This is a genomic window from Rhizobium sp. L9, assembly GCF_002531885.1.
Lineage (GTDB): Bacteria > Pseudomonadota > Alphaproteobacteria > Rhizobiales > Rhizobiaceae > Rhizobium.
Map to the genome: position 1 here is coordinate 1 of NZ_NWSZ01000021.1, position 114,217 is coordinate 114,217.

Genomic DNA, 114,217 nt, shown 5'->3' on the forward strand with positions numbered 1-114,217 from the left:
ATGTCGGGCAAGATCATCAACATCCACCACTCCTTCCTGCCGAGCTTCAAGGGCGCCAACCCTTACAAGCAGGCCTATCAGCGCGGCGTCAAGCTGATCGGCGCGACCGCCCATTACGTCACCGCCGACCTCGACGAAGGCCCGATCATCGAGCAGGACACCGCCCGCATCACCCATGCGCAGTCGCCCGACGACTATGTCTCGATCGGCCGCGACGTCGAAAGCCAGGTGCTGGCGCGCGCCATTCACGCCCATATCCATCACCGCACCTTCATCAACGGCAATCGCACAGTCGTCTTCCCGGCCAGCCCCGGAAGCTACGCCTCCGAACGCATGGGGTGAGTCAGCCGAGGCCGCGCATCTCTTTTGCTGGCGGACAACAATCTCCCGTTGCCTGCCAGCGGCAAGTATTTGATTATCGCGCTTAAGGGGTAATCGAATCATGCTGCGGGAGGGGTGTCATGACCGACGAGGCGCTTGTTGATCGCATGACGCTGCCGCGTCCCGACGTTACCATTGCTGACGCGGAAGAAATCCTTCTTGCCCATTATAGCCTATCCGGCATTCTCTCCGAACTCGGCAGCCAGCAGGATCGGAACTACCGCCTCGACAGTGATCGCGGTCGATACGTCCTGAAGATCTGCCACGCCGCCTACGAGGCCCGCGAGCTCGAGGCGCAGAATGCCGCGCTCCATCATCTCAAGAGCCGGCAGGACGCGCCACGTGTTCCGAAGGTGATCGCCACGAATGACGGGCGGGAAATTGTCGTCCTTACGGTGCGCGGGCGGGACTATCAGGTCCGGCTGCTGGAATATCTGGAAGGCCAGGGACTGACGGAGATGAGATATGTGGCGCCGGCGTCCGTCGCGGCGCTTGGCGCGCTCTGCGCGAGACTGGCGCAGGCGCTTGCCGATTTCGACCATCCCGGCCTCGACCGTAGCCTGCAGTGGGATTTGCGACGCGCCGGCCCTGTCGCCGTACAGCTGCTATCCGCCATCACCGACAGCGCTGCCCGCGACCGGATCGCGAAAACCATGGTGATGGCCGTTCGCCGCATCCAGCCCTTGGCGCCGTCGCTTCGGCTTCAGGCCGTCCATCACGACGTCACCGGCGACAATGTCGTCGGCCATCGCGACGCCCGTGGCCACACGATCCCTGATGGCGTGATCGATTTCGGCGACATCATCCGCGGCTGGCTGGTCGGCGATCTTGCCGTCACCTGCGCTTCGCTGCTGCATCAGGCGAATGGCGATCCCTTTCATATCCTGCCCGCCGTCACCGCCTATCAGGCGATCTATCCGCTGACGGACGAAGAACTGAAAGCACTGTGGCCGTTGATCGTCGCACGCGCGGTCATCCTCGTCGCCAGCAGCGAACAGCAGATGTCGATCGATCCCGATAACGATTATGTCCGCAGCAATCTCGACCGCGAGCGGGCGATCTTCGATACGGCAATGTCGGTTCCTTTCGAACTCATGGAAGCTGCGATCCTCAAGGCCGCAGGCGCTGATGTCGCCGCCCCGTCGTCATCAGAATGGCTTCCCTTGCTGCCCGATATCGACCCCACCACGATCGCCTATGTCGACCTTGGCGTAGGAAGTGCGCATTTTTCCGCAGGCAACTGGCTGGACGCCGACATGGACTGGCGGCTGCTTGCCCGGGCTGCAACCGAAAACGGGACGGCGGCGACGCGCTATGGTGAATATCGGCTTTCCCGCGCTGCCCTCGGAAACACGAGGGCACAGGCGACCTTCGCCCTGCATGTCGACATCTGCCTTGCTGCAGGAAGCGCGGTCGCGGCGCCCTTTGCCGGCCGCATCGGCTGGAAGGACCAGCATCTGACACTGACGGACGACAGCATGACCTTACACCTCGATGGGCTCGACCCTTTGATCGAGGGTGGGGTCGAGGATGGCGCCGTGCTTGCCGCCGGCGATCCGCTCGGTTCGGTTTTCGGAGAGACTTCGTCGCTCGGTGGCCTGCGCCTCCAGCTCTGCAGCGTCGTGGGCCTCGAACCGCCGCTCTTTGCCACGCCGCGCGAGGCAGCCGCCTGGTCGGTGCTCTGCCCTTCGCCTTCATCCCTTCTCAGCCCGGGAGTGGATGCGCCGCAACCGGAGACCGCCGAACTGCTCGTCAGGCGGCAGGCTCATCTCGCCGGCGCCCAGAAGAACTATTATGCCGCGCCGCCGCAGATCGAGCGCGGCTGGAGGGAACATCTGTTCGATGTCGAGGGCCGCGCCTATCTCGACATGGTCAACAATGTCACGATTGTCGGCCACGGCCATCCCAGACTGGCGGCGGCAATCAACGCCCAATGGCTGCGGCTCAATACGAATTCACGCTTCCACTATGCGGCGATTGCGGAGTTTTCCGAGCGTCTCGCGGCGCTCGCGCCTGATGGCCTCGACGCGGTCTTCCTCGTCAACAGCGGCTCCGAGGCGAATGATCTGGCGATTCAACTGGCACAGGCCCATAGCGGCGCCCGCAACATGCTCTGCCTGCTCGAAGCCTATCATGGCTGGTCGGCGGCGAGCGACGCCGTCTCCACTTCGATCGCCGACAATCCGCTGGCGCTGACCACCCGGCCGGATTGGGTGCATGCGGCCGTTTCGCCGAATACCTATCGCGGCGCGTTTCGCGGACCCGACACCGCGGCGAGCTACCTGGCCGCCGTCAAGCCAATACTCGAGACGATCGACGCCGGCGGCGAAGGCCTTGCGGGCTTCATCTGCGAATCGGTCTACGGCAATGCCGGCGGCATTCCGTTGCCGGAAGGGTACCTGAAGGAGATCTACGCCGAGGTGCGCGCCCGCGGCGGGCTCTGCATCGCCGACGAGGTGCAGGTCGGTTACGGCAGGCTCGGCCATTATTTCTGGGGCTTCGAACAGCAAGGGGTCGTGCCCGATATCATCACTATCGCCAAGGGCATGGGCAATGGCCATCCGCTCGGCGCCGTCATCACCAGACGGGAGATTGCGCAGTCGCTGGAGAAGCAAGGGCCTTTCTTTTCCTCCACCGGCGGCAGCCCGGTCAGCTGCGTCGCCGGCATGACGGTGCTCGATATCATAGCTGAGGAGAAGCTGCAGGAAAATGTCCGCACGGTCGGCGATCATCTGAAGGCGCGGCTTGCCGCGCTGATCGATCGGCACGCGATCGCCGGCGCCGTCCACGGCATGGGTCTCTATCTCGGCCTGGAATTCGTCCGCGACAGAACGACGCTTGAGCCGGCGACGGAAGAGACGGCGGCGATCTGCGACCGGCTTCTCGAGCTCGGTGTCGTCATGCAGCCGACCGGCGATCACCAAAATGTGCTGAAGATCAAGCCGCCGCTCTGCCTCAGTATCGAAAGCGCGGATTTCTTCGCAGGCATGCTGGAAAAGGTGCTCCAGGAAGGCTGGTGATCCATGCTTTCGGACGTTAACCAAATCGGTCATTTCGAGGCATCTCGATTTTTAACGATGAGGCCCATTGCCGGAATCAGACAGACTTCCTATTTCTGCTGCGGCGATCGAAAGAGTTTCGATTCTGTCATGCGAATTTTACGAAGAGCTGATATGTTTCCTTCTGTAAGTTCGGGCCAGGATGGAATGAATTTTTTCGGATCGTCGATATTTTGACACGTTTCGGAATATGTTTCCGACAGGCTGTCGAGTAATCTCTACTAAGTTAGTAGATATTGAAGACAGCAATCACCGGCCCCGGGGCTCTTCCGGGACCATCGAGCGCAACGCCAACGAAAGGAACGAGACATGATAGACATCGAAATTCTCGCCACTCTCCTTGGGCGATCTGTGCTTGGCAATGACCGTCCGGGCGCCCTCTCCCGCCCGAACTGTCGAATGTGACGTTCGTCCTCCTTTCAACGGTACCAGACAAGTCAATTCGCCATGGCTGCGCATGCCCGCGCGGCAGGAGTTCTATCTATGAAGAAGCAAGTTATCGAATATGCAGGCGTTCCCGTCGGCATCGTTATCCCCGACGAAGATCGGCTGAAGTTCATCGCCGTAAAATTCCATGTCCACGACCTCGATGAGCAGCGGTTCGGTTCGCCCGACGAGGTGCGGCTGGCCATCCACGACCTGATGACCCGCCGTCATCCGAAGCCGCTTCATGCCTGACGGCATGCGGCCGCTACCGACTTTCGCGGCTTTTCCGATGTGACCGGTCCTGCAAGAAGGGCCGGTCTTGTTTTTTGAGGGCAATTGCAGTCCTATCGGCCGTATCAGCGCCACCAGGACCAGCCCTTGCCCGATCTTATCAATCTGCTCACCGACATCGAAGGCGTTTCCGTCGGCCATGCGACCGACCTCGTGCTGGGATCCGGCGTCACGGTCATCGTCTTCGACGAGCCGGCGGTTGCCTCCGGCGCAGTGCTCGGCGGCGCGCCGGGCGGACGTGACACCGGCCTGCTCGACCCGTCGATGACCGTCAGTGCCGTCGATGCCTTCGTGCTCTCGGGCGGCTCGGCCTTCGGGCTCGATGCGGCCGGCGGCGTGCAGGCCGGCTTGCGCGAAGCCGGCCGCGGCTTTGCAGTCGGGCCAGTGAGGATTCCGATCGTACCGCAAGCGATCCTGATGGACCTGCTGAACGGGGGCGACAAGGATTGGGGCCTTCACTCACCCTATCGTGAGATGGGTTATGCGGCATTGAAAGCCGCGACCAAGGGTGAATTTGCGCTCGGCACCGCCGGCGCCGGCACAGGGGCGACGACGGCCACTTTCAAGGGCGGGCTTGGCTCGGCCAGTGCCGTCAGCAGCGCCGGTCACCGCATCGGTGCGATCGTCGCCGTCAATGCGCTCGGTTCGGCAACTATCGCCGACGGGCCGCATTTTTGGGCGGCACCCTTCGAGAAAGACGGCGAGTTCGGCGGGCTCGGCATGCCTGCGACGACCGATCACCGGATGCGGCTCAAGGGAATGAGCACGCCGGCAACGACGATCGGCGCTGTCGTTACCGACGCGCAGCTGACGAAGGCGGAAGCGCATCGGCTTTCACTTGCCGGTCATGACGGCCTTGCCCGGGCGCTGCTGCCGGCACATCTGCCGCTCGACGGCGATACCGTCTTTGCCGCTTCGACCGCCAGACATTCCAGAAACGATATGGCAAGCCTGGTGGAACTTTGCCACCTCGCCATGATCGTGATGGCGCGGGCAATCGCGCGCGGCGTCTATATGGCAAGCGCCCTTCCGGCCGAAGGCGGGCAAATAGCATGGCGAGACCGCTATGCTGAACGCCATTGATTGAATAGGGTCGCAACCTGATAGAATGGCGGAGACACGTGAATGCAGATCCTGGCGCTGATGTATTTTCGACGAGCTGGTGAGAACCGAATCATGTGCCGGGGGATATGATGAACAAGATTTCGTTTGCGTCTTCGGCGCGCTTCATCAAGCGGCTTTCCCTCGGTGCTGCGTTGTCGGCCGGTCTCGTAGTGACGGCAATGACACCGGCTGAAGCGGCCAAGACCGCCCTCAATCTCGGCATGAGCGTCGAACCAACCGGCCTCGACCCGACGATCGCCGCACCGGTCGCGATCGGCCAGGTCACCTGGCAGAATGTGTTCGAGGGGCTGGTGACGATTGATCAGACCGGCAAGGTCCAGCCGCAGCTGGCGAAAAGCTGGGAAATCTCGGCCGATGGCCTGATCTATACCTTCAAGCTGCGGACCGGCGTCAAATTTCATGACGGCGAAGCATTCGATGCCGCTGCCGCCAAGTTTTCGCTGGACCGCGCCCGCGGGGCGGATTCGGTAAACCCGCAGAAGCGCTTCTTCGCCTCGATCGCCTCGATAGAGACGCCAGACGCCGAAACGCTGGTGCTGCATCTCTCGGCGCCGACCGGCAGCCTGATCTATTGGCTCGGCTGGCCGGCATCCGTCATGGTCGCCCCGAAGACGGCCGACAACGACAAGGTGACGCCGATCGGCACCGGTCCCTTCAAATTCGCCAGCTGGACGAAGGGCGACAGGGTCGAACTCGTCAGGAATGGCGACTACTGGAACGAGGATGCGTTTGCCAAGCTCGAGAAGGTGACCTTCCGCTTCATCGCCGATCCGCAGGCGCAGGCGGCCGCGCTGAAATCCGGCGATCTCGACGCCTTTCCGGAATTTGCCGCGCCCGAGCTGATGAGTTCCTTCGACGGCGACACCAGACTCATCACCAAGGTCGGCAATACCGAACTCAAGGTCGTCGCCGGCATGAACAATGCAAAGAAGCCCTTCGACGACAAGCGCGTCCGCCAGGCGCTGATGATGGCGATCGACCGCCAGACGGTGATCGAGGGGGCGTGGTCCGGCCTCGGCACGCCGATCGGCAGCCACTACACGCCGAACGATCCGGGCTACAAGGACATGACCGGCGTGCTGCCCTATGATGTCGAAAAGGCAAAGGCGCTGCTTACTGAGGCCGGCTACCCCAATGGCTTCACCTTCACGATCAAATCGCCGCAGATGGCCTATGCGCCGCGCAGCGCCCAGGTGATGCAGGCGATGTTTGCCGAGATCGGCGTGACAATGAACATCGAGCCGACGGAATTCCCGGCGAAATGGGTTCAGGACGTGATGAAGGATCGCAATTTCGACATGACGATCGTCGCCCATGCCGAACCGCTCGACATCGACATCTATGCGCGCGATCCTTATTATTTCAATTACAGGAACCCGGCCTTCGACGCGCTGATGAAGAAGGTCCAGGAGACCGCCGATCCTGCCGCGCAGAATGCAATCTATGGCGAGGCGCAGAAGATTCTGGCCGAAGACGTGCCGGCGCTCTACCTTTTCGTCATGCCGAAACTCGGTGTCTGGGACAGGAAGTTGAAGGGGCTATGGGAGAACGAGCCGATTCCCTCCAATGTGCTTTCCGGTGTTTCCTGGGACGAGTGAGCGGTAGGCTCGGTAGGGGTGCGATGAGGTGATGGCCTTGGAGATATCCGATATACATTTGGCCGATATGGCACGCAGCCCTCTCCCTCCCTCACCAGGCCAGTTCAGTCCGGGCCGGCATTATTCGGTTTTGTTGACGTATGGTATTCCTGGCATGGGCATCTGCGCGCTGATTGCCTCCTCCCGCCAGCCCCACGCTCCGTCATGCTCGGGCTTGACCCGAGCATCCACACCACATCCATCAACAGCAGTGGCATGGATCCAAGGCTCAAGGCCTGGGATGACGGAGAGTGAGGTTGACGTTCTCGCCAAACTCGCCGCCGGCGCGGCGGGTGCTCCGCGTGAGGGCAAAAGGGGCGTGCCGCGTCCCGCCGCAGCCGTTCTCAACCCCATATGATCACCCTCCTCGCCCGCCGCTTCGCCGGCCTGTTCATCACACTTCTCATCGTCTCGCTGCTGATCTTCGCGGTCATGGATCTTCTGCCCGGCGACCCCGCCTCGATCATGCTCGGCACCTCGGCAAGTCCGGAAACGCTGGCGGCGTTGCGTCACGAGCTCAGCCTCGACCAGCCGCTCATCCTGCGTTACGGCCAATGGCTCGCCGGCGTGCTGTCGGGCAATCTCGGCCAATCCTACACCTACGGCGTCCCGGTCGCCGGATTGATCGTCGAGCGGCTGGCGGTGACGCTGCCGCTGGCGCTGATGGCAATCGTGCTGTCGGTGGCGATTGCCCTGCCGCTCGGCGCACTCGCCGCTTCGCGCCGCGGCGGCGTCTTCGCCATCATCGCAACGCTCTTTTCGCAGATCAGCATCGCCGTGCCCGCCTTCTGGGTGGCGCTGCTCATGATCATCCTGTTTTCGACGCTGCTCGGACTGATGCCGGCGGGCGGCTTTCCTGGCTGGCACGAGGGGTTTCTGCCGGCATTGCAGGCGCTCGTCATGCCGACCGTCGCGCTGGCGATGCCGCAAGCGGGGGTGTTGACGCGCGTCGCACGTTCGGCGGTGCTCGAGGCTATGCATGAGGATTTTGCCCGCACAGCGGTGGCCAAGGGGCTGTCGAGCAGTGCGGTGCTGTGGCGGCATATCGTGCCGAATGCGCTGATCCCGATTCTGACGATGATCGGGTTGCAATTCACCTTTCTGGTCGCCGGCGCGGTGCTGGTGGAAAACGTCTTCAACCTGCCGGGGCTCGGGCGGCTTGCGCTTCAGGCACTCTCCCAGCGCGACGTCATCGTCATGCAGGATGTCGTGCTGTTCTTCGCAGGCTTGGTCATCGTGGTGAATTTCGTCGTCGATCTCTCCTATCTGGCGATCGACCCCAGGATGAGAAAGGCGGCCTGAAACATGACCCAGATCGTATCCCCCGCCATTGCGTGCCGCCGAAGAACTGCCAGACTTAGCCGGCGAATGAACCTCATCGCGGGCACTGTCATCATTGGCTTGCTGGTCGCCGTTGCGCTGCTGTCGCTCGTCTGGACGCCGCTGCCGCCGGCGAAGATGCAGATCATCCATAAACTGCAGCCGCCGTTTGCCTTCGGCTTGCTCGGCACGGATCAGTTCGGCCGCGACGTGGCATCGATGCTGATGGCCGGATGCTGGAACTCCCTGTCGATCGCCATCACTGCGGTTGCGATCGGCGGGACGCTCGGCTCGATATCAGGCATTTCCGCAGCGGCTATCCGCGGTCCAGCCGAAGCACTGCTGATGCGCATCTGCGACGTCATCTTCGCCTTGCCGCCGATCCTGTCGGCCATGGTGCTCGGCGCTTTTCTCGGGCCGGGGCGGTTCACCGCAATCACCGCGATCGCCGTCTTCATGATTCCGGTCTTTGCACGGGTGACGCTGGCAACCTCGCTGCAGGCCTGGAGCCGCGATTATGTGACTGCGGCACGCGCGATCGGCAATACGCGCCTGACCATTTCGCTGCGCCATGTGTTGCCGAACATCATCAGCCAGATCATCGTGCATGGGACAATCCAGCTCGGACTGGCGATCCTGACCGAGGCCGGCCTCAGCTTTCTCGGGCTCGGCATGGCGCCGCCGGCGCCGACATGGGGCCGAATGCTTGCGGATGCGCAAACCTATCTGGCATTGGCCCCCTGGCTGGCAGTCCTGCCCGGTCTTGCCATCGCGCTTACCGTGCTCGGCTTCAACATGCTCGGCGACGGCTTGCGCGATCTTCTCGATCCACGCGAGGCGAGCCGCTGATGGCCGAAACCGACCTTTCCATCCGTGAACTCAGGCGACGCTTCGCCGATAAGAGCCTCTCGCCGCTCGAATACTGGCTCTCCCTCGAAGACCATATCGCCGCCTGGGAGCCGTCGATCTCAGCACTCTACCTCTACGACCCGGAGGCGGCGCGCGTGCAGGCGAAAGCTTCGACGGAGCGCTGGGCGAAGGGACGAACGCTCGGCAGGCTCGACGGCATCCCGGCAACGCTGAAGGAACTGATCGCGACGAAGGGCCAGCCGGTGCCGCTCGGCACCAGGGCGGTGGAACTGAAGCCGGCGGAGGCTGACGCGCCGGCTGCCGCGCGGCTGCGCGAGGACGGCGCGGTGATTTTTGCCAAGACCACCTGCCCGGATTACGGCATGCTTTCCTCCGGCCTGTCGAGCTTTCATCCCCTCAGCCGCAATCCCTGGAACATCGCGCAGAATCCCGGCGGATCGAGCGCCGGCGCCGCGGCCGCGGCGGCGGCCGGTTACGGGCCGCTGCACATCGGCACGGATATCGGCGGCTCGGTGCGGCTTCCTGCCGGCTGGACCGGCATCTTCGGCTTCAAGCCGAGCCACGGGCGCATTCCGGCCGATCCCTATTATGTCGGCCGCTGTGTCGGCCCGATGACGCGCACTGTCGAGGACGCCGCTTTTTCCATGGCGACATTGTCACGGCCCGACTGGCGCGACGGCACCAGCCTGCCGCCCAACGATTTCGACTGGATGGATTTCGTTGTCGACATGTCAGGCATGAAAATCGGCCTGATGCTCGATGCCGGCTGCGGGTTTGCTGTCGATGATGAGATTAGGGTCGCGGTCGAATCGGCAGCGAAACGTTTCGAGAAAGCCGGCGCGACCATCGTCTCCGTTCAACCGGTGCTAACGCGCGCGATGCTTGACGGGCTCGACACTTTCTGGCGCGCCCGCCTGTGGAGCGATATCGCAGGGCTCAACGAAGAGCGGCGCGATAGCATCCTACCCTATATCAGAGATTGGGCGAAGGCCGGCGCCGATATTAGCGGCGTCGATGCAGTCAGAGGCTTCAATCAGACGATCGAAATGCGCAGGAGTTGCGGGCGGCTGTTCACCACGGTCGACGCCCTGCTTTCGCCGACCAACCCCATCATCTCCTATCCGGCCGAGTGGGCATCGCCGACCAATGATCCGACGAGACCGTTCGAACATATCGCCTTCACCGTACCGTGGAACATGTCGGAGCAGCCGGCCGCGTCGATCAATTGCGGCTTCTCCCGGTCGGGCATGCCGATCGGGCTGCAGATCGTCGGACCGCGTTTCGACGACATGCGGGTGCTGAGACTGTCGAAAGCTTTCGAGGATTGGACCGGCGGCTTGAGCATCTGGCCGCAGCGGCCGATCACTTAGCCAAACGGGCGGCGATAGCCCGTCGGCCGTTGGTACAGCGAGCCGATGCGCTCGACGGCCGCCTCGAAATTCTCACGCGCCACCGTCATGCTATGGCCGTTGGCGTGGAGAATGGTTTGGGGATCTTCGAAGATGGCGACATGGCCCTTCCAGAATACCAGGTCGCCGCGGCGGATTTCGGAGCGGTCGATCGGTTCGCCGAGTCCGGCCGCCTGCATGTCGGTATCACGCGGCGCCGGTCTGCCCACCATCAGCATCGCCAGCTGGATGAGGCCGGAGCAATCGATGCCAAGGCCGGATCGGCCGCCCCAGAGATAGGGCGTCTCGAGGAAACGGGCGGCGATCGCGACATAATCGGCACCGTCGAGAGCGCCGATCGGCTGCACGTGCCTGGCGAAGATTGCCGTGCCGTCCGGCAGCACGACGTAGCGGTTGCCGCGCACTTCTGCCTCGCCGGTGATGTGAACGCGGCTTCCCATTGACAGAATGGCCTGGTGCGGCTTGCGCAGTTCCGGCTCCGGATAGAGGAAGGTGCGCTGGACGATGACGATGTGGGTCGGCGCCGGCCCGGTTTGCGAGAGCGCCTCTGCCTTGAGATAACCGACATAGCCGTCGGAGGCAGCTTTTACCCAGCACCAGCCGTCGGCACGATCGAAAACGGTCACCTCCTCGCCGAGGAGCAGTTCCGTATCGATGCCGCGGGCAAGTTCCGGCTCAGGGCGCAGGGCAGCGACGGGAACGGCAACACGCGCTGCGGCGCCTTCCTCGAAGCGCGATGCCTCCACCTTGCCCTTGAGCCCCGCTTCCGCGAGATCCGGCCGATAGGCATGCAGGCGGCGGTCGAGCATCATCATTTATGTCCCTTTTAGATCGGTAGGCGCCGGCCCTGATCTCGCACGAGATCGCCGAGCTTTTCCAGGTAAAGCGCACCGCCGACGGTACGTTTGATGATCACATTACGACGGTCGGCATCGTCGCGCACGCGATCAACCAGGCCCATCTCGCCCATCGTATCCAAGGCGCGGGTAATGACCGGCTTGGTGACGTTGAGCGTGGCGGCAAGCCCGCGCACCGTGTGGGGCGGCGGCACGAGGTAAATATGCAGGAGGATCGCCATCTGGCGCAATGTCAAATCGCGGTCGTCATGACGAACCTGGTCGAGCGCCACGCCATGCCAGAGCCCCAGCGCCTGCGAGGCGGTCAGTTCGATCGGCACGGCCCCTCCGGAAATCGTTACGCTAGCGTTTCATTTTCCGGCAGTTGCCGTGGACATGCAAGTGGTGGCGGGAACTGCCGTCCGGCAGGGTGAATAAAATTTTAACGATCGGCCGCCAGGCGCAGTGCGCAACAGAGTCGTCCAAATGCGCCTTAGCATTATCCAGGAGGCGTCAGCGCAGGCTGGTGCGAATATGGTGAAAGAGCGCGCGGATCGCCTGTGCCTCGCCGCCGCCTGGCGAATGTGGCCGTTCGGACGGAGCCCAACCGTAAATATCGAAATGCGCCCAGCTCTTGGTCTTGCTGACGAAGCGCTTGAGGAAAAGCGCGGCGGTGATCGACCCCGCCATGCCGCCGGCCGGGGCATTCGTCAGGTCGGCGAATTTGGCGCGGATGTCCTTTTCATAGCCGGCATAGAGCGGCAGGCGCCAGATCGGATCGTCCGTCTCTAGGCTTGCTTCGGTCAGGTCATGGGCCAGATTGGCATCATCGGTGAAGAAGGGCGGAAGATCCGGACCGAGGGCAACGCGGGCAGCCCCCGTCAGCGTCGCCATGTCGATCAAAAGTTCGGGCTCTTCCTCGTCGGCATAGGCAAGCGCATCGGCCAGGATCAAACGGCCTTCGGCGTCGGTATTGTCGATCTGGACGGTCAGGCCCTTTCGGCTGCGGTAGATGTCGCCGGGGCGGAAGGCATTGGAGGAGATGGCGTTTTCGACGACCGGTACGATGACGCGCAGATCGACCTTCAGCTTGGCGTCCATGATCATCAGGGCCAGTCCCATGACATTTGCCGCGCCGCCCATATCCTTCTTCATCAGCAGCATCGAGGCGGCAGGCTTGATGTCGAGACCGCCGGTATCGAAGCAGACGCCCTTGCCGACGAGCGTTACCTTGCGATGACCCTTCTTGCCCCAGCGCAGCTCAAGAAGACGCGGCGCATCGGCGCTGGCGCGGCCGACGGTGTGAACCAGCGGGAAATTCTGCTTGAGCAGTTCATCGCCCGTGATGACCGATAGTTCCGCCTTGTAATGTCCGGCCAGGGCGCGGAAAGCGGCCTCGAGCTGGTCCGGTCCCATGTCGTTTGTCGGCGTATTGATGAGGTCGCGGGCAAGAAAGACGCCGGCGAGCTGGCGCTTGATGTCGGCGCCGTCGGCGTCGCGGGGGATCATCAAGGTCGCTGCCGACGACTTTTCCGATTTGTAGCGATCGAAACGGTAGCTGCCGAGCCCGAAGCCGAGGGCGAGGCGATTTGCCGTCAGCGGCGCGGTCTCGATGTGCCAGTCGCCGGCGGGCAGCGCACGGGCCAGCCTGCCGGTGATGTAGGGCTGTTCGGACGGGTTGGTCCCCAGGCCGAAAAGCGCACCGCCGAGCTGGCCGTCGGAAGTCGGGATCAGCAAAAGCGAACCACTTTCGGCCTTGTATCCCGCCTTGCGCGCCCAATCGAGCGCAATCGGATCGATCGTGCCGGTCTCGATATGGGCAGGGGTGACGGCAAAGATCGGCAGCGTCGAGCCGCCCTTCGTGTTGAAAGGAGTCGGTCTTTCGATGAACTGATAGGGGGCCATGATTGTCCTTTGGCGGTCGTCAGGAATCGTTCCTTAACGGTCTGTTAGGGTTAACAGACTATTGCTGGAGCGAAGATTGCGTCAAACCTTTCCCTGTTCCGCTTCGAGGTCAGGCGCCGATTTCGGAATCAGGAACGCAACATGCCTGCCTCGCGCATCACCATATCCACCAACCGTATCCTGCGGGGCGCAGCAGCTTCGCTGATCATCCTCGTGCTTGCCGGCTGCTCGACGACGGCCAAGGACCGGATGACGACGGGCTCGGTGCCGAAGCTTACCAAGCCGGTCGAAGAGATGGATGCGACCGAGCTGCGCTCGGCGACGGACCGGATCGGCCAGTCCTATGAAAAGAACCCGCGCGATCCCGTCAATGGCGTCAACTATGCCAACCTGCTGCGCATGAGCGGCCGCGACGCGCAGGCGCTCGCCGTCATGCAGCAGGTGGCGATCGCCAATCCGGGGGACCGCAATGTGCTGGCCGCCTATGGCAAGGCGCAGGCGGCGGCCGGACAGTTCCAGCAGGCGCTCGACACGATCGGCCGCGCCCAGACACCCGATCGTCCCGACTGGAGGCTGATCTCGGCCGAAGGCGCAATCCTGGACCAGATGGGCCGGGCGAGCGAGGCCCGGCAGCGCTACCGCGACGCGCTCGACATTCAGCCGAACGAACCTTCCATCCTTTCCAACCTCGGCATGTCCTATGTGCTGACCGGCGATCTGCGCACGGCCGAAACCTATCTGCGCTCCGCCGCCGGGCAGCCGACCGCCGACAGCCGCGTCCGGCAGAATCTTGCCCTCGTCGTCGGCCTGCAAGGGCGTTTTGCAGAAGCCGAACAGATCGCGCGGCGGGAGCTTTCGCCGCAGCAGGCCGATGCCAACGTGGCCTATCTTAAGGGTATGCTCTCGCAGCAGAATTCCTGGCAGAAGCTCGCTGCCAAGGACAAGGCGCCGGGCGCCGCCGGTGACAGCAACACCAACTGACCTCGTCATTTTGCCGGAGGACCAGCCCTTCTCCGCCTGAGTTACCTGACGCTGAGGCCCGAAAGAATGAGCCGCAGACCAAGACCGCCCATCACCGCACTGGCGGCCCGGTCGATCCAGCCCTTGGCATGGAGATAGAGCCGCCGCGGGTGGCGGGCCGAAAAGGCGAGCGCCACGATCGAATACCAACCCGCCTCCACCGCGAAGACGCCGACCGGCAATGCGACGAGAAGATCGAGCGGCACCGTCCGCGGCAGAAGCGCCGCAAAAAGGCTGGCGTAGACGATGATGGTCTTCGGGTTGCTGAGCTGCGTCAGCAACGCGGTCATGAAGCTGCGCACGGGCGCACGATGGCCATTGACGGCATCGGAAAGCTCGATCGGCTTTGCGGCGCCTCGCCAGATATTGACGGCGATGTAGAGGAGATAAGCACCGCCCGCCACCTTGAGCAGCACATAGAGCCATTCGAATTGCGACAGCAATGCCGTCAGACCGGCGAGCGCCAGACCGGCGAAAACGACGCCGCCGGCACCCATGCCGAATGCGGCCGCAAGTCCATCCAGCCGCGAACGGGAGATGGCGATCCTGGAGACGACGACGAAGCTCGGGCCGGGGCTCATCGCGCCGACGACCAAGGCTGCCATGATGCTGATGAAAATGCCTGCGGAAGACATCGGAACCTCCCCTTCGGAATCGGATAGCGCTGGGGAAAACGGCGGTCACTTCCGTGCTGCCGACCGCCCCATCCCGTTTACCAGCTATGCCAGCGCCGGTCACGCGGGTCGAAGTGGCCCCTGCGGTTCAGAACCTATCCGCCACCTGGATGCCGGCCGGGCCGAGAATGACCGCGATCAGCACCGGCAGGAAGAACAGGATCATCGGCACCGTCAGTTTCGGCGGCAGGGCGGCTGCCTTCTTTTCCGCTTCGTTCATCCGCTCGTCGCGTCCTTCCTGGGCGAGAACGCGCAGCGCCTGCGCAACCGGCGTGCCGTAGCGGTCCGCCTGGATCAGCGCCTGGGCCACCGAACGCACCAGTTCGAGCTGCGTGCGCGCGGCGAGATTATCGAGCGCCACGCGACGATCCGGCAGGAAGGAGAGTTCGGCGGTGGTCAACACCATCTCCTCGGCAAGCGGCGGCGACTGCTCGCCGAGCTCCTCCGACACGCGACGCATCGCCGCCTCCATCGAGATGCCGGATTCGACGCAGATCAGCATCAGGTCCAGCGCATCCGGCCAGGCGCGCTTGATCGAGTGCTGTCGCTTGCTCATGCGATTGGAGATATAGATATTCGGCGCATAAAAGCCGAGATAGGCGATGCCGATGACGGCGAGCATACGTATGGGCATGCCGCGCTCAGCAAGGCCGCCGAGACCGAAGACCCAGAAGGCGGCGAGCGCGAGGAAGAGAAATGGCAGCAGGAAGCGCGCGACGAGAAAGGTATTCAGCGCATTTTCCGAGCGAAAACCCGCGGCACGCAGCTTGTTGACCGTGTTTTCGTCGACAAGCGCCTTGCGCAGATTGAAGCGTTCGACAATCTGGCGGACCGAGCGGTTGTTCTGATTTCTGAGCGAAGCCTTGCCGGCGCCCGGTTCGGTGTTCATGCGGGCGCGTTCGCGGGCGCGGATCTGCTCGCGCTCGGTCGAGACAGCTTTCATGCGCTTGCTGAGATCGCCGCGCTCGAAGAAGGGGATGGCGATCGTGTAGAAAGTCGCGAAGACCGCGATCGCGACGAAAACAGCGATCAGCATGCTCGGATTGGTCAGCGTTGCGGCAAGATCCTGCGACATGGTGCTTCTCTCCCGCTAGATGTCGAAATTGACCATGTTGCGCATGACGAGGATGCCGATCGACATCCAGATCGCCGAGGCGCCCATGATGAAATGGCCGCGCGGATCGGTGAAAAGGACGATCATGTAGTTCGGCGAGGTGAGGTAAACGAGGGTCGCGACGATAAAGGGCAGAGCACCGATGATGACGGCGGACGCCTTGGCTTCCATCGACAGTGCCGAGACCTTGGCCTTCATCTTCCTGCGCTCGCGCAGCACCTTTGACAGGTTGCCGATCGCCTCGGAGAGATTGCCGCCGGCCTGCGACTGGATAGCGATGACGATCGCGAAGAAGTTGACTTCCTGGAGCGGCATCTGGAGCGTCATGCGGGCGCAGGCGTCAGGAATGCTGAGGCCAACTTGCTGGGCTTCGATCACCCGGCGGAATTCGCTCTTCACCGGCTCAGTGCCTTCGGTCGCGATAAGGCGGATCGCATCGTTGAGCGGCAATCCCGATTTGATCGAGCGGGTGATGACATCGAGCGCATTGGGGAACTCGTTGAGGAACTTGTTCTGGCGGCGCTTGATCAGGAAACCGACGACCCAACGCGGCAGGCCGAGTCCGGCCACGAAAGCGATGCCGATCATGACCATCCACGACGCGCCGATGATGAAAGCCATGAACAGCAGCACCGAAGCGAAAATGGCGCTGAAGAGATAGAACTGGGTCAGCGTGATCGTCAGGCCGGCCTGCACCAGCCGCGATTTCATCGACAGCGTCTTCTTGGTCTTTTCGTTCTGGCGCTTTTCTAGATCCTTCAGGTTGTCCTGCACCGATTTGCGCCGCTTCGACATCTCCTGCACCCGGTCGCGGGCAGCCTTGACCTTGGCGCGGTCGACCTCAGCCGATTTGACACGGTTGATGCGGCTTGCCGATTTCTTGTCGGCCTCGATCCGGGAAAACAACAGGGCATAGGCGACCGCCGCAGCGGATACAGCGGCGAGGACGACGATTGCCAGGACTAGCGGATCGAATCCGAACATCACCCTATTCCTTCGATTTCGCTTCCATCGCGTCGAGGGCAGCGGCCAGGCGCTTTTCCTCGTTGAAGTAACGAGCCCGATCCCAGAAATGCGGTTTGCCGACGCCGGTCGACATGTGCCGGCCGATCAGTCGGCCGCCCGCATCCTCGCCCTCGATCTCGTAGCGCATCAGATCCTGGGTGATGATGACGTCGCCTTCCATGCCGATCACCTCGGTAATCTGTGTGATGCGGCGCGAACCGTCGCGCAGGCGCGCCGCCTGGATGATGACGTCGACGGAGGTGGAGATGATCTCGCGGACCGTCTTTGCCGGCAGCGTGAAGCCGCCCATCGCGATCATCGATTCGATACGGCTCAGGCATTCGCGCGGCGTGTTGGCGTGGATCGTGCCCATCGAGCCGTCGTGACCCGTGTTCATCGCCTGCAAGAGGTCGAAGACTTCAGGTCCGCGCACTTCGCCGACGATGATGCGTTCGGGACGCATGCGCAGGCAGTTCTTGACGAGATCGCGCATGGTGATCTCGCCCTCGCCTTCGATATTCGGCGGACGCGTTTCCAAACGCACGACATGAGGCTGCTGCAGCTGCAGTTCGGCCGTGTCCTCGCAGGTGATGACGCGCTCATCCCGGTCGATATAATTGGTAAGGCAGTTCAGGAGGGTCGTTTTACCGGAGCCCGTGCCGCCCGAGATGATGACGTTGCAGCGCACGCGCCCGATGATCTGCAGCACGGTCGCGCCTTCCGGCGTGATCGCGCCGAAACGGACGAGCTGATCGAGCGTCAGCTTGTCCTTCTTGAACTTGCGGATGGTGAGCGCCGGCCCGTCGATCGACAGCGGCGGCGCGATGACGTTGACGCGCGAGCCATCGGGCAGGCGCGCGTCGCAGATCGGGCTCGATTCATCGACGCGACGGCCGACCTGGCTGACAATTCGCTGGCAGATGGACAGAAGCTGCGCATTATCGCGGAAGCGGATTTCCGATTCGATCGTCTTGCCGCCAACTTCGATGAAGGTCTGGCCGGCGCCGTTGACCATGATGTCGGCGATGTCGTCGCGCGCCAGCAGGGGCTCCAGCGGACCGTAGCCCAGAACGTCATTGCAGATATCCTCGAGCAGTTCTTCCTGCTCGGAGATCGACATCGCAAAATTCTTGATGGTGATGATGTCGTTGACGATGTCGCGGATTTCCTCGCGCGCGCTTTCGCCATCGAGCTTGGAAAGCTGCGAGAGATCGATCGTGTCGATCAGCGCGGAAAATACCTGCTGTTTGGTATCATAATATTCGTCGGTGCGAACGGGCCGCTTGCGCTGCGGCGCCTGCATCGGCGGCGGCGTCACCTGCTGGCGCACGGGTTCGCGCTGGGGTTCGACGAGGACGGCAGGAGAAGAAGCCACGGGGGCGGCGGCCGGGGCCGGCGGCGGCGGAGCTATTGCGCCTCCGGCCTTTCCGAAACCTTCGTTTCCGCGTTTTCCAAACATGCCGCTTAATCCGATCTCTTCATTCTACATCTACTTCCGCTTCAGGAGGCCGAGCAGGCCGCCCTTCTTCGCCTTCTTGATGGCGACCCGGCCGGTGACGATGTGCGATATCTGCGAAAAGGTTTCGGCCGTCGGCGACTTCGGATCGACTTCCGAGATCATCCGGCCGCTGTTGGCGGCATTGCCGAAGAGATTGATGTCAAAGGGAATGATCGCGATCGGATCGATCTCCAGCGGCTCACAGAAATCCGACGGCGATATCTCCGGACGTTTCGGCATGCCGACCTGATTGAGGATCAGATGCGGCGGCTTGTCATTCGGCCGCATCTTGCGCAGCGCGTCCAGCATGTTTTTGGTGTTGCGCAGGTTGGCAAGGTCGGGAACCGCGGTGATGACCACCTCGTCGACACTCGCCAAAACCGTGCGAGTCCACTCCGACCACGCGTGCGGAACGTCGAGCACGGTGACGGGCGCGCTGCGCTGCAGGACATCGAGCACCGGCTGGAAAGCCTGGCCATCGAAATCATAGGCGCGGTCGAGCAGCGAGGGTGCGGCAAGCAGGGAAAGGTGTTCTGAGCATTTCGTCAGCAGGCGGTCGAGGAAGACCTCGTCGAGCCGATCGGGCGCAAAGACCGCTTCGGCGATGCCCTGTGCCGGATCCTGATCGAAGTCGATATTGGCCGTGCCATAGGGCAGGTCGAGATCGGCGATGATCGTCTCGGTGGAGAAAAGATTGGAAATACCAAAGGCGCAATTATGCGCAATGGTCGAGGCGCCGGTGCCGCCTTTCGAGCCGATGAAGGCTATGCTGCGGCCGAGCGGCTCGGCTTCCGGATCGACGAAGATCGAGGCCATTGCCGCCAGAATGTCGGGCATGGCAACCGGCTGAACCATATATTCGGAAATGCCGTTGCGGATGAGTTCGCGATAGAGCCCAATATCATTGTAGTAGCCGACGATCACGACCTTGGTCGTCGGATCGCAGACGGCGGCGAGCGGCGCAAGTTCGCCCAGCAGGCTTCCGGAATTGGCTTTGGTCTCGAGGATGATCAGGTTCGGCGTCGGAGCGCCGGCAAACATATTGGCGGCAGCGGCTATGCCGCCGCTGGTGATGCGCATGCTCACCTTCGCCATGCGCCGATCATTGGCGCAGCGTTCCATGACATGCTGCAGGGCCTCGCTTTCGCAAAAAGCGTGAACCGAGATGCGCGGCAACGGCCGCATATTTTCCAGATCCGCCATCCGCACCGCCTCCTCGGCGTGGCGAAGTTCGCTGGGGTTCCTGATTTCGTATTCGATTGCGCTCATCGTCCCGTTCCGCCTCAGAATCCGCTATCGCTGGCATCTTCGATCGTCGTCGACGTCGTCCGGTATTCCTGGATGGCGTTGTTGCGCCGCTGTGCATCGATCGGCGTCATGCCGCGGGGCGCCACCAGGTCCTCCGGATTGGCGATCTGGGCGGCAAGGTTGTTCTGAGAGGCGCAGCCGAAGTTATAGTAGTTCTGGTTGGCGAAATCGTTGGAGATATCCTTCGGCCATTGGCCGCATTGCGTCGTGACCGCGGTCGTGCCGGTAAAGCTCAACCGGATCGGCGCCGCATCGCCGGCACCGGCAGCGGCATAGGACGTATTGATGATTTTCGAGCTTGCGATCCCTCTCGCCGCCAGCTCGGCGCGGACCTGGTTGCGCAGTTGATAGGCTGCTGCGGAATTGGGCGAACCTTCCGGCGACAGGACGTAAACCGGGCCCGAGGCGCGTGATATGTAGTTTGCAGCAAAGCCGCGGATGAGGTCGCGCTGCGCGATGGTCAGGCGGCGGTCGGTCGAGGCGACGGGTATATCCACCGTCTGCTCGGCCTCCGTGACGATGATCGGATGGCGGGCGCGGTAGTCGTCAGGAATCCCGCCTGTCGTCAGTTGGTCATGCGGACCGGCGCATCCGGACAGGATCGCCACCGACATGACGGCCGCGGTAAAAAGCGCCCTGGAGTAACCGAGGCGGTGTGTCGTCGCATTGATATGGGCCATCGCCTGATCTCTGTTCTGTGCCATTGCTGCCGATCGTGCCCCGCTCATTTGTAGATGAACCCGATCGAGCCGTGGAACTGCGCGTCGGCGACGGGCGCCTCGCGGCGGCCATAGACCTTGTTCACACGGTTGAGGAAGAAAGTTGCACCGTCATTCTCAGGGCTGAAATTGTCATCCGGCCGGTTGAGCTGATTACGCGCCACCGGACGCACCAGGTAGGGTGTCGCGATGATCACAAGTTCGGTCTCCTGACGTTCGAAACCTTTCTGGCGGAACAGCGTGCCGAGAAGCGGGATCTTGGAGACGCCGGGCGTGCCGCCCATCGTCTGGGAAACATTGTCGCGGATGAGGCCGGCCAGTGCGATCGAGCCGCCCGAGGGCAGTTCCACCGAAGTCTCCGCCGAACGGCGCTGATAGGTGGCGTTGCCGCTGCCGGCCACCGGCTCGGAGACGTTGGTCTTGATCTCCAGGCTGATGCGCCCGGACGACAGCACGACCGGTTTGAAGGCAAGATTGATACCGTAGTTGAAGGGAACGACAGTGACGTTGCCGTCGTTGTCGGTCGTCGAATACAGCTGCTGGCCGCCGGAATTGAAGGTCGCCGCCTGGCCGGATATCGCCGTCAACGTAGGCTCTGCAAGCGTCCTGACGACCTTGGCCTGCTCCAGGGCGTTAAGATAAGTCGAAATGTCGTATTTGCCGATCGAGCTTTTGAAGAGCGCCGCCAGGCCGCCGCCGACGGTGGCTGTGGCGCTGTCGGCGCTCGGAGCGCCAAGCTGAGCGACCGTCATGCCGGAGGAATTGGAGACGAGGTTGTCGAAGCCGAGCTGCTTCAGCACCTCGCGGCGAACCTCGGCGATCGTCACCTTGAGGGTGACCTGGTCCTCACCCTGGATCTGCAGCAGGTTGACGACCTGCGACGTCTGGCGGCCTTCGGCGAAGAGCGCCACCGAGCTGTCGCCGCCGGTGCCGGATGCCGTCTCGGTTCTCGTCGTCGCTTCGCCGCCCTTCAGGAAGACCTGCGCCAGATCGGCCGCTTGCGTGGCGTCCTGCGGCGTGCGAACGGTGCCGGTCAGCACAATATTGTCGGAGACGATTTCGACCTTGATGTTGGAGTCGGGAATGAAACGGCGGAGATTGGTTTCAAGGCCCGAGACATCGCGCTCGATCTCGATATCGAGATTGACGATCTCCTGCCCGCCGGCGCCGAAGACAAAGATATTCGTCTGGCCGACCTTCTTGCCGAACAGGTAGATGCGCCGCGAAGTGCGGGTCACGGCATCGGCCATGGTCGGGTCGGAGACGAGGATATCATGGGCATCCTCCGGCAGATCGACGACGACGGCCTTGTTGAGCCCGAGCTTCAGCCGGCGATGGGCGTCGGGGCCGGTCTGCGAGATACGCACAAGGCTTTCCGCGGCACGCGCCTCACTGACAGCGAGAAGGGGCCCGAAAGAGGCCGGTGCCATGCCGGTCGCGCCGATTGCCAGCGAAAGGCAGCCTGTCAGGAGAAGCTTGGCGCGCCGCGTTGAATTACCCATTTGCACGTCCTTTACTCCGCCTTCGGCGCCGCGCCGGCATCCGTCACGATGGAGCCCGACTTGATGACCTGAATGATCGCGCTGCCGTTGTCGCCGCTCAGCAGATAGTCCGCCGCACTGGTATCCTGCTCCTGCGCATCGGCGACGGAGCGCAGAGCGAGCGAAAGCCGGTCAGCCATCTGCTGGGCAACGGCGAGAACTTTCGTCTGGTCTGGGGTCAGTTCCAGCGTTGCGGTCGTGCCGACCACGGTCTTCGATCCGTCATCCTTTTCCTGGATCTGCTGGTCGATGGCGAGGACGCGCACATTGCTCAGCACGGTCTCGGTGATGAGCTTGTTGGCCTCGGTGCCCTTGCGGACCATGATGACATCGACGCGATCGTTCGGCAGGATGAAACCACCGGCGCCCGTTGCCACAGATATCTCAGTCGCGACGGCGCGTTTGCCGGCCGGCAACAGCGAGGACAGGATGCGGCTGCTGGAATCGGCGACTTTTTCGGGCCGAATCGGCTCGCCTTCGAAGATCGGCAGACGCACGACGGCGCCCTGCAGGTCCTTGATGGCATCCGGCTTGTCGGCTTCGGTGATGAAGCCTTGAACGACGCCTTCTTTCGGCCAGGCCATCCAATGCACCGTGTCGTCGCCCAGTCTCGCTCCGACCGGCAGATTTTTGCTCGATACGAGGATGTTGACGGTGGGTTCTTTTTCGATGACCGACTGCACCTGCGTGACGACGCCACCGCTGCCGGCCATGCGCATTGCCAGGAGCCCGGCTAGGCCGGCTGCCACCAAGGCGACAGCTAGAATTATAAGGCGGGCCGGTTTCATCGATCATTCCTCAAGGCACGATATGTTCGCCCTGCAGAATGCTCAGGAATTGGTATAATTATGGTTAATGGAATGCTTACATTTTAAGTTAATGGGCATTTAAAATGCCGTTATTTCAAGCTTTCCAGCGCAGCGATGAAGAGCGGCGAGGACGGGAAGGCCATGAAGCCGCCGATCGCGATGGCGATGCCGTAGGGGATCTTCTTGGCGAGCAGCAAAGAGTTGGGCACCGGCAGGCCGATCGCAAGGATGGTATTCGACTGCGCCCTCACCAGCAGGATGAGCAGGGTGATGAGCCCGCCGATAATGGCAACATCGGTCATCAGGAAAAGCAGGGACTCGTTCACGCCGAACCAGAGGGCGGTGGCGCTCAACAGCTTTGCATCTCCACCGCCCATCACGTTGAAGGCAAACAGAGCGAAGCATGCCGTAAAGACGATAGCGCCGGCGGCAAGATGCATGCCGATTGCCTGCAGGCCGAGACCGGAAAGGGGTGCGAGAATGAAGAAAGAGGCGATGAGGATCAGGGAAACACGGTTCGGGATCGTCATGGTGAACAGATCCGAGAAGGCCGCGAAGGCTAGGCAGAGTGGCAATATCACAAAGACTGCGGCTGTGATCATGCTTAAACCCGATCTGACATGATGCGAAAAGGCTCACGGCCGTTCAGCCTGTGAGCCCGCTCGATGTATCAACCAACCAAAAGGCCGTTATTATGCGGGTGCCGTTGGGCGGCACTCGGTCTCAGCCGCCGCTCGCAGTTTCGGCATTGCCCATCTTGGTGCTCAAGCCGTTGAACGTGTTGCCGATCTTCTGGCCGAGGGTCGTCGCGCCGGCGATGAGTGCTACGGAAATGAGGGCTGCGATCAGGCCGTATTCGATTGCGGTCGCGCCGGATTCGTCCTTCAGAAAACGGCTAAAAAGCTTGGTCATGGGTACTCCTAACTCCAGTTGATGTTCAGCACGTCCGCCAACTGTTGCCGTTGATCGGATGACAGCAATCTAATGAATGGGCGTTTCCATCGGCTTAAGAAAAAGAGTTAACAGTATGTGAAAGCCGCCGGAGGCTCTTGTATGGTAAGCTTTACGCTATTCATTTCGCTCAACATTTAATGATTTTCAGAGGTTAACGAGGGGATTCATCCAGCAATAGCACAGGCGCCGTATCGAGCCGCAATGACGCCGGCCGGATCTCGTGCCAAATCAGATCATCCCGTCTCACCGCGAAACAGCGTGGTGGGTTTAAAGCTTCATTCACCATTTTTTCCCATTCTATGCGCCTGTTGCGCTGTGATCGTGAAAGAGGACCAAATGTCATCGAGCGGCAAAACCATTTTCTTTGCCGGCATGATCGCCGTTTCCGGTATTTCGGGAGTTTCCTCGGCCGCAGATGATGACATGCTGCGCGTCTATATGGATCATGCGCGCGTCTTGAAGCTCGACCGCCCCGTCAGCAAGGTCATCGTCGGCAATGCCCAGGTCGCAGACGCGACCGTGGCCGATGCCAAGACCATCGTGCTGACAGGGCGCAGCTTCGGCACCACCAATCTGGTTCTTCTGGATGCCGACGGTAACGCGATCCTGGACGAGCGCATCCTTGTGTCGATAGACGAGGGCAACACGGTGCGCGTCTACCGGCAGACCGAGCGCTCCGTGCTGTCCTGCACACCCAATTGCGAGCAGCATGCGCAGCAAGCGGCCGCCGGCGCCACATCACCCTGATCGGCCCGGCTTGGATCTTCTGCCATTCGTTAAAATCGTCGTATCGGCCTGAAACGGAAAATCAACGAACGGACCCTAGTGTGGCAGGCAGAGATGTCGCTCGGGTCCAGGCAATGACGGTAGTTGATCAGAAGACGGATAGGGAGCGCGCCTTCGCGCCGTACCGTTTCTCCATGTTTCGCTCTGTCGCCCGCTCGCGCGATGGCGCAGCGGCGATCGAATTTGCCTTGCTTGCCATCCCATACTTCCTGGTGATCTTCGCGATCCTTGAAACCTTCATCGCCTTCGCCGCCGAAGAACTCGTCTCCAACGCCGTCGATACGATGAGCCGCCGGATGCGGACCGGGCAGATCACTTACAATCTCGGCCGTACGACCGATATGAGCCAGACGCAATTCCGCCAGGCGTTCTGCAACGAGATCTCGATCCTGATCAACTGCTCGACCAGCGAAGCCGCCACGCCGAGCAAGCTTTACGTGGATGTGCAGACGTTCAGCTCCTTCTCGGCCATTCCGACGACGATCCCCAAAGTTTCCAGTGATCGATATGCCGACATCAACACCGCGGCCTTCAAATATACGCCTGGCGGTGCCGGCACAATCAACATGCTGCGCGCCTACTATCGATGGGAAATCATCACGGATCTGGTCCGGCCCTATATCACGACGATCCGTCCGTCCGACGGTTCGATGCCGACGCAATATCTGATTATCGCCACCTCGGTCTTCCAGAACGAGCAGTATCCATAATGGCGTTGCGCAACCCGTTCTCCAGACTGGTACAGCAGGCGCGTCGGCTGGCGCGAGAGCGCAAGGGCGCCGGAGCGATCGAATTCGCGATCCTCTTTCCCGTGCTCATCATGCTCTACATCGGCGCTTTCGAGATCACGATCGGCCTCAGCGTCAGCAAGCGCGCGACACGAGCCGCTGGTGCGATCGCCGACCTCGTCACCCAGCAGCAATCCGTCACGAAGAGCGCGCTTGCGCAAATGCCATCGGTGGCAACCGGGATGTTCGTACCTTACAACACGACATCGCTGACACTGAAAATCACCGGAATTTCAATCGACGCCAGTGCCAATGCGAAAGTGCTCTGGTCCTGGGCCCAGGATGGCACGACGCCTTACGCCAAGAATGTGACGGTGAGCGACGTGCCGGCCGACATGAAGACGGCAAATAGCTTCCTCGTTCGGACCGAACTCAGCATCCCCTATAGGATGTTCCTGTTCGCGCCGAACTTCATGCCGGATGGGATGCGCACGATCACCATCAGCCGCAGTTTCTTCTACCGCCAGCGGCAAGGCGACTCGATACCCTGCGGCGACTGCTGACCCCTTCCCCATCTCGAATTTGCCAAGCCAGACGCGGCGCTATATGCGTGGGCTTCAGCCTCCGACGGTCCGGAGGCCGGCGATCGGTCCTTTCGGGGGTAAAATGGCGCGCGCCTTTCTTTTCGTTCTCGATTCCTTCGGCGTCGGTGGGGCGCCTGATGCGGCAGCCTATGGCGACGAGGGCGCCGACACACTCGGCCATATTGCCGAATTCTGCGCGGCCGGTGCCGGAGACCGCGCCGGGCTGCGCAGCGGGCCGCTTTCCCTGCCGAACATGTCGGAACTCGGGCTTCTGCACATCGCCCGGGCGGCCTCCGGCCAATTTCCGGCCGGCATGCCCCTGCCGGAAAAGGTCTACGGCATTTATGGCGCGGCCAGCGAAATCTCCCGCGGCAAGGACACGCCATCGGGCCATTGGGAGATCGCGGGGACACCTGTCAGTTTCGATTGGGGATATTTTCCGACGGAAGGCGATGCCTTTCCCCCGGAGCTGATCGATGCATTATGCCGGGAGGGCGACATTCCCGGCATTCTCGGTAATTGCCACGCCTCGGGAACGGAAATCATCTCCAGGCTCGGCGAAGAACATATCCGCACCGGCAAGCCGATCTGCTATACGTCCTCGGATTCGGTCTTTCAGGTCGCGGCGCACGAAGCGCATTTCGGCCTGGACCGGCTGCTTGCCTTCTGCCGCACGGCTCGCGCCCTTCTCGATTCCTACAATATCGGCCGCGTCATCGCCCGGCCCTTCATCGGCCAATCCGCCTCCACCTTCCAGCGCACCGGAAACCGGCGCGACTTTTCCGTTCTGCCGCCGGAGCCGACGCTGCTCGACCGGCTGGTCGAGGACAACAGGCACGTACATGCCGTGGGAAAGATCGGCGACATCTTCGCCCATCAAGGCATTTCCAGGGTCATTAAGGCCACCGGCAACGAGGCGCTAATGGATGCGTCGCTCTCGGCAATCGACGCAGCCGAGGACGGCGATCTCGTCTTCACCAATTTTGTCGATTTCGACATGATCTACGGCCATCGTCGCGACGTGCCCGGTTATGCGGCAGCGCTCGAAGCCTTCGATGCCCGTCTGCCTGAGGTCCACAAAAAGTTGAAACCCGGCGACCTCGTCGTGCTGACCGCCGACCATGGCTGCGACCCCACCTGGCGCGGCACGGATCATACGCGCGAGCGCGTGCCGATCATTGCCTACGGCCCCGGCATCCGGTCGCGTTCCATCGGCGTTCGCCGCACCTATGCCGATATCGGCGAAAGCATTGCGCGCCATCTCGGCATCCCGAGCGGAGCGCATGGAAGGAGTTTTCTGTGACATTGCATTTGAAGAAGGTCGAGCTGCACTGCCATCTAGAAGGCGCGGCTCCGCCTGAATTGACCGAAGCGCAGGCGCGCAAATACGGCGTCGACATCAGCAACGAGCTCCGCGACGGCGCCTATGTCTGGCACGATTTCGCCAGTTTTCTGGAATGTTACGACAAGGTGTCGGAGGTCTACAGGACGGAGGATGATTATGCGCTTCTGACCGAAACCTATCTCGACGAACTTGCCGGCATCAATACGATCTACAGCGAGCTCATCGTGTCGCCGGACCATGGCAAGCGCATCGGGCTCGGCGCAGACGCCTATATATCAGGCGTCTGTGAAGGCATCCGGCGAGCCAAGGCCAAAAGCGGCATCGAGGCTCGGCTGATCGTCACCGGGGAACGGCACTTCGGTCCTGAAAGCGTGATCGGTGCGGCGGAATATGCGGCAAAAGCTGGCAACCCTTTGATATCAGGCTTCAATCTCGCCGGCGAGGAGCGCATGGGCCGTGTGGCCGATTATATCAGAGCTTTCGACATCGCCCGCGATGCCGGCCTGGGATTGACCATCCATGCCGGCGAAGTCTGCGGCGCCTTCAGCGTTGCCGACGCGCTCGATGCCGTGCGGCCCACGCGCATCGGCCATGGCGTGCGCGCCATAGAGGATACCGATCTGGTGAAGCGGCTTGCCGATCTCGGTACCGTGCTCGAAGTCTGCCCGGGCTCCAACATCGCACTCAGGGTCTTTCCCGACTTCACCTCGCATCCGCTGCGGCGCTTGAAGGAAGCGGGTGTGCGGGTGACGATCAGCTCGGACGACCCGCCTTTCTTCCATACCTCGCTCAAGCGGGAATACGAGCTTGCCGCTGAAGCCTTCGGCTTCGACGATACGGAGATCAACGCCATGACGCGCACTGCAATCGAGGCTGCCTTCGTCGACGATGAGACGCGCAAGGCGCTGCTTGCCCGCCTTTAAGGCGAGAGGCTGGGGAAGACCGACGCAAATTCGGCTCCACTCTTGCGGTCGAGCCGATTTCCGTGAAAGAAACATTCGATAGAAAGAATGAAAGGCTTCCCCATGGACGGCGTCACGGTCATCGATCACCCGCTTGTGCAGCACAAGCTCACCATCATGCGGCGCAAGGAGACATCGACGGGAAGTTTCCGACGCCTGCTGCGCGAAATCTCCACGCTGCTCTGTTACGAGGTCACCCGCGATCTGGAATTGACGATGGCGACGATCGAGACGCCGCTGCAAACGATGGACTCGCCGATCCTCGAGGGCAAGAAGCTGGTCTTCGCCTCGATCCTGCGCGCCGGCAACGGGCTGCTCGAAGGCATGCTCGATCTCGTGCCTTCCGCCCGCGTCTCGCATATCGGCGTCTATCGCGATCACGAGACGCTGCAGCCGGTCGAATATTACTTCAAGGCGCCCGAGGACGTGGCTGAGCGCCTGATCATCGTCGTCGATCCTATGCTGGCGACCGGCAATTCCTCGATTGCGGCGATCGACAAGCTCAAGGAACGCGGCGCCCACAATATCCGCTTCCTCTGCCTTCTCGCCGCCCCGGAAGGCATCCGCAACTTCCGCGCTGCGCATCCGGATGTTCCGGTCTTCACCGCGGCGATCGACAGCCACCTCAACGAGAAGGGTTACATCATGCCCGGCCTTGGCGATGCCGGCGACCGCATGTACGGCACCAAATAATTTCAGCCTTCCTTTACCAAATCGAAAGGCTTTATGGCCCGGACGGTTCGCTCCGGGCCTTTTTGTTATCGATATTAGCAACTTATCAGGATTTGAGGCTTAGCAAGCTGGAAGCATGAGGCCCTGCATGAAGCGGGGTTTATACAGGAAGGATTTCTGTTTCATGCTCGTGCGTACCGTCATATTCGCCAGCATCGCCGCGGTGCTGGCCACACAGGTACCTTCTCTCGTTGGAAGCGACAGCCAGCAACCTGCCGACGTTCTCTCCGCCAATTACGTATCTGCCGACGCCCGCCAGTCCGCGGCACCGGTGCCCGCTTCCGGCAATAGTACGATCCGCCTGCAGGCGGATGCGCAGGGCCACTATACCGGCAGCTTCAAGATCAACGGCAAGCCTGTGCTAGGGCTGATCGATACCGGCGCCACCTACGTCGCCCTCAACGAGACACTCGCCCGCCGGCTCGGCTATACCGCAAACCAGCTCGACTTCCGCTATGGTGTCAACACGGCAAACGGGCAGACGAAGGCCGCGCATTTGACCCTCGATCGGGTCGAAATCGGCGGCATCCGCGTCCGGAATGTCGAGGCGTTCGTGCTCAGGGACGACGCGCTCACGACCACCCTGGTCGGCATGAGCTTTCTGCAGAAACTCGCCTCCTATTCCGTCGCCGACGGCTCGCTCAGCCTCAAACAGTAAACCGCATCAGACCCGGCCTGCAATGACGGGGGCCAGTTCCGGCCTGTCGTCAGCAATCCGATAATGCACGGCAAGGGCCGCAGCAGCTTTTCCCGCCGCGGCTTCGTCGGCAGCGTGGACGATAGCGATCGGATCGCCCGCATTGACTTGGGTGCCAAGCGGCAAGAGGCCGGAGAAGCCGACACGGTGATCGATCCGATCTGCCGGATGCCGGCGGCCGCCGCCGAGATCGATAACGCTGATGCCGATACCGCGCGCGTCGCAGGCGGCGAGCCAGCCCGATCGGGCGGCCGGGACTTCTTTTTCGACCGGCGCCCTGGCCAGGTATCTTTCCGAATTCTCGACGAGATCGGCCGGTCCGCCGAGCATGGATACCATACGCCCGAAGCTTTCGGCCGCCTCGCCCGATGACAACGCTCGGCGCGCCATCCCATTGGCTTCTTCAGGGGAGGCGGAAATGCCCGATTTCACCAGCATCTCGGCGGCGAAGGCAAAAACCACGGTCTCAAGCCGCGTGCCGCTCTTCCTGCCCGCCAGGAACTCCAAACAGTTGCGCATCTCCACCGCATTGCCGGCGCAATCGGCGAGCGGCTCGTTCATGTCAGTGATCAGGGCGGAGGTCTTCACGCCGGCTCCGTTGGCCACCTCGACCAAGGAACGCGCCAGCATCTCCGCCTGACGGCGGTCAGCCATGAAGGCGCCGTTGCCGAGCTTGACATCGAGCACCAGCGTCTCAAGCCCGGCCGCGAGCTTCTTCGACAGGATGGAGGCAGTGATGAGCGGAATGGAATCGACGGTGGCGGTCACATCGCGCACGGCATAGAGCCTGCCGTCGGCAGGCGCCAAGGTTCCGGTCTGGCCTATGATGGCGCATCCCGCCTCCTTCACCACCTTGCCGAAGAGCTCCGCATCAGGGGTGATCGCATAGCCGGGAATGGATTCGAGCTTATCCAGCGTGCCGCCGGTATGGCCGAGGCCGCGCCCTGAAATCATCGGGACGGCGAGGCCGCAGGCAGCGGCGATCGGCGCCAGCATCAGCGAGACATTATCGCCGACGCCACCGGTCGAATGTTTGTCGGCGATCGGACGGTCGATGCCAGCCCATTGCAGCCTGTCGCCGGAATTGGCCATCGCCAGCGTCAGCGCCACGATTTCCTTGCGTGACATGCCTTTGAACCAGACGGCCATGGCGAAGGCGCCGATCTGGCCGTCGGACAGCTGCCCGGCGGCGAGTGCCGCGATGAAGGAGCTGATATCGGCGGCGTCGAGTTCCTCGCCATCGCGTTTACGCCGGATGATCTCCTGCGGAATCATCTCAATAGCTCGACGCCGCAGCCGCTGCCGGCTGCGCTCCACTCAGAACCGCCAGGATGTCGTCGAGCAGGCCGGAAGCGCCGAAGCGGAAGGTCGAGGGCATAGCCCAGTCCGGCGCCATAATGGTTTCAGCAAGGCTGAGATAGAGCGCCGCATCCGCCACCGAACCGATGCCGCCAGCCGGCTTGAAGCCGACCTTGCGTCCGCTCTCACGAATGGCCCGGATCATGATGTCGGCGGCTTCGAGCGTCGCGTTGACGGCGACCTTGCCGGTGGAGGTCTTGATGAAATCAGCGCCGGCTTCAATAGCCAGTTCGGAGGCACGGCGGATCAAGGCCGCATCCTTCAACTCGCCGGTCTCGATGATCACCTTCAGCAGGACGGGGCCGGCGCATTCGGCGCGCACCGCCTTGACCATGTCAGTCACCGCCTTCTCATTGCCTGATATGAGCTTGCGGTAGGGGATGACCAAATCGATCTCATCTGCGCCGTCGGCAATCGCCTCACGGGTTTCGGCGGCGACATCGGCCACTTCCATATCGCCTGCTGGGAAATTGACGACCGTTGCGATCCGCACGGCATGGCCGGCGCCGAGAATGTTGCGGGCATGGGCGACGAAACGCGGCCAGATGCAGATCGCGGCACTGTTACCGTAGGGCGTCTGCGCGCGGGCGCAGAGCGTATCGATCTGCGCCTCGGTGCAATCGTCCTTCAGATTGGTGAGGTCGAGAAGGGAAAGGGCGACCGCCGCCGTTTCCCGGATTGAATGGCTATTCATTTTCGCTTTCTCCCGCAATCATCTCTTTCAATATGGCGGCGAGACGGGCGCCGCCGACGGGCGCCATGTCCTTGGTTTCTTCATGGCTGAGCTCATTGCCGGTCATGCCTGCTCCATAGTTGGTGATAACGGAAGCGGCCGCAACCCTCAGACCCAGCATTCTTGCGATGATCACCTCCGGCACCGTCGACATGCCGACGGCATCGGCGCCGAGGATGCGCGCCATGCGGATTTCGGCCGGCGTTTCGAAGCTCGGACCGGAAAACCACATATAGACGCCCTGCCCCAGCTCGATCTTGAGTTTTGCCGCCGCCTTCCGCATCGCCGCGGCGAGGCCGGCGTCATAGGCATTGGTCATGCCGACGAAGCGATGGTCGCTTTCCTCGCCGATCAGCGGGTTCATGCCGGAATAGTTGATGTGATCGGTAATCTGCATCACCGAACCAGGCGGCATGTCGTCGCGCAGCGATCCGGCCGAATTGGTCAGGATCAGCGCCTCGACGCCGAGCGCCTTCAAGACCTCGATCGGCAGGCGCATGGCGTTGGCATCGCCCTTCTCATAATAATGCACGCGGCCGGAAAGCATGATGACCGGCTTTCCACCGAGGCGGCCGGCGACGACTTCGCCGGCGTGGCCGGAGACGGCGCTGACGGGAAAGCCCGGCAGATCGCGATAGGGAATACGGACGGCGCCTTCCAACTGGCCAACGAGGGGGCTGAGACCAGAGCCGAGCACGATGCCATGGCGCGGCTTGATCGCGCCGAGCAATGCGGCGAGCAGGTCGACCGTCGTCCTCATCCGAGTTCCGTCTCGAAGCTGAAGGGAAGAAGCTCTTCCATTGTCATGGTCTTCTTCACGCCCGCCTCATCGCAGAGATAGATCTTTGTGTCCTTGGCGGCGAATTCGGAGATCTTCTGGCGGCAGCCGCCGCAGGGCGGGCAGAGTGGCAGCTTCTGGGCGATCACGGCCATTTCGACGATCTTCCTGGCGCCACCCATGATCATGGCGCTGATCGCGGTCGGCTCGGCGCACCATCCTTGCGGGAAGGAGAGGTTTTCGATGTTGGCGCCGGTATAGACCTTGCCGTCCTCGGCGCGGATCGCCGCACCGACCGGGAATTTCGAATAGGGCGCATGAGCAAAGGCCATGGCGCCGCGAGCGGCCTCGAACAGGTCGTGGGACATGATCAACGCTCCTTCGTATAGGGCACGCCGCCGGCCTTCGGCGGGATTGCGACGCCGATGAAGCCGGCAAGCAGGATGCAGGTCAGGATATAGGGCAGCGCCTGGAAAACCTGGACCGGCACCTCACCGACCAATGGTACCTGCTTGCCCTGCATGAAGTTCGCCAAAGCATCGAGGAAGCCGAAGAGCAGACAGGCAAACATCACCGGTACCGGCTTCCACTTGGCGAAGACCAGCGCCGCCAGCGCGATATAACCCTTGCCGGCCGACATGTCCTTGATGAAGGCGGCGGACTGGGCGATCGCCAGATATGTGCCGGAAAAGCCGCAGAGGATGCCGGCGCACATGACGGCCCGGTAGCGCAGCCAGGCAACCGAAATGCCTGCCGTATCGACTGCGCCCGGATTTTCGCCGACGGCGCGCAGCCGGAGGCCGAAACGCGTGCGGTAAAGCACCCACCAGGAGAAGGGCACGGCGAGGAAGGCAAGATAGGTGAGGATATTGTTGCCCGATATCACGCTTGCATAGAGCGGACCGATGATCGGTATGTCGTGGACGGCATTGGCGCCCGGCAGGATGATCGGCGCGAAGCGGGCCTCAGGCGCCAGCTGCGGCGTGCGGCCGCCCTGGCCGAACCAGGCTTGGCCGAGCACGATGGTAATGCCGGCGATGAAGAAGTTGATCGCCACACCCGAGACGATTTGGTTGCCGCGGTTGGTGATCGAGGCGAAGCCATGCACCAGGCTGAGCGCCACCGAGCAGACGACGCCCGCGCCGAGCCCTAGCCAGGCCGAACCAGTGAGATTGGCCACGCAGGCGGCGGCGAAGGCCGAGCCCAGCATCTTGCCTTCCAGGCCGATATCGAAGATGCCGGCGCGCTCCGAAAACAGTCCTGCGAGCGCAGTAAAGATCAGCGGAATAGACAGCCTGACCGTCGAGCTCAGGACGTTGATGAAGATGTCGTAGTAATCCATCGTCCGCTCCTCAGGCTCGTTTGAATTGCTGGTAAATGTGCACCATTGCCGGCCGGAACATGTATTCCAGCGCGCCGGCAAAGAGGATCACCAGTCCCTGAATGACCAGGATCATTTCGCGGGTGATATTCGGCATCTCGAAAGAGATCCAGTCGCCGCCCTGGTAAAGGGTGCCGAAAAGGATTGCGGAAAAGATGATGCCGAGCGGATGGTTGCGGCCCATCAGCGACACTGCAATACCGACGAAGCCGGCGCCACCGACGAATTCAACCTGCAGACGGGCGGAAGAGCCCATGACGGGATTGAGCGCCATCATGCCGGCGAGCGCGCCTGAAATCAGCATGGCGATGATGACGATGCGTGCATAGGGTATGCCGGCATAGGCAGCGGCCGTCGAGCTCACGCCGAGTGTACGCATCTCAAAGCCGAGCTTAGTGCGCCAGATGAGGATCCAGACAAACCAGGCGGCAAGGAGGGCGATGATGAAGGAGACGTTGAAGGGCGCTGCACCCAATTTGGCTCCGAAGATGCTCATGATCCAGCCAAGCTTCGGAAGCTGCCCACCCTCGAGGAAGGTACGGGTTTCCGGCGCCATCTTGCCCGGCACGATCAGCACGTGCACCAGCAGATAGACCATGAGAGCGGCTGCGATGTAATTGAACATGATCGTCGTGATAACGATATGGCTGCCGCGTTTGGCCTGCAGGAAAGCGGGAATGAAGGCCCAGGCCGCACCGAATATCCCGGCGCCGACAATGGCGATCGGCATCGTCACATACCAGGGCACGTAATTGTCGAGCGCAAGCGCTACCAGCGCACAGCCGAGACCGCCAATATAGGCCTGACCTTCGGAGCCGATGTTAAAGAGACCGGCGTGGATGGCGACTGCTACGGAAAGGCCAGTGAAGATGAAACTCGTTGCATAGTAGAGTGTGAAGCCTATGCCTTCGCCGCTGCCGAAGGCACCCTCGATCAGCAGCGAAAGAGCGGCAAGCGGGCTTTCGCCGATCAGCCAGACGACGAAACCCGAGATCAAGAAGGCAACGACGAGGTTTAAAAGCGGGATCAGACCGTAATTGATCCATCTCGGAAGCGGAACGGAAGCAGTGCTCATAAAGGCCTCACGCGGCAATGCCGGCCATCATCAGGCCGAGGGTCTGTTCACCGGCATCGGGCGTCTTCTCACCGACGACATGGCCGGCGAACATGACAAGGATACGGTCGGAAAGGGCGCGGATCTCATCGAGCTCGACGGAGACGAGCAGGATCGCCTTGCCCGCGTCGCGCATCTCGATGATCCGGCGGTGAATGAATTCGATGGCGCCGATATCGACGCCGCGCGTCGGCTGGCCGATGATCAGCATCTTCGGATCGCGTTCGATCTCGCGGGCGACGACGATCTTCTGCTGGTTGCCGCCGGAGAAATTGGCCGTCTTCAGCCGTGGGTTCGGCGGGCGGATGTCGTATTTTTCGATCTTCTCCATCGCATCCTTGCGGATCGCTTCGAGATCGAGCAGCGGCCCTTTGCTGTAGCCCGGACGGCGGTGATAGCCGAGGACGGAGTTTTCATATTCCTCGAATTTCAGCACCAGTCCCATATGGTGCCGGTCCTCGGGAATATGGGCAAGCCCGAGATCGCGCAGGCGGGCGGGATCGGCCTTGTCGATCGTCTGACCGTCGAGAAGGATTTCGCCGGAGACAGGTTTCCGGATGCCGGCGATCGCCTCCAGCAATTCGGACTGGCCGTTGCCGGCAACACCGGCGATGCCGACGATCTCGCCGGCGCGCACCTCGAAGGAGACGTTATCGACCATGGTGACGCCGCGATTGTCCTTGACCGTCAGGTTGCGGACGGAGAGTACGGCGGCGCCCGGATTGGCTTCGCCCTTCTGCACGCGCAGCAGCACACGACGGCCGACCATCAACTCGGCAAGCTCCTCCACCGTCGTTTCCGCCGTCTTGCGAGTGGCGACCATCTCGCCGCGGCGCATGACTGAGACCGTATCGGTGATCGCCATGATCTCGCGCAGCTTATGGGTGATGAGGATGATCGTCTTGCCCTGGTCGCGCAGCACCTTGAGGATGCGGAAGAGGTGGTCGGCTTCAGCCGGCGTCAGCACGCCCGTGGGCTCGTCGAGGATCAAGATCTCGGCGCCGCGATACATGGCTTTCAGGATTTCGACGCGTTGCTGCAGGCCGACCGGGAGCTCTTCAATCAGTGCGTCCGGATCGACCTCGAGACCGTATTCGGTTTCCAGCCGCTTGAGCTCGGCGCGGGCCGATGCGACGCCTCTCGCCAGCAGCGATCCGCCTTCGGCGCCGAGCATGACGTTCTCGAGCACGGTGAAATTATCGACCAGCATGAAATGCTGGTGCACCATGCCGATGCCGGCGGCGATGGCCGCCTGGCTGTCACGGATGGTGACCGGATTGCCATTGACGCGGATCTCGCCGCTGTCGGCGTGGTAGAAACCATAGATGATCGACATCAGCGTCGATTTGCCGGCGCCGTTTTCACCGATGATGCCGTGGATCGTCCCCTTGGCAACGGTGAGATTGATGTCCTTGTTGGCATGGACGGCACCGAATTTCTTATCGATGCCGACAAGCTCGATAGCGGGCTTATCTGTCACTGCAGGCTCCAAATAAGAAAAGGGCGTATGGCGAAAATCCCCTCCGCCATACGCCCGATCTCGATATTACATCAGGGCGCTGATCACTTCGGGCAAGCGTTGTCCGATGTGTAATCGTGAACCTTGACAGTTCCGGCGATGATATCGGCCTTGGCCTTGTCGACGGCGGCCTGCATTTCCGGCGTGATCAGCGACTTGTTGTTGTCGTCGATCGCGGCGCCAACACCATCTTCCTTGACGCCGAGGGCCTGAACGCCAGCGGTGAACTTGTCGTTCTTGGTATCGGTGTAGGCGTTGTAGACGGCGAGGTCGACGCGCTTGACCATCGAGGTCAGGACCGAGCCCGGATGAAGATGGTTCTGGTTGGAGTCGACGCCGATCGACAGCTTCTTGTTGTCGGCGGCGGTCTGCAGAACACCAAGGCCGGTGGCGCCGGCTGCCGCGTAAATAACATCCGCGCCCTGGTCGATCTGGTTCTTGGTGAGCTCACCGCCACGAACCGGGTCATTCCAGGCAGCACCGGTGGTGCCGGTCATGTTCTGGAACACCTCGATATCGGCCTTGGCGGCGCGCGCGCCTTGCTCATAGCCGCATTCGAATTTGCGGATCAGCGGAATGTCCATGCCGCCGACGAAGCCGACCTTGCCGGTTTTGGAGGCCATGCCGGCGAGAATGCCGACGAGGTAGGAGCCTTCTTCTTCCTTGTAGACGACCGAGCGGACGTTCGGCTTGTCGACGACTGAGTCGACGATGATGAATTTGGTATCCGGGAATTCGGCTGCGACCTTCTCGATGGCCGAAGTCCAGGCGAAGGAAACGGCGACCACCGGATTGAAACCGCGGCTTGCGAAGTTACGGATGGCCTGTTCGCCCTGCGTGTCGCCGGTCGGCTCGAAATCGCGATAGGCGATGCCGGTCTCGGCCTTGAACTTCTCGGCGCCGTTATAGGCCGCTTCGTTGAAAGACTTATCGAACTTCCCGCCGGTGCCGTAAACCAGCGCCGGCTTGACATCGGCGGCAAGCGCCGTCGTCGACATGGCAGCCACGGCAAGGAGAGTGAGAAGGGATTTTTTCATTGTGCAGCCCTGTTGTTGCTATTCATTAGGGGTCCTCCCGCAAGCCCTTTTGGGCATGTCTGCGGAACCACCGACCTCCCCCCGGAGGCCTGGCTGCGCGCATCCTTGCATGGCTCACAGAAAAATTCACCAGAAATTTTTCAGGCGGTAAAGATTTGCAGCGATTGCTGAAAATCAGTTCTCTCGGGCTGATTTTTGGACATTTCCGCTGCCGGGATGCAAAATTTCCCGGCAATCCGACAGCCATGTCGGGGTCACGGAAAGACCGGCGGCGACCGAATCTTCGGCCGAGCCGCAGCGGCAAGACCAGCTTGCCTATGCCGTGAAACGGCCGGCCACCGGCGCCTTCTTGTAGCCGACCATCCAAAGAAGCAGCGCGATCACCAGAAAAACCGCAAAGGCCGGCTGGAGCATCAGCCACTGAAAGATGAAGGCATAGAAGCGCGGGTGGATATAGTAGGAAAGCGCGGATTGAAGCGACGTCAGTGTGTCCGGGCTCACATCCTGCCAGGCATCCGACATCGGCGTCATGATCACGGCGGAGGCGGCAACCGATTGGATCGAATCGATGGTCCCGGCAATAACGGCTGCCGCAAGTGCGACAAGACTCGCCAGACGCAACAGGAAACGCATCAATCCCTCCGACGCTTCGATATGCCGGACAATTCCGGCGAGCCCGCGCCATTCTCCACCTTGAGAATTACATAGTCATCGCTGAGGTGAAGCACAATGGGATGGGCCGAGCGGAGTTTTATCGGAAGAAGTCAAAAAACTGTTAGATTTGGGTTGATCGGCAAAAATTCATCGGTATATATCGCGCCGTTCCGACGATTTGCTCCTATCCGGGCGCGAACGCCAAAGGACAGGTGGCCGAGTGGTTTAAGGCGCACGCCTGGAACGCGTGTGTACGTGAAAGCGTACCGAGGGTTCGAATCCCTCTCTGTCCGCCATTTTTCGTTAATAACCGTTGCTGCTTTCTCTTTAGCAGGCCGTCAAGTCTCGCGAGAATCCAATTGCATGCGGTAGCAGCCGAAACTGCGTGCCCGCCGACATCCACCGCGATGAACGACCCGTAGCTGGGCGTCGGAAGAGACCCATTCCCTCCCAACCACGGTCTGAATGGACACCAGACCGGAAGTTGGCAGGCACTTGAGCAGCCGAACCTATTTAGCTGTAAGGTCGCTGATGCTGCCGACGAAGGGATCAGCGTGACGATAGCCAGACTCTATTCGAATATCTCCGAGACATTTGTCGCTGGGACTGTCCCCCCTTGAGGTCCTCCTTCGGACATCTGAAATTTGTGAGCCAGAACCGTGGAGGCATAGCAGATTCCAAATGTCTGCATGCTTTGCGAAACAATAAGGAGCGCCAATGTAATGAGGCTTATTTTACCACTCTGAAAGACAGCATCCGCTTCGTATGACATCGACGCCGCTATGGCTATCAATAGAAACGAAACAATGGGAGGAAGAATCATCCCCGCAAACAGGCGAAAAGGTTGGAAGGAAATTACGCCGCCCCCCGGCAAAGGCCTCTGCAAGCCCGCTAGTTGAGCCCGCTATTCCAGCAGTCGGCCAAGTTCCGACAAGAGCGAGGAGCAACGGATAGAAAATTGCGAACAGCCCGCCGCACAGCAGTACCAATGCACCCCTCAAGAAAGAAACAGCGCCGAATGCAAGAGGAACGCCGATTCCGATACCTATTACGACAAGCAGGATAAGAATATTTATCCAGATGTAGCTGCCAAACCCAGCCATGCCCCGGTTGAGTTGCACTCGCCCGGTTCCGCTCAATATCGCATTTTGTACACAAAATCCTGTATATAACGCAATAAAGAACTGCGTAGAACCAACGCCACTACTTTCGTTGTACTCTGAAAATAATATTAATGCGCAGCTTATTGTGACAAATAAACAAACGAGAAATAAATTATATCTTATGAAGGAAATCGTTTCACGTAGCATTATCACCCCTGCCATCCGCCGTAGCTGCTGAGTCGAAGATATCGTGATCAAAATATACGGCTGTCAAATGCGGGACGGTCATCAACGTGCTGGGAACCCTGAATATGTCGGAGGTTGACAGCACACCGCAAGATTCCTGTTTTTTTACCATGCGAATTCACCGCGTCTTTGCACGTTTGGGTTTAGGGTCTGCCAAACCAAAAAACAGAGGTAAAACAGGTGGAAGAACTTTCGGTACAGTCGAAGATCATCAAATCCGTCTATTTCAGCCAGGAAGACGGGCGGCTGAGGATTTGCTTCAAGAACGGCGAGGAGCGTCTGTTCGAAGGCGTGCCCTCTTCGGAAGCCCATGCGATGACGGCGGCGTCGTCTCCCGGACATTATTATCTCGACCGGATCAGGACGCGGTTTCGCAGACTGGCTGCCTGAAACCGTCGGCCCGGCCGGGATTGCGTCGGATTGAGACAGTGCCGGTGGATATTAATCCCTGGTTAACTCTCGCCTTCATCACAGTTGGATCAGCTCGAGCAGAAAGCGGCACTCTATCAGTGCTGCCGCTTTCAGAGATTCGGTCAGCCGGGAGGCTTGGTGGCGGACCCCAGCCAAGAAACCGAGCCTCCCCGTCACCCCATCCGTTTCGCCGGATCGATCCGAGGTCGGGCTGCAATCGCCTCGAAATAGCCAATTGGGGCTAATCCTGTGAAAAACCGGAATGCTCACATCCGGACTCGACAATGCTTCATTAGCATGATTGCATAAACCCATGGAACGGGAGGCCGGGGTCATGATGTTCGAGAATCTGCTTGAGATGCAGGAGCGCGGCGTGCGCGACCGTGCTCGTGGCCGCAGCCTGGCCGACAATCCGATGTCGAAGCCGGATGTGCTGCCGATCACCGATTTTCAGGAATGGTATTCGATGTTCGACGCCTGGCGCTTCGGCTGGTCGATCGAGGATGCGATGGCGGGGCACATCGAGGTACCCCGTGATGGCCGCGCTTCACCTCGAGCCTATACCAGGACGGTCTGATCGACCCTATCTTCGGCGCCGAAGAATTTCAAGTAGCGTTCGACTTCGGCCGGCTCGCCCGTCGCCTTCTGCGGGTTGTCGGAGAGTTTTACCGCCGGGCGGCCGTTGGCGTCGCTGACCTTGCAGACGATCGAGATCGGATTGAGGCCTGAGATTTCCGTCGGCGCACAGCCGGCAAAATCATTCGTCAGGTTGGTGCCCCAGCCGAAGCTCATGCGCACGCGGCCTTCGAAATGCCGGTAGGTATCGATGATGGCGTCGACATCGAGGCCGTCGGAAAAGATCAACAGCTTCTGGCGCGGATCGCGGCCCATCTTCTTCCACCACTCGATGATCTTTTCACCGCCTTCGATCGGCGGCGCGCTGTCCGGACGGAAGCCGGTCCAGTCGGCGACCCATTCGGGGGCGTCGCGCAGGAAGGCCGCGGTGCCGAAGGCGTCCGGCAGGACGATCAGCAGGTTGCCGCCATAGAGCTTGTTCCAGTCGCGCAGGATTTTGTAAGGGGCGTTGCGCAGCTGCTCATCGGTTTGCGCGAGGGCGGCTGCCACCATCGGCAGCTCGTGGGCATTGGTGCCGACCGCCTCGAGATCGGAATCCATCGCCAGCAAGACATTGCTGGTGCCGGTGAAGGCCGGACCGATACCTTCCTTCAGCGCCTCGACGCACCAGCGCTGCCAGAGAAAACTGTGACGGCGGCGAGTGCCGAAATCGGAGATGCGCAGGCCCGGCAATTCCTTCAGCCGTTCTACCTTCGACCACATCTTTGCCTTGGCACGCGCATAGAGCACATCGAGGGTAAAGGGACCGAGCGCCCTCATCGCCGAGCGCGAACGCAGCTCGTTGACGATGGCAAGCGCCGGGATCTCCCACATGGTGGTTTCCTTCCAGGACCCATGGAAGTCCAGCACATATTGCCCCTCCTTCTTCGACAGCTCGTATTCGGGAAGTTGGAAGTTGGACAGCCAGGCAAGGAATTCCGGCTCGAAGATCTGCGCGCGGCCGTAGAAACTATTACCCGCCAGCCATATCATCTCCTTCTTGGAGAGCCGCAGCGTGCGGGCGTGGTCGAGCTGTTCGCGCAGTTCGCCTTCATCGATCTCTTCGGCGAGATGTACGCGCTTGGTGCGGTTGATGAGGGTGAAGGAGGCGTTCACATCAGGATAGAGCTTCCAGATCATCTGGAGCATCAGCAGCTTGTAGAAGTCGGTATCGATCAGGCTGCGGATGATCGGGTCGAGTTTCCAGGCGTGATTGTAGACGCGTCTCGCGATATCGGTCTTGGCCATGAGATTCCTGCCCTGTCCACTCCGGTCAGGTGCTGCCAAGTTCCGGGCCGGCGCACGAAACCGGCTCGTGCGCCTTCTTATCGAAAAATCGGCGGAGAAAGTCCAGACAAAACATAAACATCCCGCCGCAGCGTGGCGGCGGGATGCGGGAGATCGTCTGCCAAAGGCCTATTGGGCCGGTGCCGCAGGCTGGGTCGGTGCCGCAGGCGCGCTATTAGGGGCAGGCGCCGTTGCCGGCGTCTCGGTTGGACCCGCATTGCCATTCTGCATCGTCGGCGCGGGTGCCGCGTCGGATTGCTGCTGCTGGAGCTGTTGGCCGGGCTGCTGCGGCGCCACCTCGTTCGCCTCGCGGCGGCCCCAGATCTCGACTGGAATCCAGACCACGAAGGCAAGGATCAGCGCCACGAGCAGCACGGTCAGGATACGGTAACCCATACGCCCCTGCTTTGCCTTGACCGGCGGGATTTGCTGTTCCTTGTGAAGCTTTCCGTCGGATTTTTCCCAGCGTGTTTCGGTCTGATGCGCCATCATCGTCTCCTTCCGCTGCCTTGGCGGCCGATCTGGCCGCAAAGAACTTCGCAAGGAAAACGGGTGGCCGTCTGGAAGGTTCCAGGCTCAAACGTGCCGCGATCTTGGAATAGCCAAACCGCCGCAGCTTGGGCGCGAGATGCCGCTAATAACCGGCGGCGCGATCGATCACAAACTGCAGCGGCTCGCCGCGCTCAAAAAGGGCGATCTGCATCTCGACATGGCGGAACAGCGCATTCTCTTCGGAGACCGCCGCGTCATGCGGGGTGATGAACACATTCTCCAATTCCCACAACGGGCTGTCTGCGGCGAGCGGCTCCGCTTCGAAAACGTCGAGAGAAGCGCCGCCGAGGGTCCCTTCCCTGATGGCCGAGACGATGTCGGTCTCGATCTGGCTCTTGCCGCGGCCGGCATTGATGAAGACCGGCTGTCCGAGCGCACCGTCGCGGCGGAGCTTCTTAAATAGCCCGCTATTATAGAAGCCGGTCGTCTCAGGCGTCAGCGGCAGCAGGCCGACCAGAATGTCGGTTTTGGCAAGAAACCGGTCCAATTCGCCCGCGTCGAAGGTCTCGACGCCCTCAATTGTTTTGCGGGTGCGCGACCAGCCGATGACGTTGAAACCCATCACTTTCAGCTTGGCGACCGCATCCAGGCCCAGAATGCCGAGCCCCATGACGCCGATGGTCACCTCCGCCGCTTCCGGCGCAATCAATTTGGCCCATTCGCGCCGCCGCTGCTTGACGTCATGGGCATATTGACCGCGCAGATGCATCAGGCACTGCATGACGACCCATTCGCTCATGCGGGTGGTCAGGCTGCGGTCGACGAAACGGACAATCGGAACGTCAGGCAAGCCGGCCATGCCGATGATGTGATCGACGCCGGCACCACCCGAGAAGATCACCTTGAGGTTCGGCGCGCGTCGAAAGAGATCGGCATCCGGCTTCCAGAGAAGCGCGTATTCCGTTTCGCTGAAATCACGCTCGCGATTGGCGGGATCGGCGAGATTGATGCTGCCGCGGTCGGCAAAGGCCGTTTTCAGGACGCGGGCGACACCTTCGGGGTTGAACTTGATATCGACGAGGACGGGAGGACGAACTGACATGATCTTCTTTACTGCTGCACGGCGGGCGTCGGCACCGCCTCAATGTTGAAGGCGGCCGCCATGAGTGCCTTGGTGTAATCGTCCTTCGGCGCGCGGAAGATTTCCGCGGACGGTCCCTGCTCCACCACCTTGCCGAAACGCATGACGATGACGTCGTTGGCGAGCGCCTTCACCACCTTCAGGTCGTGACTGATGAAGAGATAGGCGAGGTCGTGCTTCTTCTGCAGATCGCGCAGCAGGTCGACCACCTGCGCCTGCACGCTCATGTCGAGCGCGGATGTCGGCTCGTCGAGCATGACGAAACGGGGCTTCAGCACCATGGCGCGAGCTATGGCGATGCGCTGGCGCTGGCCGCCTGAAAATTCATGCGGATAGCGCCAGCGGGTCAGCGGATCGAGGCCTACCTCCTCCAGCGCCCAGCAGACACGCTGGTCGCGCTCCTCGGCGCTCAAGGCGCGCTCATGCACCTTCAGCCCTTCGGCAATGATATCGCCGACCGACATGCGCGGGCTGAGCGAACCGTAGGGGTCCTGGAAGACGATCTGCAGTTGGTTGCGTAACGGCCGCATTTCGCTGAAAGAATAACCGGCTATATCTTTGCCGACAAAGGCAATCCGTCCCTGCGACGAGATCAGACGGGTGAGGGCAAGCCCGAGCGTGGTCTTGCCCGAACCGGATTCGCCGACGACGCCGAGCGTCTGGCCGGCGCGCAGCGAAAGATCGATGCCGTCGACCGCCTTCACATGATCGACGACGCGGCGCATCAGCCCCGCCTTGATCGGGAACCAGACGCGGATATCCGAGCCTTCCATCACCACCGGCTTCGACGGATCGGCAAGCGGCGGCTCGCCGCGCGGCTCCGAGGCGAGAAGATGGCGGGTATAGTCATGCTTCGGATTGGCGAAGACCTCTTCGACGGTTCCGGTCTCGACGATCCTGCCCTTGGTCATCACGCAGACGCGATCGGCGAATTTGCGGACGATGCCGAGATCATGGGTGATGAACAGCAGCGACATGCCGTGTGCCGCCTTCAATTGCCGGAGAAGCTCGAGGATCTGCGCCTGCACCGTGACGTCGAGCGCTGTTGTCGGTTCGTCGGCGATCAGCAGTTCCGGCCGGTTGGCGAGCGCCATGGCGATCATGACGCGCTGGCGCTGACCGCCGGAGAGTTCGTGCGGATAGGCCTTTAACCGCTTCTCAGGCTCGCGAATGCCGACCTGGTTCAACAGCTCCAGCACGCGCATCCGCGCCGCCTGGCCGGTGAGCCCCTGGTGCAGGGCGAGGATCTCGGCAATCTGCTTCTCGATCGTATGAAGCGGATTGAGCGAGGTCATCGGCTCCTGGAAGATCATGGTGATGTCGTTGCCGCGCACCTCGCGCAGCGTCCGCTCGGATGCCCTCAACAGGTCCTGGCCCTTGAACAGGATTTCGCCGGAGGGATGACTTGCCGAGGGATAGGGCAAAAGCCGCAGGATCGAATTGGCCGAGACCGACTTGCCGGAGCCGGATTCGCCGACGAGCGCCACGACCTCGCCCTTGGCAATATCGAAGGAGATGCGATCGACGGCAAGCGAGGTTTCGCCGCCCTGGTGGAAGGCAACCGAGAGATCGCGGACGGAAAGGAGCGGTTCTGTCATATCACTCATTGAAACGTCTTCCTCGGATCGAAGGCGTCGCGCACGGCTTCGCCGATGAAGATCAAAAGAGAAAGCATGATCGACATGGTGAAGAAGGCCGTCAGCCCGAGCCAAGGCGCCTGCAGGTTGGTCTTGCCCTGGGCGATCATTTCGCCGAGCGAAGGGGAGCCGGGCGGCATGCCGAAGCCGAGGAAATCGAGCGAGGTCAGCGTCGTGATCGAGCCTGAGAGAATGAAGGGCAGAAAGGTGAGCGTCGCCACCATGGCGTTCGGCAGCAGGTGGCGCCACATGATGGTGCGGTTGTTGACGCCGAGCGCACGGGCGGCGCGGACATATTCGAAATTGCGGGCGCGCAGGAACTCTGCGCGCACGACGCCGACAAAGCTGACCCAGGAGAAGAGCAGCATGATTCCGAGCAGCACGAAGAAGCCGGGCGGCAGGATCGCGGCGATAATGAGCAGGATATAAAGCACAGGCATCGACGACCATATTTCGATGAAGCGCTGCAGCAAGAGATCGGTCAGGCCGCCGAAATAGCCCTGCACCGCCCCTGCCGTGACGCCGATGATCGCCGAGCAGATGGTCAACGCCAGGCCGAACAGCACCGATATGCGGAAGCCGTAGATAACGCGCGCCAGCACGTCACGCGCCTGGTCATCGGTGCCGAGCCAGTTGAGATTGCCGAGCGTGCAGCCGGGATCGTTCGCGCCTTGCGGATAACCTGAGCAACGCTCCTCCTTGGTCATCAGCCAGAAGGGGGGGGTCGGAGCCGAATGCGGAATGTTCGAGTTGACCGAGCGGTAGGAATAATGGATCGGCGGCCAGATCATCCAGCCATTGGCATTGATCTCATCTGCTATCACCGAGGAGCGGTAGTCGGTTTCGGCGAGGAAGCCGCCGAATTTCTCCTCGGGATAGTCGATCAACACCGGAAACAGGATCTCGCCCTTATAGGAGGCGATGATCGGCCGGTCGTTGGCGAGGAATTCAGCAAAGAGGCTCAGCACGAACAGCAGCAGGAAAAGCCACAGCGACCAGTAGCCGCGGCCGTTCGCCCGGAAATTCTTCCACCGACGGATATTGGTCGGCGACAGCAGCCCCTTGCGCGGCGGTTTGACCGGGGTTGCGGTGGCAGGGTTTGCGGCGGCGTCCATCAGACATCCCTCCGCTCGAAATCGATGCGCGGATCGATCCAGGTATAGATCAGGTCTGAGATCAGGCTGACGAAAAGACCGAGCAGCGAGAAGATGTAGAGTGTCGCGAAGACGATCGGATAATCCCGGTTGACCACCGAGAGATAGCCGAGGCGGCCGAGGCCATCGAGCGAAAAGATGTTCTCGATCAGCAGCGAGCCGGTGAAGAAGGCGGAGATGAAGGCGCCGGGAAAACCGGCGATGATGATCAGCATGGCATTGCGGAAAACATGGCCGTAAAGCACCTGCCGCTCGTTCAGGCCCTTGGCGCGGGCGGTGACGACATATTGCTTCTTGATCTCCTCGATGAAGGAATTCTTGGTCAGAAGCGTCGTGGTGGCGAAGGCGGCGAGCGAAAGCGAGATCAGCGGCAGGGTGAGGTGCCAGAAATAATCGAGCGGTTTCTGCCACCAGGCGAGCTCACCGAAATTGTCGGAAACGAGGCCGCGCAGTGGGAACCAGTCGTAGAAAGAGCCGCCGGCGAAAAGCACGATGAGCAGGATGCCGAAGAGGAAGCTCGGAACGGCATAACCGACGACGATGACGCCTGAGGTCCAGACGTCGAAGGTCGACCCGTCCCTGACCGCTTTGCGAATGCCGAGCGGGATGGAAATCGCATAAGAGAAGATCAGGATCCAGATGCCGAGCGAGATCGACACCGGCAGTTTCTCCTTGATGAGGTCGAGCACGGAGGTGTTGCGGAAGAAGCTCTCGCCGAAATCGAAGCGGATGTAATTCCACATCATCTCGCCAAATCGCGTCAACGGCGGCTTGTCGAAGCCGAACTGTTTTTCGAGCTTGGCGATCAGCTCCGGATCGAGCCCCTGGGCGCCGCGATACTTCGAGCCTTCGTCGCTGCCGCCGCCACCGAGCAGATCGCCGCCGCCGGACAGGCGCTGATCGGCGCTGTCGGCCTGGCCGGTCAGCTGGGCAATCACCTGCTCGACCGGGCCGCCGGGGGCAAATTGAACGACAATGAAGGAAATTGCCATGATACCGACGATCGTCGGTATCATCAAAAGCAGGCGGCGAATGACATAGGCGCCCATCAGCCTTCAGCCTCCGGAAATCTTCTTATTGTCTGCCTGCCGTCCAGTCTAATGCCGCTCAATCCGCCAGCCTTCCCTTGCCGGCCCTGCCGGCTTCTCCGTGATTCGCTTGTGCCATTTGGAGCCCAGAGCCCCAGCATTGCAAGCCCGCTCATTTTGCCGAGGTCGACCACCAGGCATCGGGGAAGCCAAGGCTGTAGGCCGGGAACTCGGCAGGGTGCGTTACCGTGTTCCAATAGGCGATATTAACGGTATCGCGGTAGAACAGGGGGATGACGTAATGGTTTGCGAGCAAGACTCGGTCCATTGCCTTGATCGCAGCGACCTGTTCATCGCGGTTCGGCGCGAAGATAATCATGCGGATGAGCTCATCGACGGCTGGATTGGCGATCCCCGCGTAGTTGCGAGAACCCTGCTGGTTGACAGAGCCGGATCCCCAATACTCGGCTTGCTCGTTGCCCGGATTCATTGTCTCCGCCCAGACATTCCAGATCATATCGAAGTCAAAGCTGCGTTCGCGGTTGACAGCTTGCGAAGCGTCGACTGTCCGAACTCGCGCATCTATGCCGATTTTCTTGAGATTGCTGGCATAAGGCACTGCCCAGCGCTCCAACATGGGGCTCGACAATAATATCTCGAAACTCATTGGCTGGCCGGTCTTGGTATTGACCATGCGATTGCCCTTCAACTCCCAGCCGGCTTCTTTCAGAAGAGCAATCGCCTTTCGGAGGTTGTCGCGGCTTTTCTGCGGATCACCGCCAACGGGATTGGTATAGGGTGTCGTGAAAACCTCCGGCGGAACCTTGTCCTTCATGCTCTGCAGTATTTCAAGTTCACGACCCTGGGGCAGGCCGGAGGAGGCGAGCTCGGTGTTCCAGAAATAACTGTCGATGCGCTTGTAGCTGTTGAAGGCAACCGTGCGGTTCAGCTCCTCGAAATCGAAACCGTAGTTCAGCGCTTCGCGGACCCGCTCGTCCTTGAAAAGATCACGGCGCATATTGGGCACGAGAGCCTGTAGGATGCCGGTGGAGCGCAGCGGATTCGCAACCTCTTCCTTCTTGACGCGTCCCTCCTTCACTGCCGGGAAATCATATCCCGTCGCCCAGCGGGCAGCGGTCGTCTCCTGCCAATAGTCGCTGTTGCCGGCGCGAAAGGCTTCGAACTCGACATCCCGATCACCGAAATAGGTGTAGATGACGTTGCGGAAATTGTTTTGGCCGACATTTACGTTGAGGTCCTTGCCCCAGTAGTCGTCGCGCAGTTCATAACGGATCGTCGCGCCGGGCGAGAAGGATGCAATCTTGTAAGGTCCGGAGCCCATCACCGGCTCGAGCGTCGTCTTTGAAATATCGCGGGGCTTGCCGTCCGGTCCCTGCCCCTCCCACCAATGTTTCGGCACAACCATCAACTGCCCGAGAATATTCGGGAGCTCGCGGTTGTTCTTCTCGTCGAAGGTGAAGGTGACGTCGCGATCGCCGGTCTTTTCGGCCTTCACCACGTGCCGATAGTAGTTTGCGGTGGCGGGATTGTGCTCCTTGGTCTTATCCAGAGTGAAAATGACATCTTCGGGCGTTACCGGCTGCCCGTCCGCCCATTTCGCCTCTTTGCGCAGGCGAAAGGTCGCACTCGAAACATCGGCGGGAAAGGACAGTCCTTCGGCGAGCAGGCCGTAGGACACAAGCAGCTCGTCATCGGCGGGCTTCATCAACGTGTCGAATACGAGCGTCAGGCCTACCGCCGTCTGACCTTTGGCAAGGAGCGGATTAAAGGTGTCGAAGGCGCCGCTCGCGGAAAGGCGCAGATCTCCGCCCTTTGGGGCATTTGGATTGACGTAGTCGAAATGAGCAAAGCCCGGCTTGTATTTCATTTCGCTGATGACCGAGCTTCCGATCTGAAACGGCTGCTCTTCACCCATTGCCGTCAAAGGCGTCAAAGCACCCGTAAGCGATAGAAACAGACCGATTTTCGACCACAAAGTCGCCATTCACGCATTCCCCTGAATATTGATGGATTCGACAATACGAGAAATAGGGGCGAAAAACAGGAGAGAGTTTGGTTTTTGACCAGCTCGCGAAATTTTGGGCCGTCAGTTCCCGTCAGGAACGCAGTGCTTGGGCGCCGCGGCGATCCGGCTCGTGCTGCGTCCGTCCGCCAAATCATCGATTCACCAAAATCGCTTTTCACGATAGACTCGAACGCAAATCACTTCAGCAGCGGCTCAAGGGAACAGCATGGCATTCGGCTTCGCTCAAGCTTTCAGGACATTCGGCAAACTGGCAATTGCCGGCGCGATCGGTGCCGGCCTTGTGGCCCGCGACGTCGGCGCCGAGCAGAAGACGCCAAGCCCGGGCAGCGCCAAGGCGCTGTTCGCAGGCGTCAGCCTGCCAACCCAGGGGCCGGCGCAGCCGATCGGCTTTTATGCAAAGGGCTGCATGACCGGCGCGGTGGCGCTGCCGACCGACGGGCCGACCTGGCAGGCGATGCGGCTTTCGCGCAATCGCCGCTGGGGCAACCCGGCGATGATTGCGCTCCTGGAACGGTTTTCGCAGGATGCGGTCAAATATGCCGGCTGGCCGGGCATCCTCGTCGGCGATGTCGCCCAGCCGCGCGGCGGGCCGATGCTCAACGGCCATTCCTCGCACCAGATCGGCCTCGATGCCGATATCTGGTTCACCCCGATGCCGGCGCGCCGCATGACGGCTGAGGAGCGCGAGGACCTGCCCTTCACAAGCATGCTGCAGAAGGACAAGTTCCTCACCGTCAACCTGAAGGTATGGACGGAATCGCGGGCGCGGCTCCTGATGCTGGCGGCGAGCTATCCCGAAGTGGAGCGCATCTTCGTCAATCCGGCGATCAAGAAGAAGATGTGTGACACCTGGACCGGCGACCGAACCAACCTTGGTAAGCTCCGACCGATATACGGCCATGACTCGCATTTCCACATCCGCATCAAATGCCCGCCCGGTGCTGCCGGATGTACGCCGCAAGCCCCGGTGCCCGCCGGAGATGGCTGCGACAAGTCGCTCGCCTATTGGTTCACACCGGCGCCTTGGGCGCCACCGAAACCGCCCAAACCCGGCGCCAAGCCGCCGAAGCCGCCGCGTGAGATGATGGTGTCCGACATGCCGAAGGCTTGCGCCGCCGTGCTCGGTGCCGCTTCCGTCGCTTCGATGCAAGCCGCCACCTATGGTGGGCCTTCCGCTGCAAGCGCGCTCGCCGCCGTTCCGGTAGCGCCGGCTGATGACGACGAGGGGTTGCCGGATGTCGGCCCGTTGCCGAACGACAAGCCGGAGGTCCAATGAAGGGGCAGAGGCGCTGTCTTTCAAATCGCAAACACTTGGTATAAAGCGATCAAATCGATTGAATTGTTGGGGCGGAGATTCACTTCATGGCCGGCAGCAAATGCCTTGCGCTGATCGCGCATGACCAGAAGAAGGACGACATGGCGGCTTTCGCCCGCGCCAATCAGGACCTTCTTTCACACTGGAAGATCGTCGCGACAGGTACCACCGGCGGTCGCGTGCTCGATGCCGCTCCCGATCTTGACGTCACCAGGCTGAAAAGCGGGCCGCTCGGCGGCGACCAGCAGATCGGCGCGCTGATCTCGACCGGCGAAGTCGACGCGCTGATTTTCTTCGTCGACCCGCTGACGCCGATGCCGCATGATGTCGACGTGAAGGCGCTGATGCGGCTCGCCATCGTCTACGACATTCCAATGGCGCTCAACCACGCGACCGCTATAAAGCTCCTTCCCACACTCGAAGCCTGATCAGCACGGAACCGGCCATGCCCAAACCCAACCACAGCACCGCTCCGCTTCCCTTCCCGATCCTGATCGGCGATATCGGCGGCACCAATGCCCGCTTCTCCATCCTCAGCGATGCCTATGCCGAGCCGAAACAGTTTCCGAACGTGCGCACGGCGGATTTCGCCACGATCGACGAAGCGATCCAGAAGGGCGTGCTCGACAAGACGGCGGTGCAGCCGCGCTCGGCGATCCTCGCTGTCGCCGGCCCGATCAACGACGATGAGATCCCCCTGACCAATTGCGACTGGGTGGTGCGGCCGAAGACGATGATCGAGGGCCTCGGCATCGAGGATGTGCTCGTCGTCAACGATTTCGAGGCGCAGGCGCTGGCGATTGCCGCCCTATCGGATGAAAACCGCGAACGCATCGGCAGCGCCACCGGCGATATGGTCGCCTCGCGCGTTGTGCTCGGTCCCGGTACCGGCCTCGGCGTCGGCGGGCTTGTGCATGCCCAGCATACTTGGATCCCGGTTCCCGGCGAAGGCGGCCATATCGATCTCGGGCCGCGCAGCAAGCGCGATTATGAGATCTTTCCGCATGTCGAGACGATCGAAGGTCGTGTTTCGGCCGAACAGATCCTCTGCGGACGCGGCCTCATCAATCTCTACAACGCCATCTGCGTGGCCGACGGGATCCAGCCGACGATGAAGGATCCGGCCGAGATCACCTCGCACGCGCTGGCGGTTAGCGACAAGGCGGCCGTTGAGACAGTTTCGCTGTTTGCCACCTATCTCGGCCGCGTGGCAGGCGACATGGCGATGGTGTTCATGGCGCGCGGCGGCGTCTACCTCTCCGGCGGCATCTCGCAAAAGATCCTCCCGGCGCTGAAGAAACCGGAATTCCGCCAGGCTTTCGAGGACAAGGCGCCGCATAGCGCGCTGCTTCGCACCATCCCGACTTATGTGGTGACGCATCCGCTGGCGGCGCTCGCAGGGCTTTCCTCCTATGCGCGCATGCCGGCCAATTTCGGCGTATCGACGGAAGGCCGCCGGTGGCGGCGCTGAGCCACCGCACGTCCCACCGGGCCGCGCCGCGGTCTAGCCAAACCAGTCCCAACTCTTTATAGAGCCGGCCAAAGTGCGCGCCACGTTCAGGACGCGCTCCGTCTCGGACAGGAAGCTTGATATTTGGAAGCCGTGGAAAGCAGAAAGCAGAGCGTCAGCAGCGATACCGTAACCGGCGTCCTGAAGCGCATCATCGCTGAAAACGGCCGCGACCATCTCTGGGGTTATGTCTTCGCGATCGCCTGCCTCGTGGTCGTGGCGCTTTCGACGGCATTCACCGCCTGGATCATGCGGGCGATCATCGACGAAGCCTTCGCCAACCGCCGCGCCGATGTCGTCTGGATCATCTGTCTTTCGATCTTCGTCGCCTTCGTGCTGCGCGGCTTTGCCAGCTATGGCCAGGCCGTGGCGCTTTCCAAGGTCGGCAACAATATCGTCGCCCGCTATCAGCGCCGCCTCTATGCGCATCTGATGACGCTTTCCGTGGGCTTTTTCAGCGAGGCACGCTCGGCTCACATCGCAGCACAGGTGAGCCAGAACGTCAGCGGCATCCGTGACGTGCTCAACCTGACGATCACCTCGACGGTGCGCGACCTCCTGACTTTCGTTTCGTTGATCGGCGTGATGGTCCTGCAGGACCCGCTGCTCAGCCTCGCCGTGTTCGTCATGGCGCCGCCGCTGCTCTATGCACTGCGTTATGTTTCCAAACGTCTTCGCTCGGCGACCCGTGAGGCCGTGCATCTGAACAGCCACGTGCTGGGGGCCATGCAGGAGACGATCCAAGGTATTGCCATCGTCAAAGCCTTTACGATGGAAGAGGAACTGGAGAACAAGGTCAACAAGCTCATCACGGCCGCCGAAAACCGGGCGAACCGGATTGCCCGGCTTTCCGAGCGAACCTCGCCGCTGACGGAGAGCTTCGCAGGCTTTGCCGTCGCCAGCGTGCTCGCCTATGCCGCCTATCGCTCGATCTATTACAATGTGGCACCGGGCGCCTTCTTCTCCTTCGTGACGGCGCTGCTGCTTGCCTATGATCCCGCCCGCCGCCTTGCCCGCCTGCAGGTGCAGATGGAACGCGCCGTCGTCAATGCGCGAATGATCTACGAATTGCTCGATATGGAGCCGCGCCAGCGCGACTTGCCGGATGCCCGGCCGTTGACGGTGACGCAGGCGAGAATCGAATTCCGCAATGTGTCCTTCGCCTACGGCAATGAAAGCGTGCTGAACAGCGTCAGCTTCGTCGCCGAGGGCGGGGCGACCACGGCGCTCGTCGGCCCGTCGGGCGCTGGTAAATCCACCGTCATCAGCCTCATTCCGCGTTTCTACGATCCGCGCGAAGGCGAAATCCTGATCGACGGGCAGGATATTGCCCATGTCACCAAGAAGTCGCTGCGCCACCAGCTCGCCTATGTCTCACAGCAGCCCTACCTGTTCGAGGGCACGATCCGCGACAATATCCGCTACGGCCGGCCGGAAGCGACCGATGCCGAGGTGGAAGGGGCGGCCCGGCTGGCCTATGCGCATGACTTCATCTCAGCGCAGCCACAGGGCTACGATACCCCTGTCGGCGAAAACGGCGTGACGCTTTCGGGCGGCCAACGCCAGCGGCTTTCGATCGCCCGCGCTTTGGTGCGCAACGCGCCGATCCTGCTGCTCGACGAAGCGACCTCCGCCCTCGACACCGAATCCGAGGCCGCCGTGCAGAAGGCGCTCGATGAGGCGATGACCGGACGCACCGTCGTTGTCATTGCCCATCGACTTTCGACCGTGGTGCGCGCCGACAAGATCGTCGTCATGCAGCAGGGCCGGGTCGTCGAGGAGGGCAATCATGAGACGCTTGCGAAGGTCAGCGACGGTCTTTACGCTCGCCTCAACAACCTGCAGAGGCCCTCGGCCTCGGATTCATACTAACATGGCGAGACTGACATGAGCGATGCTGCGATGAAACTGGTGGTGGTCGGCGCAGCTGGACGCATGGGGCAGACGCTGATCCGGCTCATTCATTCGATCGAAGGCGTGACGCTGCATGCCGCGATTGAGCGCGCCGGCTCCCCATTCGTCGGCAAGGATGCCGGTGAGATTGCCGGACTAGGGCCGACCGGCGTCATCATAGGCGACGACCCGCTCCAGGCCTTCCTGCATGCCGAAGGCGTAGTCGACTTCACCGCGCCTGCCGCCACGGTGGAGTTTTCCGGTCTCGCCGCTCAGGCCCGCATCGTTCATGTTGTCGGTACGACGGGCTGCTCGAGCGAGGACAACGCGAAGATCGCCGCCGCGGCCCGCCATGCCCGCATCGTCAAGTCTGGCAATATGAGCCTCGGCGTCAATCTGCTCAGCGTGCTGGCAGAGCAGGCCGCGCGGGCGCTCGATCCCGCAGATTGGGACATCGAAATCCTGGAAATGCACCACAAACACAAGGTGGATGCCCCTTCCGGCACCGCCCTTCTTCTCGGCGAAGCCGCTGCCAAGGGCCGCAATATCGACCTCGCCTCGAAATCGGTCAGGGTCCGCGACGGCCATGCCGGCGCCCGCGAGGCGGGCACGATCGGTTTTGCGACGCTGCGGGGCGGCTCGGTCATCGGTGAGCATTCCGTGCTTTTCGCCGGAGAAGGCGAAATCGTCACCCTGTCGCACAGCGCGGCCGACCGTTCTATCTTCGCGCGCGGCGCCATCAAAGCCGCGCTCTGGGCGCGCGACAAGAAGCCGGGTCTCTATTCCATGCTCGACGTGCTCGGGCTTTCTTCCCAATAAGGACACTACGGAGGCATATTCATGAGCGGTACCCTCGTCCTCGTTCGCCACGGCCAGAGCGACTGGAACCTGAAGAATCTCTTCACCGGCTGGAAGGACCCGGATCTGACGGAACTCGGCATTCAGGAAGCCAAAGCCGGCGGCGCTGCGCTTGCCGAATACGGTATCAAATTCGACGTCGCCTATACCTCGGCGCTGGTGCGCGCGCAGCACACGCTGAAGCTCATCCTCGACAAGGTCGGCCAGCCTGAACTCGAGACCATCCGCGACCAGGCGCTGAACGAGCGCGACTACGGCGATCTCTCCGGTCTCAACAAGGATGACGCGCGCGCCAAATGGGGCGAGGAACAGGTGCATATCTGGCGCCGTTCCTACGACGTGCCGCCGCCCGGTGGTGAAAGCCTGCGCGATACCGGCGCCCGCGTCTGGCCCTACTACCTCACCGAGATCCTGCCGCGCGTGCTGCGCGGCGAAAAGGTGCTGGTCGCTGCCCACGGCAATTCGCTGCGTTCGCTGGTCATGGTGCTCGACAAGCTGACCAAAGAAGGCGTGCTCGCCCTCAACCTCGCGACCGGCGTTCCCATGGTCTACAAGCTGAACGCGGATTCCACCGTCGCCTCCAAGGAAGTGCTGGGCGATATGTCCGGCGCACACTGAATTCTGTGAGGCGTGCCACCGAACGGGTCGGCACGCCAAGCCCTCAGTTCTCGATCGTGAACTGTACCCGGTCGGCGGCGAAACGGCTGATCGAATATTGTACTGGTACGCCGTCGAGATCGGTGTTCATTGCCTTGGCAATCAGCAGGATCGCGCCGGGAGTGAGTTCCAGATCTGCAAGGTCGGCTGTCGCAGCATGGGCCGCTGTTATCTCGGTCGTCGCCCGGACGTAGTCCCCGAGGCCGAGCTCGGCGAAAGCCTTGGTGATCGATTCGTGCTTGCGGTAGGCCTGGCCGATCCCAGCGAAACGTTCGGCGGGAAACCAGCTCGTCGCCTTTGAAACCGGCCGCCTGTCGGCATGGCGCAATGTTTCCAGCCGGATCACTTGCTCACCCTGTTTCAGGCCCAGCCAACGGGCAACGTCGGCGCTCGCCTCCTCCTGCGCCTCATCGAGCAGAAGGCCGCGCATCTCGCGCGCCTGATCGCCAATGCCGGCGGTGAAGCGCGTGCGCCGGGTGATGGGGAAATTCAGCCGCTCCTTGCGCTCGATCAGCGTGCCGCGGCCTTGCACCGCACGCACGATTCCCTCCTGCGCCAGCGCAGCCAGCGCACTGCGCACTGTATGCCTGTTAACGCCGAATTGCAGCGCCAGCACCATTTCCGGCGGCACCATTCCCGTTTCGTCATAGGCGCCGTTGCCGATCGCCTCGCGAATCCGATCGGCGATCTGACGCCAGAGCGCCACACCCGTCTGCCTCTGCACCTGCTTCAGTCCTGCCATTCCGCCTCTACTTTGCCTCACGATGTCACACGCTTGTCACGACACCGATTTAAGGCTAGGTATAGCTTGTATGGTTGTCTATATCAATAGACATTTGAGGAAGCAGCGATGATATCAGCGGACAAGACAGACGCCGCGTCACAGACGGTCTTGGAGCGCAAACGCGCCGCCGATCTGCTGGCGCGTGGGGAACGGAGCGAACTCCAGGCGGCCTGGGACGCGTTGCCGCAAAAGCCCGTGGCTTATCCTGTGCGCGGACCGGAGACGGGACTGGTGATGGTGCGCGGCCGCATCGGCGGCGGCGGAGCTCCCTTTAATCTCGGCGAGGTGACGATGACACGCTCAACGGTGCGGCTCGAGTCCGGCTCCATCGGTCATGCGCAGGCGCTCGGCACCGACCGGGAGAAGGCCCGTCTTGCGGCGATCTTCGACGCGCTCTGGCAGGAGGAGGCGACCAGGGATTTCGTCGAACAGGCGCTGCTTTTGCCGATCGCGGAAAGGATCGCCACCACCGAACGTCGCAAGGCGGATGAGACGGCGGCAACCCGCGTCGACTTCTTCACCATGGTGCGGGGGGACAACTGATGGGTCTGACGACAGAAGTCTTTACCGGTGGCTTTACCGATCCGGTTTTCCATGCGCAGAGCGTCTTCAAGATGCTGATGGACGGCATGGCCCGCCCCGGCACCCTCCAGACCGTTGAGCCCGAGATCGACCCGCCGGCGCCGCTCGGTATCGCCGCCGGCACGATCGCGCTCACTCTTTGCGACCACGACACACCCGTCTGGCTGACCGCGGGACTGGGGAAATCCGCTGTGCCGGACTGGCTCGGCTTCCACACCGGCGCCCCACTGACCGCCGAAAAGGCGGATGCGCGCTTTGCCTTCATCGAGGCGGGCACTGCGCTTTGCTCCTTCGGCCTGTTTGCGTCAGGCACGCAGGAATATCCCGACCGCTCGACGACTGTCGTCATCGAGCTTCCCGACCTCGAAGGCGGACGCAGGCTGGCGCTGATCGGCCCCGGCATCCAAAACGTGACCGAGATCGCGCCGGCCGGCCTGCCGGAGACCTTCCTCAGGCTCTGGGCCGAGAACCGCGCGCTTTTTCCGCGCGGCATCGACATCGTGCTGACATCGGGCAAGCGCTTCGTCTGCCTGCCGCGCACCACCAAGATCACAGCAACGGAGATCTGAGCTCATGTATGTTGCCGTCAAGGGTGGCGAGGCCGCCATTGCCAATGCCCACCGTCTGCTCGCCGACCGTCGCCGCGGTGACCGGTCGCTGCCGGCGATCGGCATCGACCAGATCGTCGAACAACTCGCCCTCGCCGTCGACCGCGTCATGGCCGAGGCCTCGCTTTTCGACCGGACTCTCGCAGCGCTGGCCGTCCGTCAATCGCGCGGCGACATGATCGAGGCGATCTTCCTGCTGCGCGCTTACCGCACGACGCTGCCGCGCTTCGGTTATTCCAGACCGCTCGACACGGCTGGCATGGCGATCGAACGCCGTATCTCGGCGACCTACAAGGACCTGCCGGGCGGCCAGCTCCTTGGGCCGACTTTCGATTATACCCATCGGCTGCTCGATCCCTCGCTGCTCGAGGACGAAGCGGTCGAGGCGCCGGCCCAGCGTCCGGCCGAGACCGGCCGCGTCATGCGCGTCTCCGAAATCCTCGGCGAGGAGGGTCTGATCGAGGCCGACGGCGACATGCCCGAGGACCACGAGATCGGCGACCTGACCCGCGAGCCGATGGAATTCCCGATGACCCGGGACCTGCGCCTGCAGGCGCTTGCCCGCGGCGACGAGGGCTTCCTGCTGGCGCTCGGTTATTCAACCCAGCGCGGCTACGGCCGCAACCATCCTTTCACCGGGGAGATCCGCATCGGCGAAGTCGAGGTGGAATTCGACGTGCCTGAGCTCGGTTTCGCGGTCTCGCTCGGCACGATCCAGATCACCGAGTGCCAGATGGTCAACCAGTTTAAGGGCTCGGCGAAGGCACCGCCGCAATTCACCCGCGGCTACGGCCTGGTCTTCGGCCAGAGCGAACGCAAGGCGATGGCAATGTCGCTGGTCGATCGGGCGCTGCGGGCAGAAGAGCTCGGCGAGGATATCACCGCGCCGGCACAGGACGAGGAATTCGTCATTTCCCACTCCGACAACGTTCAGGCAACGGGTTTCGTCGAGCATCTGAAGCTTCCGCATTATGTGGATTTCCAGGCCGAACTCGATCTCGTCCGCCGCATGCGTCGCGAATTTGAAGCCGCCCGGAGCAGCGGCGAAGAGATGAAGGAAGCCGCCGAATGAGCGATCTCGCCAGCTACAACTTCGCCTATCTCGACGAACAGACCAAGCGGATGATCCGCCGCGCCATCCTGAAGGCCATCGCCATTCCCGGCTACCAGGTACCCTTTGCCAGCAGAGAAATGCCGATGCCTTACGGGTGGGGCACCGGCGGCGTGCAGGTGACCGCTTCGATCATCGGGCCGGATGACGTTCTGAAAGTCATCGACCAGGGCGCCGATGACACGACCAACGCTGTCTCCATCCGCGCCTTTTTCCAGAAGGTCGCCAATGTCGCGGTGACGACGCGCACCAGCGATGCGACGATCATCCAGACGCGCCACCGCATCCCGGAGGAAAAACTCGGAGCCGGTCAGGTGCTCGTCTACCAGGTGCCGATCCCCGAACCGCTGCGCTTCCTTGAGCCGCGCGAGACCGAGACGCGCAAGATGCATGCGCTCGAGGAATACGGCCTCATGCATGTGAAGCTCTATGAGGATATCGCCCGCAACGGCCGCATCGCCACGACCTATGCCTATCCGGTCAAGGTGCATGGCCGCTACGTGATGGATCCCTCGCCGACGCCGAAATTCGATAATCCGAAGATGCACAAGTCGGAAGCGCTGCAGCTTTTCGGCGCAGGCCGCGAAAAGCGAATCTATGCCGTGCCGCCCTATACCGATGTCGTCAGCCTGGATTTCGAAGACCATCCCTTCGAGATCCAGCGCTTCGACAGGCCCTGCGCGCTCTGCGGCGCAGAGGATGTCTACCTCGACGAGGTCATCCTCGACGATAAGGGCGGGCGCATGTTCGTCTGCTCCGACACCGACCATTGCGAAGACCGCCGCGCCCAGGGGCATGCCGGCGAAATGCTGGCCCGGGAGGCTGCAGAATGACCGATATACCGCTTCTCAAGGTCAACGACCTCTCGAAGTTCTACGGCAAACGCATCGGCTGCCGGAACGTCTCCTTCGAGCTCTGGCCCGGCGAAGTGCTGGCCATCGTCGGCGAATCCGGCTCGGGCAAGACGACGTTGCTCAACTGCATCTCCACCCGGTTGATGCCGACGACCGGCAGCGTCGAATACCACATGCGCGATGGCAACTACCGCGACCTCTACCGCATGAACGAAGCGGAGCGCCGATTCCTGATGCGCACGGACTGGGGTTTCGTGCACCAGAACCCGGCCGATGGATTGCGCATGACCGTATCGGCGGGTGCCAATGTCGGTGAACGGCTGATGGCGATCGGCGACCGGCACTACGGCAAGATCCGCTCTACCGCCATTGACTGGCTCGAACGCGTCGAGATCGACGCTGACCGCATCGACGACCAGCCGCGCGCCTTTTCCGGCGGCATGCGCCAGCGCCTGCAGATCGCCCGCAATCTCGTCACCGGTCCGCGCCTGGTCTTCATGGATGAACCCACGGGCGGCCTCGACGTATCGGTGCAGGCGCGCCTGCTCGATCTCGTGCGCGGCCTCGTCAACGATCTCGGCCTCTCGGCCATCATCGTCACCCACGATCTCGCCGTCGCTCGCCTGCTCTCGCACCGCATGATGGTGATGAAGGACGGCTACGTCATCGAACAGGGTCTTACCGACCGCGTGCTCGACGATCCCAGAGAGCCTTACACGCAGTTGCTCGTCTCCTCGATCCTGCAGGTCTGAGTTAGAAACCAGGAAACCCAAATCATGCCAACGCCCCTCGTCGTCTCCGAAGTCTCGAAGAGCTTCACCATGCACCTGCGCGACGGCATCAGGCTGCCTGTCGTCTCGGATGTCGCCTTCTCGGTATCTGCGGGTGAATGCGTCGTGCTCGGCGGCCCCTCGGGCATCGGCAAGAGCTCGCTGCTCAAGATGATCTACGGCAATTATGCCGTCGACACCGGTCAGATCCTCATTCGCCACCACGGGCGGATCGTCGATCTCGCCTCCGCCGATCCACGCACCGTGCTCACCGTTCGCCGCAATACGCTCGGCTATGTCAGCCAATTCCTGCGCACCGTGCCGCGCGTGGCGGCAATCGACGTGGTAGCCGAGCCGCTCGTGGCGCGCGGCGAAGATGTCGTCGTTGCACGGGAAAAGGCAGGCGCCCTGCTCGCCAGGCTCAACTTGCCGGAAGCGCTGTGGCAGCTGCCGCCCGCCACCTTCTCCGGCGGCGAGCAGCAGCGCGTCAACATCGCCCGCGGCTTCATCACCGAGCATACGATCCTGCTCCTCGATGAACCCACAGCCTCGCTCGATGCGAAAAACCGCGCCGTTGTCGTCGGCACGATCGCGGAGAAGAAGAAGGCGGGCGTCGCCCTTCTCGGCATCTTCCACGACGAGGAAGTGCGCGAGGCCGTCGCCGACCGCATCCTCGACGTCCAGCAGTTCTCTCCTCGGAAGATCGCCGCATGAGCCGCCAGTTGGGTACCGAGCCCTATATCCACGAAACGGCTGATGTCAGCGACTCTATCTTTGGGCGCTACACCGAGGTCTCAGAACGCTGCCGTATTAGCGAAGCCACCTTCGGCGACTATTCCTACATCATGCAGGACGGGGCCGTCTGGTGCGCGACGATCGGCAAGTTCGTCAATATCGCCGCCGCCGTGCGCATCAACGCCACCAACCATCCGACCTGGCGCGCGACCCTGCATCATTTCACCTATCGCGCCGCCGACTACTGGCCCGACGCCGACATGGAGACGGACTTCTTCGCCTGGCGGCGCGCAAACCGGGTGACGATCGGCCACGACGTTTGGATCGGCCATGGTGCGACCATCTTGCCCGGCGTCAAAGTCGGCAACGGCGCCGTTATCGGTGCCGGCGCCGTCGTATCGAAGGACGTTGCGCCATACACGATCGTCGGCGGTGTGCCGGCCAAGCTCATCCGCGAACGTTTCGCGAAAGAGATCGGCGAACGCATGGACAGACTTTCCTGGTGGGATTGGCAACACGACCGGTTGCGCCTGGCTTTGCAAGATTTCCGCAACTTAAGCGCGGAAGATTTTCTGGCCCGCTACGAGGGCTAGACACCGCCTCTGCAGCGCGGAGATTTGTGACACTTCTTACACAAATCTGACATTTGGGGTTCATCAAGCGGGACTAATGCGGTGCTGACCAAGGCCTGAAGTGCAAGGGACCAGCATGATGTTCGAGCTGAAGGATGTCACCCGTCGTTTCGGAAAAAAGCTCGCCGTCGATGCCGTGACCCTCACCATTCCCCAGGGTCAGATGGTCGGCATCATCGGCCGCTCCGGCGCCGGCAAGTCGACGCTGCTGCGCATGATCAACCGCCTCCAGGAGCCGAGCTCCGGCTCCATTCATTTCGCCGGCGTCGAGGTCTCCGGGCTTCGCGGCCAGGCATTGCGCAACTGGCAGCGCGACTGTGCGATGATCTTCCAGCAGTTCAACCTGGTGCCGCGCCTCGATGTCCTGACCAATGTCATGCTCGGCCGCCTCAATCACCGCCCGACGCTTCTGAGCCTCCTCAACATCTTCACCCGCGAGGAGCGCGTGCATGCGATCGCGGCACTCGAACGCCTCGGCATCGAGCAGACGGCGCTGCAGCCGGCCGGCACGCTTTCCGGCGGCCAGCAGCAGCGCGTGGCGATCGCCCGCGCGCTGATGCAGAACCCGAAGATGGTGCTCGCCGACGAACCGATCGCCTCGCTCGATCCGCTGAACGCCAAGATCGTCATGGATGCGCTGCGCGACATCAACGAGCGTGAGGGCATCACCGTCATCACCAATCTGCATACGCTCGACACCGCCCGCAACTATTGTGAGCGCATCGTCGGCATGGCCGGCGGCCGCGTCGTCTTCGACGGCAAGCCCTCGGAGCTGACGGCCGAAGCAGTGAAGGAAATCTACGGCACGGACAAGGACGGCGCCGGCATCGACGAAACGATGACCTCGACCTCCATCAATATCGCTCCCGAGGGCGCCAACAATCAATCCGCCGGCGTCCAGCCGCTGGCGTTGGCTGGTCTCTGACAGAGGCGGCCGCGATCGAACGCCCGCGTTAAGGGCACACTTCTTCGTAACGGGAAGGCCGGAGACACCGGTCGATAGGAGAGAACGCATGTTGAAGAAAGCACTCTTTGCGGCAACGGCGCTGTTTGCGCTCGCCGGCGCCGCCAATGCCGCAGACCTCAAGGAATTCCGCATCGGCATCCTTGGCGGCGAAAATGAAACTGACCGCCTGCGCAACTATGCCTGCCTCGCCGACCACCTGAAGCAGGAATTCGGCTTCGAGAAGGTCTCGCTCTTCCCGGCCGCTGACTATGACGGCGTTATCCAGGGCCTGCTCGGCGGCACGCTCGACTTCGCCGAACTCGGCGCTTCCGGTTACGCCTCCGTCTACCTGAAGGATCCGAAGGCTGTTACGCCGATCCTGACGACGCAGCAGAAAGACGGTTCGACTGGTTATTACTCGATCGGCCTCGCACTGAAGTCCTCCGGCATCAAGACCATCAAGGACGCCAAGGGCAAGAAGCTCGGCTACGCCGATCCGGACTCCACCTCCGGTTACCTCGTGCCGCTGACGCAGATCCCGAAGGACACCGGCATGCCGAACGACAAGTTCTTTGCCTCGACCCAATTCAACGGCGGTCACGAAAACAACCTGCTTGCCGCCTATGACGGCAAGGTCGATGTCGCCGTCGACGACTCGTCGGGCATCGGCGACTTCAAGGATGGCTACACTTCCGGCACGTTCCGCAAGGAAGTCGACAAGGGCGCCGTCGATCCGAACAAGCTCGTTGAAGTCTGGCGTTCGCCGCTGATCCCGAACGGCCCGCTCGTCGTGCGCAACGCCCTCGGCCAGGAGTGGCAGACGAAGCTCGCAGCCTTCTTCACGGCCCTGCCGGAAAAGGATCACAAGTGCTTCTCGGCTGTCGAAGGCGGCGACTACAAGGGCTACGCTCCCGTCAAGCACGACTTCTACAAGGCCGTCGTCGAAGTTCGCAAGGCGGCCATCGGCGGCTGATCGCCTTTTGAATACGGGGCGGCTGACAACGGCCGCCCTTTGTTTGTTACAGCGCGGAGCGTCCATGACCATTGCCGACACACAGCCGCACATGCAGAGCACGCAGGAGATCGGCACCGCCTGGGACCGGATGGTCGCCAAGCGCCGCTTCTGCACCGTGCTCGGCCTGGTTATCCTTATCGCGGCTTTCGTGAGCTCCGTCCGCTTTGCCGATGAGAGCAATGCCGGCCATTTCTTCGAACGCCTGCCGCACCTATTCGACTTCCTGAGCTGGCTCATTCCCAAGGATTGGAACGACGTCTGGCGCGCGCTCTTCGACATAGCGAGCGTCAACGACAAGGGCGGCGAGGAATTCAACTTCATCAAAGGCCGCGTCTATATCTGGGGAGACTTCTACATCCCGGAATATTTCGAGCTGATGATCGTCACGATCAACGTGGCGCTGATCTCGACTATCATCGCCTTCGTCTTTGCCGTGCCCTTGAGCTTCTTTGCGGCGCGCAACCTGACGAGTTCGTGGCCGCTGCGAGTCTTCACCAAGCGGCTGATGGAATTCCTGCGCGCCTTCCCGGATATCGTCATTGCCGGCCTGTTTTCAGCGCTCCTGTCGATCGGGCCGGTCGCCGCCATCATCGCCATCACCCTGCACACGATCGGCGCGCTCGGCAAACTCTTCTACGAAGTCGCCGAAAATATCGACATGAAGCCACATGAGGGGATGAAGGCCGTCGGCGCCAACTGGTGGGAGCGGGTGCGCTTCGCCGCCCTGCCGCAGGTGCTGCCGAATTTCGCCTCCTATGCGCTGCTGCGCCTGGAGATCAACGTGCGCGCCTCGACCATCATCGGCGCCGTCGGTGGCGGCGGCATCGGCGAAGAGCTGAAGCTTTCGATCTCGCGCGGCTTCGGCGCAAAGACCGTCGCCCTCGTACTCCTGTTGTTCGTGACGATCATCGCCGTCGACCAGTTCTCCGCATGGCTGCGCCGCCGTCTCGTCGGCGAACACGCTTTCCTTCTGCAACATTGAGGCCGCCATGACGGTGATCGACGCAAACCGCATGCAAGAGATTGAAGCGCGCTATCCGGAATATTTCCACCGGTCGTTCCGCCAGCGTTTCGGCGGGCTGATGATCCTCATTGCGACCCTCCTCTACGGCCTCTACGCCGTCTGGTTCTTTGACCTGCCCAAGCTTCTTGCCGAAGCCCACTGGGAGCGCGTCGGCATCTATCTCAGCCAATGGGTGAGTTATGATGTGCAGCCGGACTTCCGCATCCAGGATGACGGCTCGATCGAGGTGCGTTATCCCCGCTTCTCGCCGCTCGGCGACAATCCGCATCCGGACTGGGTGGTCAACAATCCCGATGGCAGCATCACCGTTTCCGTCAGCGGCACCAGCCGCAGCATCACCGTTTCGAAGAGCGAAACGATCGTGACCGCACACGGCGTCAGCGTCCCGGTCAACGTTTCGAGCGGCGCGCCCGAGGTGGTCGGCCCGGTGCCGAGCTGGATGACGGTCTATGACGATAACGTGCTCGCTGATCTCGGCTTTGCCGGCGACGTCAGCATTTCCGTCGATCGCGTGAAAGTTCGCAAGCGTTTCCTCGGCTGGGCGAATTTCCTCTTCGACACGCAATCGTCATTCTTCGACAAGCCGGTCGGCGACGTCCTTGGCCTCATTGTCTCCGGCCCGCGCATCAAGCCCGACCAGTCCAACCTGTCGCTCGCTTTCGATGACATCTGGAACAACAGCGAATGGCAGCACGGCGACGTCTGGACCAAGCTTTTCCAGACGATCGTCATGGCCTTTCTCGGAACGCTGCTCGGCGCGCTTGCCGCCTTCCCGCTCGCCTTCCTGGCGGCACGCAACATCACTCCGAACCGCCTCTTGAACCAGATTCTCAAGCGCTTCTTCGATTTCCTGCGCTCTGTCGACATGCTGATCTGGGCGCTTTTCCTGACACGCGCCTTCGGCCCAGGGCCGCTTGCCGGCAGCGGCGCGATCTTCCTCACCGAGACCGGCACGCTCGGCAAGCTTTATTCCGAGGGGCTCGAGAACATCGACAACAAGCCGCGGGAAGGCATCAAATCGACTGGCGCCCAGACCTTGCTCGTCCATCGTTACGGCATCATGCCGCAGATCGTCCCGGTCATCGTCAGCCAGACGCTCTACCAGTGGGAGTCGAACGTGCGCGGTGCCACCATCATCGGCGCCGTCGGCGCAGGCGGCATCGGCCTCAAACTCTGGGAGGCAATGCGCACCAACGCCAACTGGGAAAACGTCGCCTATATGGTCATTCTGATCCTGATCGTCGTCTTCCTGTTCGACGCCGCATCGAACGCGCTGCGCCATCGACTGATGGGCACGAATTCGCACTGAGCACTCGATGAAGGCCGGTGGCGGCGCGGCCGTCATCATCATTCTGTCACGGAAATCTTTTAGCCGGGAGCCTGCTTGCGGTTCGCCGCCAAATCACTGCACATTGCGCTCCCCTTTCGACGATCCCCAGGACAAAATCCTTGCGCTACGCTCTCTATTTTTCGCCGCCGAAGGATGACCCTCTGACCGGCGCGGCTTCGCTCTGGCTCGGCCGCGATGCGTTCAGCGGCAAAACCTATCCTGCACCCGCACATGAGACGCTGAGTGCGGCAGAGCAGTTCGAGCTGACTGCCGACCCGCGACGCTATGGCTTTCATGCGACGATCAAGGCGCCGTTTTCGCTTGCCGCTTCTGTCACCGAAAGGGATCTCATGGCCTTTGCCGAGGAGTTTGCCGCGCGCACGCCGGCTTTCGAGATTCCCCAGCTCGTCCTCGGTCAGCTCGGTCGATTTTTTGCCCTTGTTCCGGCTTCTCTTCATCAACCTCTTCAGGATTTCGCAGCGAAGGTGGTAAAGTCCTTCGAGCCGTTCCGCGCAACGCTGTCCGAGGCCGATATCGCGCGCCGCAATCCGGAAAGGCTCAGCGACAGCCAGCGCGCCAATCTGCAGCGCTGGGGCTATCCTTACGTCATGGAGGATTTCGGTTTCCACATGACACTGAGCGGGCAGGTGCCTGCAGAGCGCGCCGAGGTGATGAGAGCAATCCTGGCGGAACGTTTTGCCGGTTTCACCGGCCGCCCGCTTTTGATTTCCGGCCTTGCGGTCTTCATCGAGGAGACGCGCGGCGCCCCGTTCAGAGTTCGTTCCTGGCTGCCCCTTGCCGGCGCTAAAAACTGAAAGACCTGACAATATGAGCAAAGAGACCGTCTTTTCCAACGCCCGCATCGTTCTCGAGGACGACATCCTTTCAGGATCGATCCTCATCCGCGACGGCAAGATCGCCGATATCTCTGAAGGCAATTCGGTAGCCGGCGAAGATTTCGAGGGGGATTACGTCATTCCCGGCCTTGTCGAACTGCATACCGACCATCTCGAAGGCCATTATCAGCCGCGTCCGGGCATTCGCTGGCACAAGACGGCTGCCGTCCAGGCGCATGACGCCCAGATCGTCACATCGGGCATCACGACGGTCTTCGACTGCCTGCGCATGGGCGCGGATGAGGATGGCGGGTTCGAAAATGGCGAGATGCGCGAGATGGCCGACGCCATCCAATCGGCGGAGAAGGAAGGCAGGCTGCGCGCCGAACACCTCATCCACCTGCGCTGCGAGGTATCGGCCGACAATGTGCTTGAACATTTCGCCGATTTCGAAAATGATCCGCATGTGCGGCTCGTCTCGCTGATGGATCACGCGCCCGGCCAGCGGCAGTTCCAGACGATGGATCAATATATCTTCTACTACCAAAAGAAGCGTGGTCTGAGCGATGAGGCCTTTGCGCGTTTCGTCGCCAAGCGCCAGGCGGAATCGGCGCGCAATTCGACGCCACATCGAAACGCCATCGCCAAGGTCTGCGCCGAGCGCGGCATCACGGTCGCAAGCCATGACGACGCCACGCTCTCCCATGTCGACGAGGCGATCGACAATGGCGTGCGCCTTGCCGAGTTCCCGACCAGCTTCGATGCCGCCCGGGCATCGCACGAGCACGGCATGAGCGTGCTGATGGGCGCGCCCAACATCGTGCGCGGCAAATCCCATTCCGGCAACATCGCCGCCCGCGATCTCGCCGAAATGGGCGTGCTCGACGTTCTGTCCTCCGATTACGTGCCGCTCAGCCTGCTGCATGCACCCTTCATCCTTGCCGACGAGGTGGAAGGCATCACCCTTCCGAAAGCGATCGCGATGGTGACGTCGACGCCTGCCCGCACCGTCAGCCTCAATGATCGCGGCCGGATCGCGACCGGGCTGCGCGCCGATCTCGTCCGTGTCCACCGCTCGCACGGCGTGCCGGTAACACGCTCCGTCTGGCGCCAGGGACGCCGTGTCGCATGACGCCGCACGAACCCCATGCGGCTGCTGGAGCCGAACGCGGCATCATGGTCGTCGTCGTCGGGCCGAGCGGCGCCGGCAAGGACACGCTGATGAACCTCGCTGCGCGGCGTTTTTCCGGCCGCGACAACGTCCATTTCGCCCGCCGCGTCATCACCCGCCACCGCGATGCCGGCGGCGAGGATCATCTTTCCGTCTCCCTTCAAGGCTTTGCCGCCATGGAGCAGTCAGGCTCCTTCGCCGTGTGGTGGGAGGCGCATGGCCTGAAATACGGCATTCCGGCCGAAGTCTCGGTGGCGCTGTCGAGAGGCCATATCGTCGTGGCCAACGGCTCGCGCTCGGCGCTTCACCGCTTCCAGGCCGCTTTCCCGCGGCTGAAGGTCATCAATGTCACGGCCCGCCCGGAAGTGCTCGCCAGCCGGCTGGAAGCGCGCGGCCGGGAGACACATGAGGACATCATGGCCAGGCTTGCCCGCGGCCCGCTGACCGTGCGCGGCGACTATGACGTGACGGAACTCGACAATAGCGGTTCGCTGGAAGAGGCCGAACAGAAGATGATCGCGATTCTGGACGAATTGCTGGCCGAAGTGCAGCGACCACAGTAGGGAGGCAGGATGCGTGCCATCAAAGTTGTCGATTACGACACTTCCTGGCCACTGCTCTTTGCCGCAATCAGCGCCGAGGTCTCCGTCCTGCTCGGTGATCTCGTGCAGTCCATCGACCACATCGGCAGCACATCTGTGCCTGGACTTGCAGCCAAGCCGAAAATCGACCTCGATGTCGTCGTGGTATCTGACGACGCCTTACCGGCAGCGATAGAATTGGTACGCGCTGCCGACTTCACCTTTCACGGTGACCCTCACGGAGACGGCCGTTGGGTCTTTACCCGTAACCGCGAGGCTTGCGGGTACAGGCTCTATGTCTGCGCACCCGATAATCCCGCGCATCGGCAGCGCATCCTGTTTCGCAACTATCTCCGAGATCATCCCGCAAAGGCCAAGGCCTATGCCGACCTCAAACGCCGCCTGGCCGCGGAGGCGGACGGCGATTGGGATTTCTATACCGGCGGCAAGACCGAGTTCGTCGAGGAAACGATAAGATTGGCTACGTTGAAAACATGAAACCGGAATGCGCCGCGCACTCCGGCCATCGTCGATCAATCGCCCTCGCCGCGTCCGGATACGATCTCGCGTTTGCCGACGTGGTTTGCCGGGCCGACGAGACCTTCCTTTTCCATCCGCTCCACTAGGGAGGCGGCTCTGTTGTAGCCGATGCCGAGGCGGCGCTGGATGTAGGAGGTTGAGCACTTCTTGTCCCGCATGACGACCTTGACGGCCTGCTGGTAGAGCTCGTCACCGTCCTCGGCGCCCATAGCACTCTTGTCGAAGACGGCGCCGTCTTCATCATTCTCGACGTCTTCCTCCTCGTCGGCAGTGACCGTATCCAGATATTCAGGACGGCCCTGCGTCTTCAGATGCGCGACGACTTTTTCGACCTCGGCATCGGAGACGAAGGGGCCATGGACACGGGCGATGCGGCCGCCACCCTGCATGTGCAGCATGTCACCCTGTCCGAGCAGCTGCTCTGCGCCCTGCTCGCCGAGGATGGTGCGGCTGTCGATCTTCGAGGTGACCTGGAAGGAAATGCGGGTCGGAAAATTCGCCTTGATCGTGCCGGTGATGACATCGACCGACGGACGCTGGGTCGCCATGATCAGGTGAATACCGGCGGCACGCGCCATCTGCGCCAGACGCTGGATCGCACCTTCAATCTCTTTGCCGGCGACCATCATCAGATCGGCCATCTCGTCGACGATGACGACGATGTAAGGCATCGGCGCAAGATCCAGCTCTTGGCTTTCTTCGATCGGCGCACCGGTTCCCCTGTCGAAGCCGGTCTGAACCATGATGTGGATGGTCTCGCCCTTTTCGCGCGCCTGGGAGACGCGGCCGTTATAGCCGTCGATGTTGCGCACGCCGAGGCGCGACATCTTGCGATAACGCTCCTCCATCTCGCGCACCGCCCATTTCAGCGCCATGACAGCCTTTTTCGGATCGGTGACGACGGGCGTCAGCAGATGCGGAATACCGTCATAGACGGAGAGTTCGAGCATCTTCGGGTCGACCATGATCAGCCGGCATTGCTCCGGCGTCATGCGGTAGAGCAGCGACAGGATCATCGTATTGATGGCGACCGATTTGCCCGAACCGGTGGTGCCGGCGACGAGCAGATGCGGCATCTTTGCGAGCTCGGCGATCACAGGCTCACCGCCGATGGTCTTGCCGAGGCCGAGCGCCAGCTTATAGCCGCTCTTGTCGAAATCCTGGCTCTCGATCATCTCCCGGAAATAGACGGTTTCACGGGTGACATTCGGCAGCTCTATGCCGATGACGTTGCGGCCCGGGACCACGGCGACGCGGGCCGAAAGCGCCGACATCGAGCGGGCGATATCATCGGCCAGGCCGATGACGCGCGACGACTTCACGCCGGGCGCCGGCTCGAATTCATAAAGGGTGACGACGGGGCCGGGGCGGACATGAATGATCTCGCCCTTGATGCCGAAATCCTCAAGCACGCTTTCCAGAAGACCGGCATTCTGCTCCAGCGTCTCCTGCGACATGATCTCGCCGAGACGTTCGGGCGGCTCTTGCAAAAGAGCGCGCGGCGGGAATTCATAACCTGATGCATCGATCTTTTCAGGCCTTGCTGCAAGGCGTGGCGACGGCAGGACTGCGGCGACCGAGGGCGCAGGCCGAGGCACAGAGGCGGCCTGAGGGACCGCCGTGACCTGAGGCATCGGCGCAGTCTGGGGCGCGACCTGAGGCGCAGGTGCAATCGCCGCCTCGCGGGTACGCACGGGCCTTTCCAGGGAAATCGCAGCCGGCGGGCGCAGAGCCGCCGGCGCGGGCGCTGCAGCCGGCGGCTGGACCGGTCGGGATGCCGCCTGAGCGGGCTTCAGCGCGCCCGGACGCCATTCCATGACGCGAAACAGCGAGGTGATCGATTCGGGCGCGGTCTCGATCTTCGGAAGAATGATCGAGGGCGCGCGCACCGGTTCGCCCTCCTCGAACGCCATGACTTCCCAGAAGGCAAAATCGGAAATCGAAGACAGTTCGGAAGCGGCGCGCAGGGTAGGAGCCTCCACCGCGGCGGCCGGCGGCTGCAGCGTCTCGATCTCAGCCTGCGCTACGGCAGGTTCAGCGGGCTCCGGCAGGTAGATATCGAAGGGCACGTCGACCGCGACCGGTTCTATCCGTATCGCCTGCTGTTCCGCTTCCGGTTCACTGCGAACGGGCTCGTTCGACGGGCGGCGGCGGCTGATCAGCGTTTCGGGCGTGCGGGTGAAGCGAACATTCGGCGCGAGCGAGAAGTTGCTCTGCCAGATCGGTGCCGGCGGCCTCTCGCCTGGATTTTCCTCCGGAAGCTCCGTTTCAATGCCGCTGGAAAAATCTGCGGCATCCGTCAAATTGGTTCTGGGAAAACGCATGCGTCCGCTACTCACTCATGCCTAACAAATTACGACCCTACCGGGATAGAAAAGGAAGGTTAATAAGTTCCTTCCAGCCGTATCGTTCCGATACGGCCGAGGGAGGTACATGGCCGTGATTTCAATGAGTTAGGAGAAGCGGAAAAATCTTTTTCGTTGGGGGAGGCGGTTAATGCGCCTCGTCCCAATTGGTGGCGGCGCGGGCATCGACCTTGAGCGGCACGCGCATTTCGAGCGCTGGCATCGTGGCGTTTTCCATGACCGAGACAATGACCGGCATCGCCTTTTCGACATCCTCGTCCTCGACCTCGAAAATCAACTCGTCATGCACCTGCAGCAACATGCGCACACGCTCGGCAAGACCGGCTTCGGCGAGCGCCGGCTCCATCTTGATCATCGCCCGGCGAATGACGTCGGCCGCAGAGCCCTGGATCGGCGCGTTGATTGCCGCCCGTTCGTTAAAGGCGCGCACCGAAGGGTTGGAAGAGCGGATTTCGGGATAGTTGATGCGGCGGCCGAAGATCGTTTCGACATAACCCTTGTCGCGGGCCATTGCCTTGCGGCTTTCCATATAGTCGCGGATGCCGGGGAAGCGCTCGAAATATTTTTTGATGTAGTCGCCGGCCTCCGAGCGTTCGATCGAAAGCTGGTTGGCGAGGCCGAAGGCGGAGATGCCGTAAATGATGCCGAAATTGATCGCCTTTGCACGGCGGCGCACTTCACCCGGCATGCCTTCGACCGGCACGCCGAACATTTCCGAAGCGGTCATGGCGTGAATGTCGACGCCGTCCTCGAAGGCCTTGGTCAGCTGCGGGATCTCGGCCACATGGGCAAGTACGCGCAGTTCGATCTGACTGTAGTCGGCGGAAATCAGCTTGTGACCCGGCGTCGAGATAAAGGCCGTGCGGATCTTGCGGCCTTCTGCGGTGCGCACGGGAATGTTCTGCAGATTCGGCTCGGACGAGGACAGGCGCCCCGTGGTCGTCGAAGCCAGCGAATAGGAGGTGTGGACCCGCCTGGTCTCCGGATGGACATAGCCCGGAAGCGCGTCGGTATAGGTGGATTTCAGCTTGGTGAGCTGGCGCCAATCGACGATCTTGCGCGGCAGCTCGAAACCGGCGGCGGCGAGATCCTCGAGCACCGAAGCGGAGGTCGACCATTGTCCGGTCTTCGTCTTGCTGCCGCCGGCAAGGCCCATCTTGCCGAACAGGATGTCGCCCAGCTGCCTCGGCGAACCGATATTGAACCGTTCGCCGGCGAGCTGGTAGATCTCGTCTTCCAGGCGCGCCGCACCCTGAGCCAGTTCGCCGGACAGCCGCGACAGGATCTGCCGATCGACCGTAATGCCACGCGCTTCCATGCGCGCCAACACCGGCAGCAGCGGCCGCTCCAGCCGCTCGTAAACACTGGTCAGCCCCGCCGCCGTCAGCCGCGGCTTCAGCACCAGCCAGAGGCGCAGCGTCACGTCGGCGTCCTCGGCGGCATAATGGGTGGCGCGGTCGATATCGACCAGGTCGAAGGTGACGTTCGCCTTGCCGCTGCCCGTCACATCCTTGTAGGGGATCGGCGTATGGCCGAGGAATTTTTCCGAGAGCGGATCCATGCCGTGAGCGCCGGTGCCGGCGTCGAGCACATAGGAGATCAGCATCGTGTCGTCGAAACTCTTCGTCTCGATGCCATAGCGCTTCATCAAGAGGTAGTCGTATTTCAGGTTCTGGGCGACCTTGAGGACCGATTCGTCCTCCAGCAATGCCTTCAGCCGCGGCAAGGCGTCACCCATGGAAATCTGGTTTTCGGCCAGGCCGCCGCCGAGCAGATCGCCGACGCCATTCTTGTGGGCGAGCGGCACATAGGCGGCGCGAATCTTCGTGCCGGTGGGATCGCTGACATTGTCGGCGATCGCCATCGCAAAGCCGACAAGCTCGGCCTGCATCGCATCCAGCGACGTGGTCTCCGTATCGAAAGCCATGAGGCCGGTGTCGCGCGCATCGGCGATCCATCGGTCGAGCGTCGCGAGATCGCGGATCGTCGCATAGTTCGAATGATCGAAGGGCAGCGCCGCAAAAGCCTCGGCCCGCGCCTTGGCGAGATCGGCCGGCGAAAAAGCGCCTTCGATACCGGCCTTTGCCTTCGCGCGAGGCGGCACGGGCACCGATTCGCCCGAAACGTCCGGTATGCCGCCGGCAACAGGCTCCGGCTCGGCCGCATCGAGATCAGGACCATGGGCCGCCTTGCCCCACTCGATCGGGACCACCGCCGGTTCGATGGTGCTCGCATCGCAATCGCAGACTTCGGCGACGCGTCGTGTCAGCGACGTGAATTCCATCGTCTTCAGGAAGCCGATCAGCTTCGGGCCGTTTTGCGGTTCCAGTACCAGCGCGTCGAGATCGAGATCGAGCGGCACATCGGTGCGCAGGCGGACGAGTTCGCGCGAAAGCCTCGCCATCTCGATATTGGCAAGGATCATCTCACGCCGTTTGACCTGCTTGATCTCGGTGGCGCGCTCGAGCAGCGTGTCGAGATCGCCATATTCCTCGAGGAGCTGGGCGGCGGTTTTCGGGCCGATTCCCGGAATGCCGGGAACATTGTCCACGGAATCGCCGGTCATCGCCTGCAGGTCGATCATCTTTTCCGGCGGCACGCCCCATTTCTCGATGACGTCGGGAATGCCGATCTGCTTGTCCTTCATGCTGTCATACATGTGCACGTTTGGTGTAACGAGCTGCATCAGATCCTTGTCGGAAGAAACGATCGTGACGTCGGCGCCTGTTGCCTCGGCCTGGCGGGCATAAGTGGCGATGATGTCGTCGGCCTCGAAGCCTTCGGTCTCGATGCAGGGCAGGTTGAAGGCGCGGGTCGCCTCTCTTATCAGGCCGAATTGCGGGATGAGCTCTTCCGGCGGGGCTGAGCGGTTCGCCTTGTAGGCGTCATAGAGATCCTTGCGAAAGGTCTTGGCGGAATAATCGAAGATAACGGCAAGATGGGTCGGGGTGACGCCGACATCGGTATTGCGCGCATCCCTCAAGAGTTTCCACAGCATGTTGCAGAAACCGGAGACGGCCCCGACCGGCAGGCCGTCGGACTTGCGCGTCAGCGGCGGCAATGCGTGAAACGCCCGAAAGATGAATCCGGAACCATCGACTAGGAAGAGGTGATCGCCTTTTTTCATGCGTGCATGGATAGCGCGGGCACGGAACGAGGTCCATATAAAGTTCGGTGCGCCAAGTGCGGAAAGAATTTCCGCTCACCAAACTGTTACCGATTTGTAACGTACCGTTACCCTTGAAAAACCACATTCGTAGCTACAAATGCATGTCACCGGCGCTTGATCGCGTCGCGGGTCTGATTACCGGCTTGTCCCCCGCCGTATCAGGCTTGGACAAAGGCCTTATCCCCCTCTCCGGGCCTTTGTCCCCATTTTAAAGTCGCCATGGCCAACCTCCAGGTCATGGCGACTTTTGTTTTTCAGGTTCGCGCAGTTCTGATCGCAGCTTGCATTTTTTTGCAGCATCCTCTGCGATTTGCTGCATTGTCTCCGGCACGGTTTTGAGCCTAACTTGCGATCATGGGATTTAACCGCATGGATTCGGGAGCTTACCTTGCCAGCCAGCTGGCGAAGGGTTTTGCCCGCTCGCTGCACCAGCGCGCGATAGGGCTTGGTTTCTCTCCCGGCCAGTTTCCCATCCTGCTGGAACTCTGGGCCGAGGACGGGCTGACCCAGAAACAGCTTCTCGACCGAGTCGCTATCGAGCAGGCGACCATGGCCAATACGCTTTCGCGCATGGTCCGCGACGGGCTGATCGAGCGCCGGCCGCATCCCTCCGACAAGCGGGCGCAGCTGATTTTCCTGACGCCGAAGGCGCGTGCAATGGAAGCTGAGGCGATCGAGACCGCGCGTGAGGCGGACCTCGCGCTGTTCAAAGGCTTTCGCGGATTCGAACGCGAGCTGACGCTCGAATATATCCGCCGGCTGCTGGAAAACGCCAAGACGCTCTGATCGAGATTATTCACCGGCAAGACGCGTAGATCGCCGCCACGGAGGCGGCGACGCGTCAGCGTCGGCCGTCGAGGACAGAAGGCTTTTGGCGGCGAGCTTGATGCTCGGCTCGATATCCGGCTTGCCGAGCAAAAAGCCCTGCACCTGTGCGCAGCCTTCTTCGAGGACGATCTGGCGCTGCGTCTCGGTTTCGACGCCCTCCGTCACGACAGGCATGCCGAGGCTGTGGCCGAGACCGATGATGGCGCGCACGATCGAACGTGACGCCGCGTCATGTTCCAGCATGCCGGTGAAGCTGCGGTCGACCTTGATCTTGTCGAAGGGGAAGGTTCGCAGGTTGGAAAGCGAGGAAAAACCGGTGCCGAAGTCGTCCATGACGATGTGAACACCGAGACTGCGCAGGCGCAGCAGCGTGGCCATCACCCGATCGCGGTCACGGATGAGAGCGGCCTCGGTGATTTCGATTTCCAACCGGTCGGGCGCGAGCCCCGTTTCCTCGAGGATTGCCTCGATCCGCTCGCAAAGGTTCGGCAGCATGAACTGCACCGGCGAGACATTGACTGCGATCGTCAGCGGATGCGGCCAGCGCGCAGCTTCTGCGCAGGCCTCGCGCAGCACCCATTCGCCGAGCTGGACAATCGATCCGCTTTCCTCCGCGATCGGAATAAAGACATCCGGCTCGCTGATGCCGTGCCCCGGCCGGTTCCAGCGCATCAGGGCCTCATAACCGCTGACCTCGCCGCTCAGTGCGCCGTAAATCGGCTGATAGCTGACATGGATCTGATTGCGGGTGATGGCGTGGCGCAGTTCGCTTTCGATCTGGCGGCGGGCGCGCGTGGCTTCGTCCATTTCCGCGTCGAAGAAACAGGCCTTGCCGCGACCGCCGTGCTTGACCCGATAGAGTGCGATATCGGCATTGTTGCAGATCTCGTCCACATCACGTCCGTCGGCCGGGTAAAGGGCGATGCCGAGGCTGACGCCGACGGCTGTTGGGTCGCGTGCCGTATCCATCTCGGCCGCGAATTCGTCGAGGATCGCCGCTGCGAGCTTCTGCGCGGCCGCCGGTTGCTGTCCGGCGGGCTGGATGATGGCAAATTCATCGCCACCGAGACGGGCGATCGTATCGCTTTCATCGGCGACGCGCCGGAGGATCGAGGCAACCTTGCGGAGAATTCGGTCGCCCTCGGCATGGCCGAAAATATCATTGACGCTCTTGAACCGATCGAGATCGATATAGAAGAGGGCCACCTTGCTGCTCTTTCGTTCGGCCATCTGCAGCGCCTGACGGATGCGCGTATCGAACAACGACCGGTTCGGAAGATCGGTGAGAACATCGTGGTGGGCGAGATGTTCGATCATCTCCTCGGCCTGCCTGCGCTCCGTCAGATCGCGCACCGCCAGCACGTCACAATTGTGCCCGCGATAGACGATCCTGCTCGTATTGACTTCGACGGCGATCTCCTTGCCGCTGCTGGTGCTGAGCAAGGTTTCGCCGGGCCTATTCTGCCCCTGTATGGCGGTCAAAGCAGCGGACGGCGCCTTGCCGACAAGATCGGCAAGCTTCCAGCCGGAAAGAGCCTGGAACCGTTCATTGGCATCGATGACCCTGCCTTCGCGCAGGATCAGCAGCCCTTCCTGCGAGGCATTGGCGAGCCCTCTCAGATCCGTCAGATGGCTGTCGATAAAGACCACCGCGATAGCGGTCAGAATGAGAGCCGTCGCCGCTACCACCACAATCGCTGCCAGCAGGCTGGTATCGAGCACCATCGCCGGGACCTCTTTGCCGGGATCCGGCACAAGCGTGATGCTTGCCATCGAAATGAAGTGGAGAGCGCAGATTGCCAGGACAAAGATGACGGACGAGGTGAGGAGCCGCCTCAGGCCGCTCCACTGGAAGAAGGCGTAGAAGGCAGCGCTCGACAGCAGCGCCCCCGCGAGAACCGCACTCAGCGTCATGTAGGGATCGTAGACGATCACCGCCTGTGTCTCGATCGCCTGCATACCGGTCAGGTGCATCGAGGCGATGCCGAGCGCCATCAGGACGCCGCCGCGGATGCGCGAAAACCTGCCGCGGCTCTCCGAAGCGACGACGATCGCCGCCCACGAACCGGCAACCGACAGGAGAAAGGAAAGCGCCGTCAGCCCCAGTTGGTAGCTGATCGGCATGCCGCCGTCATAGGCCAGCATCGCGATGAAGTGCGTTGCCCATACGCCGGTGCCGAAGGCGAAAGCCGAGGCGCCGATCCAGAGCTTGCGGCGCCCGGCATCACATCCTTGAGCGCGTGAAAGCGGCAGCATCGCTGCCATCGCGCCGATCAGACAAACCGCCGCGGCCGCGAGCACCAGCCGCCAATCATGATCGTCGCGAATACATGTAATGACCGAAAACATCCGCTCCCCCGAACAGCTGAATACGGCCAAGTTATTTGGGTTCTACTAAATAACTGTAAATTGAATTAGAAGGTTCTTCTATATCGCCGCAGTAATCTTCTTGCACCCGATCCGGACGCGGCCGCTTTCGGGCCGCCCATTTGCTTTTCCGCCTCGCCTGCTTTCCTCGTTTGGTCTATCGTCCGGCCAAATTTCAAAAAGGAGTCGAAAATGACGGATCTACAACAGGTACTTGCGCGCGCTGATCAGAACCTTTCCTCAAGCCTCGAAAAGCTGTTCGAGCTTCTGCGCATCCAGTCGATTTCCACCGATCCCGTCTACAAGGCCGAATGCCGGAAGGCGGCCGAATGGCTGGTCGCCTATCTCGAAGGCCTCGGCTTTACCGCCTCGGTGCGTGACACACCCGGCCATCCGATGGTCGTCGCCCACCATGGCGGCGCTTCCGCCGACGCGCCGCATGTGCTTTTCTACGGCCATTACGACGTGCAGCCGGTCGACCCGATCGAGCTCTGGGAAAACGATCCCTTCGAGCCGTCGATCAAGGATGTCGGCGATGGCCGCAAGATCCTGACCGGGCGCGGCACCTCCGACGACAAGGGCCAGCTGATGACCTTCCTCGAAGCCTGCCGCGCCTATAAGGAGATCAACGGCGCACTTCCCTGCCGCATCACCATTCTGTTCGAGGGCGAGGAGGAATCGGGCTCACCGTCCCTGAAGCCTTTCCTCGAAGCCAACGCCGCCGAACTCAAGGCCGATTATGCGCTTGTCTGCGATACCGGCATGTGGGACCGCGATACGCCGGCAATCGCCGCGGCACTGCGCGGCCTCGTCGGCGAAGAAGTGGTCGTGACGGCAGCCGACCGCGACCTGCATTCCGGCCTCTTCGGCGGCGCTGCGGCCAATCCGATCCATATTCTCGTCGAGGCGCTTGCCGGCCTGCATGACGAGACCGGCCGCATCACGCTTGATGGCTTTTACGACGGCGTCGAGGAAACGCCCGACAACATCAAGGCGTCATGGGAGACGCTCGGCAAGACGGCCGAGAGTTTTCTCGGTGAAGTCGGCCTTTCCATTCCCTCCGGTGAAAAGGGCCGGTCGGTGCTGGAACTCACCTGGGCCCGGCCGACGGCCGAAATCAACGGCATTTGGGGCGGATATACCGGCGAAGGCTTCAAGACGGTCATCGCCGCCAAGGCCTCGGCCAAGGTTTCGTTTCGGCTCGTCGGCACGCAGGATCCGGCTGCTATCCGCGAGGCTTTCCGCAGCTACGTCAGGTCGAAAATTCCGGCCGACTGCTCGGTCGAATTCCATCCGCATGGCGGCTCGCCGGCAATTCATCTGTCCTATGATTCGCCTGTTCTGAGCAAGGCGAAGACGGCGCTTTCCGACGAGTGGCCGAAACCTGCAATCGTCATCGGCATGGGCGGCTCGATCCCGATCGTCGGAGATTTCCAGAAGATGCTCGGCATGGAATCGCTGCTCGTCGGCTTCGGCCTCGCCGATGACCGTATCCATTCGCCGAACGAGAAATACGAGCTTGTCTCCTACCACAAGGGCATCCGCTCCTGGGTGCGGATCCTTCAGGCGCTCGCCGGCTGAAGGGCAATTGCGCGCAGTGTCGACGCGCCAAAATCAAAAATACAAAAAGGCCGGTCGCCCGGCCTTTCGTCATCCGCTCGGCTCGGTGCCAGTTCATCCGTGGTCAAGGAGCAAGCGGGTATTGATGTCAGACTGCCGCCGAAAGGTTAACAAAAGGTTAGCCTTTCGGTCGGGACCAGACCTCAATTGCCGAACAGCCTGACGTGCCGGAGACGCTCCGCGCTTCTGTCGGTTCATGTGCCCTGTAGCAGCGCATGAGAGCACAAATCTCCCCCCGTTCAAGCTACGTTCATCGCGCTCGGCGTATAAAGTATTGAAAGAAAAGCGAATGGTGACGCCCCAACGAATGCCGGCGATCGCTCTATCTTTTGTTCCAAATGGCATATGCCAAGGAAAGGCAGTCGAGCGCTGCCAGAAAACACGCCAACGAGGAGTGAGACGCGTGAAAAAACTCATCGTCAAAATAGCCGCGGCCACACTGCTTGTGCTGGCTCCGGCAATAGCGCAGGCCGCCGGGGGTTACTCGACGGCAAACGTCAACATGCGCGCAGGGCCAAGCACCCGGTATCCCGCAGTCGCCGTCATACCCGCCGGTTCGTCCGTCGAAATCCGTGGATGCCTTTCCAACGTCAACTGGTGTGACGTCGAATTCTACGGCGGCCGCGGCTGGGTTTCGGGCCAGTACGTGCAGGCAGTCTACGAGCAACGCCGCGTCTATGTTGGCCCGGAATATTACCGTCCGCTGGGCATTCCGCTGGTCACCTTCAGCGTCGGCAATTATTGGGACCGTTACTACCGCCATCGCGATTTTTATCGCGAGCGTGACCGCTGGAGCCGCGGCCCGGACTATTATTACCGTGACCGCGACTATCGCAATCGGGATTACCTGGATCGGGACTACCGGGTCCGCGAGTATCGTCGGGATCGCGACCGGGACCGGGACTGGCGCGACGAGGATCGACGGGACGACCGCAGAGATGAAGCTCGCAGGTGGGAGCGTCGGGACAGGGATACCAGGAGCTCGGATTTCCGTGACCTGCCGCAGTTCAGAGGCGGCAAAGCCGACACCTACAATCATCCGGACCCCAGGGCCTCGCCCTTCGTCTGCCGTCCGGGCGATCCCAAGTGCGACTGAAAGAGCAGGGCGGCAGCGATGCCGCCCTTTTCTCAACAGCACTCATCGTGAACGGAGTCTAGAAAAAGCCCGGCGCTCCTTGGGGGGATGCACCGGGCCTGATGTCGATCGGCGCGCGTTGAGGGGAGACGGCCGATCATTCGCGGGACGTGAGGGGCTGTCCCGCTTCTCCATAAACAGCCGTCGAGCCTATTGGTTCCAGTCGGTGCATAATTCTTAAATCAGCAATTCCATTTTATTGTTACACCGCCTCCCCGGTCTGTGGTCATGACCCGCGCGCCTCGACAGCGCGACCACTCACCCTTTGTCCTTTAACACCCCGTTAAATCGCCGCAATTACAGTTCACTCGGATGATCGCGTCGCCCGCTGTATGGTTCCTTAAATCGAAATCAGTTTAAGGACAAAATTATGCAGCACTTCAAAGTGCTACAGCGTCCTTCTCGCGTCTAAAGAGACGCCCGGCGCTGTAACTGGGCGCCGTTATGCGAAGTGGGCTTCGCGATCGAACAGGGGATGCGACCGGTCCGCGATGGCAGGCAGAGGCAAATCAGGCGACAGAATCGAACCGTCCTTCAGCGGCCGCCCGGCCCGCGAAGATGATGAATTTTCGCTCGACGCCGATGACCGCGTCATCGGAAGCAGATCCGCGCGTCGCGGCGGCTCCAAGCCCCCGCCGCAGCGTGCCGCCCGCCAGCGGCGGCGCGAGCCGCGGGAGCGTGAAGGCGGCGGCCTTTTCGGTTTCCTGCGCGGCGTGGTCTACTGGTGCGTCGTGCTTTTCATCTGGGCCGGCATCGGCGTTGCCGGGCTCGTTCTCTATTACGGCTCGCGCATGCCGAGCGCCAGCACATGGGCGATCCCCGAGCGTCCGCCGAACGTCAAGATCACCGCCGTCGACGGCAGCGTCATTGCCAATCGCGGCGCCACCGGCGGCGAGGCGCTGTCGCTCGAAAACATGTCGCCCTATATTCCCGAAGCCGTCATCGCCATCGAAGATCGGCGTTTTTATTCGCATTTTGGCGTCGATCCGCTCGGCCTTGGGCGGGCGATCGTCACCAATTTCACGGCCGGCCACATGGTGCAGGGCGGTTCGACCCTGACGCAACAGCTTGCCAAGAATCTCTTCCTCTCTCCCGAGAGAACGCTGGAACGCAAGGTGCAGGAGGTGCTGCTCGCGCTCTGGCTGGAGCAGAAATACACCAAGGACCAGATCCTTGCGATGTATCTCAACCGGGTGTTCTTCGGATCAAACGCCTATGGCGTCGAGGCGGCCTCTCGCCGCTACTTCAACAAATCGGCGCGGGATGTGAACCTCGGCGAGGCAGCGGTGCTGGCGGGCCTGCTCAAGGCGCCGTCGCGGCTTTCGCCGGCCCGCGACGCGGAAGCGGCGAATGCGCGCGCCCAGCTCGTGCTGGCGGCGATGCGCGAGCAGGGGTTCATCACCGATTCCGAGGTCAAGACAGCGATGTCGCAGACCCCGGCTTCGGCCAAGAGCTACTGGTCGGGCGCCGGGCATTATGTCGCCGATATGGTCATGGACGAATTGCCGGGACTGATCGGCGACGTCAAGGAAGACATCATCGTCGATACGACGATCGACAAATCGCTGGAGAAGAAGGCTGAGCAGTCGCTGGTCGACGTGCTCGAGAAGGAGGGCGGCAAACTCGATGCCTCGCAGGCGGCCCTGGTCTCGATCGACGGCACCGGGGCGATCCGGGCGCTCGTCGGCGGCAGAGACTATGCGACGAGCCAGTTCAACCGCGCCGTCAAGGCCAAGCGCCAGCCGGGATCTTCGTTCAAGCCCTTCGTCTATACGGCAGCGCTGGAAAAAGGGCTGACGCCATTTTCGGTGTTTAACGACGCGCCGATTCGCATCGGCGACTGGACTCCGGAGAATTACGAGAAGAAATACAATGGCGAAGTGACGCTGGCGACCGCGCTCGCCAAGTCGCTGAACACGGTGGCCGCGCAGCTGGTCATGTATGACGGGCCGGATCAGGTGATCAAGCTCGCCCACCGGCTCGGGATCGAAAGCGAGTTGCAGCCGAACGCCTCGATCGCACTCGGGACGTCCGAAGTGTCGCTGATGGAACTGACCGCCTCCTATGCAGCCTTCATGAACGGCGGCTACAAGGCGACGCCGCACGTCATCCGCCGAGTGACGACCGCCGAGGGCAAGGTTCTCTACGAAAATACCTATGACAGTCCGCCGCGCGTGCTTTCCGAGCAGATCGCCGCGCAGATGGATGCAATGATGATGGGCGTCATCGAAAACGGCACCGGCAAGAGTGCCAAGATTCCCGGCTGGCAGGCGGCGGGCAAGACCGGCACGACGCAGAATTCGCGCGACGCGCTGTTCGTCGGCTTTACCAGCAACCTCACGACAGGCGTTTGGTTCGGCAATGACGACGGCAAGCCGATGAAGAAGGTGACCGGCGGTGGTCTTCCAGCCAAAGCCTGGAAGGAATTCATGGTCGCCGCCCACAAGGGTCTTTCGCCGGCGCCGCTCTTCGGCAACGGCCAGCTCATCGACGATCCGAACAGCGGCCAGCCGATGGCGCAGGCAGCGCCCGACGGCGGGCAGCCGGTCACGGCCGAAGTGCCGCCACAGACGACGATCGGCGGCATCATTTCCGGCGTCTTCGGCGGCGGCGAGAATGCAGAACGGTATCCACAGGCGCCTGTCCGGCAACAGCGGGCAAGCCCCGGCAACGGCCCTGTTCCTCCTGCAGACTTAGCCGACGGCGGCAGTTCAGGCTACGACGGCATCGTGCCGCCCGGCGATGTCGGTGGGTCGCAGACGACCTCTTCGGTGCAGCCTCGGCGCACGACCCTGCTCGACCTGATCATGGGTCAATGAGATTCCGTGCTGCATGCCCGGCGCAAGCCATCTATCCTAGAAATCGTACGCTTTCCGCGGATCGGGCGGCCTCTTTCCCGGCTGCTGCGAAAATTGAAGGCAACACATTCGTTTTGCCGGATTCGGGGCCATTTCCCGCCTTGCAGTCGAGAAAACCGCTCCTTATATACGCCGCATCACCGCAATCACGATTGCGTAATCGCAAGTAGACCCATCCCGTAAGGGGCTGTCAGGGAAATGCCTTCTGGGGGTTCCGACAGCTTGCTTCAAGGAGAGAATGACATGGCAAAAGTAATTGGTATCGACCTTGGAACGACGAATTCCTGCGTCGCAGTCATGGACGGCAAGGACGCAAAGGTCATCGAGAACGCGGAAGGTGCGCGCACGACCCCTTCCATGGTGGCCTTTTCCGATGATGGCGAGCGCCTCGTCGGCCAGCCGGCCAAGCGCCAGGCGGTCACCAACCCGACGAACACGCTTTTTGCGGTGAAGCGTCTGATCGGCCGCCGCTACGAAGACCCGACCGTCGAGAAGGACAAGCATCTCGTTCCCTTCAGCATCGTCAAGGGCGACAATGGCGACGCCTGGGTCGAAGCCAATGGCAAGGGCTACTCGCCCGCACAGATTTCCGCGATGATCCTTCAGAAGATGAAGGAAACCGCCGAATCCTATCTCGGCGAAAAGGTCGAGAAAGCCGTCATTACCGTTCCGGCGTACTTCAACGACGCGCAGCGCCAGGCAACCAAGGATGCCGGCAAGATCGCCGGTCTTGAAGTCCTGCGCATCATCAACGAGCCGACCGCTGCCGCTCTCGCCTACGGTCTCGACAAGAAGGACGGCAAGACGATCGCCGTCTACGACCTTGGCGGTGGCACCTTCGATATTTCGATCCTCGAGATCGGTGACGGCGTCTTCGAGGTGAAGTCCACCAACGGCGACACCTTCCTCGGCGGTGAAGACTTCGACATGCGCCTCGTCGAATATCTCGTTGCCGAATTCAAGAAGGACAACGGCATCGATCTGAAGAACGACAAGCTTGCCCTGCAGCGCCTCAAGGAAGCCGCGGAAAAGGCCAAGATCGAACTGTCGTCGTCGCAGCAGACCGAAATCAACCTGCCGTTCATCACGGCTGACGCCTCCGGCCCGAAGCACCTGACGCTGAAGCTGACCCGCGCCAAGCTAGAGAGCCTGGTCGACGATCTGGTCCAGCGTACGATCGCGCCCTGCAAGGCAGCCCTCAAGGACGCCGGTGTCACCGCTGCCGAAATCGACGAAGTGGTTCTCGTCGGCGGCATGAGCCGCATGCCGAAGGTGCAGGAAGTCGTCAAGCAGCTGTTCGGCAAGGAGCCGCACAAGGGCGTCAACCCGGATGAAGTGGTTGCGCTCGGCGCCGCCATCCAGGCCGGCGTTCTGCAGGGCGACGTCAAGGACGTTCTGCTGCTCGACGTCACCCCGTTGTCGCTCGGCATCGAAACGCTCGGCGGCGTCTTCACCCGTCTGATCGAACGCAACACGACGATCCCGACCAAGAAGAGCCAGACCTTCTCGACCGCCGAAGACAATCAGCAGGCCGTCACCATCCGCGTTTCGCAGGGCGAGCGCGAAATGGCTGCCGACAACAAGCTGCTCGGCCAGTTCGACCTCGTCGGCCTGCCGCCGTCGCCGCGCGGCGTGCCGCAGATCGAAGTCACCTTCGACATCGACGCCAACGGCATCGTGCAGGTTTCGGCCAAGGACAAGGGCACCGGCAAGGAACAGCAGATCCGCATCCAGGCTTCCGGCGGCCTCTCCGACGCCGACATCGAAAAGATGGTCAAGGACGCCGAGTCGCATGCTGCCGAAGATAAGAAGCGTCGCGAGACCGTCGAAGCCAAGAACCAGGCCGAAAGCCTGATCCACTCTACGGAAAAGTCGCTGAAGGATTACGGCGACAAGGTCTCCGAAGCCGACCGCACCGCGATCTCGGATGCGATCGCCGCGCTGAAGTCCTCGACCGAGGCGACCGAAGCCGACGCCGAAGACATCAAGGCCAAGACCCAGACGCTCATGGAAGTATCCATGAAGCTCGGCCAGGCGATCTATGAAGCACAGCAGGCCGAAGGCGGCGCTGCTGCCGATTCCTCCGCGGAAGGCGGCGACAATGTCGTCGACGCCGACTATGAGGAAATCAAGGACGACGACCGCAAGAAGTCCGCGTAATCCGCGGCGGCGTGGTTATGCTTCAACACCTGATCCGGCTGCTCACCATGGCAGCCGGAAATCCATTTCCGGGGTTTAATCCTTAATGGCAAAAGCGGACTTTTACGAAACTCTGGGTGTAGCCAAATCGGCGGACGAGAAAGAGCTGAAGAGCGCCTTCCGAAAGCTGGCAATGAAATATCATCCGGACAAGAACCCGGATGACAAGGAAGCCGAACGGAAGTTCAAGGAAATCAACGAAGCCTACGAGATGCTCAAGGACCCGCAAAAGCGGGCAGCCTATGATCGTTATGGCCATGCGGCCTTCGAACATGGCGGCATGGGCGGCGGTGGCGGTGGCTTTGCCGGTGGCGGCTTCTCCGACATCTTCGAGGATATTTTCGGCGAGATGATGGGCGGCGGCCGGGCGCGTCAGCGCTCTGCCGGGGGCCGCGAGCGCGGCGCCGATCTTCGCTACAATATGGAAATAACGCTGGAAGAGGCTTTCTCGGGCAAGACCGCGCAGATCCGCGTTCCCACTTCCATCACCTGCGACGTCTGTTCGGGTTCGGGCGCCAAGCCAGGCACCCAGCCGAAGAACTGCGGCACCTGCCAGGGCTCGGGCCGCGTGCGCGCGGCCCAGGGCTTCTTCTCGATCGAGCGGACCTGCCCGACCTGCCACGGCCGCGGCCAGATCATTCCCGATCCGTGCCCGAAGTGCCACGGCCAGGGCCGGGTGACGGAAGAACGGTCGCTCTCGGTCAATATTCCCGCCGGCATCGAGGATGGTACACGCATCCGCCTGCAGGGCGAGGGCGAAGCCGGGGCTCGCGGCGGACCGGCCGGCGATCTTTATATCTTCCTGTCGGTTAAGCCGCATGAATTCTACCAGCGCGACGGAGCCGACCTCTATTGCGCCGTGCCAATCTCGATGACGACGGCTGCTCTTGGCGGAACCTTCGACGTAGCGACACTCGACGGCACCAAATCGCGGGTGAGCGTGCCTGAGGGCACGCAGGCCGGCAAACAGTTCCGTCTCAAGGGCAAGGGCATGCCGGTGCTGCGTTCGGCGCAGACAGGCGACCTTTATATCCAGATCCAGATCGAGACACCGCAAAAGCTCACCAAACGTCAGCGCGAACTGCTGCAGGAATTCGAGCAGATTTCCTCCAAGGAGAACAATCCCGAGTCGACCGGCTTCTTTGCCCGGATGAAGGAATTCTTCGAAGGCTGAGCGGTCGATCGATACGCAATCGCGAGAGCCGGGGATGGAAACGTCTCCGGCTTTTTTTGCTCGCGCAAATCCTGATTTGGGACATGGGAGTTCATGCCGGGCGATCTGTTCCAGATCTGCCGGGCGATCTGTTCCAGACCGACACGGCGCCCGATCGGAACAGGAACTTGCGTTAACGCAGCCCGATGATGCCGCTTGCAAGTTTTTAAAATGACTCCAATCTCTGCCGTCAGCGCATGACCCGGGATCTCGGCATCGATGTCAGGAGGGTGATGCGCAGTTTCAGAGCGACAGAGCGTTTCCGGCGCGTCCCATTTGGATGCAGACGCTCTAACGGGGACCACGAAGCAAGAGTATCCATCATGGCGCCAGCCTTTTCCTCTCAGTCCGAAGATGTCGACGTTCTCGCCGGCGCAATCTACACATGGTGTGCCGAGCGCAATATCAAGCTTCGCAGCCAGCAGGGCCTTGCCATCGCCAGTATCGCGATCGACCTCTACCACGCCGGCCACCAGACGCAGGACGACCTGCTGACGGCGTTGCATGGGTGCGAGATTCACTGATTCACCAGCGCGTCGCGAAATGCGTCTACTGCTACGGACAAGCCCGACATGATTCGGTGATCGTCCCTGTCTGAAGAAGTGTTGCTTTTCCGAGATCAGCTGACCGCTTCGGCTCAGTCAGGCGGCGCTCTCGACCACGTCGCCGCTCATGAGTGTAAGGATGGTCTTGACCGCTTCCTTGCCCGCAGCCGAGTTCAGCTTGTCGTAGCTCAGCGCAAGGGCATAGGCATCAGGGCTGAGTTCGATACGGCCGCCGAATTCCGATATATCCGTCCCCTCGAAGAGGGCGGAGATCTCGACGCCGAGAAAAACCGCGATCTGATGCAGCTTGCTGGCTGAAACGCGGTTCGTCCCCTTTTCATATTTCTGGATCTGCTGAAAAGTCAGTCCGAGTGCTTCACCAAGCTCGAGCTGGGAAACACGACGAATGGCGCGAAGCTGTCTGATGTTGCGACCAACAATGATATCGACCGGATCTGGCACTTCACCACTCTCTTATACATGAACCTTTTGTTCACCATATCGTTTTCCCGGGATAACGCAACCCGACAGTTGCAAAATTCAACCGACTTTTTCTGGGCATTACGTTACGTCAGCAGCCATCGAGGAAAGTCGCAGAAGCCCTGCTATACAGGCTATCCGAGAACCCCGACGGTGACCGTCGTCGGTGAGGACTCCCAATGTCGGAGGCCTCTGATGCGGTTGTATTTTTCCAGGATTTGGGAAAACGGTACCGAAAAGTTCCGGAATCGATCGTGTTTGCGATGCTTCTGGTAAAGTGCGCGCGATCCGCGGCGCAAGGCGGCGCGCTTGCCAACCGCGCCGCTTCGGCTTAGCTGTCACGCTTCACGAACCCGGATACGCAATGCCGCATAAGGTTTCTCTTTCCCGTCTGAAGCTGACAGACTTCCGCAATTATGCCGCCGCGAGCCTTAGTCTCGATGGTCGGCATGCCGTGCTGACCGGAGACAATGGCGCCGGCAAGACCAATCTCATGGAGGCGGTCTCGCTGCTTTCGCCCGGCCGCGGTCTGCGCCGAGCCGCCTATGGCGACATTACCCGCGTCGGCGCGGCCGGCGGCTTTTCGATCTTCGCGGCGCTTGACGGCATGGAGGGCGAAGTCGAGATCGGAACCGGCATAGAAACGGGCGAGGACACCACAGCCCGCCGGCTTCGGATCAACGGCACCCCGGCTAAAACCGCCGACGAGCTGACCGATCATCTGCGTCTTCTCTGGCTGACACCGGCGATGGACGGGCTCTTCACCGGCGCCTCCGCCGACCGCCGACGCTTTCTCGACCGCCTGGTGCTGTCGCTCGATCCCGCCCACGGCCGCCGCGCGAGCGATTTCGAGCGCGCCATGCGCAGCCGCAACAAGCTGCTGGACGAAGGTCGCTTCGACCCTTCCTGGCTTGCCGGTATCGAAGAACAGATGGCTAGCCTCGGCATCGCCATGGCGCTCGCCCGCCAGGAGATGCTCGGCCTCTTGACCCGGCTGACCGAGGAAACACTGGAGAGTTCGCCTTTCCCGTCAGCCTCGCTGCAGCTCTCAGGCTTCATGGACGGCCAGTTCTCGCGGCCATCGGTCGACCTCGAGGACGACTACGCGGCGATGCTCGCCGAGAGCCGTTACCGCGATGCCGGCGCAGGGCGCACGCTGGAGGGGCCGCACCGGACCGACCTCATCGTACACCACCGCGAAAAGGCGATGGAGGCGGAGCGGTGTTCCACCGGCGAGCAGAAAGCGCTGCTTGTCGGCTTGGTGCTTGCCCATGCGCGACTCGTCGGCAATCTCACCGGTCATGCGCCGATCCTGCTGCTCGACGAGATCGCTGCGCATCTCGACGAGAACAGGCGCGCCGCGCTGTTCGACCTTATCGACGGACTGGGAGGTCAGGCCTTCATGACCGGAACGGATCGGGGAATGTTCTCGGCCCTCGGCGACAGGGCGCAGTTCTTTACGGTTGCGGACGGAAGGGTGTTCGGATGAGGGAGACAGCTTTTCCTGATGTCGCTTTTGCCGATGTCGGCGGCCATGCTACGATCGCCGCCATGGAACCTCTCAGCCCCGATGAAATCGCCCGGTATCAACGCCATATCCTGCTCCCCGAAATCGGCGGCGCAGGCCAGCAGAAACTCAAAGCCGCCCGTGTGCTGGTGATCGGCGCCGGGGGGCTCGGTGCGCCGATCCTGCAATATCTCGCCGCCGCCGGTATCGGCACGCTCGGCATCGTCGACGACGACCGGGTGTCGCTGTCCAATCTGCAGCGCCAAGTGATCCATGATTCCGGCACGATCGGCGAGCTGAAAACCGAAAGCGCCGCCTTGGCAATTGCCAGGCTCAACCCCCATGTCCGGCTCGTCCGCTTCGAGGAACGCTTTTCTCGCGAGACTGCCCGGCGTCAATTATCCGGCTTCGATTTCCTGATCGACGGCTCCGACAATTTCGATACGCGTTATGCCGCGGCCGATGCGGCGGAGGAAGCACGTATCCCGCTCGTCACCGGCGCCGTCGGTCGTTTCGACGGTTCACTGACCGTGCTAAAACCTTATGAGACGGCCGAGGACGGAGCGCCCAACCCAGGCTATCGCGACCTGTTTCCCGAGCCGCCTCCGGCGGGTCTGATTCCCAGCTGCGCTGAAGCCGGCATTATCGGCGCGCTCACCGGCGTCATCGGCACGATGATGGCGATGGAGGCGATCAAGCTCATCACCGGCGCCGGCGAACCGCTGATCGGGCGGCTGCTGCTTTACGACGCACTCTCGGCCCGGTTCGAAACCGTACGCTATAAGCGCCGCCGCGCCAGGCAGGCCGGATGAGGATTATCCGCCTCGACCAGAACTTCACGCGCTGGGACGAACTGCTCGCCCTCATCCTCACGGCCTTCGCTTCGATGAATGGCAGGATCGATCCGCCATCCTCGGCGCTCGGTCTCACGGCGGAAACGCTGGCAGCAAAGGCTGAGGCCGAGATCGGCCATGTCGTCATCGACGATGGCAAACTGACCGGCTGCCTGTTTCTGCGGCCGGAGGCCGATTGTCTCTATGTCGGCAAGCTCGCCGTTTTGCCGGCAGCGCAAGGCAAGGGCCTCGGCAGGCGTTTGCTGGCAGTTGCCGAGAAGACGGCTGCAGAATTCGGCCTTGCCGCCCTGCGGCTGGAGACACGCATCGAGCTTACCGACAATCACGCCGTCTTTGCCGCATGGGGATTTTCCAGAACCGCCGAGAAGGCGCATCCCGGTTTCACCAGGACGACCTTCGTCGAGATGCGGAAGAGCCTTATACGCTGACGCGCATCAGCGGCCAGGCAGCACCCGATTCGGCGGTCTGTGGCCGTCGATGAAGGTGCGAATATTGATGATGACCTTGTCGCCCATGTCGATCCGGCCTTCGATCGTCGCCGAGCTCATATGCGGCAGCAGCACGACCTTGCCCTCATTGGCGAGCTTGACGAGCTTCGGATTGACGGCAGGCTCGTTCTCGAAGACGTCGAGGCCGGCGCCGGCGATCTTGCCCTCTCTCAGGCATTTGATCAGCTGGGTTTCATCGACGACGTCGCCGCGCGCCGTATTGACGAGATAGGCCGTCGGCTGCAGCAGCGCCAGGCGGCGCGCCGAAATCAGGTGAAAGGTCGCCGGTGTCGAGGGGCAGTTGATCGAGACGATGTCGACGCGGGCCAGCATCTGGTCAAGACTTTCCCAATAGGTTGCCTCCAACTCGTCCTCGACGGCCGGATTGACGCGCTTGCGGTTGTGGTAGTGAATCGAAAGACCAAAAGACTTGGCGCGGCGGGCCACCGCCGTGCCTATTCGCCCCATGCCGACGATGCCGATCCGCTTGCCGTGAATGCGCCGGCCGAGCATCCAGGTGGGAGACCAGCCGGCCCACTCGCCCGGCTTGTCGGTCAGGACCCGCGCCCCTTCGCCGAGCCGCCTCGGAACCGCGAGAATCAGTGCCATCGTCATATCGGCAGTGTCCTCGGTCAGGACGTTCGGCGTGTTGGTGACGGTGATGCCCTTGCGCGCCGCCGCCTCGACGTCGATGTGGTCGGTGCCGTTGGAGAAGCTGGCAATCAGCTTCATCTGCGGTCCCGCCTCATCGATCAGCGCCGCATCGATGCGATCGGTGACGGTCGGCACCAGCACGTCGGCGGTCCGGACAGCGGCGACAAGTTCGGGAATGGAGCGCGGCGTGTCATCGATGTTCAGCTCGGCATCGAAGAGCTCCCGCATTCGGGTTTCGACGGCATCCGGCAGCTTGCGGGTGATGTAGACCTTCGGTTTTTTCTTCGCTGTCATGGCTGCCTGCGGTGCCTTGTTCAGAGGTCTTTAACCAAGAGGGGTGATAATTTTCCCGTTCCGGGCAATTTCTACCAGACCCGCACGCGAAGACAAACAAAACTCGTGGTGCAGCCGTGGAATGTAAAAGCCCGGACCGCGCGCAGGCCGTGCCTGGCGCGAATTCGAGCAAACGGAAGCCTCCATGCGCAGCAAAGTCCTGAAGTCCTGCCTCGCCCTTGCGATCGCTCTGGCCGCATCCATGGGAACCTTAGAATTTGCTCATGCGCAGGCGGCCAAGGGGCCGAGCGGCCTGCCATTGCCGCGCTTCGTCACATTGAAATCGAAGCGCGTCAACCTGCGCATCGGCCCGGGAACGGACTTCGCCGTATCGTGGATGTATCTGAAATCCGGCCTTCCGGTGGAGATCATCCAGGAATACGACAATTGGCGCCGCATCCGCGATGCCGACGGTACTGAAGGCTGGGTCAACCAGTCGCTGCTATCGGGCCAGCGCGCAGCGATCGCCGCGCCTTGGATGAAGACGAAGGGCAAGGGCGTCTATGTCAATCTGCGCCGTGAGGCGCAGCCCTCCGCCTCGATCGTCGCCAAGCTGGAACCCGGCGTGATGCTGACGATCGGCGAATGCAACGGCGATTGGTGCCACGCAGAAACCGACGGCGCCGCGGGCTGGGTGGCGCAGTCGGAAATCTGGGGCGCCTATCCCGGTGAAGCCTTCAAATAAGCCCCGCCTGTTTGGCGGCCTCGGAAAGCGAGGTCATCGGGCGCGGGCCGATCTGCTGGATGACAATGCCGGCAGCCAGGCAGCCGAGCTTGCCGCAATCCTCGAGGGAGCGTCCCTGCGTGTAGCCATAGAGGAAGCCGGAGGCAAACAGGTCGCCGGCACCCGTCGTATCCACAACCTCCCGGATCCTGATCGCATCGACGTAATAGCGCTCCCGGCCCTTCAGGATGACGGCGCCGTTCTCGCTCATCGTCACGGCGGCGATCTTGCAGTCCGCGGCGATCCTGTTCAGCGCCTCTTCGAAATCGTCGGTCTCGTAAAGCGACAGCGCCTCCTGGCGATTGGCAAAGACGATATCGACCTTGCCGGAGCGCATCAGATCGAGGAACTCGCCGCGGTACCGATCGACGCAGAAACTGTCGGACAGCGTCATCGACATTTCCCGGCCGTTTTCATGGGCGATGCGGGCGCAGTCGAGAATCGCCTCCTTGGCGCGCGGCGGATCCCACAGATAACCTTCGAAATAGGTGACCTTGGCATCGGCAACGACATCGGCCTCGACATCCTCAGGACCGAGTTCGACGCAGGCGCCGAGATAGGTATTCATCGAACGCTCGCCATCCTCGGTGACGAAGATCATCGAACGCGCGGTCGGTGGGAAGGTGCCCTTCGGCTTCGTCTGGTAGTGAACGCCCTGGGCGCGGATGTCGTGGGTGAAGATGTCGCCTAGCTGATCTGCAGCGACATTGCCGAAATAGGCCGCCCTGCCGCCGAGGTTGGCAACGCCCGCCGCCGTGTTGCCGGCGCTGCCGCCGGAGGCTTCGAGAGCCGGTCCCATGCGTGAATACAAGAGTTCGGCGCGTTCGGCGTCGATGAGGTTCATCGCCGCCTTGGTGATCTGGTTGTCAATGAGGAACTGATCGTTGCAACGGGCGATGATATCCACGATTGCGTTGCCGACCGTCAGAACATCGAATCTTGTCATGAAATGGGAGGTCCCGGATTTGTGATAGCCGGGGTTTGGTCTTAGCGAAATTTCCGCGGTTTGGAAGGACAAATGGCGAATGATGCATCTATTTCTTCGCAAAAGTGCCGCTTGTTCGTCATGCCCCTGTCATCTTCGAATCCTACAAATATTCGCAGGAAGACCGGCATGAGCAGCTTTCAGTTGCAGCCGGGCGCCCGAGGGATGATCCCTTCGATCTTACCGGCGCGATGCTGACCACGGATGAACTGGCAGCTTCGTGATCCCTCCGGCAAGGCCGGAGCGGAAAAGCGGGCTTTGCCCATGCTTTGCGGAGAGTTCCGCGGCCGGATCGGGCGGCGCTTGCCTTTTGCTGATCGAGCGCCGTGCGTCCGTTCGGGCGCGCAAAGGACGCTCTCACTCTTTAAATCTGCGCATCGGGCTTACCGAAAATCCATTCCGATTTTCGGGCCGATGCTGTAGAGGTCGGATACTCCCCTCCCCGCAGAGCATCCCGCCTCATGTCAGCCATCATTCTCGACGTCCTTCCCATCTTCATCCTGATCCTCATCGGCTGGGTGATCGTTCGCAGCGGCCTGATGGCGTCGAATGTCGGCGACGCGCTCAGCGAATTCGTCTTCAAGATCGCCGTGCCGCTTCTGCTCTTCCGCACCATCGCCGAAGCGGATTTCCACGGCGCCTCCCCTTTCCGGCTCTGGATCGTCTATTTCTCCGGCGTCGCCATCACCTGGACGGCCGGGCATATCGCCGCCACACGGCTTTTCGGCCGCGACGAACGGATCGGCGTACTTGCCGGGGTGTCCTCAGCCTTCGCCAACAACGTCTTCATCGGGCTGCCGCTCGTTCAGCGGACCATCGGCGACGAAGGGCTCGTGGCGTTGTCGATCCTGCTTGCCGTGCATCTGCCTGTCATGATGGTCGCCGGCACAGTGCTGATGGAGCACGCGGAGCGCAAGATCGCCGGCAAAAGCGACCGCAGCATGGTGTTCGTGCTTCGCCAGATCGCCATCAATCTCATACGCAATCCGTTGGTGATCGGGCTTGCGGCCGGCATGGCCATGCACCTTTCCGGCCTTACCATGACAGCGACGCTGGCGACGGTCGTCAATCAGATCGCCGGCATTGCCGGTCCGGCGGCGCTGATCTCGCTCGGCATGGCGCTGGAGAGATACGGCGTCTCCGGCAATTTCGGCATTGCCAGCGTCACCTCGAGCTTAAAGCTGCTGCTGCTGCCCGGTTGCGTCTGGGCGGCGAGCCATCTCCTCGGCCTCAGCCCTGCATGGACGGCAGCGATCGTACTGACCTCATCGGTGCCGACCGGCGTCAACGCCTGGCTGATCGCCAACCGGTTCGGCGTCGGTCACAGCCTCGCCGCCTCGACGATCACGGTGACAACGGCGCTCGGCGCCATCACGGTCTCGCTCTGGGCTTATTTCCTGGGCGCCTGAGCGGGTCTCGGCATAATAAGAAAAGCCCGGCTTGCGAGCCGGGCTTTTCCATGAATGCGATCATCGTGCCGTTCACTGCGTGGCCGTTTTCGGATCCGGAAGCGGCACCGGCGAATCAGCGAGCGTGTGCAGGTAGAGGATGACGTTGGCGCGATCCTGATCCTTCGCCAGACCGGCGAAGCCCATCGCGGTGCCTGGAACGTCCTTCTTCGGCGCCAGCAGGAACTTGTTGAGGTTCTCGAAAGTCCACTTCTCGCTGCCGCCCTTGGAGAAATCCTTCATCGCAGCGGAATAGGCAAAGCCCTCATGCGAGGCGATCGGGCGATCTACGACACCAAAGAGGTTCGGACCGACCTTGTTCGGTCCGCCTTTGGTGCCGTCATGACAGGCCTGACACTTCTTGAAGATCGCTTCACCGGCCTTGGCATCTGCAGAAGCGAGCAACTGGGCGATCGGAACGGCAGCGGCCGGCGCAGCTTCACCGCCGGCGGCAGGCGCCTCTTCGGCAACGATCGCGAAACCTTCCTTCTCCGGCGCTTCGGAATGGAAGATCCCCTCGGACGCGATGGAGACCGACATCAGAACGAAAATCGTTCCGAGCAGTGCCCCCACGGCCGTATTGACGTATGAATTCATCTGCAATGCTCCCCTTGCAGCCGGCAGACCAGAACCGGACCATCTTGAAATCGCGCGGAACCTATGTCTTTTGACTGTTCGTTGCAACTGTCTAAATGGTCTTATGCGTGAGACTTTTTGACACTTTTCAGCCCGGAATAGAAGGCCCGAACCATGCGTGATTCAAATTTCGACGACGTGCTCGTATTGATCCCGGCACGGATGGCCTCCACCCGGCTTCCGGGCAAGCCGCTCGCGGATATTTGCGGACTGCCGATGATCGTGCAGGTGGCCATGCGCGCAAAAGAAGCCGAAATCGGCCGCGTCGTCGTCGCCGTCGACGATCCGCAAGTGTTCGATACGGTGGCCGCCGCCGGTTTCGAAGTCGTCATGACCAGCAAGGATCATCAATCCGGCTCGGACCGCATCTTCGAGGCGTTGAAGAAGGTTGATCCGGACGGCAAGGCGAAGTTCATCGTCAACGTCCAGGGCGACCTGCCGACGATCGAGCCGGAAACGGTGCGGGCGGCCTTGCGCCCCCTCGAGAACGAAGCGGTCGATATCGGCACGCTCACCATTGAAATCGACAACGAGGAGGACAAGACTGCGCCGCACATCGTCAAGGTCATTGGCTCGCCGATTTCTGACACCCGCCTGCGCGGCCTCTACTTCACGCGCGCAACGGCGCCCTACGGCAAGGGGCCGCTGTACCATCATATCGGCCTCTATGCCTATCGGCGCGCAGCGCTCGAACGATTCGTGTCGCTCGGCCCGTCGACGCTTGAAAAGCGCGAATCGCTGGAGCAGTTGCGGGCACTGGAGGCCGGCATGCGCATAGATGCCGAGATCGTTGACACGGTTCCGCTCGGTGTCGATACTCCGGCCGACCTCGAAAAAGCGCGGCGAATCCTCTCTGCACGGCAGAACTGACGGGACTATCATGAACATCAAGACCAACAGGATCGCCTTCCAGGGCGAATTCGGCGCCAATTCCGACATGGCCTGCCGCGACATGTTTCCGACAATGGAGCCGCTGCCCTGCCAGACTTTCGAGGATGCCTTCACGGCAGTCGACAATGGCGACGCCGATATCGCAATGATCCCGATCGAGAATACCATTGCCGGACGCGTCGCCGACATCCATCATCTGCTGCCGGAATCGCGGCTGCATATCATCGGCGAATATTTCATGCCGATCCGCTTTCAGCTGATGGTTCTGCCCGGGGTCACCAAGGATGAGATCCGCACCGTCCACAGCCATATCCACGCCCTCGGACAGTGCCGCAAGATTGTGCGCGCTCACGGCTGGAAGCCTGTCATCGCCGGCGATACGGCCGGGGCGGCAAAACTCGTGAAGGAAACCGGCGATCGCTCGATGGCGGCGCTTGCTCCGCGCCTTGCCGCTGATCTCTATGGGCTGGAGATCGTCGCCGAGAATGTCGAGGATACGGAAAACAACGTCACCCGTTTCGTGATCCTGTCGCGCGATGAGGAATGGGCGCAACGCACTTCGGCTGAGGAAAAGGTCGTCACCACCTTCGTCTTCAACGTTCGCAACATTCCGGCTGCGCTCTACAAGGCGCTCGGGGGGTTTGCGACGAACAACATCAACATGACGAAGCTTGAAAGCTATCAGCTCGGCGGAAAATTCGTGGCGACGCAATTCTACGCCGATATCGAGGGCCATCCGAACGATCCGAACGTTCGCCGAGCATTGGAGGAGCTGCGTTTCTTCTCCGAAAAGGTGCGCATCCTCGGGGTTTACAAGGGGCATGTAATGCGAGGCCTGCTTTAACAGGCCTCGCGCTCTCTCATTATTTATCCGGCTCGCATACGCGGAGCCGATGCCCGTCCGGGTCGAGCACGACGAAGGTCGGGCCGAAATCGAGTTCAGTCAGTTCCTGGGCAATCGGCAGGCCACGCTGACGCCAGTCATCATATTGCCTGGCGACGGCATTTTCTCCCGCCAGCATGAAGGCCACTTCGCCTCGATTGCCGATGGCCGAGGGCTGCGGCTCGACCTTGCTGCGCCGCCAGAGACCAAGGGTGAAGCCGCCATCGAGCGGGAAGGCGACGAAATTCGGCGCTTCGACGGCCGGATCGCGGTTCAGGAGGTTCCGATAGAAGCTCGCGCTCTCTGCCGGATCCTTGACATAGAGAATTATCAGATTGGGGCTGGTCATTTCGGTTCTCCCGTTGCAGTAAGTTGGGTCGGCGTGATCTCCTGCTGCCAATTTATGGCAGCAGGAAACAAAAGGCGCTGCGAAGGCAACGCCCGTTCTCGGCGAGTGGATGAGTTGGACAATCAGATATTTAGAGCGGGAACCGGTCCTGGAGGCGCGGGTTGCGCCCATCCATGAAACCGAGGTCGCGCTTGCGGGAATCCGGTATGGCTTCGATATCGAGTTTCGAGCGGTTGCCCTCGGAGATCCGGAAAAAGCTCATAGCCAGGCGCAGTAGGCCGGAGCCTGCCGACTGCCGGACGTCGGCAAAGGTTTCGGCCGAAATGATATCGGCAAAGCTGTCGGAGGCAAAGCGATCGCCGGCCTGTTGAATGACTGGAGGCGTTACCATCATCAGTACTCCTTCCCAAGCGCATCGGCACGACGCGCTAAACCTGGATGTCACAGCGTCCTTGCGCGTCCGAAGACGCGCGGCGCTGTAGTGAAGTGAGACTGATAATAGCTCTCCCTGCTGACAGTTTATGGCAGCAGCGTTCAGGTCTCCAGCGGCACGTCCTGCGTCTCGCGCCATTCCTTTAGGAGCGCTGTGCGGCGACGGGGATAACGCATCTCATGGACCGCCATATCAATGATGCGATCGGTGCGGAAATGGCGGAAATCCTGGCGCAGTTCGCACCAGGCCATGATGATGCGCACATGCTCGAAATAGCCGAGCGCGAAGGGCCAGACACGGCGACGGGAGATACGGCCCTGCTCGTCGCCGTAATGCAGTTCGAGCACGCGCTCCAGACGGATCGCCTTGCGGATAGCCGAAACATCGGCCCTGTCCTCGTCCTGGCGCTTGCGGCCGACGAAGAGTGTCGCTGAATTGACCATGTCACGCATGTCGGCCGGCAGCACGGCGACGATCTTCGCCAGCGCATCGGCGCCGGCGCCGGCAAGGCGCGGCTCGGCCGCGCGGGCCACCCAGCGCGAACCGAGCACCAAGGCTTCCAGCTCTTCTTCGGAAAACATCATCGGCGGCAGCATGAAGCCGGGCTTCAGCACATAGCCGATGCCCGCTTCGCCTTCGATCATCGCGCCCTGGGCCTGCAGGCTGGCAATATCGCGATAGAGCGTGCGAAGGCTGACGCCGGTTTCCTGCGCAAGAACAATTCCGGTCACCGGCCGCCGATAACGCCGAAGCGTCTGCAGCAGCGTCAGCAGCCGTTCCGAGCGGGCGACCGGCATGGTGTTACCGCTTCCACTCCGCCCAGTCGCGCATCAGGCGGTGGGCGATCGCCCCTTTCGGCGGAGAGGCCTTGCCCGTCGCACTCGGGCGTTCCAGCATCTCAATTGTTTCCTCGCGGGTGAACCAGCGGCAATCCTCGAGTTCGGTCTCATCGCGCGTAATTTCGGTCGATTTGGCCTCAGCGTAACAGCCGATCATCAGCGAATGCGGCATCGGCCAGGGCTGCGAGGCATGATAGCGGATGCGGCCGGTGCGGATGCCCGATTCCTCCAGCGTTTCGCGGCGCACGGCATTCTCGATGGTCTCGCCGGGTTCAACGAAGCCCGCAAGACAGGAATACATTCCGGGCGCAAAATGCGGGCTGCGGCCAAGCAGGCAGAGGCCGCGCTGCTCATCGATCGTCAGCATGATGACGACGGGGTCGGTTCGGGGGAAGATCATGTGTTCGCAGGCGGTGCAGACGCGCTTGTAGCCGCCGATATGAATCTCCATCGCCGCGCCGCAACGACCGCAAAAGCGGTTGTCGCCATTCCAGCGGATGAGGCTTGCGGCCTGAGCGAATTCGCCGAGCAAGACTTCGTCGATCAGCATCTCGCGAAACAGCGTGCGGCCGTCGGCCGGCTTGTATTGGCTGGCAAGGTCCTCGACGTCGATGCCGACGGGAACGGCAAGGCGCGGCTCGCCTGATTTGCGGTAGCCGAGCAGCACAGTCTCGTCCCAATTCGGCTGCAATTCCTGCAGTTCGTAACGGGCAAACAGCGGATCGAGCACCTGGCCGTCATGTTTCAGCACCAGCTTGTCCTGGGCGAATGCGAAGATATGGGTACCGTCCTTTGCCAGCGCCCTTTCGACGGAATGTTCGTCGCGGTGTTCGGAATCGCGATTGAGGTCGTTGGCGGCAAAGGCAGTGAGATTGCTGGGTTCCGGATGGGGCACATCCGAATCGAAAAGCGAATGGTTCATGATGAAAGGGCTTCCCGCAGCTTTGCTGTGAATTCGTCTCTCCTTGCGTCCTCGTAAGGCTCCGCGCGCTCGAAACCCCAGACGGGACCCGGCCAGTTGGCGTCGCCTTCGAAGCGGGCAACGACATGAACATGAAGCTGGCGGACGATATTGCCAAGAGCCCCTATGTTGATTTTTGTCGCGCTGGTGATGTCCTTCAGGGCCTTGGCGACAAGCTCCGTCTCGAAGGCGAGCAGCACCTGATCGAGCGGCGTCAACTCGAAGATTTCGGTAATTCCAGCCCGCCGCGGGACCAGAATGAGCCACGGCCAGCGGGCATCCTTGGATAATCTGAGATCACAGAGACCGGTGACCATGATGCTGGTGCTGTCGTTTTCCAGCCGGGGGTCGAGCACAAAACCGTCCAAGGGACATTCCTCCTGTCTTTTCCTAGGACTAGCAGTTTTTTTGGATGTTGGCTTGCTTTTGATGACGATATTGCCGATATGTGCATCCGGGAGGTTGGTGGTGGACGAGCCACTCGCCAACCGGGTCAGGTCCGGAAGGAAGCAGCCCTAACGAGCCCGGCACGGGTCATCGTGCCAGCCTCCCACCTTCTCTCCACGAAATGCTCGACAATTCGGGCGACAAGCAGGGCGATGAGCGATACCGAGCGACAATCAAAAGATGCCGCCTCGACGGGCACCGGATACCGGGTGCTGGCTCGCAAATACCGCCCCAAGGATTTCACGGACCTGATGGTCGGCCAGGAGCCGATGGTCCGCACGCTCACCAACGCCTTCGAGACCGGCCGCATTGCCCAAGCCTATATGCTGACCGGCGTGCGCGGCGTCGGCAAGACGACGACGGCGCGCATCCTGGCGCGCGCGCTGAATTATAAGACGGCTGATATCGACAAGCCGACGATCGACCTGCGCGTGCCCGGCGAACATTGCCAGGCGATCATGGAAGGCCGGCATGTCGACGTGATCGAAATGGATGCCGCCTCCCATACCGGCATCGACGATATAAGAGAAATCATCGAGCAGGTGCGCTACCGGCCGGTTTCGGCGCGCTACAAGGTCTATATCATCGACGAAGTGCACATGCTGTCGACCCAGGCCTTCAACGGCCTGCTGAAAACGCTGGAAGAGCCGCCGGAGCATGTGAAGTTTATCTTCGCCACCACCGAGATCCGCAAGGTGCCGATCACCGTGCTGTCGCGCTGCCAGCGCTTCGACCTGCGCCGCATCAGCGCGTCGGATCTCGTCGGGCTGTTTTCGACAATCGCGGCCAAGGAGGGCATCGAGGCGGAACCGGACGCGCTGGCGATGATCGCGCGCGCCGCCGAAGGCTCTGCCCGCGACGGCCTGTCGCTGCTCGACCAGGCGATCGCCCATGGCGCAGGCGCCGTGCAGGCGGAAGCGGTGCGCGGCATGCTCGGCCTTGCCGACCGCGCCCGGATCGTCGATCTCTTTCAGCAAATCGTCAAAGGCGATGTGGCCGGTGCACTCGGCGAGTTCCAGAGCCAGTACGAGGCCGGCGCCAATCCGGTGGTCGTGCTGACCGATCTTGCCGATTTCACCCATCTGGTGACGCGACTGAAATATGTGCCGGATGCGGCAAACGACCCTTCTCTGAGCGAGATCGAGCGCACCAAGGCGGCGGAATTCGCTAGGGGTGTTGCGGTGACGACGCTGTCGCGCATCTGGCAGATGCTGCTGAAGGGCATTCCCGAAGCGGAAGGCTCGTCGCGCACAGCGGGGGCGGCCGAAATGGTGCTGATCCGGCTCGCGCACGCGGCGCATCTGCCGGCGCCCGAGGATGCGGCGCGGCGGCTTGCGGAGTTTTCCGACGATAATGCCGGCCAGCGGCCCTCCTCACCCTCGGGCAGTGGCGGCGGCAACGGAACGCGGGTTCCCTATCAGAGCAGCGTTGCCGCACGGGCGACGGAGCCGACACCACGGCCGCAGCCCTCGGGGCCCACCGCGATGCTGCGCGCCGTGCCTAATCCGGAGCCGCAGAATATCGGTCGTACCGAGGCAAAGCCCGCAGAGGCTCCGAAGCCGCTCGTGCGTGTCAATTCCATCGCCGATATCGTCGAGCTTGCGGCCGAGAAGCGCGACGTCAAATTAAAGGCGCTGGTGCGCAACTTCGTGCGGCCGGTCCGTCTTGAGCCCGGCCGGCTTGATGTGAACCTCACCGAAGGCGCGCCGAATACGCTGCTCAACGAGCTCGCCGTCAAACTCAAGGAATGGACCGGAATCCATTGGATCGTCAGCACCAGCCGCGAAGAAGGCGGGCCGACGATGGTGGAGGCAGAGGCCAAGGCGCAGGAACAGCGCGTCAGCGATGCGCGTCAGGATCCCGATGTCGCGGCAATCCTGGCGCATTTCCCCGGCGCCAAGATCATCGACGTGCGCGTGCGGGCGCCCGAACCGGAGGAGGAAGGCGAGTTGAAGCCGCCGGCCGCCGCCGAATCCGAGGAAGGTGACATCCTACCCGGCGACGACATAGAATTTTGACGTTTCAACAAGGAGCGAGACGATGCGCGACATCATGGGCATGATGGGCAAAGTCAAGGAAATGCAGGCGAAGATGGAGCAGATGCAGGCGGAGATCGCCGAGCTCACCGCCGAAGGCAAGGCGGGCGGCGGCCTCGTCACCGTCGTCATCTCGGGCAAGGGCGAGCTGAAAAGCCTGAAAATCGACCCATCGCTGTTCAAGGAAGACGATGTCGAGATCCTCGAGGACCTGATCGTTGCCGCTCACAAGGACGCCAAGGACAAGGCCGAGGCGCTCGCCGCCGAAAAGACCAAGGCGCTGACCGCCGGTCTGCCGATCCCGCCCGGCTTCAAGCTGCCGTTTTGATAGCAGGCAATTGGCCTTCTTTTTGACTGCAGTTCCGATAGCCGATGCGGCTATCGGGCCGGCGATCCCCACAGAACGCCGTTCTTAACGCTACGCTTCTAGCGTCGCCCGTAGCTTATAGTGAATGGGAGCGGCGAGATATCGCGACCGGTCCGCCTCCGAAAGCCGTTGGCCGAATGTTTTCATAAGCTCCGGCATCGTCACCCTCTCTCCGGAAAAGGGATGATACTCGACCGTCACTCCGGCCTCGACCACGCCGACTCTGACGACGCGGCAGTAAATGCCGGGGCGGGCGGCCACCGTATAGCGCTTGACGAATTTCGGATCGGCCATCCTGGCCGCAAAGGTGGCGCAGGGAATGCGGCAGGCGGTGGCCTCAAGAATAAGATCGCCTGCTATGAACCGGTCGCCGACGGCGACGTCGCGGTTGTCGAGGCCTGAGATCACCATGTTTTCGCCAAAGGTGCCGGGTTCATGCGGCCGGCCAAGCTCCCTGCTCCACCAGTCGAGCGTCAGCGATCCCTCGACATAAACCGCCTGATCGACACCGCCATGATGCTTGCGGTTGCAGATGGCATCGCCGACCAGCCCTTCGGCATCGATCATCACGGCGCCGTTGACGGCATGTTTGAAAATACCGGTCTTGTAGCTCTTGCCGGCCAGCTTTTCCGCATTACCGATGCACAGCGCCAGGATTTTCATGGGACGGCCGATCCTTCCGCGATTCCGTTTTCGTTCCATATCAGTTAAGAACGGCGCATGGCAAAACGAGTCACCGGACCCGAAATCGAAAAACTCATCCAGCTTCTGGCGAAGGTGCCGGGCCTCGGGCCGCGCTCGGCGCGCCGGGCAGCACTGCATCTGATCAAGAAGAAGGATCAGCTGCTCGGCCCGCTGTCGAACGCGATGGGCGAAGCCTATGACAAGGTGAAGATCTGCTCGCGCTGCGGCAACGTCGATACAACAGACCCTTGCACCGTCTGCACCGATACGCAGCGCGATCAATCCGTCATCATCGTCGTCGAGGACGTGTCGGACCTCTGGGCGCTGGAGCGGGCCGGCGCGATGAACGCCGCCTATCACGTGCTTGGCGGCACGCTGTCGCCGCTCGACGGGATCGGGCCCGACGATCTCAATATCCGCGGACTGATCGACCGGATCGGCGAAGGCGGCATCCGCGAGCTGATCATCGCGGTCAATGCGACCGTCGAGGGGCAGACGACGGCGCATTACATTACCGACCAGTTGCAGGGGCTCGACGTGAAGATTACGCGATTGGCGCATGGCGTGCCTGTGGGCGGCGAGCTCGACTATCTCGATGAGGGCACGCTGGCGGCGGCGCTGCGGGCGCGGACGGTGATATGAGGGGTTTATATATGCCGCACCATACCCCCCTCTGCCCTGCCGGGCATCTCCCCCACAAGGGGGGAGATCGGCAAGAGGCGCAGGCCTCCCGAAATCTCGGTCATGTGCCCAGCGGCTTCGGCCATTTGTGGCCGTCGATTAGGGCGAGAAGACGCTCCTATCCGATCTCCCCCCCTGTGGGGGAGATGTCCGGCAGGACAGAGGGGGGTGTTCTACGACGGCTGCGGATGTTCGCATTCACGATAATGACGACCCTCCTCCCCCTCACCTCCCACGCCGCCCCCTCCAAAGCCGATGTCGAGGCACAATTCCAAAAATGGGTGCAGAGCGACCTCTGGCCCGAGGCGAAGGCGGGCGGTGTTTCCGAGAAGACCTTCAGGGCCGCCTTCTCGGGCATCTCGCTGAATTGGAATCTGCCGGATCTCGCCCCGCCCGGTTTCCCGCCGCCGAAGGAGCAGAAGCAGACGCAGGCGGAATTTTCCTCGCCCGGTCCCTATTTCAACGAGGACCGGCTGAAGAAGCTCGCAGCGACAGGGCGCGGCTTTGCGGCGCAGTATGGCTCGACGTTGAAGCGGATCGAAAAGACCTATGGCGTGCCGGGCTCGATCGTGCTTGCCATCTGGGGCCGCGAGACGGGGTTCGGGGCCGCGAAGATCCCGGAATCGGCGATCGAAGTGCTGGCGACCAAGGCCTTCATGTCGACGCGCAAGGAGATGTTCCGAACCGAGCTGGTGGCGGCACTGCATATTCTCGACGGCGGCGACGTCACGCCTGCCGACTTCAAGGGCTCGTGGGCCGGGGCGCTCGGACAGCCGCAATTCATGCCGACGAGTTATCTGAAATATGCCGTGGATTTCGACGGCGACGGCCACCGCAACATCTGGACCTCGGTGCCGGATACGCTCGCCTCGATCGCCAACTATCTGGTCAAGAAGGGCTGGCAGCGCGATCGCGACTGGGGCTTCGAGGTGTCGATACCCGAAGCGGTCTCCTGCGCGCAGGAGGGGCCTGATCTGGCAAAACCGCTTTCGCACTGGGCCTCGGTCGGCATTGAGCGCATCTCCGGCAAGGCCTTTCCCTCAGGTGAGATGAAGGCTCAAGGGATGATGCTGGTGCCGGCCGGCCGCGACGGCCCGGAATTCATCGTCACGCCGAATTTCTATATCATCAAGGAGTATAACAACTCCGACCTCTACGCGCTTTATATCGGCAATCTCGCCGACCGGATCGCCTCGAACGGCGGCGCCTTCGAGGGCCAATGGGGCGATGTCGGCAAGATGCTGCGTTCGGATGTGGCCGCCATGCAGAAGGCGCTGGAGCGGCAGGGTTATGACGTCGGCGGCACCGACGGACTGCCGGGCTACAAGACGCGGCGCTCGATCGGCCAGTGGCAAGCAAAGAACGGCATGAAGCCGACATGCTTTCCCGAAGCCGGCATGAAGGGCAAGCTGAAGTAGCCGGATTCACAGGTTGCGTTTCAGTCCTTCGTGGCTGACGACGAAACCGAGCTTCTCGTAGAAGCGGATCGACTCTTTCCGTGTCTTGTCCGATGTCAGCTGCACGAGGCCGCAGCCGCGCTCGACGCATTGGGCGACCGCCCATTCGATGAATTGCGCGCCGAGCCCCGCTCCGCGACACTCTCTTGCGATACGCACGCTTTCGATCTGCCCGCGCCACATACCCGTCCGGGAGAGGCCGGGAAGAAAGCTCAGCTGCAGGCGGCCGACGACCTGGTCGGAGGCGTCGGTTACGACAGCCAGCAACTGGTTGGCGTCCGCCTCGATCGCCGCGAAGGCCGAAAGATAACGCGCATCGACGGGATCGGAGACGATTTCCCTGGCGGCGCCGAGATCGTCATCGGCGAGAAGCCTTACGATGGCTGCGAGATCGGATAGACGGGCGAGCCTGAAACTGTACATGGTTGCTCTCAATGATGCAGATCGATCGGCGCCTTGTGGAAGACATCATCGCCTGGCGGGATGGCCTGGCGCTCGATCATGCGGTGGACATGGGGCGGACCGTCGCCGCGATGGAGCGCGCGCAGCCTGTCGATGTTTTCAGCATCGGCCTGCGTGCGCCGCTGGTTGTGTCTTATGTACTCGACCCAGGTCGGCGTATGGTAGCTTTCCGTCCAGAGGCCAGGATTTTCGAGATCGCGCATCAGCGCCCAATGCCGGGCGCCGTCGCGGATGCGGATGCGGCGGCGCTCGCCCATCAGCGTCATGAATTCCGCCAGATCGTCGTCGGCGATCTCGTAATCGACCTGAATGACGATCGGGCCGCTGCGCGGGGTGATGTCGAGGCTTAAGGCCGGCGCGGTGAAGCGGTTCAGCGGATCGAGATTGAGCGAGGCGAAGGCCGGCATCGAAAACCGCAGCCCGATCGCAATGCCGAGCAGCAGTACGACCGACGCCATCAGCAGCGCATCGGCGACCCCATAGCGGTCCGCCGCAACACCCCAGAGCCAACTGCCACCGGCAATGCCGCCGAAGGTGACGGTCTGATAGAGCGACAGCGCGCGCCCGACCACCCAGCGCGGCGTCGACAGTTGGACGATGGTGTTGAAGAGCGAAAGTGCGGAGACCCAACAGGCGCCCGAAATGAGCAGCCCGGCTGATGTGAGGACGGCGCTCGGACTGATGGCGGCGATGACGGCGCTCAGCGCAAAGCCGGCAAAGGCGAGGCGGATGATCGTCTCGCTGGACAGCGCCTGGCGAATTCTTGCACTCAGCACCGCACCGCCGATCGCGCCGATACCGAAGGCGCCGAGCATGAAGCCATAGGTCAGCGGACCACCGGCGACGAGATCGAGCGCGACGATCGGCAGCAGCGCCAGGATGGAGCTGGCGCCGACACCGAATATAAGGCCCCTGACCAGAACCTTTTCGAGATTGGGCGACATCGAGACGTAGCGCAAGCCGGCAAAGATCGCGCTGCCGAGCGCCTCACGCGGCAGAGTCGAGACCGGTGTGCTCGGCCGCCAGCGCAGCAAAGCGTAGATCAATGGGAGGTAACTCAGGGTGTTGACCGCGAACGCCGCGGCAGCACCCGCCGCCGCCACGATGGCGCCGCCGATCGCCGGGCCGACGCTGCGGGTGATATTAAAGCCCATGCTGTTCAGCGTGACGGCGCCCGGCAGATCGGCGCGCGGCACCATGTCGCCGACGGAGGCCTGCCATGAAGGGTTGTTGAGCGCAGTGCCGCAGCCGATCAGGAAGGTGAAGAAGAGCAGCAGCCAGGGCGTTATCCAGCCGAGAAGGGCTGATGCAGTCAGCAGCGCCGACACCACAAGCATCATGCACTGCGCCGTCAGCATGACCCGGCGTCGGTCGTAATTATCGGCGAGCGCGCCCGATACCAGGGAAAACAGCATGATCGGCAGCGCCGTCGAGGTCTGAACCAACGCGACCATATCCTCCGAAGCGGTGATGGTCGTCATCATCCAGGCAGCACCCACCGCCTGGATCAGGCCGCCGAAATTCGAGGAAAGGCTGGCAAACCAGATGGCCCGATAGGTATCGTGCCGCAAGGGCGCCAATGTCGCTGAGGTGTAGGCCACGATTTCTCCCGCTTTTGTTTTTGAGACCCACCGGCAATATATGCGCAAGACCTTCGCTGGCCATAGGCTCGTTCGCCTTGCCGGAAGCGATTTGGCGGAATCGGTCGCAGAACTTGCAATTTCGGAAAAACCCGACTATATGGCTCTCAAATTCTTGATCGCTTGATGAAGAGTGGGCCGCAAGGACCCGCTCTTTTTTATTAGCTCGATCGCCCGAACAGCTTGAAATTGCGAGGAGCGCCGCTTGTCGGACATGACCAACGCAGACAACGAACTTGAGCCGCGGCTGATTACCGAAACCGGGCTCGACCAGCGTCTTGCCGATATCATCGAACCCGTTCTCGTCGGCATGGGTTTCCGGCTCATCCGCGTGCGCATGCTGAACCAGAACGGCGCGACGATGCAGGTGATGGCCGAGCGCAATGACGGCACGATGACAGTTCAGGACTGCGAAGAAGTCTCGATGGCGATTTCTCCCGTCCTCGATGTGGAAGATCCGATCGATAAAGAGTATCATCTTGAGGTGTCTTCGCCCGGCATCGACCGTCCGATGGTGCGGAAATCCGATTTCGTCCGCTGGCAAGGCCACCTTGTAAAGTGCGAAACGTCGATCATGATCGGCAACCGCAAACGCTTCCGCGGCAAGATCGTCGAAGCAGACGCCGATGGATTCACGCTCGAGCGTGACCAGGTCGCCTACGGGGAAGAGCAGAAGGTCATCATTCCCTTCACGGCGCTTAGCGATGCGAAGCTCATTCTGACCGACGATCTGATCCGCGATGCGTTGCGCGCCGACAAGCTGGCGAAAGCGCAGGCCGCCAACCAGAACGAAGCAGACGACCAGGAATAACCGATCAACAGACCGCTCCCAGGGACGGGAACCCTGGAGTAAAGACGGAGAAACAAGACAATGGCAGTCAGTGCGAACCGGCTCGAACTTCTGCAGATCGCAGATGCAGTGGCGCGCGAAAAAGTCATCGACCGGGAGATCGTGCTTGCCGCAATGGCCGATGCCATCCAGAAGGCGGCGCGCTCCCGTTACGGCACCGAATCCAACATCCGGGCCGACATCAATCCGAAGACCGGTGAAATCCGTCTGCAGCGCCTGCTCGAAGTGGTCGACAAGGCCGAGGATTATTCGACGCAGATCCCGCTGGAGCTTGCCCGCGACCGCAATCCGGACGCAGCCCTCGGCGATTTCATCGCCGATCCGCTGCCGCCGATGGATTTCGGCCGCATCGCCGCACAATCCGCCAAGCAGGTGATCGTGCAGAAGGTGCGTGAAGCCGAGCGCGACCGCCAGTTCGACGAATTCAAGGATCGCGTCGGCGAAATCGTCAACGGCACCGTCAAGCGCGTCGAATACGGCAACGTCATCGTCGATCTCGGCCGTGGCGAAGGCATCATCCGCCGCGACGAAATGATCCCGCGGGAGAACGTGCGCTATGGCGATCGCGTGCGTGCATACGTATATGATGTTCGTCGGGAGCAGCGTGGTCCGCAGATTTTCCTGTCGCGCACGCATCCGCAGTTCATGGTGAAGCTCTTCACCATGGAAGTGCCTGAGATCTATGACGGCATCATCCAGGTGAAGTCGGTCGCCCGTGATCCGGGCTCGCGCGCCAAGATCGCAGTGATTTCGAACGACAGTTCGATCGATCCGGTCGGCGCCTGCGTCGGTATGCGCGGCTCGCGCGTCCAGGCCGTCGTCGGCGAACTCCAGGGTGAGAAAATCGACATCATCCCCTGGAGCCAGGACCCGGCGACCTTCGTCGTCAACGCCCTGCAGCCCGCGGAAGTGGCCAAGGTCGTTCTCGACGAGGACGCCGAGCGCATCGAAGTCGTCGTTCCCGACGAGCAGCTGTCGCTCGCGATCGGCCGCCGCGGCCAGAACGTCCGCCTTGCTTCGCAGCTGACTGGCTGGGATATCGACATCATGACGGAGGCCGAGGAATCGGAACGCCGTCAGAAGGAATTCAACGAGCGCACCAACCTGTTCATGGATTCGCTCGACGTTGACGAAATGGTCGGCCAGGTTCTGGCGTCCGAAGGCTTCGCCGCCGTCGAAGAACTGGCCTATGTCGATCTCGACGAGATTTCCTCGATCGACGGTTTCGACGAAGAGACCGCGCAGGAAATTCAGCAGCGCGCCCGCGAATTCCTCGAGCGTCTCGAAGCCGAGATGGACGAGAAGCGCAAGGCGCTCGGCGTTGAGGACGAGCTGCGCCAGATCGACGGCATGACCGCCCAGATGATGGTGGCGCTCGGCGAGGACGGCATCAAGACGATCGAGGATTTCGCCGGTTGTGCGGCCGATGATCTCGTCGGCTGGAGCGAACGCAAGAACGGCGAAACGAAGAAGTTCGAAGGCCTGTTCTCGAAGTTCGACGTCTCGCGTGTCGAGGCCGAGCAAATGATCGTCCAGGCCCGCCTCGCGGCTGGCTGGATCACCGAAGAGGACCTGGCGAAGGGGACCGAAGAAGAGGTCACCGAAGCCGAACAGGAAGCATGATGACCGCGCATGAGCCGAACGTTCTTCCCGAGGACGACGATCTTGCAGGGTATGACGTGAACGGACGCATGTGCATCGTGACGCGCGAAAGCGGATCGCCGGAAGAGCTGATCCGCTTCGTCGCGGCTCCCGACGGAACCGTCGTCGCCGACCTGAAGCGCGAGCTTCCGGGACGCGGCTGCTGGGTGAAGGCCGACCGGTCGCTGGTCGACAGGGCGGTGGCGAAAAAGCTGTTCGCCCGGGCGCTGAAAGCGGAAGTGAAAGCGGCGGACGATCTCGGCGCAAGCGTCGACCGGCTGCTGGCTGCGCAATTGATGCAGATGATGAACATGGCGCGCAAGGCCGGCCAGTTCGTCAGCGGCGCCTCGAAAGTGGATGCCGCGGTCAGAAGTGGAGCAGCCCTTGCGGTGTTCCACGCAACTGACGCAGCGGATGATGGAGTGCGAAAAATCGACCAGGCCCGCAAGGCCTGGCACCTCGGAATGGAGACCGAGGAGGAGATACCTTCCTACCGTTTCTTCTCGGAGAGCGAAATGGAAGGCCTGATGGGCCAGAATGCTTTTATCCATGCCGCAGTGCTTGCAGGGCAGGCGGGTGAGGGTGTAGTGAAGCGCGCAAAGATGCTCGAACAGTACCGTATTGGCGGTCAGTCCCGGGCAGCGGGCGGCGCTGGCCGGCAAAAACAATGAGGCGGTCACCGGCATCGGCCGGTTTCATTCTCATTGATCGACAGTATTTGAACGACAGGGTCTGATCTAGTCATCGCTCCCTGTCCGAAGGAACGGGAACGAATGACCGATAGTAACGACGACAAGACACTCAGCGTAACGGGCAAGAAGACGCTCACCCTGAAACCATCGGGGATGAGCCAAGGTACCGTTCGCCAGGATATGGGTCGGGGTCGCACCAAGGCGGTCGTGGTCGAGACCCGCAAGCGGCGCCCGATGCGCCCGGAAGACGAAAAGCCGATCACGCCTGCGGCCCCCGCAGCCCCGGTTCGCGCAGCCGAACCGGCGCCGGCACCTGCTCAGGCGCGTCCGCAGCAGTCGACGCCGGCACCCCGGATTCATCAGCCCGGTGGCGGCCAAGCCAACCAGCGTCCGCAGCAGTCCTATCAGCAGCCGCGTCCGAACGATCGCCCGCGCCCTGTCGTGCTGAACCATCTGTCGCCTGAGGAAATGGATGCGCGCCGCCGTGCGCTCGCCGAATCCCAGGCGCGTGACGCCCAGGATGCGATCCGCCGCGCCGAGGAAGAAAAACGCCGCGCCGCCGAAGAGGCTGTCCGCAAGGCAGCCGAAGCGGAGGATGCCGCACGCAGGGCGGCCGAAGAGGCAGCCCGGCAGGCCGAAGCGGCCGCTGCTGCTGCCGCCGAACCGGCAGCCGCTGCAGCCGCGCCGGCTCCGGCAGTGACCGAAGCCCGTCCGAGCACGCCGCGGCCGGCATCATCGGCTCCGGCTGCCCGCCGGCCTGATGGCGCAGCGCCCGCTGGCGCCCGTCCGACCCCCGGCGCCGCCACACCGGTCGGCGCCCGTGGCCGCCGCGATGATGATGGCGACGACGATCGGGGCGCCGCGCGCGGCGGTCCGGCCCGTGGCCGCATCGTCCGTCCGGAACCCGCAAAGCCGGTAACCACGCGTCCGAAGACGGATGACGAGCGCCGCCGCGGCAAGCTGACGATCACCACTGCCGATGTGGACGGCGAGGACGCCGGCCGCAGCCGTTCGCTTTCGGCGATGCGCCGCCGGCAGGAGAAGTTCCGCCGCAGCCAGATGCAGGAGACTCGCGAGAAGATTTCCCGCGAAGTCGTCCTGCCTGAGACCATCACCATTCAGGAACTGTCGCAGCGCATGTCCGAACGCGCCGTCGACGTCATCAAGTACCTGATGAAAGAAGGCCAGATGATGAAGCCGGGCGACGTCATCGACGCCGACCTTGCCGAACTCATCGCCGGCGAATTCGGCCATACCGTCAAGCGTGTCTCTGAATCCGACGTCGAACTCGGCATCTTTGACATCGCCGACGTCGAAGGCGACCGCGTTTCGCGTCCGCCGGTCGTCACCATCATGGGCCACGTCGACCACGGCAAGACCTCGCTGCTCGACGCCATCCGCCATGCCAACGTGGTTGCCGGCGAAGCCGGCGGCATCACGCAGCATATCGGCGCCTATCAGGTGGAGCAGAACGGCCAGAAGATCACCTTCATCGACACCCCCGGCCACGCCGCCTTCACAGCGATGCGTGCCCGCGGAGCGCAGGCGACCGACATCGCGATCCTCGTCGTGGCAGCTGACGACAGCGTCATGCCGCAGACGATCGAATCGATCAATCACGCCAAGGCAGCCGGTGTTCCGATCATCGTGGCGATCAACAAGATCGACAAGCACGAAGCCGATCCGCAGAAGGTGCGCAACCAGCTTCTGCAGCACGAAGTCTTCGTGGAATCGATGGGCGGCGAAACACTTGACGTCGAAGTGTCGGCCAAAACAGGCAAGAACCTCGACAAGCTGCTCGAGGCCGTTCTGCTGCAGGCGGAAATCCTTGACCTCAAGGCCAATCCGAACCGCACCGCGGAAGGCACCGTCATCGAAGCCCAGCTGGACCGCGGCCGCGGCTCGGTTGCCACGGTTCTCGTTCAGAACGGTACGCTGAAGCCGGGCCAGATCATCGTCGCAGGCGACGTCTGGGGCCGTGTGCGCGCCCTCGTCAACGACAAGGGCGAGCATATGAAGGAAGCGCCGCCGGCGATGCCCGTCGAAGTGCTTGGCCTTTCCGGCACGCCGCAGGCGGGTGACAAGTTCGCCGTGGTCGAGAGCGAAAGCCGCGCCCGCGAAATCTCGGAATACCGCCAGCGTCTTGCCCGTGACAAGGCGGCCGCCCGCCAGTCGGGACAGCGCGGTTCGCTGGAACAGATGATGACGCAGATGCAGAGCACCGGCATCAAGGAGTTCCCGCTCGTCATCAAGGGCGACGTGCAGGGTTCGATCGAAGCGATTGCCGGCGCGCTGGAAAAGCTTGGCACCGACGAGGTCCGTGCCCGCATCGTCCATTCGGGCGCAGGCGGCATCACGGAGTCGGATATTTCGCTCGCAGAAGCCTCGAACGCGGCCATCATCGGCTTCAACGTTCGCGCCAATGCGCAGGCGCGCCAGTTCGCCGAACGCCAGGGCATCGAGATCCGCTACTACAACATCATCTACGACCTCGTGGATGACGTGAAGGCAGCGATGTCGGGCCTGCTGTCGCCGGAGCGGCGCGAGACCTTCATCGGCAATGCCGAGATCCTGGAGGTGTTCAACATCACCAAGGTCGGCAAGGTCGCAGGCTGCCGTGTCGTAGAAGGCAAGGTCGAGCGCGGGGCGGGCGTCCGCCTTATCCGCAACGACGTCGTCGTTCACGAAGGCAAGCTCAAGACCCTCAAGCGCTTCAAGGACGAAGTCTCCGAAGTGCCGATGGGCCAGGAGTGCGGCATGGCCTTCGAAAACTACGAAGACATGCGCGTCGGCGACGTCATCGAGTGCTTCCGCGTCGAACATATCACGCGCACGCTCTAATCCTCTGCGTTCCAGCAGCTTGACAAAAGCCATCCGCTCTCCGGCGGGTGGCTTTTCTACCTGCCGGCTTGACCTTTTCAGCCAAAAGAGTCATGGACGCTCTCCTTTGACGGGTTCGATTCCCAGCCGCATCGGCAAACAGAGATAACAATGACCAGACCAACATCCTCCGCGCCTTCGCAGCGCATGCTGCGCGTTGGCGAACAGGTCCGCGCCGCGATCACCCAGGTGCTGCAGCGCGGCGAAGTGCGTGACGACATCATCGAGGCGACCGTGATTTCGATCTCCGAAGTGCGCATGTCGCCCGATCTCAAGATCGCCACGGCTTATGTGACACCGCTCGGCGTTTCCGACCACAGCATCGTCATCGAGGCATTGAACCGCCATGCGAAGTTCATCCGCGGCCGGCTCGGGCCGCAGCTTCGGCAGAT

108 protein-coding genes, 1 tRNA gene and 1 other RNA gene (1 of these 110 cut by a window edge) are annotated in these 114,217 nt (G+C 61.8%); 64 read left to right on the forward strand and 46 right to left on the reverse strand.

Annotated features, from left to right (window positions below):
- The 8 genes from CO660_RS21175 to CO660_RS21210 all read left to right on the forward strand — a co-directional run.
- Positions 1-342: formyltransferase family protein (locus CO660_RS21175; protein ID WP_280953005.1), on the forward strand; the 342-nt coding region annotated here is incomplete at its 5' end.
- Between the two features lie 119 nt (positions 343-461).
- Positions 462-3,401, forward strand: a complete 2,940-nt coding sequence (locus CO660_RS21180) for an aminotransferase (RefSeq protein ID WP_097600379.1) — start codon at positions 462-464, stop codon at positions 3,399-3,401.
- A 522-nt stretch (positions 3,402-3,923) separates the two neighbouring features.
- Positions 3,924-4,118: a hypothetical protein gene (locus CO660_RS21185; RefSeq protein WP_003544544.1), complete on the forward strand. Its 195-nt coding sequence runs from the start codon at positions 3,924-3,926 to the stop codon at positions 4,116-4,118.
- Positions 4,119-4,244: 126 nt separating this feature from the next.
- On the forward strand, positions 4,245-5,240 hold the full coding sequence (locus tag CO660_RS21190) for a P1 family peptidase (protein ID WP_097600493.1): 996 nt from the start codon (positions 4,245-4,247) through the stop codon (positions 5,238-5,240).
- Between the two features lie 110 nt (positions 5,241-5,350).
- Complete coding sequence (locus CO660_RS21195; RefSeq protein ID WP_176536338.1) at positions 5,351-6,880, forward strand: ABC transporter substrate-binding protein; 1,530 nt, start codon at positions 5,351-5,353, stop codon at positions 6,878-6,880.
- Between the two features lie 393 nt (positions 6,881-7,273).
- Positions 7,274-8,221: an ABC transporter permease gene (locus CO660_RS21200; protein WP_097600381.1), complete on the forward strand. Its 948-nt coding sequence runs from the start codon at positions 7,274-7,276 to the stop codon at positions 8,219-8,221.
- A 3-nt stretch (positions 8,222-8,224) separates the two neighbouring features.
- Positions 8,225-9,088, forward strand: coding sequence for an ABC transporter permease (locus tag CO660_RS21205; RefSeq protein WP_097600382.1), 864 nt, complete (start codon positions 8,225-8,227; stop codon positions 9,086-9,088).
- Complete coding sequence (locus tag CO660_RS21210) at positions 9,088-10,479, forward strand: amidase (RefSeq protein WP_097600383.1); 1,392 nt, start codon at positions 9,088-9,090, stop codon at positions 10,477-10,479. The genes CO660_RS21205 and CO660_RS21210 overlap by 1 nt, the downstream gene beginning before the upstream one ends.
- On the opposite strand, the gene CO660_RS21215 is transcribed toward CO660_RS21210, so the two are convergent.
- The 3 genes from CO660_RS21215 to CO660_RS21225 form a co-directional block, all read right to left on the reverse strand.
- Positions 10,476-11,333 carry an NlpC/P60 family protein gene (locus CO660_RS21215; RefSeq protein WP_097600384.1) on the reverse strand — a complete coding sequence of 286 codons (858 nt, stop codon included), beginning with the start codon at positions 11,331-11,333 and terminating at the stop codon, positions 10,476-10,478. The genes CO660_RS21210 and CO660_RS21215 overlap by 4 nt on opposite strands.
- An 11-nt stretch (positions 11,334-11,344) precedes the next feature.
- The gene (locus CO660_RS21220) at positions 11,345-11,695 is read right to left on the reverse strand and encodes a MarR family winged helix-turn-helix transcriptional regulator (RefSeq protein WP_011423607.1); all 351 of its coding nucleotides are present in this window, start codon (positions 11,693-11,695) and stop codon (positions 11,345-11,347) included.
- Positions 11,696-11,867: 172 nt separating this feature from the next.
- Complete coding sequence (locus CO660_RS21225) at positions 11,868-13,259, reverse strand: M17 family metallopeptidase (RefSeq protein WP_097600385.1); 1,392 nt, start codon at positions 13,257-13,259, stop codon at positions 11,868-11,870.
- 141 nt (positions 13,260-13,400) lie between these two features.
- On the opposite strand from CO660_RS21225, the gene CO660_RS21230 reads away from it, so the two are divergent.
- Positions 13,401-14,240, forward strand: coding sequence for a tetratricopeptide repeat protein (locus tag CO660_RS21230; protein WP_097600386.1), 840 nt, complete (start codon positions 13,401-13,403; stop codon positions 14,238-14,240).
- Between the two features lie 41 nt (positions 14,241-14,281).
- On the opposite strand, the gene CO660_RS21235 is transcribed toward CO660_RS21230, so the two are convergent.
- From CO660_RS21235 to CO660_RS21280, 10 genes are all read right to left on the reverse strand, one after another.
- Positions 14,282-14,914, reverse strand: a complete 633-nt coding sequence (locus CO660_RS21235) for a LysE family translocator (RefSeq protein WP_097600387.1) — start codon at positions 14,912-14,914, stop codon at positions 14,282-14,284.
- A 127-nt stretch (positions 14,915-15,041) separates the two neighbouring features.
- Positions 15,042-16,028, reverse strand: coding sequence for a type II secretion system F family protein (locus tag CO660_RS21240; RefSeq protein WP_097600388.1), 987 nt, complete (start codon positions 16,026-16,028; stop codon positions 15,042-15,044).
- 15 nt (positions 16,029-16,043) lie between these two features.
- A complete protein-coding gene (locus CO660_RS21245; protein WP_097600389.1) occupies positions 16,044-17,051 on the reverse strand; it encodes a type II secretion system F family protein in 1,008 nt (335 codons plus the stop codon).
- 4 nt (positions 17,052-17,055) lie between these two features.
- Positions 17,056-18,531: a CpaF family protein gene (locus tag CO660_RS21250; RefSeq protein ID WP_097600390.1), complete on the reverse strand. Its 1,476-nt coding sequence runs from the start codon at positions 18,529-18,531 to the stop codon at positions 17,056-17,058.
- A gap of 30 nt (positions 18,532-18,561) precedes the next feature.
- A complete protein-coding gene (locus CO660_RS21255) occupies positions 18,562-19,839 on the reverse strand; it encodes a CpaE family protein (RefSeq protein WP_097600391.1) in 1,278 nt (425 codons plus the stop codon).
- A 14-nt stretch (positions 19,840-19,853) separates the two neighbouring features.
- Entirely contained in the window at positions 19,854-20,606 is a 753-nt protein-coding gene (locus CO660_RS21260; protein ID WP_097600392.1) for a CpaD family pilus assembly protein, read from the reverse strand.
- Complete coding sequence (locus CO660_RS21265) at positions 20,603-22,099, reverse strand: type II and III secretion system protein family protein (RefSeq protein WP_085776590.1); 1,497 nt, start codon at positions 22,097-22,099, stop codon at positions 20,603-20,605. Before CO660_RS21265 ends, CO660_RS21260 begins: the two co-directional genes overlap by 4 nt.
- Before the next feature lie 11 nt (positions 22,100-22,110).
- Positions 22,111-22,926, reverse strand: a complete 816-nt coding sequence (gene cpaB, locus CO660_RS21270) for a Flp pilus assembly protein CpaB (protein ID WP_085776589.1) — start codon at positions 22,924-22,926, stop codon at positions 22,111-22,113.
- A gap of 110 nt (positions 22,927-23,036) precedes the next feature.
- Positions 23,037-23,549, reverse strand: a complete 513-nt coding sequence (locus CO660_RS21275) for a prepilin peptidase (RefSeq protein WP_097600393.1) — start codon at positions 23,547-23,549, stop codon at positions 23,037-23,039.
- Positions 23,550-23,670: 121 nt separating this feature from the next.
- Complete coding sequence (locus CO660_RS21280) at positions 23,671-23,859, reverse strand: Flp family type IVb pilin (protein WP_085776587.1); 189 nt, start codon at positions 23,857-23,859, stop codon at positions 23,671-23,673.
- 378 nt (positions 23,860-24,237) lie between these two features.
- Here CO660_RS21280 and CO660_RS21285 point away from each other — a divergent pair, with 378 nt between their 5' ends.
- The 7 genes from CO660_RS21285 (at position 24,238) to CO660_RS21315 (ending at position 29,696) form a co-directional block, all read left to right on the forward strand.
- Positions 24,238-24,648: a pilus assembly protein N-terminal domain-containing protein gene (locus CO660_RS21285; protein ID WP_020920118.1), complete on the forward strand. Its 411-nt coding sequence runs from the start codon at positions 24,238-24,240 to the stop codon at positions 24,646-24,648.
- Between the two features lie 113 nt (positions 24,649-24,761).
- Positions 24,762-25,397, forward strand: coding sequence for a TadE/TadG family type IV pilus assembly protein (locus CO660_RS21290; protein WP_097600394.1), 636 nt, complete (start codon positions 24,762-24,764; stop codon positions 25,395-25,397).
- Complete coding sequence (locus CO660_RS21295) at positions 25,397-25,978, forward strand: TadE/TadG family type IV pilus assembly protein (protein ID WP_097600395.1); 582 nt, start codon at positions 25,397-25,399, stop codon at positions 25,976-25,978. The genes CO660_RS21290 and CO660_RS21295 overlap by 1 nt, the downstream gene beginning before the upstream one ends.
- Before the next feature lie 103 nt (positions 25,979-26,081).
- Entirely contained in the window at positions 26,082-27,302 is a 1,221-nt protein-coding gene (locus CO660_RS21300) for a phosphopentomutase (RefSeq protein WP_097600396.1), read from the forward strand.
- Positions 27,299-28,267, forward strand: coding sequence for an adenosine deaminase (locus tag CO660_RS21305; RefSeq protein WP_097600397.1), 969 nt, complete (start codon positions 27,299-27,301; stop codon positions 28,265-28,267). Before CO660_RS21300 ends, CO660_RS21305 begins: the two co-directional genes overlap by 4 nt.
- A 102-nt stretch (positions 28,268-28,369) precedes the next feature.
- A complete protein-coding gene (upp, locus tag CO660_RS21310) occupies positions 28,370-28,999 on the forward strand; it encodes a uracil phosphoribosyltransferase (protein ID WP_020920114.1) in 630 nt (209 codons plus the stop codon).
- Between the two features lie 127 nt (positions 29,000-29,126).
- Positions 29,127-29,696, forward strand: a complete 570-nt coding sequence (locus tag CO660_RS21315; RefSeq protein ID WP_097600398.1) for a TIGR02281 family clan AA aspartic protease — start codon at positions 29,127-29,129, stop codon at positions 29,694-29,696.
- 6 nt (positions 29,697-29,702) lie between these two features.
- On the opposite strand, the gene deoA is transcribed toward CO660_RS21315, so the two are convergent.
- The 9 genes from deoA to CO660_RS21360 form a co-directional block, all read right to left on the reverse strand.
- Positions 29,703-31,010, reverse strand: coding sequence for a thymidine phosphorylase (gene deoA, locus CO660_RS21320; RefSeq protein ID WP_097600399.1), 1,308 nt, complete (start codon positions 31,008-31,010; stop codon positions 29,703-29,705).
- A 1-nt stretch (position 31,011) separates the two neighbouring features.
- Positions 31,012-31,788 carry a deoxyribose-phosphate aldolase gene (gene deoC, locus CO660_RS21325; protein WP_097600400.1) on the reverse strand — a complete coding sequence of 259 codons (777 nt, stop codon included), beginning with the start codon at positions 31,786-31,788 and terminating at the stop codon, positions 31,012-31,014.
- Positions 31,781-32,587 carry a purine-nucleoside phosphorylase gene (locus CO660_RS21330; protein ID WP_097600401.1) on the reverse strand — a complete coding sequence of 269 codons (807 nt, stop codon included), beginning with the start codon at positions 32,585-32,587 and terminating at the stop codon, positions 31,781-31,783. The genes deoC and CO660_RS21330 overlap by 8 nt, the downstream gene beginning before the upstream one ends.
- Positions 32,584-32,973: a cytidine deaminase gene (locus CO660_RS21335; RefSeq protein WP_097600402.1), complete on the reverse strand. Its 390-nt coding sequence runs from the start codon at positions 32,971-32,973 to the stop codon at positions 32,584-32,586. The genes CO660_RS21330 and CO660_RS21335 overlap by 4 nt, the downstream gene beginning before the upstream one ends.
- Before the next feature lie 2 nt (positions 32,974-32,975).
- A complete protein-coding gene (locus tag CO660_RS21340) occupies positions 32,976-33,947 on the reverse strand; it encodes an ABC transporter permease (protein WP_097600403.1) in 972 nt (323 codons plus the stop codon).
- Between the two features lie 10 nt (positions 33,948-33,957).
- Positions 33,958-35,061 carry an ABC transporter permease gene (locus tag CO660_RS21345; RefSeq protein ID WP_085776576.1) on the reverse strand — a complete coding sequence of 368 codons (1,104 nt, stop codon included), beginning with the start codon at positions 35,059-35,061 and terminating at the stop codon, positions 33,958-33,960.
- A gap of 7 nt (positions 35,062-35,068) precedes the next feature.
- Complete coding sequence (locus CO660_RS21350) at positions 35,069-36,580, reverse strand: ABC transporter ATP-binding protein (RefSeq protein WP_097600404.1); 1,512 nt, start codon at positions 36,578-36,580, stop codon at positions 35,069-35,071.
- Positions 36,581-36,663: 83 nt separating this feature from the next.
- Positions 36,664-37,656 carry a BMP family ABC transporter substrate-binding protein gene (locus tag CO660_RS21355; protein ID WP_085776574.1) on the reverse strand — a complete coding sequence of 331 codons (993 nt, stop codon included), beginning with the start codon at positions 37,654-37,656 and terminating at the stop codon, positions 36,664-36,666.
- A gap of 315 nt (positions 37,657-37,971) precedes the next feature.
- On the reverse strand, positions 37,972-38,289 hold the full coding sequence (locus CO660_RS21360) for a hypothetical protein (RefSeq protein WP_097600405.1): 318 nt from the start codon (positions 38,287-38,289) through the stop codon (positions 37,972-37,974).
- A gap of 227 nt (positions 38,290-38,516) precedes the next feature.
- On the opposite strand from CO660_RS21360, the gene CO660_RS21365 reads away from it, so the two are divergent.
- Positions 38,517-38,606: transfer RNA gene (locus tag CO660_RS21365), tRNA-Ser, on the forward strand.
- 438 nt (positions 38,607-39,044) lie between these two features.
- On the opposite strand, the gene CO660_RS21370 is transcribed toward CO660_RS21365, so the two are convergent.
- Complete coding sequence (locus tag CO660_RS21370; RefSeq protein ID WP_245421355.1) at positions 39,045-39,620, reverse strand: hypothetical protein; 576 nt, start codon at positions 39,618-39,620, stop codon at positions 39,045-39,047.
- Positions 39,621-39,839: 219 nt separating this feature from the next.
- On the opposite strand from CO660_RS21370, the gene CO660_RS21375 reads away from it, so the two are divergent.
- Positions 39,840-40,049: a KTSC domain-containing protein gene (locus CO660_RS21375; RefSeq protein WP_085776572.1), complete on the forward strand. Its 210-nt coding sequence runs from the start codon at positions 39,840-39,842 to the stop codon at positions 40,047-40,049.
- A gap of 358 nt (positions 40,050-40,407) precedes the next feature.
- Complete coding sequence (locus CO660_RS21380; protein WP_085779920.1) at positions 40,408-40,647, forward strand: CrpP-related protein; 240 nt, start codon at positions 40,408-40,410, stop codon at positions 40,645-40,647.
- Here CO660_RS21380 and pncB read toward each other — a convergent pair.
- The 7 genes from pncB to CO660_RS21415 form a co-directional block, all read right to left on the reverse strand.
- Positions 40,629-41,933: a nicotinate phosphoribosyltransferase gene (gene pncB / locus CO660_RS21385; protein ID WP_097600406.1), complete on the reverse strand. Its 1,305-nt coding sequence runs from the start codon at positions 41,931-41,933 to the stop codon at positions 40,629-40,631. The genes CO660_RS21380 and pncB overlap by 19 nt on opposite strands.
- A 168-nt stretch (positions 41,934-42,101) precedes the next feature.
- Positions 42,102-42,464 carry a hypothetical protein gene (locus tag CO660_RS21390; RefSeq protein WP_020920106.1) on the reverse strand — a complete coding sequence of 121 codons (363 nt, stop codon included), beginning with the start codon at positions 42,462-42,464 and terminating at the stop codon, positions 42,102-42,104.
- 142 nt (positions 42,465-42,606) lie between these two features.
- On the reverse strand, positions 42,607-43,566 hold the full coding sequence (locus CO660_RS21395; RefSeq protein WP_097600407.1) for a glyoxylate/hydroxypyruvate reductase A: 960 nt from the start codon (positions 43,564-43,566) through the stop codon (positions 42,607-42,609).
- Positions 43,567-43,574: 8 nt separating this feature from the next.
- A complete protein-coding gene (locus CO660_RS21400) occupies positions 43,575-45,212 on the reverse strand; it encodes an ABC transporter ATP-binding protein (RefSeq protein WP_097600408.1) in 1,638 nt (545 codons plus the stop codon).
- A complete protein-coding gene (locus CO660_RS21405; protein ID WP_011423571.1) occupies positions 45,209-46,357 on the reverse strand; it encodes an ABC transporter permease in 1,149 nt (382 codons plus the stop codon). The genes CO660_RS21400 and CO660_RS21405 overlap by 4 nt, the downstream gene beginning before the upstream one ends.
- Positions 46,357-47,445, reverse strand: a complete 1,089-nt coding sequence (locus tag CO660_RS21410; protein ID WP_097600409.1) for a microcin C ABC transporter permease YejB — start codon at positions 47,443-47,445, stop codon at positions 46,357-46,359. The genes CO660_RS21405 and CO660_RS21410 overlap by 1 nt, the downstream gene beginning before the upstream one ends.
- Positions 47,446-47,596: 151 nt before the next feature.
- Complete coding sequence (locus tag CO660_RS21415; protein ID WP_097600410.1) at positions 47,597-49,429, reverse strand: extracellular solute-binding protein; 1,833 nt, start codon at positions 49,427-49,429, stop codon at positions 47,597-47,599.
- A gap of 247 nt (positions 49,430-49,676) precedes the next feature.
- Between CO660_RS21415 and mepA the strand changes: the two genes are divergently transcribed.
- The 6 genes from mepA (at position 49,677) to CO660_RS21445 (ending at position 55,665) form a co-directional block, all read left to right on the forward strand.
- On the forward strand, positions 49,677-50,747 hold the full coding sequence (gene mepA / locus CO660_RS21420; protein ID WP_097600411.1) for a penicillin-insensitive murein endopeptidase: 1,071 nt from the start codon (positions 49,677-49,679) through the stop codon (positions 50,745-50,747).
- An 86-nt stretch (positions 50,748-50,833) separates the two neighbouring features.
- Positions 50,834-51,214 (forward strand): methylglyoxal synthase, encoded by a 381-nt coding sequence (locus CO660_RS21425; RefSeq protein WP_097600412.1) that lies wholly within the window; start codon positions 50,834-50,836, stop codon positions 51,212-51,214.
- Positions 51,215-51,231: 17 nt separating this feature from the next.
- A complete protein-coding gene (locus CO660_RS21430) occupies positions 51,232-52,257 on the forward strand; it encodes a glucokinase (RefSeq protein WP_097600413.1) in 1,026 nt (341 codons plus the stop codon).
- Positions 52,258-52,380: 123 nt separating this feature from the next.
- Entirely contained in the window at positions 52,381-54,168 is a 1,788-nt protein-coding gene (locus CO660_RS21435) for an ABC transporter ATP-binding protein (RefSeq protein WP_097600414.1), read from the forward strand.
- Between the two features lie 15 nt (positions 54,169-54,183).
- Positions 54,184-55,008 carry a 4-hydroxy-tetrahydrodipicolinate reductase gene (gene dapB, locus CO660_RS21440; protein ID WP_097600415.1) on the forward strand — a complete coding sequence of 275 codons (825 nt, stop codon included), beginning with the start codon at positions 54,184-54,186 and terminating at the stop codon, positions 55,006-55,008.
- A gap of 21 nt (positions 55,009-55,029) precedes the next feature.
- Positions 55,030-55,665 (forward strand): 2,3-bisphosphoglycerate-dependent phosphoglycerate mutase, encoded by a 636-nt coding sequence (locus tag CO660_RS21445; RefSeq protein ID WP_097600416.1) that lies wholly within the window; start codon positions 55,030-55,032, stop codon positions 55,663-55,665.
- Between the two features lie 43 nt (positions 55,666-55,708).
- Here the strand turns inward: CO660_RS21445 and phnF are convergent, their stop codons facing one another.
- Entirely contained in the window at positions 55,709-56,446 is a 738-nt protein-coding gene (phnF, locus tag CO660_RS21450; protein WP_097600417.1) for a phosphonate metabolism transcriptional regulator PhnF, read from the reverse strand.
- A 108-nt stretch (positions 56,447-56,554) separates the two neighbouring features.
- On the opposite strand from phnF, the gene phnG reads away from it, so the two are divergent.
- The 15 genes from phnG (at position 56,555) to CO660_RS21525 (ending at position 69,181) form a co-directional block, all read left to right on the forward strand.
- Positions 56,555-57,031 carry a phosphonate C-P lyase system protein PhnG gene (gene phnG / locus CO660_RS21455; RefSeq protein WP_097600418.1) on the forward strand — a complete coding sequence of 159 codons (477 nt, stop codon included), beginning with the start codon at positions 56,555-56,557 and terminating at the stop codon, positions 57,029-57,031.
- Positions 57,031-57,639 (forward strand): phosphonate C-P lyase system protein PhnH, encoded by a 609-nt coding sequence (gene phnH / locus CO660_RS21460; protein WP_097600419.1) that lies wholly within the window; start codon positions 57,031-57,033, stop codon positions 57,637-57,639. The genes phnG and phnH overlap by 1 nt, the downstream gene beginning before the upstream one ends.
- Positions 57,640-57,643: 4 nt before the next feature.
- Complete coding sequence (locus CO660_RS21465) at positions 57,644-58,750, forward strand: carbon-phosphorus lyase complex subunit PhnI (RefSeq protein WP_097600420.1); 1,107 nt, start codon at positions 57,644-57,646, stop codon at positions 58,748-58,750.
- Positions 58,747-59,622 carry an alpha-D-ribose 1-methylphosphonate 5-phosphate C-P-lyase PhnJ gene (locus CO660_RS21470; RefSeq protein ID WP_097600421.1) on the forward strand — a complete coding sequence of 292 codons (876 nt, stop codon included), beginning with the start codon at positions 58,747-58,749 and terminating at the stop codon, positions 59,620-59,622. Before CO660_RS21465 ends, CO660_RS21470 begins: the two co-directional genes overlap by 4 nt.
- Positions 59,619-60,395 (forward strand): phosphonate C-P lyase system protein PhnK, encoded by a 777-nt coding sequence (phnK, locus tag CO660_RS21475; protein ID WP_097600422.1) that lies wholly within the window; start codon positions 59,619-59,621, stop codon positions 60,393-60,395. The genes CO660_RS21470 and phnK overlap by 4 nt, the downstream gene beginning before the upstream one ends.
- Positions 60,396-60,419: 24 nt before the next feature.
- Complete coding sequence (gene phnL / locus CO660_RS21480; RefSeq protein ID WP_097600423.1) at positions 60,420-61,127, forward strand: phosphonate C-P lyase system protein PhnL; 708 nt, start codon at positions 60,420-60,422, stop codon at positions 61,125-61,127.
- Positions 61,124-61,741 carry a DapH/DapD/GlmU-related protein gene (locus CO660_RS21485; protein WP_097600424.1) on the forward strand — a complete coding sequence of 206 codons (618 nt, stop codon included), beginning with the start codon at positions 61,124-61,126 and terminating at the stop codon, positions 61,739-61,741. Before phnL ends, CO660_RS21485 begins: the two co-directional genes overlap by 4 nt.
- Before the next feature lie 118 nt (positions 61,742-61,859).
- Positions 61,860-62,705 carry a phosphonate ABC transporter ATP-binding protein gene (gene phnC / locus CO660_RS21490; protein WP_176536345.1) on the forward strand — a complete coding sequence of 282 codons (846 nt, stop codon included), beginning with the start codon at positions 61,860-61,862 and terminating at the stop codon, positions 62,703-62,705.
- A gap of 88 nt (positions 62,706-62,793) precedes the next feature.
- The gene (phnD, locus tag CO660_RS21495) at positions 62,794-63,699 is read left to right on the forward strand and encodes a phosphonate ABC transporter substrate-binding protein (protein ID WP_085776549.1); all 906 of its coding nucleotides are present in this window, start codon (positions 62,794-62,796) and stop codon (positions 63,697-63,699) included.
- A gap of 64 nt (positions 63,700-63,763) precedes the next feature.
- Positions 63,764-64,723, forward strand: a complete 960-nt coding sequence (phnE, locus tag CO660_RS21500; RefSeq protein ID WP_097600426.1) for a phosphonate ABC transporter, permease protein PhnE — start codon at positions 63,764-63,766, stop codon at positions 64,721-64,723.
- A 7-nt stretch (positions 64,724-64,730) separates the two neighbouring features.
- Positions 64,731-66,074 carry a phosphonate ABC transporter, permease protein PhnE gene (gene phnE, locus CO660_RS21505; protein ID WP_097600427.1) on the forward strand — a complete coding sequence of 448 codons (1,344 nt, stop codon included), beginning with the start codon at positions 64,731-64,733 and terminating at the stop codon, positions 66,072-66,074.
- A gap of 140 nt (positions 66,075-66,214) precedes the next feature.
- Positions 66,215-66,910 (forward strand): DUF1045 domain-containing protein, encoded by a 696-nt coding sequence (locus CO660_RS21510; RefSeq protein WP_097600428.1) that lies wholly within the window; start codon positions 66,215-66,217, stop codon positions 66,908-66,910.
- Between the two features lie 13 nt (positions 66,911-66,923).
- Positions 66,924-68,063 carry an alpha-D-ribose 1-methylphosphonate 5-triphosphate diphosphatase gene (locus CO660_RS21515; RefSeq protein WP_097600429.1) on the forward strand — a complete coding sequence of 380 codons (1,140 nt, stop codon included), beginning with the start codon at positions 66,924-66,926 and terminating at the stop codon, positions 68,061-68,063.
- Positions 68,060-68,665, forward strand: a complete 606-nt coding sequence (phnN, locus tag CO660_RS21520; protein WP_097600430.1) for a phosphonate metabolism protein/1,5-bisphosphokinase (PRPP-forming) PhnN — start codon at positions 68,060-68,062, stop codon at positions 68,663-68,665. Before CO660_RS21515 ends, phnN begins: the two co-directional genes overlap by 4 nt.
- Positions 68,666-68,674: 9 nt before the next feature.
- Positions 68,675-69,181: a GrpB family protein gene (locus CO660_RS21525; RefSeq protein WP_097600431.1), complete on the forward strand. Its 507-nt coding sequence runs from the start codon at positions 68,675-68,677 to the stop codon at positions 69,179-69,181.
- A 35-nt stretch (positions 69,182-69,216) separates the two neighbouring features.
- Here the strand turns inward: CO660_RS21525 and CO660_RS21530 are convergent, their stop codons facing one another.
- Positions 69,217-71,547 carry a DNA translocase FtsK gene (locus tag CO660_RS21530; RefSeq protein WP_097600432.1) on the reverse strand — a complete coding sequence of 777 codons (2,331 nt, stop codon included), beginning with the start codon at positions 71,545-71,547 and terminating at the stop codon, positions 69,217-69,219.
- A gap of 169 nt (positions 71,548-71,716) precedes the next feature.
- Complete coding sequence (gene polA, locus CO660_RS21535; protein ID WP_097600433.1) at positions 71,717-74,716, reverse strand: DNA polymerase I; 3,000 nt, start codon at positions 74,714-74,716, stop codon at positions 71,717-71,719.
- Between the two features lie 411 nt (positions 74,717-75,127).
- Between polA and CO660_RS21545 the strand changes: the two genes are divergently transcribed.
- A complete protein-coding gene (locus tag CO660_RS21545; RefSeq protein ID WP_097600434.1) occupies positions 75,128-75,544 on the forward strand; it encodes a MarR family transcriptional regulator in 417 nt (138 codons plus the stop codon).
- Positions 75,545-75,550: 6 nt separating this feature from the next.
- Here the strand turns inward: CO660_RS21545 and CO660_RS21550 are convergent, their stop codons facing one another.
- Complete coding sequence (locus CO660_RS21550; protein ID WP_097600435.1) at positions 75,551-77,935, reverse strand: EAL domain-containing protein; 2,385 nt, start codon at positions 77,933-77,935, stop codon at positions 75,551-75,553.
- Between the two features lie 210 nt (positions 77,936-78,145).
- On the opposite strand from CO660_RS21550, the gene CO660_RS21555 reads away from it, so the two are divergent.
- The 6 genes from CO660_RS21555 (at position 78,146) to CO660_RS21580 (ending at position 87,502) form a co-directional block, all read left to right on the forward strand.
- The gene (locus CO660_RS21555) at positions 78,146-79,534 is read left to right on the forward strand and encodes a dipeptidase (protein WP_097600436.1); all 1,389 of its coding nucleotides are present in this window, start codon (positions 78,146-78,148) and stop codon (positions 79,532-79,534) included.
- A 442-nt stretch (positions 79,535-79,976) separates the two neighbouring features.
- Positions 79,977-80,669, forward strand: a complete 693-nt coding sequence (locus tag CO660_RS21560; RefSeq protein WP_097600437.1) for an SH3 domain-containing protein — start codon at positions 79,977-79,979, stop codon at positions 80,667-80,669.
- 530 nt (positions 80,670-81,199) lie between these two features.
- Entirely contained in the window at positions 81,200-83,527 is a 2,328-nt protein-coding gene (locus CO660_RS21565; RefSeq protein WP_097600438.1) for a transglycosylase domain-containing protein, read from the forward strand.
- Positions 83,528-83,809: 282 nt separating this feature from the next.
- Entirely contained in the window at positions 83,810-85,726 is a 1,917-nt protein-coding gene (gene dnaK, locus CO660_RS21570; RefSeq protein WP_085776536.1) for a molecular chaperone DnaK, read from the forward strand.
- Between the two features lie 85 nt (positions 85,727-85,811).
- Positions 85,812-86,939, forward strand: a complete 1,128-nt coding sequence (gene dnaJ / locus CO660_RS21575) for a molecular chaperone DnaJ (protein WP_085776535.1) — start codon at positions 85,812-85,814, stop codon at positions 86,937-86,939.
- A gap of 362 nt (positions 86,940-87,301) precedes the next feature.
- Positions 87,302-87,502: a hypothetical protein gene (locus tag CO660_RS21580; RefSeq protein ID WP_097600439.1), complete on the forward strand. Its 201-nt coding sequence runs from the start codon at positions 87,302-87,304 to the stop codon at positions 87,500-87,502.
- Positions 87,503-87,619: 117 nt separating this feature from the next.
- Here CO660_RS21580 and CO660_RS21585 read toward each other — a convergent pair whose 3' ends face one another.
- A complete protein-coding gene (locus CO660_RS21585; RefSeq protein WP_085776533.1) occupies positions 87,620-87,985 on the reverse strand; it encodes a helix-turn-helix transcriptional regulator in 366 nt (121 codons plus the stop codon).
- Between the two features lie 382 nt (positions 87,986-88,367).
- Between CO660_RS21585 and recF the strand changes: the two genes are divergently transcribed.
- The 3 genes from recF (at position 88,368) to CO660_RS21600 (ending at position 90,792) form a co-directional block, all read left to right on the forward strand.
- Entirely contained in the window at positions 88,368-89,492 is a 1,125-nt protein-coding gene (recF, locus tag CO660_RS21590) for a DNA replication/repair protein RecF (RefSeq protein WP_097600440.1), read from the forward strand.
- 62 nt (positions 89,493-89,554) lie between these two features.
- Entirely contained in the window at positions 89,555-90,322 is a 768-nt protein-coding gene (locus tag CO660_RS21595) for a molybdopterin-synthase adenylyltransferase MoeB (RefSeq protein WP_097600494.1), read from the forward strand.
- Positions 90,319-90,792 carry a GNAT family N-acetyltransferase gene (locus CO660_RS21600; protein ID WP_097600441.1) on the forward strand — a complete coding sequence of 158 codons (474 nt, stop codon included), beginning with the start codon at positions 90,319-90,321 and terminating at the stop codon, positions 90,790-90,792. Before CO660_RS21595 ends, CO660_RS21600 begins: the two co-directional genes overlap by 4 nt.
- A 6-nt stretch (positions 90,793-90,798) precedes the next feature.
- Here CO660_RS21600 and CO660_RS21605 read toward each other — a convergent pair whose 3' ends face one another.
- On the reverse strand, positions 90,799-91,800 hold the full coding sequence (locus tag CO660_RS21605) for a D-glycerate dehydrogenase (protein WP_097600442.1): 1,002 nt from the start codon (positions 91,798-91,800) through the stop codon (positions 90,799-90,801).
- 184 nt (positions 91,801-91,984) lie between these two features.
- Here CO660_RS21605 and CO660_RS21610 point away from each other — a divergent pair, with 184 nt between their 5' ends.
- Positions 91,985-92,524, forward strand: coding sequence for an SH3 domain-containing protein (locus CO660_RS21610; protein ID WP_011423530.1), 540 nt, complete (start codon positions 91,985-91,987; stop codon positions 92,522-92,524).
- Here CO660_RS21610 and CO660_RS21615 read toward each other — a convergent pair.
- Positions 92,517-93,509, reverse strand: a complete 993-nt coding sequence (locus CO660_RS21615; RefSeq protein ID WP_097600443.1) for an adenosine kinase — start codon at positions 93,507-93,509, stop codon at positions 92,517-92,519. The two genes, CO660_RS21610 and CO660_RS21615, sit on opposite strands and share 8 nt — an antisense overlap.
- Positions 93,510-94,009: 500 nt before the next feature.
- On the opposite strand from CO660_RS21615, the gene CO660_RS21620 reads away from it, so the two are divergent.
- Positions 94,010-94,957, forward strand: coding sequence for an AEC family transporter (locus CO660_RS21620; protein ID WP_097600444.1), 948 nt, complete (start codon positions 94,010-94,012; stop codon positions 94,955-94,957).
- A gap of 72 nt (positions 94,958-95,029) precedes the next feature.
- On the opposite strand, the gene CO660_RS21625 is transcribed toward CO660_RS21620, so the two are convergent.
- Entirely contained in the window at positions 95,030-95,593 is a 564-nt protein-coding gene (locus tag CO660_RS21625; RefSeq protein WP_085776528.1) for a cytochrome c family protein, read from the reverse strand.
- A 153-nt stretch (positions 95,594-95,746) separates the two neighbouring features.
- On the opposite strand from CO660_RS21625, the gene CO660_RS21630 reads away from it, so the two are divergent.
- Complete coding sequence (locus CO660_RS21630) at positions 95,747-96,502, forward strand: 3-deoxy-manno-octulosonate cytidylyltransferase (RefSeq protein ID WP_064800235.1); 756 nt, start codon at positions 95,747-95,749, stop codon at positions 96,500-96,502.
- Positions 96,503-96,512: 10 nt separating this feature from the next.
- Positions 96,513-97,367 (forward strand): prephenate dehydratase, encoded by an 855-nt coding sequence (locus tag CO660_RS21635; RefSeq protein ID WP_097600445.1) that lies wholly within the window; start codon positions 96,513-96,515, stop codon positions 97,365-97,367.
- A gap of 19 nt (positions 97,368-97,386) precedes the next feature.
- Here the strand turns inward: CO660_RS21635 and CO660_RS21640 are convergent, their stop codons facing one another.
- The 5 genes from CO660_RS21640 to CO660_RS21660 form a co-directional block, all read right to left on the reverse strand.
- A complete protein-coding gene (locus tag CO660_RS21640; RefSeq protein ID WP_097600446.1) occupies positions 97,387-97,755 on the reverse strand; it encodes a VOC family protein in 369 nt (122 codons plus the stop codon).
- A 130-nt stretch (positions 97,756-97,885) separates the two neighbouring features.
- Positions 97,886-98,146, reverse strand: coding sequence for a hypothetical protein (locus CO660_RS21645; protein ID WP_097600495.1), 261 nt, complete (start codon positions 98,144-98,146; stop codon positions 97,886-97,888).
- Between the two features lie 143 nt (positions 98,147-98,289).
- Positions 98,290-98,985 (reverse strand): YafY family protein, encoded by a 696-nt coding sequence (locus tag CO660_RS21650; protein ID WP_097600447.1) that lies wholly within the window; start codon positions 98,983-98,985, stop codon positions 98,290-98,292.
- A 4-nt stretch (positions 98,986-98,989) separates the two neighbouring features.
- Positions 98,990-99,949, reverse strand: a complete 960-nt coding sequence (gene nudC, locus CO660_RS21655; protein ID WP_085776522.1) for an NAD(+) diphosphatase — start codon at positions 99,947-99,949, stop codon at positions 98,990-98,992.
- Entirely contained in the window at positions 99,946-100,356 is a 411-nt protein-coding gene (locus CO660_RS21660; RefSeq protein ID WP_097600448.1) for an HIT family protein, read from the reverse strand. The genes nudC and CO660_RS21660 overlap by 4 nt, the downstream gene beginning before the upstream one ends.
- Before the next feature lie 89 nt (positions 100,357-100,445).
- Between CO660_RS21660 and ffs the strand changes: the two genes are divergently transcribed.
- From ffs to CO660_RS21675, 3 genes are all read left to right on the forward strand, one after another.
- Positions 100,446-100,542, forward strand: an RNA gene (ffs, locus tag CO660_RS21665) — signal recognition particle sRNA small type.
- Positions 100,543-100,587: 45 nt separating this feature from the next.
- The gene (locus CO660_RS21670) at positions 100,588-102,453 is read left to right on the forward strand and encodes a DNA polymerase III subunit gamma/tau (RefSeq protein WP_097600449.1); all 1,866 of its coding nucleotides are present in this window, start codon (positions 100,588-100,590) and stop codon (positions 102,451-102,453) included.
- A 22-nt stretch (positions 102,454-102,475) separates the two neighbouring features.
- On the forward strand, positions 102,476-102,799 hold the full coding sequence (locus tag CO660_RS21675; RefSeq protein WP_004676719.1) for a YbaB/EbfC family nucleoid-associated protein: 324 nt from the start codon (positions 102,476-102,478) through the stop codon (positions 102,797-102,799).
- Positions 102,800-102,889: 90 nt separating this feature from the next.
- On the opposite strand, the gene CO660_RS21680 is transcribed toward CO660_RS21675, so the two are convergent.
- The gene (locus tag CO660_RS21680) at positions 102,890-103,501 is read right to left on the reverse strand and encodes an MOSC domain-containing protein (RefSeq protein WP_176536339.1); all 612 of its coding nucleotides are present in this window, start codon (positions 103,499-103,501) and stop codon (positions 102,890-102,892) included.
- 57 nt (positions 103,502-103,558) lie between these two features.
- On the opposite strand from CO660_RS21680, the gene recR reads away from it, so the two are divergent.
- Together recR and CO660_RS21690 are read left to right on the forward strand one after the other, a co-directional pair.
- On the forward strand, positions 103,559-104,164 hold the full coding sequence (gene recR / locus CO660_RS21685) for a recombination mediator RecR (RefSeq protein ID WP_085776517.1): 606 nt from the start codon (positions 103,559-103,561) through the stop codon (positions 104,162-104,164).
- A 227-nt stretch (positions 104,165-104,391) separates the two neighbouring features.
- Positions 104,392-105,621: a lytic murein transglycosylase gene (locus CO660_RS21690; protein ID WP_176536340.1), complete on the forward strand. Its 1,230-nt coding sequence runs from the start codon at positions 104,392-104,394 to the stop codon at positions 105,619-105,621.
- A 6-nt stretch (positions 105,622-105,627) separates the two neighbouring features.
- Here CO660_RS21690 and CO660_RS21695 read toward each other — a convergent pair whose 3' ends face one another.
- Positions 105,628-106,083 carry a GNAT family N-acetyltransferase gene (locus CO660_RS21695; protein ID WP_097600452.1) on the reverse strand — a complete coding sequence of 152 codons (456 nt, stop codon included), beginning with the start codon at positions 106,081-106,083 and terminating at the stop codon, positions 105,628-105,630.
- Between the two features lie 8 nt (positions 106,084-106,091).
- On the reverse strand, positions 106,092-107,771 hold the full coding sequence (locus CO660_RS21700) for an MFS transporter (protein WP_176536341.1): 1,680 nt from the start codon (positions 107,769-107,771) through the stop codon (positions 106,092-106,094).
- A 196-nt stretch (positions 107,772-107,967) separates the two neighbouring features.
- Between CO660_RS21700 and rimP the strand changes: the two genes are divergently transcribed.
- The 5 genes from rimP to rbfA all read left to right on the forward strand — a co-directional run.
- On the forward strand, positions 107,968-108,573 hold the full coding sequence (rimP, locus tag CO660_RS21705) for a ribosome maturation factor RimP (RefSeq protein ID WP_041678513.1): 606 nt from the start codon (positions 107,968-107,970) through the stop codon (positions 108,571-108,573).
- A 60-nt stretch (positions 108,574-108,633) separates the two neighbouring features.
- The gene (nusA, locus tag CO660_RS21710; RefSeq protein ID WP_064800221.1) at positions 108,634-110,235 is read left to right on the forward strand and encodes a transcription termination factor NusA; all 1,602 of its coding nucleotides are present in this window, start codon (positions 108,634-108,636) and stop codon (positions 110,233-110,235) included.
- Positions 110,232-110,924 carry an RNA-binding protein gene (locus tag CO660_RS21715; protein WP_176536342.1) on the forward strand — a complete coding sequence of 231 codons (693 nt, stop codon included), beginning with the start codon at positions 110,232-110,234 and terminating at the stop codon, positions 110,922-110,924. Before nusA ends, CO660_RS21715 begins: the two co-directional genes overlap by 4 nt.
- A 102-nt stretch (positions 110,925-111,026) precedes the next feature.
- Positions 111,027-113,786 (forward strand): translation initiation factor IF-2, encoded by a 2,760-nt coding sequence (gene infB, locus CO660_RS21720; RefSeq protein ID WP_097600455.1) that lies wholly within the window; start codon positions 111,027-111,029, stop codon positions 113,784-113,786.
- A 150-nt stretch (positions 113,787-113,936) separates the two neighbouring features.
- Positions 113,937-114,217 carry the 5' portion of a 30S ribosome-binding factor RbfA gene (gene rbfA, locus CO660_RS21725; protein ID WP_009993666.1) on the forward strand. The gene runs 124 nt beyond the window's last position, so 281 of the gene's 405 nt are visible here — the first part of the coding sequence; it begins with the start codon at positions 113,937-113,939; its stop codon lies off the right edge, out of view.

Excerpts from the sequence above, each read along its gene's own strand:
- CO660_RS21360 (WP_097600405.1), bottom strand. The coding sequence starts at position 38,289 with ATGCGTTTCCTGTTGCGTCTGGCGAGTCTTGTCGCACTTGCGGCAGCC.
- CO660_RS21565 (WP_097600438.1), top strand. The coding sequence starts at position 81,200 with ATGGCAGGCAGAGGCAAATCAGGCGACAGAATCGAACCGTCCTTCAGC.
- CO660_RS21260 (WP_097600392.1), bottom strand. The coding sequence starts at position 20,606 with ATGAGCGGGGCACGATCGGCAGCAATGGCACAGAACAGAGATCAGGCG.
- CO660_RS21390 (WP_020920106.1), bottom strand. The coding sequence starts at position 42,464 with ATGATGGCGCATCAGACCGAAACACGCTGGGAAAAATCCGACGGAAAG.
- CO660_RS21405 (WP_011423571.1), bottom strand. The coding sequence starts at position 46,357 with ATGGACGCCGCCGCAAACCCTGCCACCGCAACCCCGGTCAAACCGCCG.
- phnE (WP_097600426.1), top strand. The coding sequence starts at position 63,764 with ATGACCATTGCCGACACACAGCCGCACATGCAGAGCACGCAGGAGATC.
- recF (WP_097600440.1), top strand. The coding sequence starts at position 88,368 with ATGCCGCATAAGGTTTCTCTTTCCCGTCTGAAGCTGACAGACTTCCGC.
- deoA (WP_097600399.1), bottom strand. The coding sequence starts at position 31,010 with ATGATTCCGCAGGAGATCATCCGGCGTAAACGCGATGGCGAGGAACTC.
- CO660_RS21650 (WP_097600447.1), bottom strand. The coding sequence starts at position 98,985 with ATGCCGGTCGCCCGCTCGGAACGGCTGCTGACGCTGCTGCAGACGCTT.
- deoC (WP_097600400.1), bottom strand. The coding sequence starts at position 31,788 with ATGAATAGCCATTCAATCCGGGAAACGGCGGCGGTCGCCCTTTCCCTT.
- CO660_RS21470 (WP_097600421.1), top strand. The coding sequence starts at position 58,747 with ATGAGCGATCTCGCCAGCTACAACTTCGCCTATCTCGACGAACAGACC.
- CO660_RS21180 (WP_097600379.1), top strand. The coding sequence starts at position 462 with ATGACCGACGAGGCGCTTGTTGATCGCATGACGCTGCCGCGTCCCGAC.
- CO660_RS21185 (WP_003544544.1), top strand. The coding sequence starts at position 3,924 with ATGAAGAAGCAAGTTATCGAATATGCAGGCGTTCCCGTCGGCATCGTT.
- nudC (WP_085776522.1), bottom strand. The coding sequence starts at position 99,949 with ATGAACCATTCGCTTTTCGATTCGGATGTGCCCCATCCGGAACCCAGC.
- phnC (WP_176536345.1), top strand. The coding sequence starts at position 61,860 with ATGTTCGAGCTGAAGGATGTCACCCGTCGTTTCGGAAAAAAGCTCGCC.
- infB (WP_097600455.1), top strand. The coding sequence starts at position 111,027 with ATGACCGATAGTAACGACGACAAGACACTCAGCGTAACGGGCAAGAAG.
- CO660_RS21205 (WP_097600382.1), top strand. The coding sequence starts at position 8,225 with ATGACCCAGATCGTATCCCCCGCCATTGCGTGCCGCCGAAGAACTGCC.
- pncB (WP_097600406.1), bottom strand. The coding sequence starts at position 41,933 with ATGGCCAAGACCGATATCGCGAGACGCGTCTACAATCACGCCTGGAAA.
- nusA (WP_064800221.1), top strand. The coding sequence starts at position 108,634 with ATGGCAGTCAGTGCGAACCGGCTCGAACTTCTGCAGATCGCAGATGCA.
- CO660_RS21600 (WP_097600441.1), top strand. The coding sequence starts at position 90,319 with ATGAGGATTATCCGCCTCGACCAGAACTTCACGCGCTGGGACGAACTG.
- CO660_RS21635 (WP_097600445.1), top strand. The coding sequence starts at position 96,513 with ATGAACATCAAGACCAACAGGATCGCCTTCCAGGGCGAATTCGGCGCC.
- CO660_RS21210 (WP_097600383.1), top strand. The coding sequence starts at position 9,088 with ATGGCCGAAACCGACCTTTCCATCCGTGAACTCAGGCGACGCTTCGCC.
- CO660_RS21695 (WP_097600452.1), bottom strand. The coding sequence starts at position 106,083 with ATGTACAGTTTCAGGCTCGCCCGTCTATCCGATCTCGCAGCCATCGTA.
- CO660_RS21615 (WP_097600443.1), bottom strand. The coding sequence starts at position 93,509 with ATGACAAGATTCGATGTTCTGACGGTCGGCAACGCAATCGTGGATATC.
- polA (WP_097600433.1), bottom strand. The coding sequence starts at position 74,716 with ATGAAAAAAGGCGATCACCTCTTCCTAGTCGATGGTTCCGGATTCATC.
- phnD (WP_085776549.1), top strand. The coding sequence starts at position 62,794 with ATGTTGAAGAAAGCACTCTTTGCGGCAACGGCGCTGTTTGCGCTCGCC.
- CO660_RS21515 (WP_097600429.1), top strand. The coding sequence starts at position 66,924 with ATGAGCAAAGAGACCGTCTTTTCCAACGCCCGCATCGTTCTCGAGGAC.
- CO660_RS21640 (WP_097600446.1), bottom strand. The coding sequence starts at position 97,755 with ATGACCAGCCCCAATCTGATAATTCTCTATGTCAAGGATCCGGCAGAG.
- phnF (WP_097600417.1), bottom strand. The coding sequence starts at position 56,446 with ATGGCAGGACTGAAGCAGGTGCAGAGGCAGACGGGTGTGGCGCTCTGG.
- CO660_RS21430 (WP_097600413.1), top strand. The coding sequence starts at position 51,232 with ATGCCCAAACCCAACCACAGCACCGCTCCGCTTCCCTTCCCGATCCTG.
- CO660_RS21465 (WP_097600420.1), top strand. The coding sequence starts at position 57,644 with ATGTATGTTGCCGTCAAGGGTGGCGAGGCCGCCATTGCCAATGCCCAC.
- phnK (WP_097600422.1), top strand. The coding sequence starts at position 59,619 with ATGACCGATATACCGCTTCTCAAGGTCAACGACCTCTCGAAGTTCTAC.
- CO660_RS21200 (WP_097600381.1), top strand. The coding sequence starts at position 7,274 with ATGATCACCCTCCTCGCCCGCCGCTTCGCCGGCCTGTTCATCACACTT.
- CO660_RS21545 (WP_097600434.1), top strand. The coding sequence starts at position 75,128 with ATGGATTCGGGAGCTTACCTTGCCAGCCAGCTGGCGAAGGGTTTTGCC.
- CO660_RS21625 (WP_085776528.1), bottom strand. The coding sequence starts at position 95,593 with ATGAATTCATACGTCAATACGGCCGTGGGGGCACTGCTCGGAACGATT.
- CO660_RS21610 (WP_011423530.1), top strand. The coding sequence starts at position 91,985 with ATGCGCAGCAAAGTCCTGAAGTCCTGCCTCGCCCTTGCGATCGCTCTG.
- CO660_RS21605 (WP_097600442.1), bottom strand. The coding sequence starts at position 91,800 with ATGACAGCGAAGAAAAAACCGAAGGTCTACATCACCCGCAAGCTGCCG.
- dnaK (WP_085776536.1), top strand. The coding sequence starts at position 83,810 with ATGGCAAAAGTAATTGGTATCGACCTTGGAACGACGAATTCCTGCGTC.
- CO660_RS21215 (WP_097600384.1), bottom strand. The coding sequence starts at position 11,333 with ATGATGATGCTCGACCGCCGCCTGCATGCCTATCGGCCGGATCTCGCG.
- CO660_RS21250 (WP_097600390.1), bottom strand. The coding sequence starts at position 18,531 with ATGTTTGGAAAACGCGGAAACGAAGGTTTCGGAAAGGCCGGAGGCGCA.
- CO660_RS21380 (WP_085779920.1), top strand. The coding sequence starts at position 40,408 with ATGTTCGAGAATCTGCTTGAGATGCAGGAGCGCGGCGTGCGCGACCGT.
- CO660_RS21530 (WP_097600432.1), bottom strand. The coding sequence starts at position 71,547 with ATGCGTTTTCCCAGAACCAATTTGACGGATGCCGCAGATTTTTCCAGC.
- CO660_RS21595 (WP_097600494.1), top strand. The coding sequence starts at position 89,555 with ATGGAACCTCTCAGCCCCGATGAAATCGCCCGGTATCAACGCCATATC.
- CO660_RS21285 (WP_020920118.1), top strand. The coding sequence starts at position 24,238 with ATGTCATCGAGCGGCAAAACCATTTTCTTTGCCGGCATGATCGCCGTT.
- CO660_RS21370 (WP_245421355.1), bottom strand. The coding sequence starts at position 39,620 with ATGCTACGTGAAACGATTTCCTTCATAAGATATAATTTATTTCTCGTT.
- CO660_RS21445 (WP_097600416.1), top strand. The coding sequence starts at position 55,030 with ATGAGCGGTACCCTCGTCCTCGTTCGCCACGGCCAGAGCGACTGGAAC.
- CO660_RS21195 (WP_176536338.1), top strand. The coding sequence starts at position 5,351 with ATGAACAAGATTTCGTTTGCGTCTTCGGCGCGCTTCATCAAGCGGCTT.
- CO660_RS21395 (WP_097600407.1), bottom strand. The coding sequence starts at position 43,566 with ATGTCAGTTCGTCCTCCCGTCCTCGTCGATATCAAGTTCAACCCCGAA.
- CO660_RS21680 (WP_176536339.1), bottom strand. The coding sequence starts at position 103,501 with ATGAAAATCCTGGCGCTGTGCATCGGTAATGCGGAAAAGCTGGCCGGC.
- upp (WP_020920114.1), top strand. The coding sequence starts at position 28,370 with ATGGACGGCGTCACGGTCATCGATCACCCGCTTGTGCAGCACAAGCTC.
- recR (WP_085776517.1), top strand. The coding sequence starts at position 103,559 with ATGGCAAAACGAGTCACCGGACCCGAAATCGAAAAACTCATCCAGCTT.
- CO660_RS21670 (WP_097600449.1), top strand. The coding sequence starts at position 100,588 with ATGAGCGATACCGAGCGACAATCAAAAGATGCCGCCTCGACGGGCACC.
- CO660_RS21400 (WP_097600408.1), bottom strand. The coding sequence starts at position 45,212 with ATGAGTGATATGACAGAACCGCTCCTTTCCGTCCGCGATCTCTCGGTT.
- CO660_RS21315 (WP_097600398.1), top strand. The coding sequence starts at position 29,127 with ATGAAGCGGGGTTTATACAGGAAGGATTTCTGTTTCATGCTCGTGCGT.
- CO660_RS21275 (WP_097600393.1), bottom strand. The coding sequence starts at position 23,549 with ATGATCACAGCCGCAGTCTTTGTGATATTGCCACTCTGCCTAGCCTTC.
- dnaJ (WP_085776535.1), top strand. The coding sequence starts at position 85,812 with ATGGCAAAAGCGGACTTTTACGAAACTCTGGGTGTAGCCAAATCGGCG.
- CO660_RS21620 (WP_097600444.1), top strand. The coding sequence starts at position 94,010 with ATGTCAGCCATCATTCTCGACGTCCTTCCCATCTTCATCCTGATCCTC.
- CO660_RS21415 (WP_097600410.1), bottom strand. The coding sequence starts at position 49,429 with ATGGCGACTTTGTGGTCGAAAATCGGTCTGTTTCTATCGCTTACGGGT.
- phnE (WP_097600427.1), top strand. The coding sequence starts at position 64,731 with ATGACGGTGATCGACGCAAACCGCATGCAAGAGATTGAAGCGCGCTAT.
- CO660_RS21690 (WP_176536340.1), top strand. The coding sequence starts at position 104,392 with ATGTTCGCATTCACGATAATGACGACCCTCCTCCCCCTCACCTCCCAC.
- phnL (WP_097600423.1), top strand. The coding sequence starts at position 60,420 with ATGCCAACGCCCCTCGTCGTCTCCGAAGTCTCGAAGAGCTTCACCATG.
- CO660_RS21335 (WP_097600402.1), bottom strand. The coding sequence starts at position 32,973 with ATGTCCCACGACCTGTTCGAGGCCGCTCGCGGCGCCATGGCCTTTGCT.
- phnH (WP_097600419.1), top strand. The coding sequence starts at position 57,031 with ATGGGTCTGACGACAGAAGTCTTTACCGGTGGCTTTACCGATCCGGTT.
- CO660_RS21715 (WP_176536342.1), top strand. The coding sequence starts at position 110,232 with ATGATGACCGCGCATGAGCCGAACGTTCTTCCCGAGGACGACGATCTT.
- CO660_RS21225 (WP_097600385.1), bottom strand. The coding sequence starts at position 13,259 with ATGGCCCCCTATCAGTTCATCGAAAGACCGACTCCTTTCAACACGAAG.
- dapB (WP_097600415.1), top strand. The coding sequence starts at position 54,184 with ATGAGCGATGCTGCGATGAAACTGGTGGTGGTCGGCGCAGCTGGACGC.
- CO660_RS21630 (WP_064800235.1), top strand. The coding sequence starts at position 95,747 with ATGCGTGATTCAAATTTCGACGACGTGCTCGTATTGATCCCGGCACGG.
- cpaB (WP_085776589.1), bottom strand. The coding sequence starts at position 22,926 with ATGAAACCGGCCCGCCTTATAATTCTAGCTGTCGCCTTGGTGGCAGCC.
- CO660_RS21355 (WP_085776574.1), bottom strand. The coding sequence starts at position 37,656 with ATGAAAAAATCCCTTCTCACTCTCCTTGCCGTGGCTGCCATGTCGACG.
- CO660_RS21550 (WP_097600435.1), bottom strand. The coding sequence starts at position 77,935 with ATGTTTTCGGTCATTACATGTATTCGCGACGATCATGATTGGCGGCTG.
- CO660_RS21300 (WP_097600396.1), top strand. The coding sequence starts at position 26,082 with ATGGCGCGCGCCTTTCTTTTCGTTCTCGATTCCTTCGGCGTCGGTGGG.
- mepA (WP_097600411.1), top strand. The coding sequence starts at position 49,677 with ATGGCATTCGGCTTCGCTCAAGCTTTCAGGACATTCGGCAAACTGGCA.
- CO660_RS21645 (WP_097600495.1), bottom strand. The coding sequence starts at position 98,146 with ATGGTAACGCCTCCAGTCATTCAACAGGCCGGCGATCGCTTTGCCTCC.
- CO660_RS21265 (WP_085776590.1), bottom strand. The coding sequence starts at position 22,099 with ATGGGTAATTCAACGCGGCGCGCCAAGCTTCTCCTGACAGGCTGCCTT.
- CO660_RS21330 (WP_097600401.1), bottom strand. The coding sequence starts at position 32,587 with ATGAGGACGACGGTCGACCTGCTCGCCGCATTGCTCGGCGCGATCAAG.
- CO660_RS21485 (WP_097600424.1), top strand. The coding sequence starts at position 61,124 with ATGAGCCGCCAGTTGGGTACCGAGCCCTATATCCACGAAACGGCTGAT.
- CO660_RS21240 (WP_097600388.1), bottom strand. The coding sequence starts at position 16,028 with ATGTCGCAGGATCTTGCCGCAACGCTGACCAATCCGAGCATGCTGATC.
- CO660_RS21410 (WP_097600409.1), bottom strand. The coding sequence starts at position 47,445 with ATGGGCGCCTATGTCATTCGCCGCCTGCTTTTGATGATACCGACGATC.
- CO660_RS21340 (WP_097600403.1), bottom strand. The coding sequence starts at position 33,947 with ATGGATTACTACGACATCTTCATCAACGTCCTGAGCTCGACGGTCAGG.
- CO660_RS21580 (WP_097600439.1), top strand. The coding sequence starts at position 87,302 with ATGGCGCCAGCCTTTTCCTCTCAGTCCGAAGATGTCGACGTTCTCGCC.
- CO660_RS21525 (WP_097600431.1), top strand. The coding sequence starts at position 68,675 with ATGCGTGCCATCAAAGTTGTCGATTACGACACTTCCTGGCCACTGCTC.
- CO660_RS21425 (WP_097600412.1), top strand. The coding sequence starts at position 50,834 with ATGGCCGGCAGCAAATGCCTTGCGCTGATCGCGCATGACCAGAAGAAG.
- CO660_RS21255 (WP_097600391.1), bottom strand. The coding sequence starts at position 19,839 with ATGAGCGCAATCGAATACGAAATCAGGAACCCCAGCGAACTTCGCCAC.
- CO660_RS21280 (WP_085776587.1), bottom strand. The coding sequence starts at position 23,859 with ATGACCAAGCTTTTTAGCCGTTTTCTGAAGGACGAATCCGGCGCGACC.
- CO660_RS21345 (WP_085776576.1), bottom strand. The coding sequence starts at position 35,061 with ATGAGCACTGCTTCCGTTCCGCTTCCGAGATGGATCAATTACGGTCTG.
- phnN (WP_097600430.1), top strand. The coding sequence starts at position 68,060 with ATGACGCCGCACGAACCCCATGCGGCTGCTGGAGCCGAACGCGGCATC.
- CO660_RS21675 (WP_004676719.1), top strand. The coding sequence starts at position 102,476 with ATGCGCGACATCATGGGCATGATGGGCAAAGTCAAGGAAATGCAGGCG.
- phnG (WP_097600418.1), top strand. The coding sequence starts at position 56,555 with ATGATATCAGCGGACAAGACAGACGCCGCGTCACAGACGGTCTTGGAG.
- CO660_RS21230 (WP_097600386.1), top strand. The coding sequence starts at position 13,401 with ATGCCTGCCTCGCGCATCACCATATCCACCAACCGTATCCTGCGGGGC.
- CO660_RS21295 (WP_097600395.1), top strand. The coding sequence starts at position 25,397 with ATGGCGTTGCGCAACCCGTTCTCCAGACTGGTACAGCAGGCGCGTCGG.
- CO660_RS21555 (WP_097600436.1), top strand. The coding sequence starts at position 78,146 with ATGACGGATCTACAACAGGTACTTGCGCGCGCTGATCAGAACCTTTCC.
- CO660_RS21290 (WP_097600394.1), top strand. The coding sequence starts at position 24,762 with ATGACGGTAGTTGATCAGAAGACGGATAGGGAGCGCGCCTTCGCGCCG.
- CO660_RS21245 (WP_097600389.1), bottom strand. The coding sequence starts at position 17,051 with ATGTTCGGATTCGATCCGCTAGTCCTGGCAATCGTCGTCCTCGCCGCT.
- CO660_RS21235 (WP_097600387.1), bottom strand. The coding sequence starts at position 14,914 with ATGTCTTCCGCAGGCATTTTCATCAGCATCATGGCAGCCTTGGTCGTC.